Below are 101385 nucleotides of genomic sequence, written 5' to 3'. Positions count from 1 at the left end.
CGACCCGGCGGCCCCCGCCCCCGTGGCGGCACCGGCGCCCGACGCGCCGCCCGACCGCGCGGCGGCCCCCGTGGCGCCCGCCGCCGACGGGCCGCCCGGCACGACATCGCAGGGCGGCGCCGGGCCCGAGATCGACGTGGTGCGGATCGCGCCGGACGGCTCGGGGCTGCTGGCGGGCTCGGCCGCGCCCGAGGCCGAGATCGAGCTGCTTCTGGACGGCGCGCCCATCGCCACCGCGCGGGCCGATGCGCGGGGGCAGTTCGCGGCGCTGCTCTCGATCGGGCCGGGCGACGCGCCGCGCGTGCTCAGCGCGCGCAGCATCGGCCCCGCCGGGTCGATGGAGGCGCCCCGCTTTGTCATAGTCGAGCCGCGCGAGGCCGCGCTGCCCGACATGGCCCCGGCCCCCGTGCCCACGGATGACGGCCCGGCCGCAAGCACCGCGCCCACGCCCACGCCCGCGGACCCGCCCGCCTCGGCCGCGCGGCCGCGGCTGCTCATGGCCGGAGAAGAGGGGCTGCGCGTGGTGCAGGGCTCGGCGCCCGATGCGCCGGGGGGGCTGGCGCTCGATACCATCGCCTATGACGAGACCGGCGGCGCGGTGCTGGGCGGGCGGGCCAGCGCCGGATCGACGGTGCGGATCTATCTCGACAACGACCCGCTGGACACCGTTCCGGCCGATTCCGGGGGGCATTGGCGGCTCGACCTGCCCGCGCTTCCCTCGCAGCTCTATACGCTGCGGGTCGACCAGATCGGCCCCGAGGGCGGTGTCACCGCCCGCACCGAAAGCCCGTTCCGCCCGGAGGCGCCCGAGGATGTGCGCCGCGTGCTGGCGCGGCTCGACGAGGCGGGCGAGAACGGGGCCGCCGCGCCGGCCCGCCGCCTGACGGTTCAGCCGGGGTTCACGCTTTGGGGCATTGCCGAGGCGAGCTATGGCGACGGCTTTCAATACGTGAAGGTGTTCGACGCCAATGCCGACCGGATCCGCGACCCCGACCTGATCTATCCCGGCCAGATCTTCGACCTGCCCGAGTGAGCCGCGCCGCATCGTGCCGCAGGGTCGGAGGCTGGCCAATCGCGCACCGGGCGGCTAGACCGCTGCGATGGCGGACCGCATGACAGGCAGGACGGTGGCGGGCGACGGCGGACAGCCCGAAGCCTCGGGGCTCGCCGTCATCGCGCGGGTCGCGCCCTATCTCTGGCCGCCGGGCGAGGGGTGGGTCAAGCGGCGCGTCGTGCTGGCCATGATCGCGCTGGTCGTCTCCAAGCTGATCGCCGTCATCGTGCCGTTCTTCTACAAGGCCGCGGTCGACGTGCTGGCCGGCGAGGGCACGCAGGCCGCGTGGATGCTGGGCGCGGGCGCCATCGGCCTGACCGTCGCCTATGGCGCGGCGCGGGCGATGAACGTGGGGTTCCAGCAGCTTCGCGACGTGATCTTCGCCGCCGTGGGGCAGCGTGCGCTGCGCGCGCTCGCGGTCGAGACCTTCGCCCATATCCACCGCCTGTCGCTGCGCTTTCACATGCAGCGAAAGACCGGCGGGCTCAGCCGCATCATGGAGCGCGGCGTGAAGGGGGTCGAGTTCCTGCTGCGGTTTCTGCTGTTCTCGATCGGGCCGCTGATGCTGGAGCTCGTCATGGTGGGCGTGGTGCTCGCCTGGCTTTTCGACTGGCGCTACCTGGCCGTCGTCGCCGTGACCATCGCGCTTTACGTGGGCTTTACCTTTTCGGTGACGGAATGGCGGGTGCGCATCCGCCGCGAGATGAACCGGCAGGATACCGATGCCAACCAGAAGGCCATCGATTCGCTGCTGAACTTCGAGACGGTCAAGTATTTCGGCGCCGAGGCGCGTGAAAGCGCCCGCTATGACGGGGCGATGACGCAATACGTGGCCGCCGCGCTCAAGACGTCCTATTCGCTCTCGGCGCTGAATTTCGGGCAATCGCTCATCATCACGACCGGGCTCGTCGCGGTCATGGTGATGGCCGCCGCGGGGGTGCAGGCGGGCGAACTGACCACGGGCGATTTCGTCATGGTCAACGCCTACATGATCCAGATCACCGTGCCGCTGAACTTTCTCGGCACGGTCTATCGCGAGATCCGCCAGAGCCTTGTCGACATGGGCCAGATGTTCGCCCTGCTCGAGGAACCGGCCGAGGTGCAGGACGCGCCCGATGCCCGCGCGCTGAAGGTGACGGGCGGCGAGGTCGTGTTCGACGACGTGCATTTCGGCTACGATGCCGAGCGGCCGATCCTCAAGGGGGTCAGCCTGACGGTCCCGCCGGGGCGCACGGTGGCGGTGGTCGGACCCTCGGGCGCCGGCAAATCGACGCTGGGGCGGCTCTTGTTCCGGTTCTACGACGTGGATGCGGGTGCGGTGCGCATCGACGGGCAGGATCTGCGGGCCGTGACGCAGGACAGCCTGCATGCGCGGATCGGGGTGGTGCCGCAGGACACGGTGCTTTTCAACGACACGATCCTCTACAACATCGCCTATGGCCGCCCCGAGGCCAGCCGCGCCGAGATCGAGGACGCCGCCCGCGCCGTCCGCATCCACGATTTCGTCGCCGCATTGCCGCAAGGCTACGATACGCAGGTCGGCGAGCGCGGGCTCAAGCTTTCGGGCGGCGAGAAGCAGCGCGTCGGCATCGCGCGCACGCTGCTCAAGGACCCGCCGATCCTGCTGCTCGACGAGGCGACGAGCGCGCTCGACACCGAAACCGAGGGCGCGATCCAGGAACAGCTTCGCGCCATGGGGCAGGGGCGCACGACGCTGGTGATCGCGCACAGGCTGTCCACCGTCGCCGATGCCGACGAGATCGTGGTGCTCGAGGACGGGTTGATCGCCGAGCGTGGTACCCATGCCGAGCTGCTGGCCCGCGGCGGGCGCTATGCCGCGCTCTGGAACCGGCAGGCCATGGAAGAGGCGGCCTGAGCGCGGCCGGCGCCGCGCCATGAGTATTTGCGGAAACAGAGAAGGCCGGGCGCGGCGCGGGGATCAGAGCCGGGCGAAGGCCTCGAGAAAGGCCGCGCCCGAGAACCGCGCCCGCGCGGTGGCCGCCGCCGCCCGCGCCATCGCCACGCGCGCGGCGGGCGTTGCCGTGAGAAGCCCGTCGAAGGCCGCGCGCAAGGCATCCGGCGTCTGCGCATCGACCAGCACCCCGTCGATCCCGCCCGTGATGTAGCGCGCGGCCCCGGCATCGCGCGCGACCAGCGGGATCGTGCCATGGGCCATCGCCTCGAGCGGGGCCATGCCGAGCGGCTCGTCCCGCGCGGCCAGCACGCAGATATCATGCGCGCGGTAGAGCGCGGGCATCTCGTGGAAGGGCTGAGGCGGCAGGACCGCGATCCGTGGATCGGCTGCGGCGCGGGCCTCGACCCGCGCAAGGTAGTCGCGCGAGGCGCCCGAGGCGTGCAGCCCGGTATCGCCCGCCAGCGTCAGGCGAAACGGCCGTCCCGTCGCCTGCAGCGCGTCGATCACCGCAAGGTGGTTCTTGCGCGGCTGGGCAATCTTGGCCACGCAGAGCACATGCGGCACCGCGCCCGGCACGCGCCCCGAGGCGTCGCCATCCACGGGCCAGGGCAGGAACCGCGCCCTCGGGTTTTCGACGCCGTTCGTGCCGGGCAGGGGTGTGACCCAGGTCGCGGGCTCGCCCCTGAGCCATCGGCGCAGCCGCTTGAGCCGCCCCAGCGACGCATCGGCGGGACGTAGCGCGTATTCGTAGGTCCGCGTCCGGCGCGGATCGAGGCCACGGCGCACGGCCCGCGTCAGCCCCGGCGTGCGGCGCAGCAGCGCGATCTCGGGGGCGAAGGCGTCGAGCGCGGCGCGCAGCTCGGCCCGGTCCGGCTTGGGGCCGAATATGCGAGGCGCGAGCCCGCGGCGATCCTCGATCCCGGTCTCGCCGCCCGCGAAGACCGCGACCTCGTGGCCCGCGTCGAGCAGGGTGCGGACGGCCCCGGCGAGGTTGGTGTGGAACCGCGGCACGACGAAGAGCACCCGCGCCACGGCGGCCGCGCCTATTCCGCCGCCTCGAGCCGGGGCGGGCGGGGCCGATCGCGGTCGGGGCCCGCGGGGGCGGGCAGGTCGGTATCCCACACGAATTCAGGGTTCCCGAGCTTGCGCGCGGCGCGGCCCAGCCGCAGGTCGGCGCCGACCTTGCGATTGGCCAGCGCCTGCAGCCCCAGCGCCCCGCGATAGGCGCCGCGCCCGATCCAGACCCGCAGCGCCAGTGCCGCCGGGGTAAAGACCAGCGTCAGCACCGTGGCGATCCCCAACCCAAAGACGACGGCCGTGGCGAGCTGTTTCCACCAGAGCGCGGTGGGGCTGTCGAGCGTCATGCCGCCATTGATGAAGTCGAGCGACAGGCCCAGCATCATCGGCGCGAGCCCCGCCATGGTCGTGACCGTGGTCAGCAGGACGGGGCGGATGCGGTCCTCGGCGGTGCGGATGATCGCCTCGATCCGGGGCATGAAACGGGCGTATTCCTGGTAGGTGTCGATCAGCACGATGTTGTTGTTCACCACGATCCCCGCCAGCGCGACGATCCCCGTGCCGGTCATGATGATCGAGAAGGGCTGGTTCATCACCAGCATCCCGATCAGGCAACCGGTCGTCGAGAGCACCACGGCGAGCAGCACGAGGACAGCGTTGTAGACGCTGTTGAACTGGGCCAGCAGGATGATGAACATGAGCCCAAGCGCGGCGGCGAAGGCCGATTGCAGGAAGGCCTGGCTTTCGGCCTGGTCGTCCTGGTCGCCGGTCCATTCCCAGGCCACGCCCGCGGGCAGCTCGACCCCTTGCAGCCATTGAGTCAGGGCCGCGATCCGTTCGTTGGGATTGACGGCCACGAGCTTTGCGCCCGCCTCGGCGCGCGCGGCGAGGTCGGCCGCGCTCGCCCCCTCGGCCAGCCAGTAGATGCCGTATTCCGCGCCCTTGATCTCGACCGGCGGCGCCGTGTCGCGCGCTGTCGGCGCCTCGGCGGGGCGCACGATGCCCAAGGGGGTGCCATCGGCCGCGTCGATGCGGAACAGGTCGGGCGCGACGGCGGCCTTGACGTCGTAGAACCGTTCCTGGTCGACGCGGTCGATCTGGCCCAGGCTCGCCTCGGGCGCGCGGGTGACGAAATTGGACAGCGGCACCAGCCCCGCGGGCGTGCGCACCTTGAGCGTGTCGAGCGTCGAAAGCACGCGGTCCTCGGGCGGGAAGCGCACGCGGATCTCGATCTCTTCATCCGAGCTGTCGACGCGCATCGTGTCGAGCAGCAGCCCGCGCGTGACGAGCTGGACCATGCCGCCGACCGTGGCCACGTCGACGCCATAGCGCCCGGCGGTCTCGACATCGACGTCGATGCGCCAGTCGATGCCGGGCAGGGGCAGCGTATCCTCGATATCGGCAAGGCCGGGGGTCGCGTCGAACCGGTCGCGCACCATCGCGGTCGCCTCGCGCAGCGGGCCCCAATCGTTGCCCTTCAGGCGGATATGCACCGGCTTGGACGAGGCCGGGCCGCCGGCGAGGTTGAGGATCTCGATCTGCATGCCGGGCAGGCGGCCGAGCCGGTCCTCGAGCCGCTCGAGCACCCGGTCGCCATCCAGCCGCGCCGGGTCGATGCCGGTGCGCGCGGCGAAATCGTCGCGGTCGTCCCAGGGGATCGTCTCGATCTGGATCTGGCCGATCGTGTCGAGCGGACCCTGCCCGCCGCCGGTATTGGCGTTGAGCCCGCCATCCCCGGCAAAGGCGAAAGCGTTGGACACCCCCTCGGTCGTCAGAACCACCTCTTCGGCCTGGCGCAGCAGCGCGTCCTTTTCGTCGAGCGACAGGTTCCCGCGGGCGCGGACGTAGATCAGCGCCTGCTCGGGCTCGGAATCGACGAAGAACTCGACCCCGTTATTGTTGGCCGCGAAATAGGTGAAGACCGACACGACCACCGCCGCGACCCCGCCCATCGCGACCAGCGGCATGACGGGGTTGCCCACGATCAGCTTGATAACCCAGCCAAAGGGCGTGCGGCCCCGCCCGGTGCGGATGCGGCGCGGCGCGCGGCGGAACGCGACCGAGTTGAGCGCGACCCCCATCAGCACGGCGCCGGCAAGAAACATCGCGGCGCCGGGCAGGGCGGCGATCATGCCGGCATCGGCGGGCAGCGGCAGCAGGTAGGCGGGGTTCAAGAGCTGCATCGCGCCGAGGAAGGTCAGATAGGCGAACCCCGCGGCGAGGGCCGCGCGCAGGATCCAGGGCAGCGTGGCGCGCAGCCAGCCCGCGGCGCCGTCGAAAAGGCGGCTGATGCGCCCGGCGACACCGCCCATGACCGGCAGGTAGATTAGCGCCACGACCAGCGACGCGGCCAGCACGAAGATCAGCGTGACGGGCAGCATCCCCATGAACTCGCCCGCGACGCCGGGCCAGAAGAGCATGGGCAGGAACGCGCATAGCGTCGTCCCGGTCGAGCTGACGATTGGCCAGAACATGCGCTTGGCCGCCTCGACGAAGGCGGTCATGGGGCCGGCGCCCTCGCTGATGCGGCGATCGGCATATTCGACCACGACGATGGCCCCGTCGACCAGCATCCCGACGGCGAGGATCAGCCCGAACATGACGATGTTCGAGATCGTGATGCCCATGACGCCCAGCAGGATGAAGGCCAGCAGGAACGAGGTCGGGATGGCAAAGCCCACAAGCAGCGCCGAGCGGATGCCCAGCGTCGCCAGCACCACGATCATGACGAGCGCGATGGCGGTCAGCACCGATCCCTCGAGCTGGCTGACCATGGAGGCCACCTGTCGCGACTGGTCGTTCGACGTGCCGACGCGGATCGTGTCGCGCAGCTCGGGCGGCCATTCGGCCTGGGCCGCCGCCAGCTCGGATTTCACCTCGGCCACGGTGTCGATCAGGTTGAAGCCCTTGCGCTTGACGACCTGGAGCGCGACGGTCGGCACCCCGTCGAACCGGGCGGTCCCGGTGCGATCCTCGAAGGTGAGGCGGATATCGGCAAGCTCGCCCAGCGTCACGACGCGGTCGCCGTTCACCGTCACGGGCAGGTCATAGACGTCCTGGCGGTCGTCGAAGCTCGACGGGATCTTGACCGAGAACGCGCCTTGGGCCGAGTCGACCTCGCCCGCGGCGATGAGCTGGTTGTTGTTCTGAACGACCTGGATCAGGTCGCCGGCGGTGACATTGTAGGCCTCGAGCCGGAGGGGCGAGATCACCACCTCGAGCATCTCGTCGCGATGCCCGGCAAGCGGCGCCTCGAGCACGGCATCCATCGATTCCAGCCGGTCCTGCAGATCCCTGGCCACGCGCAGCAGCGTGCGTTCGGGCAGGTCGCCGGTCAGGTTGACGATGATGATGGGAAATTCCGAGAAATTGATCTCGTTGATGGAATACTGGTCGGCGCCCTCGGGAAACTCGGCCTGGGCGCGGGTCATGGCGTCGCGCACGTCGGCCATGGTCTCGGTCTTGTTCCAGCCGAACTCGAACTCCATCGCGACGCCGGCATAGTTCTCGGCGGCGGTGGCGGTCATTTCCTTGAGCCCGTCGAGCTCGGAAAGCTCGGTCTCCATCGGCTTGACCAGCAGCGATTCCGCGTCGCTGGCCGAGATGCCTGGAAAGGGGACCGACACGAAGAGCGCGGGGATCTCGATATCGGGCTCGCCCTCTTTCGGAAGGCCCGAATAGGTCAGCCACCCCGCCGCGAGCGACAGCACGATGAAGGCCACGATCATGCGGGCATGGTTGCCCGCCCAGTCGACCATTCCGGTCATTCGACCTGCTCCCTCGGGGTGGGGTCAACGGGCACGCCGTCGATCACGTATTCCTGGCCCACGACGATGACCTGCACCGTTTGCGGCAGGCCCGCGACGAACACGCCCCGGGCGGTGTCGCGCACCAGCTCGACCGGCGCAAAGCGCGCCACGTCGACGCCGTCCTGTTCATCAACGATGCGCACGCCGAGCGTGCCGGCATCGTCGAGCGTCAGCGCCGATTGCGGCAGCAGATGCGCGGCCCTGCCGTCCGAGCGGATCGCGATCTCGGCGGTCTGGCCGTCGCGGATCGTCTGGTCGGCGTTCTCGACCGTGATCTCGGTGCGGAAGGTCCGTGTGTCGGGATCGGCCGAGCGGCTGAGAAAGCTGACCTTGCCCGTGGCGCTCGCCCCCGAGGCCAGCCGCGCCTGCGCGTCGGCGCCGACGCGCACCGCCTCGACCGCGGTTTCGGGCACGAAGCCCACCAGCAGGATCGGGTCGAGCTGGATCACCGTCGCGCAGAGCGATCCCGCCTGCATCAGCGATCCCAGTTCGGCAGTGTCCGATTCGAGCAGGCCGGCAAAGGGCGCCCGGATCGTCAGCCGCTCCATGTCCTTGCGGGCCGAGGCGACGGCGGCCTCGGCGCTGCGGATGCCCGCCTCGACCGATTCCAACCCGCCTTTCGCGGTCTCGACGGCGGCGCGGGCCAGTTCGACCTGCGCCTCGGAGGAGGCGACGCGGGTGGCCGAGGCGAACCCGTCCTCGGACAGGCGCGCGGCGGCGTTGAGGTTGATCTCGGCCTCGTTGAGCTGTGCCTCGGCCGACCGGACCTGCGCGCGCGATTGCGGCCGCGCGGCGCGCGCCTCGGCCAGCCGCGCCTCGGCCTCGGCGAGCGAGGCGTCGCGCGTGCCGGGGTCGAGCTCGCACAGAACGTCGCCGCGGGCGACCTCCGCGCCCTTGCGCAGCGGCTCGGAGATCACGCGCCCGCCGGTCTCGGCCGAAACCGCGACCTCGCGCATGGCCTGCGTGCGGCCGCGCAGGATCACGGCGCCGTCGATCTCTTGCGCGTCGGAAATCATCGTGACGACCCCGACGGCGTCGCGCGTGGCCACCGGGCTGTCGGCGGTCTCGGCGCCGATGGCGGCGGGCGCGGCGCCCGCCACGCGCAGCAGCGTCTCGCGCTCGAAGGTCAGCCCGTATAGCGACGCCGCCACAACGAGGGCTATGAGAATCGAGATCGGTCTCATGCGGAACTCACCTTGGGGAAGTACGGTCGCAAATAAGCCCGACCGCACCCGAATGGAAGGAATATAGCGGACCCGTGCGGCGCCGATGGGGCGCTTCGGTGGAACTTGGCGCGAATCGCGGGCATTTCACGCGATTTGCGCCCTTTGCATCCCTTTGTCGCACGGGCTAGAAGGGCGCGCAGCACAAAGGCAGGGCCCCCGCGCGTGAGCAACAGCGACTCGTTCATCCAGGAAGTCTCGGAAGAGGTCCGCCGCGACCGCCTGTTCGGGCTGATGCGCCGTTACGGCTGGATCGCGGTCACGGCCGTGCTGATCCTCGTCGGCGGGGCGGCCTGGGTCGAATGGACGCGCGCGACCGACCGCGCCGCGGCGCAGGCCTTCGGCGACGCGATCGCCGCCGCGCTCGAGGCCGACAACCCCGAGGATCGCCGCGCGGCGCTCGACGGAATCGAGGCGACGGGCGGGCAGCGCGCGCTGGTCGCGATGCTGGCGGCCGATACGCTGGCCACCCCCGAGGCGCGCGCCGCCGCGCGCGCGGATCTCGCCGCCATCGCCGACGATGCCGCGGTACCGCAGGTCTGGCGCGAGCTCGCGATGCTCAAGACGGCGATGCTGATGCAGGGCGACGCCGCCCCGCAAGAGGTCATAGACCTGCTCGAGCCGCTGACGATACCGGGCGCGCCGTTCCGCCTGCTGGCGATGGAACAGCAGGCGATCGCGCATGTCGCCGCGGGCGATACCGATGCCGCGCTCGCGCAACTGCAACGCATCGCGGGCGACGACGCCGCGACGCGGGACTTGCAAGGCCGGGTCCGGCAATTGATTGTGTCGCTGGGCGGCACGCTCGAAACGGCCTGAGCGCCGGGCGTTCGGGGGACTGATGACGGGAACGGGGGGCGGCCGGATGCCGAGGACGATACTCTTGCTGGGCACTGCGCTGGCCCTGCTGGCGGCCTGCGCCGAGCGTGAGACGATCCTGACCGGCGAACGCCTGTCGCTGCGCGACAGCGTCGCCACCGCCGAGGCGCTGGACGCGCCTGCGCCCGACCGCGCCGTGCCGATCAGCCTGCCCGCGCAGGTGGCGGTGCGCGATTGGACCCATGTCGCCGCCGGACCCGACCACGACCGCCCCCATGCCAGCCTCTCGCCCGCGCCGCGCCTGGCCTTTGCCGTGCCGATCGGGCAGGGCGACGGGCGCCGCCACCGCATCACCACCGACCCGGTGATCGCCGACGGACGCATCTTTACCGCCGACAGCCGCGCGCGCGTCATGGCCCATACGCTGAACGGCCAGCCGCTCTGGTCGGCCGAGATGGCCCCCACGGGCGAGCCGTCCGACGACAGCTCGGGCGCGGGGCTGGCGGTGTCGGGCAACCGCCTGTTCGTCTCGACGGCCTTCGGGCAGATCGTCGCGCTGGACGCGGCCACGGGGCGGCGGCTCTGGGCTCAGGATCTCGGCGCCGCGGCCGCGGGCGCGCCCACGGCCACCGCCGACACCGTCTTTGTCATCGGGCGCGACGCGACGGCCTGGGCGCTCGACCCAGCCAACGGGCGGGTGAAATGGACGGCGCAGGGCACGCCCAGCACCGAGACCGTTGGGGGCGGCGCGTCGCCCGCGGTGTCGGGCGACATGGTGGTGCTGCCCTTTGCCAGCCGCGAGTTGCGCGGCCTGCTGCGCGCGGGCGGCTCCGAACTCTGGAGCACGACGGTCGCGGGCACCCGCCTCGGCCGGGTCTATGCCGCCATCGGCGACATCACGGGCGACCCGGTCATCGTGGGCGACACGCTCTATGCCGGCTCGCCCTCGGGGCGGACGGACGCGTTCTCGCTGCGCTCGGGACGCCAGCTCTGGTCGGCGCGCGAGGGGGCGATGGGCCCGCCGGCCGTCGCGGGCGGATCGGTCTTTACCGTGTCCGACCAGAACGAGCTCGTGCGCATCGACGCCACCACCGGAGAGCGGATCTGGGCAGAGCCCTTGCCCTATTTCGTCCGCAACAACCTGCGCCGCCGCCGCGACATCTACGTGCATCACGGCCCGCTCCTGGCCGGCGGGCGGCTGTGGGTGGCGTCCTCGGACGGGCTGCTACGCGGGTTCTCGCCCGTCAGCGGCGCGCTCGAGGCGACGGTGGAACTGCCCGGCGGGGCCACCACGAACCCGGTCGTGGCGCAGGGAACCCTGTTCGTCGTCAACCGCGACGGCCAGCTTCTCGCTTTCCGCTGAGCCGCTGAGGGTGTAAGGGGCGCTGCTTGCCAAGGAACCCGCGCCCATGTCCTTTACCCTCGCCATCGTCGGTCGGCCCAATGTCGGCAAGTCCACCCTGTTCAACCGCCTCGTCGGGCGCCGCCTCGCGCTGGTCGACGACCAGCCCGGCGTCACCCGCGACCTGCGCGAGGGCGAGGCCAAGCTGGGCGATCTGCGGTTCACCGTGATCGACACCGCCGGTCTCGAAGAGGCGACCGACGACAGCCTTCAGGGGCGCATGCGCAAGTTGACCGAGCGCGCGGTGGGCCTGGCCGATATCTGTCTTTTCGTCATCGACGCGCGCGTGGGCGTCACCCCCGCCGACGAGGTTTTCGCCGAGATCCTGCGCCGCAAGGCACGCCATGTCATCCTCGCCGCCAACAAGGCCGAGGGCCGCGCGGGCGAAAGCGGCCTGCTCGAGGCGTTCTCGCTGGGTCTGGGCGAGCCCCTGGCGCTGTCGGCCGAGCATGGCGAGGGGATGCCCGAGCTCTACGCGATGCTGGCGCCGCTGGCCGAGGGTTTCGCCGAGGCCGCCGCCGCGGCCGAGGCGCCTGTGACCGATCTCGATGTCGACGAGGATGGCGAACTCGCGGATGGCGCCAGCATCGCGCCGACCGAGGCCAAGCCGATGCAAATCGCGGTGATCGGCCGGCCCAATGCCGGGAAATCGACGCTCATCAACAAGATCCTTGGCGAAGAGCGGCTCTTGACCGGTCCCGAGGCCGGGATCACCCGCGACGCGATTTCGGTCCGCCTGTCGTGGGAGGGCACGCCGGTGCGCATCTTTGACACGGCGGGAATGCGCAAGCGGGCCAAGATCTCGGACAAGATCGAAAAGCTCAGCGTCTCGGACGGGCTGCGCGCGGTGAAATTCGCCGAAGTGGTGGTGGTGCTGCTTGACGCGGCGATCCCCTTCGAACAGCAGGACCTGCGCATCGCCGATCTGGCCGAGCGCGAGGGGCGCGCGGTGGTGATCGCCGTGAACAAATGGGATGCCGAGCCCGAGAAAAGCGACAAGGTGCGCGCCCTGCGCGAGGCCTGCGAGCGGCTGCTGCCGCAACTGCGCGGCGTGCGGCTGGTGACGGTGTCGGCCAGGACGGGCAAGGGGCTCGACCGGCTGCACGAGGCGGTGCTGCTGGCCCATGACGTCTGGAACCGGCGCGTGCCCACGGCGCGGCTGAACCAGTGGCTCGCCACGATGATCGAGGCCCACCCGCCCCCCGCGCCGGGCGGTCGGCGCATCCGCCTGCGCTATATGACGCAGGCCAAGACGCGGCCGCCGGGGTTCGTGGTGATGTGCTCGAACCCCAAGGATCTGAACGAGAGCTATTCGCGCTATCTCGTGAACGGGCTGCGGCAGGATTTCGACATGCCGGGCACGCCGATCCGGCTGTGGATGCGGTCGCAAGCGGATCAGAACCCCTACAAGTCGCGAACGAAATCGACACCGTCGAGGCTGCGAAAGCACCTGAGATAAGGCGTCAGCCCGTCGCCACCGCCCGCCGGCGCAGCATGACCGCCGCCACCGCGGCGATGGCGGCCATGGCGGCGCCCGCGACGAGCCAGGGCCCCGCGGCGTTCTGGACCACGACGGCGATCAGCGCCCAGATCAGCGCCAGCGCATAGCCGGGCGAGGGGCGGCGCGCGAGCACCGGGAGGCCGATCACCGCCGCGAGGGCGATGGCGACCAGCGCCGCGGGCACCGCGCCGAGAATCCCCCAGCCCGCCAGCACCAGCCCGACCGACACCGACGCGGCCGCGGTCAGCCAGCCCGCATAGAGCCCCAGCGGCGTGTCGAGCAGCCAGGGATCGCCGCGCCCCGCGCGCAGCAGGGCCGCCACCGCGCCGGCCAGCATCACGAGGATCAGCGCCGCCGCCCAGAGGGGCGAGGCATTGGCCACCGGGATCCACACGGCACCCACGGCGAGGCTGACGGCCAGCGGCGCGCGTGTCGCCGCCCATCCGGGCGCCGCGCGGCGGGCCCAGGCGCCAAAGCCCGCATGAGCCAGGAGCCACAGGTAGATGATCCCCCAGATCGCGAAGGCATAGCCCGCGGGCTGCACCGGCGGATCGGTCTGGGGCACCGGAAAGGCATCGGGCGCAAACCCGCCGAAGCTGCTGGTAAAGGCGGGCGACAGCGCGAAGGCGAGCGCGAGAAGGACGATGAGATAGGCCATGAGGGGGGATGTGGAGCGGGGTCGGGGATTGGCGAGGGGGTAAGGGGTAACGTGACAGCTGGCGAGAGTAATGGTATTGTGGATGACACCCTGTTTCAATTTCGCGCTTTGCGGTTAGAAAGACGCTATGCTGAGTTCAGATGAAGTCAATAGACAATTGGAAGCCAGTCTTCGGGCGCTTGTCATCGATAATCTACCATTCGATCGGAACTCCCCGCAAGAATATCTTGAAGTTATTGAGATGACCACTAACGATTTGCTTAAGGTTTGGTTCAATTGGGTACGGAGAAAAGTGCCGGCAACTCCACGTAAACTGTTCGTCTCCAATGCGTTTTGGAATGACGAAGCAGCGTCGGCAAACCGCCGTGATATTGAAAGAATGTTCTCGTGTATCGAACGTGGGGATTGCCTCGACGGGTTCCTCAGCAAACGCGCGAATCAAGCATTGCCGCTGCGGGATAAGAGGAATAACCGGGTCGAGCTCGACCTCTTGCTGAATGACTGGGCGGTTCACCACCTTCACCCTAATCGCAACGACGTATTGGTTTTCATGTTTTTCACAACGGACGAGGCGTTCGCGCTGATTGCCGGAAAACACCGCGATATGACGTCTCGTCGAATGGTTGAAGCGGCGGTTGAAACCTGGCCGGAACGTGAGATATTTCTAGAAATGAAGGGTACAATCTGACTTTCTCGAGATCTCGACGAAAAGCAAGCTGGAAGATTGCGTCATGCATTTGTCAATTCCCCAATACCAATAAACAACAGATTTTATGTTGGGCGCGGTTTTCTCTCTTCCGCCGGGACGTCCATCTATGCCGTCCGACAGGCACACCACCTTCGCTCATGCCTAAGCAATTTCGTCGATAAGATAAGGGATAATCCGTGGTATTATCATAAGTTGGCCATGCGGTATGGATCGACGCTTCCGTTATTTCCGAACTACGCGGTTGAGTTTCGCGCGAGAGAGCTTGGAGTTCGCGAGCTTGTCAGCGGAACCTATTTTCGGTTGGCATAGCTTATCGAGCCGGCCGAGAGGCGCGCGACGCCCTCTATCCATACCGTAGCGCATAGGAAACGGCCCTTTCTGCAGCAATCTCAGCCCGGCGGCGCGATGATCTCGGCCCCGCCCATGTAGCCGCGCAGCGTCTCGGGGATGACGATGCTGCCATCCGGCTGTTGCCCGTTCTCGAGCACCGCGATCAGCGCGCGCCCCACGGCAAGGCCCGATCCGTTCAGCGTGTGGACGAATTCGGGGCGTCCTCCGCCTGCGGGCTTGAAGCGGGCGTTCATGCGCCGCGCCTGGAAATCGCCGCAGGTCGAGACCGAGCTGATCTCGCGATAGGTGTCCTGGCCGGGCAGCCACACCTCGATGTCGAAGGTGCGCCGCGCGCCGAAGCCCGTATCCCCGGTGCAGAGCTTCATCGTGCGGTAGGGCAGGCCGAGCTTTTCGAGGATCCCCTCGGCGCAGGCCAGCATCCGCATCTGTTCGTCGTCCGAATTGTCGGGATGGACGATCGACACCATCTCGACCTTTTCGAACTGGTGCTGGCGCAGCATCCCGGCGGTGTCCTTGCCGGCCGATCCTGCCTCGGAGCGGAAACAGTTGGTATGGGCCACCATCCGCAGCGGCAGCGCCTCGGCGGGCAGGGTCTCGCCGGCGGCGAAATTGGTCAGCGTGACCTCGGCCGTCGGGATCAGCCACCAGCCATTGGTGGTGCGATAGCTGTCCTCGGCGAATTTCGGCAGTTGCCCGGTGCCCAGCATGGCCTCGTCGCGCACGAGGACCGGGGTGATCGCCTCGGTCAGGCCGTTCTCGGTCACATGGGTGTCGAGCATGAACTGCGCGAGCGCGCGGTGCAGCCGCGCGATGGGGCCGCGCAGCACCGCGAAACGCGCGCCCGACAGCTTGGCCGCCATCGCGAAATCGAGCCCCGGCGCGGCGGCGGGGATGTCGAAATGTTCGCGCGCGGCGGGCATGTCGGCCGGGGTGCCGTGGCGCTTGACCTCGTGATTGGCGGTCTCGTCCGCGCCCTCGGGCACGTCGGGGGCGAGGATGTTGGGCAGCTCCATCAGCAACGCGGCAAGCTCGGCGTCGAGATCGCGCGCGGTGGCCTCGGCCTGCGCGATCCGCTCCTTGCCTGCGGCGACCGCCTCGCGCAGCGCGTCGAACCGCGCCTCGTCGCCCGCGGCCTTGGCCGCGCCCACCTCGCGCGAGGCGGCCTTTTGCTCGGCTCGCGCGGTCTCGGCGGCATGGATCGCGGCGCGGCGCCGTTCGTCGAGCGCGAGGATCGGGGCCGAGGCGTCGGCGATGCCGCGCCGGGCCATCGCGGCGTCGAAGGCCTCGGGGTCGTCGCGGATGATGCGGATATCGTGCATGGGATCGGTCTCCGGGGGCGGCTGTCGTCCGTCCTATGCCGCAGCACGCCGCGCGAGGGAAGGGCGGCGCACGCGTTGCGCGGGGCTCGCTGGACAAGGCGGGCGGTGGCGGATAAGGGTCGCCCCGACCTCGGGGCCGGCCGCCTGGCGCCGTCCGACCGCATCGAAAGGACCGTATTCCATGTTCGTATCGCCCGCCTACGCGCAGGATCTCGGCGGCGGCGCCGGTGGCGCTTTCGCCAGCTTCGTGCCGCTGATCCTGATCTTCGCGATCATGTATTTCCTGCTGATCCGTCCCCAACAGAAAAAGGTGAAGGAACACCAGAAGATGGTCGAGGCGCTGCGCCGCGGCGACCAGGTCATCACCGCCGGCGGCATCGTCGGCAAGGTGGTCAAGGTGCGCGACGATGGCGAGATCGAGGTCGAGATCGCCGAGGGCATGAAGGTGCGCGTCATCCGCTCGACCATCGCGACGGTGCGCAGCAAGACCGAACCGGCCGAGGGCTAGGCCGGCGCCATGCTGCAGATCCCGCTCTGGAGGAAGGTTATCATCTGGGCCGTCGTGGTGCTGGGGCTGGTCCTCGCGCTGCCCAACGCCTTCTATTCGCGGGTCGAGCAGGCCAATGACGCGCGTGCCGAGATCGAGACGCTGGGCGCGACGCCCGAGCGGCTCGCCGCGGCGTCGCGCTGGCCCGACTGGCTGCCCTCGGGGCTGGTCAATCTCGGGCTCGACCTGCGCGGCGGCGCGCATCTCCTGGCCGAGGTGCAGGTCGAGGATGTCTACGAAAGCCGCCTGAACGGCATCTGGCCCGCGCTGCGCGACGGGCTGCGCGACGCGCGCGACACCGTCGGCACGATCCGCCGCATCGACGAGGGCGGAGCCGAGCTGCGCGTGCGGATCTCGCGCCCCGAGGGGCTGCCCCGCGCGCTCGAGATCGCGCGCGGCCTGTCGCAGCCGGTCTCGTCGGTGGCGGGCCTCGGCGCGCAGAGCCTTGCGGTCAGCGGGGCGCAGACGGGCGACTCGGCCGTGGTCACGATCACGCTCTCGCCCGAGGAACAGGCCGCCAGCGACGACCGCACGGTGCGCCAGAGCCTCGAGATCATCCGCCGCCGCGTCGACGAGGTCGGCACGCGCGAGCCCACGATCCAGCGCCAGGGCGAGGATCGCATCCTGATCCAGGTGCCGGGCATCGGCTCGGCCACCGAGCTCAAGAACCTCATCGGCACCACGGCGCAGCTGACCTTCAACCCCGTCATCAGCCGCAGCGCCGATGCAACCGCCGCCGGTCCGGGCGAGGTGGTCTATCCCTCGCTCGACGAGGCGGGGGTGTATTACGTGCTCGAACGCACGCCCGTCGTCACCGGCGAGGAACTCGTCGATGCGCAGCCGTCCTTCGACCAGAACGGGCGCCCGGCTGTGACGTTCCGCTTCAACCCCACCGGCGCGCGCGCCTTCGGGGATTACACCGCGGCCAATATCGGCTCGCCCTTCGCCATCGTGCTCGACGAGGAAGTGATCTCGGCCCCCGTGATCCAGAGCGCGATTCCCGGCGGCACCGGCATCATCACCGGCAGCTTTACCGTCGAGCAATCGACCGAGCTTGCCGTGCTGCTGCGCGCGGGCGCCCTGCCGGCCGAGCTGTCGTTTCTGGAAGAACGCACCATCGGCCCCGAGCTGGGACAGGACAGCATCGACGCGGGCCGGCTGGCCTGTATCGTGGCCTTCGTCGCGGTGCTGATCGTGATGGCGGCAAGCTACGGGCTGTTCGGGGTGTTCGCCAATATCGCGCTCATCATCAACGTGGGCCTCATCTTCGGGCTGCTCAGCCTGATCGGCGCGACGCTGACGCTGCCCGGCATCGCGGGGATCGTGCTGACCATCGGCATGGCGGTCGATGCCAACGTGCTGGTGTTCGAACGCATCCGCGAAGAGCTCAAGACCGCGCGCGGCCCGAGCCGGGCGATCAGCCTTGGCTACGAACGCGCGCTTTCGGCCATCGTCGATGCCAACATCACCACCTTCATCATCGCGACGATCCTCTTCACGCTGGGCTCGGGTCCGGTGCGCGGTTTCGCGGTGACGCTGGGGCTGGGCATCTTGACCTCGGTCTTTACCGCGATCTTCGTCACCCGTGTCATCATCGCGATGTGGTTCGAGCGCCGCCGCCCCAAGACGGTCGAGGTCTGAGATGCGCCTGAAACTCGTACCCGACAACGTCGATTTCGACTGGTTCAAACATGCCCGCCTGACGCTCGGGGCGTCGGTCGTGGCCATCGTCCTGTCCATCGTGGCCTGGGCCGTGATGGGGCTGAATTTCGGCATCGATTTCCAGGGCGGCACCACGATCCGCACCCAGTCCGAGCAGGCCGTCGACGTGGGCGCCTATCGCGCCGCCATCGAGCCGTTGGATCTGGGCGACGTGGCCATTTCCGAAGTGTTCGACCCCACCTTCGGCGAGAACGTCCATCGCGCGATGATCCGCGTGCAGGCCCAGGAAGGCGCGCAGAGCGTGCAGGAAGAGACGCTCGCCCGGCTCGAGGCCGCCTTGCAGGAGATCGAGCCGAGCCTGCAATTCCTCTCGGTGGAATCGGTCGGCCCCAAGGTCTCGGGCGAGCTGATCCAGACCGCCATCCTCGCCGTTCTGGCCTCGCTCGGCGCGATCCTCGTCTATATCTGGCTGCGATTCGAATGGCAGTTCTCGGTGGGCGCCGTGGCCGCGCTTTTTCACGACGTGATCCTGACCATCGGCATCTTCTCGATCCTCCAGATCCGGTTCGACCTTGCCACCATCGCTGCGGTGCTGACGATCATCGGCTATTCGATCAACGATACCGTCGTCATCTTCGACCGGCTGCGCGAGAACCTCATCAAGTACAAGAAACGCGACCTGCGCGACGTGATGAATCTCTCCGTGAACGAGACGCTGAGCCGGACCGTGATGACCAGCGGCACGACGCTGATCGCGCTCGTGGCGCTTCTGGTGCTGGGGGGCGAGGTCATCCGCGGCTTCGTCTTCGCGATCACATGGGGCGTCGTGGTGGGCACCTATTCGTCGGTCTTCGTGGCCAAGAACATCGTGCTGTTCCTCGGCGTGAACCGCGACGGGAACGACAAGGACCGCAAGGACGACAACCCCTTTGCCAATGTCGAGACCTGACACCCGGCGTCCGCCGCGCGCTCGGGGTTGCGGCGCAAGGGCGGCGGCCTAGTGTCGTGGCAGGCGATCCAGACCGAGGCCCGGCCATGCAACTGAACGAAGTGCTGTTCGACGACGCGACCCCCATCGACGGCTACGGCCCCGGCTTTTTCCGCATCGGCGGCGCCCTGCGGCACGGGCCGATCCTCGTGCTGCCCGATTCGGTGCGCGACTGGGGCGGCTATGACGATCTCGAGACGGCGCTGGCCGCGCGCGACCGGCTCGACGTGCTGTTCGTGGGCACGGGCCCCGAGATCACCCATGTGCCGCCCGGATTCCGCCGGCCGCTCGAAGAGGCGGGGCTGGGGGTCGAGACCATGTCATCGCCGCAGGCCTGCCGGACCTTCAACGTGCTGCTGGGCGAGGGGCGGCGCGTCGGCGCGGCGCTCCTGCCCGTTCCATGAGCGCGGCGCTTAGCGTTCGCGATCTCGCCGTCGCGCGCGGCGGCCTGCCGGTCCTGTCGGACCTGTCCTTCGAGATCGCGCCGGGCCATGCGCTCGTGCTGCGCGGGCCGAACGGGTCGGGCAAGACCACGCTGTTGCGCACGCTGGCGGGGCTCCAGCCGCCGCTGCGCGGAACCGTCGCGCCGGGGCCGGGCTCCATCGCCTACGGCGCCCATGCCAACGGCATGAAGGGCACGCTGAGCGTGCGCGAGAACCTGACCTTCTGGGCGGGCATCCACGGACAGCGCGACGCGGTCGAGGACGCGATGCGCCGCTTTGCGCTGACCGCGCTGGCCGAACGTCCGGCGCAGGGCCTTTCGGCGGGGCAGGGGCGGCGTCTCGGGCTTGCGCGCATGGTGCTGACGGGCCGCCCGGTCTGGCTGCTCGACGAGCCGACCGTATCGCTCGACGCGGCCTCGGTCGCGGGGTTCGCCGACGTGCTGCGGGGCCATCTCGCCACGGGCGGGGCCGCGCTGGTGGCGACCCATATCGACCTCGGGATCGACGCGCCGATCCTCGATGTCGGGCCCTATCGCGCAACGCTGGCCGATCTCGACCGGGCCATGGGCCGAGATGGCGGGTTCGCCGCGTGATCCGTCTGATCGCCCGCGACCTGACGCTCGCGTTCCGGGCCGGTGGCGGCTTTGGCCTCGCCATCGCGTTCTTCCTGATCGTGGTGGTGCTGGTGCCCTTCGGCGTCGGCCCCGAGACCGCACGGCTGCGCCCCATCGCGCCCGGCATCCTGTGGATCGGCGCGCTGCTGGCCTGTCTATTATCGCTCGACCGGGTCTTCGCGCTCGACCGCGAGGACGGGGCGCTCGACCTGCTGGCCACGGCGCCCCTGCCGCTCGAGGCCGCGGCTCTGGCCAAGGCGACGGCGCATTGGCTGACCACGGGGCTGCCGCTGACGCTGGCCGCGCCCTGTCTCGGCGTGCTGCTGAGCCTGCCCTGGCCGGGCCATCTCTGGCTGGGCTGTTCGCTGCTGGTGGGCACGCCGGCCCTGTCGCTGGTGGGCACGTTCGGCGCCGCGCTGACCGTGGGGCTCAAGCGGGGCGGGTTGCTTTTGTCGATCCTGGTGCTGCCGCTCTATATCCCGACGCTGGTTTTCGGGGCCGACGTCGCGCGGCGCGGGGCCGAGGGGCTCGACCCCGTGACGCCGCTGTTGCTGCTGGGCGCCGTCAGCCTTGGGTGCCTCGCGCTGCTGCCTTTTGCCAGTGCCGGCGCGCTTCGGGTGAACCTGCGCTGATCGCGGGCGCCGCGCCGTGAGTATTTTCGGAAACAGAGAGCTCAGATCGCGAGCACGAGATCCGCGCGCAAGCCCCCCAGCGCCTCGGACGAGCCGAGCCGCAGCGTGCCGCCATGCTGGCGCGCGATATCGACGGCAACGGCAAGCCCCAGCCCGACGCCGCCGCCGCGATCCTGGTTGCGCGCGGCATCGAGCCGGGTGAAGGGGCGCATCGCCACCTCGCGCTGGTCCTCGGCGATGCCGGGGCCGTCATCCTCGACCGTGAAGACGAGCGAGCGGTCGTAGGCGGCCAGCGACACCCGCACCCGGCTGCCATGGCGCGCGGCATTGCCGATGAGGTTCTCGAGCACCCGCCGGATCGCGAGCGGCCTGAGCACCACCTGCCCCGCCTCGGCCACTGGGCCGAGCTCGACCGGCTGCCCGCCGCGGCGCGCATCGGCCGCGGTCTCGCGCAGAAGCGTGGCCGGGTCGATCTCGACCGGGTCGCCGAGCGCGCCGTCGCGGGCGAAATCGAGAAAGGCGTCGAGCATCCCGGCCATCTCGTCCACGTCGCGCCTGAGATCGGCGGCGTCCTCGGACTCGATCAGCGACAGCCCCAGCTTGAGCCGGGTGAGCGGCGTGCGCAGGTCATGGCTGACGCCCGAGAGCATGAGCGTGCGCGCCTCCATCTGCCGCTCGAGCCGGTTGCGCATGTCGAGGAACGCGGCCCCCGCGGCGCGCACCTCGGTCGCGCCCGAGGGGCGATAGGGCAGGGCGCGCCCGCGCCCGAAGGCCGCCGCCGCCTCGGAGAGCCTCTTGATCGGGCGAAGCTGGTTCTTGAGAAACAGGTAGGCCACGATCGTCATCAGCAGCGATGTCGCCACCATCAGCACCAAGAGCTGATGCGGGTTCTGCGCCGAGACCCGGTCGCGGTCGAAGATCAGCCCCAGATCGCCCTTGGAGGTGGCGAGCGTCAGGTTCACCAGCCCGTCGTCGCTTTGCAGGTCGACCCCGCGCAGGCCGGGCATGGCGTCGCGCAGCGTGTCGATCACGAGCCGCCCCGACAGGTCGTAGAGCGCGCGGCGGTCGGCCGTGACCGGCGCCGGATCGGGCAGCACCGCCCCGATCTCGAGCGCCTCGGCCAGCGGCCCGAAGGCGTCGCGCGCGGCGGCCGCGTCGGGTGCCGCGTCGATCAGCGCCTCGATGCGGCGCAGCTCGAAGGCGAGGTTGCCGGTCATCTGCTCGGACACGTCCTCGAACAGGCGCTGGATGAAGACCACGCCCACGACGAGCTGGATCGTGACCACCGGCAGCAGCAGGATCAGGGCCGCCCGCGCATAGAGCGACCGCGGAGCGGAGCGTTTGAGCCAGGCCAGCGACATGCTAGCAGCATAGCGACCCCCCCGGTTCCGAGAAAGCGCAATGCCACGACCCGACCCTATCGCCCCCGGTATCGCGCGGCTGCGCGCCGCGAACCCGTCGCCCATGACCGGGGAGGGGACGAACACCTACCTCGTGGGCGAGGACAGCGTCGCGGTGATCGATCCGGGCCCGGCCGCGCCCGCGCATCTCGATGCCATCGAGGAGGCGCTGAAAGGGCGGGTGCTGAGCCATATCCTCGTCACCCATGCCCATCTCGACCATTCCGCGCTGGCGCCCGAGCTCGCGCGGCGTCACGGCGCGCCGGTCCTGGCCTTCGGCGATGCCGAGGCGGGACGCGCGCCCCACATGGCCGCGCTTGCGGGGATCGGCGGCGGCGAGGGGGTCGATACCGGGTTCGCGCCCGATCTCACGCTTGCCGACGGCGATGTCGTGCGCGGCCAGGGATGGGAGATCGAGGCGCTGCACACGCCGGGTCACATGGGCGGGCATCTGAGCTTTCTGCTGGGCGGCGTGGCCTTCAGCGGCGATCACGTCATGGGCTGGGCCAGCTCGCTCGTCTCGCCGCCCGATGGCGACATGGGCGCCTATGTCGCGTCGCTGCACCGTCTGCGTGCGCGTGCGCCGAAGCGGCTGTTGCCGGGCCACGGCGCCCCGGTCGAGGACCCCGCCGCCCGGATCGACTGGCTGATCGCGCACCGTGCCGGGCGCGAGGCCCAGATCCGCGCGGCGCTGGTACGTGGCGAGGCCGATGCCGCGCGTATCGCGCGCGCGATCTACCGCGATATCCCGCAGGTGCTGATGCCGGCGGCCGAACGCAGCGTCCTCGCGCATCTCGTTGATCTGGAACGGAAAGGCGAGGTCGAGACCGACGACGCCCCCGGCCCCGCCGCGATTTTCCGCAGCGTTTGAGTTTTCTCCCCTCCGACCCTTGCGGCCCCCCGCGCCCGTTGCTATACGGCGCCCCGGTGATCCGGCGTAGCTCAGCGGTAGAGCAGTTGACTGTTAATCAATTGGTCGTAGGTTCGATCCCTACCGCCGGAGCCAAAATATCTTAGAGATTACAGCATGTTAAAGACCGTCCTCTAGGGCGGTCTTCGTCGTTGTCGGTGCGCTCTGCAACAACTCTGCAACATTGCTGTGGTTAACGATCCGTTAAGGGTTTCGTGGCAGGTTCAGCGGACGTGTGCGCCCTAAGCCGTTGAGAATCAGCGTTGAACAAGATCGAGGAGATCACGCCGTCAGTCTCGCGAACCTACAACCTTCCGCTGGTTGAGGACTGCTCGCGCCTGCCCGAAGCGCCGCGATTTCAGGACAACGACTGGAAGCCCCTGCCGGAACGGTTCCTCGCGGGCATCGAGTTCGCATCGCGCTTCACCGCTATCCCGGTGAACGGCCCACACACCAACTACATCGCGGCGATACATGTCAGCGACACGCGCGCGATTGCGACCGATAACAAGACCCTTGTCGAGTTCGATCTTGGTGGTGAAGTGGCCTACGACATGTCCCTGACGGTTCAAGACATGCGCGTGCTCCGGTCATTCGGTGCGTCGCCCTCCCACGTCGGCAGACTCGATGGTAGAGACATCCGACTGCACTTTCGCTGGGCAACGGGCACGGCGCTTGCCCTAAGACCAATGGGCCGCACTGCGCCCGCAGTGGCCAAGTCGATGGTCACGAATTTCGACTGGTCTGACATGAACCCGGTAGATGCCCACTGGCGCGGCCAGATCGTCGGGCAGTTCTCGATCAAGCCTGTCCGCGACACGAGCGATCTACTCCATGTCCATCCCGACCGGATCGAAAGTTCAACCTACACCGATGAATCGCAGGTCTGCCTGCCCTTCACGACGCACTCGCCCGTTTACACTGTGTATGATCGACCGCAGATCATTCGAGCAATCAAGATTGCGGAACGGATCAAGTTCGTAGAGCGCGCCGAGGGCACATACTTCCTTTTCTGCGCCGAGAAAATTCGCGGCGTCTTGGCGTCGATGGTGGTGTGAGCATGACCCCCCGCATCCTCAACGACGGCTTGTTCTTCCACCCGGACGGTTCGAGTGCGATGGACGTGCTCAAGCGGTTGGCCGAGGGCACATCTAACCATCGTTTCGACGATCCGTTCGCGCCCGCGATAACCGAAACGGACGAGAAGATCGCGCGCCTCGAGCGGCAGATTCGCGATGCGGAATGGCGTGTGATCGCCCTCAAGAATGAACTTGAACGGGCGAAGCAGCGCCGCGTCGAACAGGAGGCTGCGCAGGCGCGATTTGCCGAGACCGGCGAAGTCGATCCGATACTGATCCCTGACTGCACGAAACTCGCGGAAGCTGACGAGGCGAAGCGACGCGCGGCGATCAAGGACAGTCTGGATTTCTCGCTCCCGACGGAATTGAAGGACGCGGGCTGGACGCAGGTAGGCGATGCGCGCGTGACGGACTACGAGATCATCGTCACGATCCGCAAGCCTCGCACGGACAGCGCCATCAACGTTGACCTTGAAGCCGAGAAGATCGTTGCCAAGGTCAAGGAGTCGGTGAAGCCGTTTGCCGAGGAAGGGTCCGTTTATCGACTTTCTCTCCGCGAGCGCATCGCAGCGCGCCCACAGCAGCCGAGGGAGCCGCCATCATGACCGAGATCGCGACCGAAGACGACCTGTGGAAGCTGTTCTCGAAAGACGGGAAGGACCACACGAAGCAAGGCGAAGGCTACATCTACTGGGACGCTCTGCGGCAAGTCATCGACGCGAAGGCGTTCGAGGACGGGACGAAGGCCCTTAAGCTGAACGCGACTGACCGCTTCTATCGCCTCGTCGTGCAAGCGGCGGGTTGGGATGCCGTCGTGCCGCAGTGTGACCTTCGTCGCGTCGGCAAGACGTTGAACGCAGGCCCCGGTGATATTGTCGTCGGCTATCTCGGGGCCGAGCCTTTCAAAGGAAGCGACGTTTAGGCGTCGCTCGGGCCTTCCGCTGTCGGAAAGGTCAAGATAGCATTCTGCACAGAATCCAATGGAGGCGTGCAGAGTGGCGAAGGACGTTCAATTCAAGGGCAAGGGACAGGCGCTTCGTCTTGGGGTGCAACAGGAACTCGGCGGCGGTCCCCTCACGATCTTCGGTGCGGCGGCACAAAAGCATGACCTTTCCATTCGCGAAGTGACGGCAGGTGTTTTGGCCGAATTGGCCATAGAATATCCGAACCTTGAGTTTCGTCAGCGCAACACGCTCAGCAAGGCGGAAATCCACGCCAAACTTCAAAGCATTGATGCGCGACTCGGTCAGGCGCTTTTCGTCGATAGCTCCTCCATCAAGCCCGATGGCGCGATTACAGAAGTCCTCGACAAACACGGCAATTGGCGAGTCATCCTCGTCGGGGAATCAAAGCACCAAGGCAACGACGTTGAAAAGATCGTCGCGGGCGTAAAGCAGGGTAAGGCAAAGGATCAGGACTTCATGGTGGCCGGGAACGCCATCGAGCGCGTCCACAAGAACATCGTCGAACTTCGGAACTTCATGCTCGACGAGCGGCATTTCCCCTACGTCGTCTTTCTCCAAGGGTCGAACTTCGCGACCGAGACGTTCAGCGTATTCACCCCCGATGGGCGCGAGATCGAGATTTCGCACAAGGCGGGTATGCTGAACCGAATTGACCGCGTGACGGCCAGCAGCCTCGGTCGCGAGATCAACAAGAACTACTGCGAGAACATCTTCGTCGATGTGAACGGAACGCGGCAAATGCTGCAAGTCGCGTCGCTTTTCTTCCAAGCCGTTCCTTGGTCTGACAAAGCAATGGCCGAAGTGCTGCTCGACGTTGCGAAGACTTCAATCAACGTGCTGTCAGCAGACCTCGAAACCTGATAACGTGCCCCGACACCGGCGGCGCGGGTGTCGGGCGCTGGTCGCAGACGTTCGCCTCGCGGACAGGAACAACGGCGAAGGACGGAACGGCAGGCAATGGCGAACAGATCACACAGGAACGCAGGGCACCGGGCGATGAACGCCCTCAAGAAGGCTGGCGGCAAACACTCGTCCGAAGGTCTGGTGAGCTATGAGGTGCCAACCAAGACACGGCACGTCGTCGGCGTCAGCGATTGCCTAGACACCCTCGCAGCTATCCCCGACAACTCCATTCAGCTTATCGTCTGCGATCCGCCCTATAATATTCAGCTGGCCGATTGGGACAGCCATTCCAATTATCTCGACTGGGCGAAAGATTGGCTTGCAGAAGCCGAGCGCGTTTTGTCGCCCAGCGGCAGCATCGCGATCTTCGGGGGATTACAGTATCAGAACGAGGCAGGATCGGGCGATCTCCTTACATTGATTTCGCATCTTCGCCATAACAGCAAGATGCTCTTGGCGAACCTCATCATTTGGAACTATCCGAACGGTATGAGTGCGCATCGCTTCTTCGCGAACAGGCACGAGGAAGTCGCGTGGTTTGCAAAGTCGAATAAGTATTTCTTCGACCTCGACGCGGTTCGTGAACCCTTCGACGAGCAAACGAAGAAGGCCTATCTCAAGGATAAGCGCCTAAATCCCGAGTCTGTCGAGAAAGGTCGCAACCCGACAAACGTCTGGCGGATGCCGCGGCTGAATGGCAACTCGAAAGAGCGCGTAGGCCACCCGACCCAAAAGCCTGCCGTGGTAATCGAACGGCTTGTTCGGGCGCTGTCCTACCCTGGCTCGACCGTGCTCGACTTCTTTGCAGGTAGCGGCGTTACGACCCGCGTCGCCATTCAGGAAGGTCGCAACAGTATTTCTTTCGACAAAGACCCAATCTTTGAGGAATACCTGAGCAAGCAGTTGGGAATGATTACTCCCTCGAACCTGCTCAAGACCGTCCCCGAATATGAGATCGTGACGGGCCTTGAGAATATCGCGACCGACGACAGCGGACAGCGCCCAATCGTGGACGCGGCGGAGTGATCCTCACCACAGCTTTGCGCGCATACGCGCGCGAGGCAAAACTTCATTTCTGAAAGATCATCCAGTGATCGGTGCTGCAAATGCTGCACGGTTCCTTGGCATGGTTGGTGCTGCAAATGATGCGCTGCGACACGACAAGTGAACTTTTTCCAAATCGCCTTCGCGCGCGCGTCATGCGCGTGTGCGCGTGCGGTGGTCTGCTCCACGTTCAACCGCCGCACCTGCAATAAAGTCCGTTGGTCAGTCGTCACCTCGCAGAGCGCGTCAGCGAAGGCGATAGTCGCTGTCGCCCCGTGTGGGTAGGGGCGCGCCTTGAGACGCGCAGACAGGCCCGCTTTCGCTGCGTCTCTGGGTTGGTCACAGCGCGCTCAATAGTAGCCCCGCAAATGGCTGACTTCGATCCGCTGCGACTTTAGGTGTTGCGATGCGAACGCCCCGACGATCAGAGAAATGCCAAGATCGCCGTGACCGGATCCTTTGCGCCCCTGCGTGATGATCTGATTGCCAGCAGCCGTCGTCTGCATCGTGAAGGACGCGAGGTCGGCTTCGATCTCGGCGCGCAGCGGGCAGTCATGGGCAAACTTGATCTCGCCCGCAGCGAACAGGACGGCCAACGTCTCGACCATCGCTGTCTTGCCCGCGTTGATGTAACGCCCCTTCTTCGACCACTCCTGCCCGCCCGTCATCTGGATCGCGAAGTGCGGCACGTTCTGCTCGTGGAGCATGTCCGAGACGACGCGCCCGATGGACGTGCCGTCAATGACGAGTTCCGACTTGCCCCCGAACGGCGGCGCGTTCTTGAGGCGGATTAGGTGATCGACCACATCGACGTAGGACACGCCGCGGAACCTGTCCGCATAGACGACCGTGCGTTCGCGCGGCCCAAGGATCACGCGACCCGCATCGACCGTGGGAAGGACTTGATCCTTGATGATGCAGACCGCCGAGAAGTCGTGTGCTTGTCCCAAATCCGCCGATACCCAATACTTTTGGTGTCCCGTCACGCGCGGGATTGCCGGGTCGTGGTGCGTCTCGTTGATAACCCGACCATCGGGCATGAAAACGAGGTCTAGAGTCTCGGACATATCGCGCTCTCAGTGCTTGTGGCTTGTTCGATGATGGACAGATCGAAGTAGGCGAGGCCATCGGCCAACATCTCAACGTCGATCTCCTGCTTGAACCGCGTCGCGGACAAGGTGCGGCGCATTCGCTCGACCTTTTCTGCAAGTCGCGGAATGTCCGTTCCTTTGACGACGATCCGCTGAATACCGTCGTCGGGTTTCGCGTCGAGGAACAGTTTCGCGAAGTAGTTGTCGCGCCCGGCGGGCGTGGACGAGAAATACACCTGACCCTGCGCCGTGAGCATCGGGAGGACGCCCGAGATAAGCGTCTCCCCTCGCACTTCCTCCGTGTCGTCGCCTTTCAAGAACGCGCACTCGTCGATGATGAGAAGGGACACAGACGGGAATCCGCGAATGGTGTCGGACGTTGACGGGAGCGCGACGACGCGCGCTCCGTTCGACATTTCGAGTTCCGTCAGCGTCGAGCGCGTGATGACGAGGTCTGTGCGCCGAAGCTGCCGCCCGATCTCGCGGGCGATGATCTTCGCCTGACGTTCTGCGGGCGCGATGCAGATAGTCAGCGATTCCGGGATATGCAGTTCCTCGACGGAACGCGCGGCGAGAACAGAAGTCTTGCCCGCCTGACGGGACACGCGGCAGGCGACCTCCGAAGCCCGCGTCGTGAACATCTCGACTTGCCACGGGTCAGGCTTATGCCCGATCCAATGGGCGAGACGCGCCTTCGGGTCGAGCTGGCGTTCAAGATCGTCGAACCAAGGCAGGAGCGCGTCAAATGGCATTGCTGCCCTCGCGCGTGATGGACAACGCCTCGCGACGCATCTTGCGCAGGAAGGGTTCGCGAGCTTCTGGAACCTCGTCGCAGACTTCCCGAATGATGCGTTTGAGTGTTACCCATTCGGCGCTTTCTGACAGCTTGACCTCGACAGTCAGCGACGTTGCCATCTTCCCGTGCATGGTCGCAATGTCCCGAAGGATGCGGCGAAGGCCTTCGGCCGCGGACAAGGTGAACCCGTCGTCTTCGTTTTCCTCTGCCCGCGCGATGATCTTCTCGACCCGCTTCGCCAACGACTCGTAGGTGCGGGCAACGTCCATGCGGTCCTCGTTGAGAACCGCCGTGTCGCCTTCGATCTTGGAAATGCGCACCTCGGCCAGCGTCGCGCGCACCATTTCCTCCGTGATATGCTCCTTGCGGAAACGAACGATGGAATCCGGGTGCATCCCGAGACGTTTCGCGACTTGCGCCTTCGACATGCCACCCGGCAATCCCTGCTCGCCCAAGATGATCTGCTTGATGATCGTCTTGCGCTCTGGGTGCATGAGGATCGTGTTCTTGCGTCCGGGGCCTTTCATTTCAGATAAGACCCCCGACTTGCGTTGAGCGATGCGCCTTGTCCGCCATAAGTTCGCGATACTGCTGAACCGAATTGGTCAGCGCATCCCATTCGACTTCGGAGACATCAACGAGATGATCGTGGACAAAGTTTGCCGCTTCTTCCCGGACGCCAGCCGCGAGCAGATCGCTTCGCAACTGACCCGGCTTCACCCCGGCCAGGTATCCCTCAGCCGATGCGGCGAGAAGCGCGATCCAGTGATGATGCAAGCTCTCGCTGTCTAGGCGGAACACCTCGCCAAAGGCATCAATCCGACCGTCATCGTGGACATAGACCAACTGCCCGAGGGCGTCGTGGGTGATCTGAAAGGCCCACGTCAGGCAAGCCCGTTCCTCAGGCGTCAGCATCAGACGTGCCCTCCTGCGCCGCTTTCTCCATGAGCGCGAACTTCTGACGCGCATGGGGCGGAAGGTCTGCGGGATCGTGGAACGCGCGGACGCGGTAGCCTTCGCGCTCTGCCGCAAGACGGCGCTGAACGAAGCCGTTGCCGCCCATCATGTCCGCGCGGACGTAGCGAACCCTTTCGTGCGAGTCGTCAAAAGTGACAACTTTTGTCGGAGTAACCCCGCGTCTGCCCGTGTTGCGGATCGTCGGGTCGCGGTCGCTGTTATCGACGACGCGCAAGGTCACGCCTGCGGCTTCCGCGCGCGCTTTGGCTTCGCGATACTTCGCGGGGTCTCGCGCGGATTGCCGGTCGATCACATGACCTTGTTGCGTCCCTGCAAGGGACAGCTTGCCCTCCGCGTCCCGCGAAAAGCCTGCATCCCTATAGGCCTGTTCGCGCTGCTCCGCGTCGAGTTTCGCGAGCAGCTTGTCGATGGATGCGAGCGGGTCCGGCTTCTTCGTCTCGGCCAGCTTGTCGAGCAGTTCCGCGTTCTTCTTCTTGAGGCCGTCGATCTGGGTTTCGACCGATTGCGCGATCTTCGGAAGCAGGGCGTCGAGAAGTTTCGGCGCGAGAGCATCAATCAGCGCCTGCGCGTGGTCGTCGTTTTGGTTTGGCATGTCGTTCCTCTCTGAACAAAAACGGCAGGCCCTGATCGGACCTGCCATTCTCAACCACAGAGAGGATAGCAAGCCTAACCTGCCGATGCGGAAACGATATGCGCTTTCGAGGAAGTGCGAGACACGAGAACAAGGTGGAAGTCGGATTGAAAAAGGTGGAAGTCAGGCAGGAATCTCTATTCCGAGGTAGAGCCAATCGTCTTCGGGATCGCGCGGTGGCATCATCCAGGGTTTCGCGGGTTTCAGCCGAGGGCGGATAGGTTTAGACGGCGCAGGCGCTCTCGGGACGAGGATCGGCGTCGGTGCGGGGCATCGTCGATTCCGCGTCCGCGCCTCGTGTGCTGCTTTCTCGCGCGCGATCTGCTCCGCCCACAGGTCGCGCGCGAGACCGATGCCTTTGCCGATGCTCGCGGGCGGGAGGGTCGTTCCGTCGAGGATCGCGATGATCGACCGGCGCACCTGATCTGGATCGTAGTCGATCAAGAGGCAGAGTTCTGCGCGTCGCCGTGCCCATCCGCCTGTCGCGTCGGTCAGGAAGTAGAGGGCTTCGCGGCGAGCAAGCGAGCTTTCTTCATCGGTCGATGCGTGAGGCTTGCCGATGAAAAGGTCTGTGACCGCTTGCCCGATGATGGCTTGGAGCAGGCGCTTCTCTGGCGTCATACGAGCGGGAACAGGTTCGGATAGGGAACGAGGAACGAGCCGACGGGCGACACAACGTCGATGCCTGTGGGGCGGCGCACGAGCAGGACGTTCGAGGCGGTGTGGTTTTGCTTGGTCGGTTCGGCCAGAATCGCCCGCAGTCCGTCGCGGAGCGTGTCCGCAGGGGTCGGGAGCGGGAAGTCGGTCGTCGAAGAAATGGTGACGGCGTGGAGGGCGCACGTCGTGCCGAGGTCGGTCAGGGTGATCTGCATGAGGGAGTTTCCAAGTTAGGCGGACGGAAGGCTTGAAAGGTTCGGCGCACAACCTCCCGTCCAGTGAGCCGATGCGCGCTATGACGTGATAAGTCGGCTCACAGAAATTCTGTAAAATATCCGAGGTGGAGGACCGGGGAGAATTAGATGGAAATGGAGGGGTCAGGCGTCACGGTGTCGGGCGCGGTGTTCATCACGAGGCTTGGGTTCGAGAATTGCGTTTTGACGGTGATACTCCCGCCACCGCGCGGCTAAAGCGCGGTCAGTGAGGCTCTTGGTCGCGTTCTTGTTCGCGACGATTGCCACGTCTTCAACCGCTAGGCCTTCCTGTTCGAGCCAGCCGTCCATTAGGTCTTTGAACTCGACGCCGACGTGATCGACTTCCCATCCGTGCGGGAGGCTCGGCATAGCCGTCTGGTCATGAACCTCGTCACGCAAGCAATCGTTAAGCAGGGCGCGCGGCCCTTGCTTGCTGACGCCAAAGCACATCGGGTCTCGGCCCCAGAAATGCGCGTGCCAGTTGGGTTGATGCCTCCCGAAGCGGGTCGGGACAAGCTGCATGGAGAACAACACAGGGTCGTCAGGATGCAGCAGCTTTGCCCTGAATATGTCGAGCAGGATCAGGTGTTCGAGGGGCGTCGCGATTGCCGACCGCTTCCCCGCAGCCACCTCCTGCATGACCGCAGACGGTTTAATGAAAGCCATCTGGTCCTTGACGAGGTGCGGGACGTTAGGCGCAAGACGAGGGGTGATCGGCATGGGTCTACAAGATGATGGCAACGTGGGCGCATTATGAAAGGCCCGAACGCTTCGATACACCGTGCGACGAGGTAAGACCTTGGTTCATCAGCAGACCGCGTGGCTTGGGGCGTGAGGCGGAGAGCGTGGTTTGCCCTGTGTCGGGTCGGAAAACTTCGACACGCCCGGCGCTGACGCGCTTTGCCGGGGCGCTGACGCGCAGCAGGCGAGCTTGGGCCTGCGCCATGCAGTTGTGCGGTCATCGCAGCGTTCTGCGATAGATACGTCACCATTGGTGACATATTCTGCGGCTGCATATCGCCTTGTTGCAGAGACCGCGCGCTCTGCAACATGCGCCGCGCCATTGTGCTTGTAAAAGAATCGGTTGGCGGGCGGGAGCAATTGTATGCTTCGCAATTGCTCATTTCGGCACGGGCTAGTTGCGACCAAGTCGCAACAAAAGAAGGTAGAGAGCGCGCCACCAGCTAGGGTCAACCCGGCAGCCTCGGCATGGCAATTTAAACTACAACTCGTCTTTATAGAGAGAGTCTCCGTTAGCGCGAGTTGTAGTTTAAATCCTGCGCTCACGCTGCCCTGACACGGACCCCGATCTGCTTCCAATCGAACCAGAATCCTGCATCCGTGCGCTGCTCGCCACGCGGCACATACCCGTCCTCGTCGAACCATGCCTCCCGCTCGAACGCCTCCTTGAGCGCGCGCATCTCGGTAACATGCTCACTCTGCGACGCCATCGCCTCGAACCTCTCCGCATTGTCGTCCTTCCGAAGGACAGGTTCCCGCCATGCGACGACAGGCACACGGTCGCACAGCCAGCGCCAACCCCCATCCGCGATCCAGACGCGGGACCACTGTTTCTCTCCCTGCAACCGCACCTCAATGAACTCGGCATCCCGTACCATCGCCCAGCCGAACAGATCGCCAACGGCGTCCTTCACCCCTTGCCCCGACATGCCCGCGAACTTGCGAAACAGCTTCTGCGCGAGGCCCGCCGACGCAACCCGAACAGGCGCGGTCAGATATTCCTGTTCCTCCGGCTTCAAGTCGTTGAAACTTTCGACCTCATCGACCTCATCGACCTTCACCGGCAGCGGCATGTTCGAGAACAGGCGTATCTCGCACCCTTGCCTGACATGCCGCGCCCGTGCCGCGGCCTGCATCATCGCACCCTCGCAGATGACCCACCGAACATCTTCCACGCGCGGATCGACATGTCGCTCGGCCCATGTCATGCCCGCACCACCGAACAACGCGAACGGTCGTTTCGGATACCATTCCCCGACCTGCACGATAGGCAAGCCGTCCTGGTGGATCGCCCGCGCCATGTCCTCAACGTCACTCGGCGCAGGCAACGGACGGCCTACAATGTCAATCTTGCCACCGGCCCAATCGTTCAACCCTTCGACCGCGTTGAACCAACCCGACAACGGCACGTCCTGCTCCCGTAGCGCCTTGTATGAGAACAGATGCCGCCCTTGCGAGATTGCCGTCACGTCCTCGCGAAACTGCCGCGCCTTTTCGGCCTTCGCCTTGTCGCTCTCGGCATATTCCTCGACGCGGTCGCCTGTGCCGTAGAGCAGCGCCGTCTTCGACGCATCAACGACGATCTGCGTCACCTTCGCGTCCTTGTGCTTCTCGACTTCAATCGTCACCCACTCGTCCACCGGCAACACGGCCTCGACCATGGAACGCTTGATCGTGGCTGACAGCACGAGCACAGGCACCTTCGGTCGGTTGGTCTCGGCATCCCACGGAATGCCCGCGATGCGCTGCCGCCAATTCAGCCACACACCGTCCTTGACGCGGCGGAGCCTGTTCATCGACCCGACCGCAATCGCATCACGCAGGCGACGCCAGAAGGAGGCGTAGAGGTGCCATTGCGCGTCGTAATCGACAGCCTTCGCAAGCGCCTCGCTGGCCGACATGTCAGGCGTAATCTCGACCTGCGGTGCGAGGGCTTCTTCGGCTTTGATTAGCTCTTTGCAGACATCGACCGTGAACCCAGCAGCCGTCAGTTGTTCAAGGGTCATGCCTGCCTTGTGAACCTGCGCGAAGCGAAGCAGCCATTCGCCCATGTCGTGGCGGGTTAGGTCGCACAGGTCTTTGACCTTGACGAAGGACCGCTTGATGAGCGCGGCTAGGAAGTTCTCGTCGATCACGACGAAGTTCGGGACGCGCGATTGTTCACCCTCCTTCGCGATCTGTAGCGGCAGGTGCGCGTGGGTCCGAATCCGCAGGTCGTGGGTCAACGACTTGTCCCATTGGTCCCACCATAGACAGCCCGAACGATGCTCGCACCGCGCCTCACCGTCGTCGCAGAACGATTTCCGGGTCTCCTTGATGATGCCTTGCACCTTCGAGATGGCTTCGTGCTTGTGACAGACGGGGATGCCACGAACCTCCTGCGCGCGACCATATTCCGTGTATGCGCTCATCCCCTGCGCCCGCGCGTCGGATTCGATCTGTGCAGATAGGTTATGGTTCGGCACGTAGAGGTCGGTCAGGAACATGTCGTTGACGTGCGCGGCATAGCGCGTCTCGACGCCGAGCCAGTAAAGCGCCCAATAGGTCTTTCCGAGTCCCGCGTCGGCTTCGATCACTTTCACGCCGGGGGTGCGAGATTCGACGAACGTCTTGATCTCGTCACTTAGCCTCCGCGTCGCCTCGTCGAATGGCACTTCCTGCCGCGTCACCGGGAACACTTTCCGCTTCCGTCGAGCGCCGCGCACCTTCGGGAACCGGGCCTGAATGTAGGACAGCCCGAACGCACGCTGGTTCGCCGCTGACACACCGAGCCTCGCATACTCGTCCTTTAACGCGCCCCAGCACTCCGTATAGACCGACGACGGGAACGCCGTGCGATAGGCGCGCATGAAGTCGAAGACGCTGTTGTGCCGCTGACCGTCATCCCAGCGCAGCGTCGGCATCTGCCCGAGTGTGACCGCAGGCGCGATCTCAACCTCGATCATGTCAGGCAGGCGCGGGATCGGCGCGGGGCCGGTCTTGCCATCGACGAGGAAGGCGCGCACGGGGTGCGGATCGTCGAGTCCTTTCAGCGTCGGACGCGCTGTGAAGATGAACCCTGACGGCTTGTAGATGCCATAGTCGATGAACTTCCGCTCCGCGCCGATGCGCATGGCAAGTTCCGTGTTCCAGTGTTCCGCATGAATCTGCATCGCGGTCAGGTCCATCGGCTCGACCTCGAACGCAACGCGCAGGCGATGCCCTGGCTTGAAGCCAGCGGAGGGCGAGAAGGCATAGACGAAGCGTCGGCCATGCAGGAACGGGAAGGCGAAAACGACGGCCTCCTCAGGCGTCCCCTCGAAGTCGAGCGAGTCGAGGTCGGCTAGGAAAAGGTTCGTCGGTTCGTCCTCGAAGTCGAGGCCCGTGCGCCCGCCACGGTCGATCAGCGGACGGCCAAGCACGATGGCCGCTGTAGGCACGTCCGCAAGCCGGTTCAGCAGGTCGCAGACGCCTTGCAGGTCGTGAACCTCATGGTCCTCGTAGATGAACTTGTTCGCGTATCGGAAGCCCTCGGACGCCTCGTCCTGTTCTGGGCCGTTATCGCCCGCGCGCCACACCTTGCGCAGTTCGTGAGTCGTGCTTGTCGCCGTGTAAATCTGCATCGTCCATATGGACGACCACCTGCAACTCCGGTCGATTGCTGCCCCGCGTCATGCTATAAGCGAGTTGTTCCGAAACGCTCTGCGCAGGGCGTATGCAATCGACGGGGTGGCGAGTGATCGCCGCCCCTTTCCCTTAGTGTTCGATCTTGTGGGACTGTGCCCACGCGATAACGGCTTCCCGTTCATACAGGATCGACCGCGCGGAGAGGTGCATATAGGGCGGGCCGATCCGCTCCTTGCGCCACTCATACAAGCGGTCGGGCGACATTCCGAGGAACGCCGCGCACTGCGCCGTGTTCATCATCGCGGGCGCGAGCGCACCGTCGAGGCGCGCCGTCAGCGCCCTCACGTCTTCGCGCAGTGCGCGCACTTCATCAGCGAGATCCATTCAACAGGCTCCGGTCTCTCTGCGTTCGAGACGGTGCGCTCTGTTGATCTGCATCGGTTCGCGCCCTTGGCCGAGACCGCATCCGATGCAGCGCGTCTCGGGGATCACTCACGACGGGGGTTGATGGCGACAGCCTGCCTCTACCGACAGATTGCCGCCCCGTCGCGTCAGTGAACATAGTCAGGGAGTTTGATGCGCTCAATCAGGGAATCAGGTGTTGAACCACATTCCATGATAATGCGCTCGGCAATGCGGTTCGCGTCGTCGTGGTTGGCCGACCCCTGATCGTAGATGTCTTGCACCTTCTTCGGTGTGTCCCCGCGCAACTCGTCGATGATGTATTCGGGGAGTCGCGCGCGGCGCGCGGCCGTCGTGAACAGGCGGCGACAATCGTGCTGACGGAGGACTTTGACTTTCGTGGCATCGTCGCCTTCGCCTATCGTGATCGTGCGGGCCATGAGCTGATCCATGTGACCCGTCTTCGAGTCAGCCGGGAACACATATCCCTCGCGATGCGGAAGCACGGTCAACGCCTCGATCAGCACGTCCGCGATAGGGAACGTCCGCGACAGGCCGTTCTTCATCTCGTCGAGGGTGATAGTCTTTCGGGTCAGGTTCACCTGCTCCCATGTCAGGGTGCGGACGTTGAGGGAACGGAAGCCTGTGAACAGCATGGTCAGCCATGCCGTCCGCGTGATGAGGCTCCGCGTGTCCATGATGAGGTCGAGGGCGGGCCATTTGTCCTTCGGGTCGAACAGGACAGCGGACGATGTCTTGTGCTTCTGCGACACCTTCAAGTCAGCCGACACGTCGAAGCAGCGCCGCACGATAGCCGCACGACGGAACGCCATCTTGATGATCTGCACGAGGTGCTTCGCCGTCGAGGGCGTCTTGCCACGTATCGCGCTCTCGAGCATCGGCAGCGTGATCTGTTCGATGGGTTTCGTGAACAGGTCGGCAAGGTGGTTCTTGATCTGCAATCGGTAGGTCGCGATTGTCGCCTCCTTCGCGTGGGAGCGGGCAACGTGCGACTCGAAGGCGTCCATGAGGGTCGCGACCTTCGTTGACGCGGCATCCGTGCCCGTCATGAGTTCCGCGATACGCTGCTTCGCGACTTCCTCGGCTTGATGCCCGGTCGGGATCGCGGGCCAATCTCCGAGCTTGATCGAGCGCACCTTGCCGTCGATCCGCTTCGACAGAATCCACAGCTTCGTGCGGGCACCGACAGCCAAGCGGATGCCCTTCAAGGCATCGCCGTCGTGGGAGTAGAACACTGTCCCCGTATCCGGGTGTTTGACCTTCGCGATCTCGGGGCGGGAGGTTAGCTTGATCGTGGGCATGTCATCCTCTGCAACATTCTCTGCAACATTCAGTCCCGACACAGTACGATCCAAACCGAAAGTGACCAACTTGTTTTTTGTTGCAGAGGCGTTAATGCCCCTGTTTTGTTGCGTTTCCCCCGATCAATCCCGACGACGACGGACCGACACCATGCCTCTGTTAATCAATTGGTCGTAGGTTCGATCCCTACCGCCGGAGCCATCTTCTTCACCCTCCCCGCGAACCCGCGCCGTGCGCGGCGTCACTGGCAGATCCTGTAGCCTCCGTTCCGGGCCTTCACGTCGAGGTGGAGGTGGTCGGCATGGGCGGCGTTGGTGCCGGGGCCGAGGACGGTGGTGAAGGACAGGCAGGCGCCTCCGCGGGCCGCGCGTTGGAAGGCTTCCTCGATGGTGGCGGTGTCGGCGCGGGGCTCGACGGCGAGTGCGCCGCCCCCTTCGAAGCGAAAGCCCATCACGTCGATGGCGTTGCCGAACGCGTGTTCCGACAGCTTGCCGCTGGCCACACCGCCGCGGGCGCGGCAGACATAGGTCGAGCCGTGATCGATCGCCGAGAGATCGCCGTAATCGCCGGCGAGCCGGGCGGCGGGCGCGACCGTCACCGACACCCATTCGGCCAGAGCGCGCGCCGTTTCGCAGCGCATCACCGCATCGGGGCGCAGGGCGACGCCGGGCAGGATCTCAGCCACCTCGACGGGGTTCGCGATGCCGCAATCGCGCAGCTCTCCGCCCAAGGGGTCGAGGGTCTCGTAGACGGTGCCCAGACTGTCGAGATCGGCGAGGCAGGCCGCGAGATCCTCGGGATCTTCGCGCAGCACCTCCCATTGGGGGGCGGTCTCGGCCGGGTCGGCATCCGCATCGGCTGCGGTCTCGGCATCGGGGGCGGGGCCGGCATCGGGGGCGTCGGGGGCCACCTCGTCGGCGCGGTCCTCGGGGTCGGGACGCGGCGCGGGGGCGGGCGAGGTTTCGGGCGGCGGTGCCGCCTCGGGCGTGGCGCTATCGCCCTCCTGCTGCGCGATTGCGGCAAGGGGCAGGGCGGTGGCCAGCGTGGCGATCAGCAGCCCTCTCATTCGCGGAACTCCACCGTCACGCCGGGCGACACGATATGCGCAAGCTCGGTCGCGTCCCAGTTGGTCATCCGCACGCAGCCATGGCTTGCCGCGGTGAACAGCTCGGACGGGTGCGCCCAGCCGTGGATGCCGTAGGTCGGTTTCGACAGGTCGATCCAGATGCGGCCCACGGGGTTGTTCGGGCCGGGCGGGATCTGCAATACCTCGTCATTGTCGCCCTGCTGGAAATTCTCGTCGGGGCGGTAGGTATAGACCGGCTCGACCGCGACCGCCTTGACCTCGTGCGTGCCGCTGGGCGACGGCAACTGGTCGGAACCGACCGTGACGGGATAATCCGAAACGATCTCGCCGTTCTCGCCGAAGGCCGTCAGGCGCTGGTCGGATTTGTCGATGACGATGCGCGCGATGGGTTCGCTCACGTCCTCGCCGGGGTCCATCACCGCGATGGTGCGGCCGGGGTCGAAGGTTCCGCCGCCATTCAGCGCGATCAGGAAATCCTCGTCCATGTGGAACCGCTCGGCCAGTTTCTCGGTCACGCGCAGATAGGCCAGCCGGTCCATCTCGGCGCGCTCGGCATAGTCGTCGGGAATGGCATCGACGAGCCCCGAGGCATCCTCGGCCGTGATCGTGTAGGATTGCGTCAGCCCCGTGGCGTCGGGGCCGCCCAGTGCGCGCCAGAGGTCGGGGTCCATCGCGCCGTCGGGCTCGAGCCCCGCGCGCCGCTCGAAGGCGAGGATGGCGGTGCGCGACATGCCGCCCTTCCAGCCGTCGATGACGCCGGGCGAGGTGCCCGCGCGGTCGAGCAGGGTCTGCACCTTGGCCGTCAGCGCGCTCTGGCCCTCGGGGAGGGCCCCGCCGTCATAGGTGGCCGCGTCGATGGCCGTGGCGTCGAAGGGCAGCGATTGCGCAGCGACAGGTGTGGCCGCCAATCCAAGGGCGGGGGCGAGGGCGGCGGCGAGCACGGGGGCAAGGCGCATGGGCTGGTCTCCTGCGATAAGGGTCGGGGGGCCAACGCGACCGGGCGCCGCGGGGTCCGTCATCGCCCGTGGCACAGGGCGGGCGTGGGGCCGGTCCGGGCGCAAGGGATAGGCGCCGCCCCATGTTTTCTGCCGCCATGCGCCCCGCCCGCGCAATTTTGCGACGGCTGCCACGAAGCTCTGGACTTTTCGTTCCGTTTGGTGGAATTTGATCCAGCAAAGGGCCGAGCGCGGTCCAGGGCAATAGCGCCCCGCAGTTCTTCGGCTCGTCCGAAGGTGCGGGGCTTTTTTCGTTTCGGGGGGGACGATGCGTCTGAGGCTTGGCCTGATCTTTTCCACCAGCGGCAGCTATGCCGCGCTCGGGCAAAGCGCGCTGGCCGGCGCGCTCGGCGCGATCGAGGCGCTGGCCGAGGCGGGACAGGTCGAGATCGAGCCGGTGATCCGCGATCCGGGCGGCGATGTCGCCCGCTACGAGGCGCAGGCGGCCGAGCTGTTGCAGGACGGGGTGCGTCATATCCTCGGGGCGATCACGTCATGGAGCCGCAAGGACATGATCCCGGTGCTCGAGCGGGGCGGCGGGCTGCTGTGGTATCCGTGCCCCTACGAAGGGTTCGAGTGCAGCGATCATGTCGTCTATCTCGGCGCCGCGCCGAACCATCATGTCGTGCCCGCGACCGACTGGATCGTGTCGCAGGATCTCGGGCGGGTCTATCTCGTGGGGTCGAACTATGTCTGGGGGTGGGAGACGTTGCGCCTGGCGCGCGAGCGGCTTCAGGCGCGTGGCGTCGAGGTGGTGGGCGAGCGTTTCGTGCCGCTCGGCTCGGTCGCGCATGCCCATGTCGTCGACGAGATCCGCGCCCTGCGCCCCGATTGCGTGATCGACAGCCTCATCGGCCCGTCCAACGCCAGCTTTCTGAACGATCTGGCCGCCGCGATCGACGCCGGTGCGCGGCCCCGGCTCGTGAGTTTCAACCAGACCGAGGCCGATCTCGACGCGCTGGGCCCGGCCGCCGACGGGCTCGTGTCGGCGGGCAGCTTCTTCGAGGAGGAGGCCGACCCGCGCCTGCTGCGCGCCGCGCGCGACCGTGCGCCCAACGGGCGGGTCTCGGCCTTTCTGGCCAGCGCCTATGCGGCGGTCGAGCTTTTCGCCGCCGCCTCGACAAAGGCGGGCGGCGACGATCCGCGGGCGGTGTTCGCGGCGCTTTCTGCCGGGCCTCTGCCCACCGCGATGGGTCCGATCCACGTCGATCCGGTGATGCGCCATGCGGGGCTCGCGCCGCGGCTGGCGCAGGCGGGGCAGGGGCAATTCCGCATCATAAACCGCGCGGCGTCGCCGGTCGCGGCCGATCCCTATCTCACGGGCGACGCCGTGCCGCCGCCACCCGCACGCGCCGAGCTGAGGGTGGTGCGATGAGCCAGGCGGTCATGCACAATTTCACCGGCCGCCGCGCCATCGTGCTGCACCATGCCGACGAGCCGCTGCGCCGCATCTCCGAGCGCTGCGCGCGGCTGGGTGTCGCCGCCGTGCCGCGGCGCGATACGGTCGGTCCTGCCTGCATGGAGGGGATCGACATGGTGATCCTCGACATCGACACCGGCCATGACGCGCAGCTTCCCTGGGCCGCGGGGCAGGCACCGGTGCCCGTGGTCGGGCTGATCGGGTCGGAAAGCCCCGGCCGCCTCGCCTGGGCTCTGGGCCAGCAGGTCGACGCCTTTCTGCCGCTCTCGGCCATCGGCACGCTGTTCTCGGCGCTGGTCATCGCGCATGACCGTTTCGCCGCGCGCGAGGCGCAGCGCGCCCGCGAGGCCGAGCTTGCCGCGCAGCGCAGCGGCCGGCTCGACGTGATCCGGGCCGTGCTGGCGCTGATGGAGGGGGGCCGCGACGAGGCGCTCGCGCTCAAGCAGTTGCGCGCGTTCGCCATGGTGGAGCGTATCCCGATCGAGGACGCCGCCCGCAGGGTTCTGGCGCAGCACCCCGCCACGCGGGCGGGCAAGCGATGAGCGCGGCGGTCGATCCCGCGCGGCCGCCCCGCCGCGGCCGCGCGCGCGAGGTCTGGTCACAGCTTTTGCGCCGGCCCCGTGCGGTGTTCGGGCTGACGATCATCGCGATCATGGTCTTCGCGGCCGTTTTCGCGCCGCTCATCATGCCGCAGGACCCGTTCGCGCAGAATTTCGACGGGCTCGACCTGATGGGCGCGCCGCTGCCGCCGGGGGGCGATTACCTGCTCGGCAGCGACCTTCTGGGGCGCGACCTGTTCTCGCGTCTGATCCTCGGGACGCGCACATCGCTCATCATCGGGGTGCTGGCCAATGGCATCGCGGTGCTGCTGGGTGCGGGCGTCGGCATCACCGCGGGCTATTTCGGCGGCTGGACGGCGGCGATCCTGATGCGGTTCACCGACCTCATGATGGCCTTTCCGGCGCTGCTGCTGGCCATCGTGCTGGCGGCGATCTTTCAACCCTCGCTGTTGATCGTGGCGCTGGTGATCGCGATGGTGAACTGGGTCCAGATGAGCCGCGTCATCTATACCGAAACCCGCAGCCTGGCCGAGCGCGAGTTCATCCAGGTGCAGCGCGCCATCGGCTCGGGCACCTTCCGCATCCTGCTGCGCCACCTGCTGCCGCATCTTCTGTCGTCGATCATCGTCTTCGGCACGCTTGGCATCTCGACCACGGTGCTGCTCGAGGCGACGCTGAGCTATCTCGGCGTCGGGGTGCAGCCGCCGATCCCGTCCTGGGGCAACATCATCTACGAGAACCAGACCTATTTCTCGACCGCACCCTGGCTCGTGTTCTTTCCTGGCCTGCTGATCGTGCTGCTGGCACTGGCCTTCAACCTCGTGGGCGACGCGTTGCGCGACATCCTCGACCCGACGCTCAAGGGGCGGCACTGATGGGCGGCTACCTGGTCCGGCGCTTGTTCGAAAGCGTGCTGATCCTGCTGGGGATCACCTTCGTCACCTTCATCCTGCTCTATCTCGTGCCCGCCGATCCCGCGCGCCAGATCGCCGGGCGCGCGGCCACGGCCGAGACGGTGGCCAATATCCGCGACCAACTCGGGCTGAACGACCCGCTTTTCGTGCAGTACTGGCGCTATCTGTCGGGGCTGGCGCAGGGCGACATGGGGCGCTCATATCTCCAGCGTGCCGAGGTCTCGTCGCTGATCGCCGCGCGCCTGCCCGCCAGCCTGATGCTGATGGTCTCGGCCATCCTTACCGAGCTCGCGATCGGACTGACCATCGGTGTCGTGGCCGCGCTCAGGCGCAACCGGCCCGCCGATCACGGGCTGATGATCTTTTCCTTCGTCGCGATCTCGGCGCCGCAATTCGTGCTGGGCATCCTGCTGCTCTACGTCTTCGCGGTGCAGCTCGGCTGGTTTCCCATCGGCGGCTACGGCACCTGGGCGCATTTCGTGCTGCCCTCGCTGACGCTGGGGCTGCTGGGGGCGGGGTGGTATTCGCGGATGATGCGCTCGTCGATGATCGAGGTGCTGAACCAGGATCTCGTGCGCACCGCCCGCGCCAAGGGGCTGTCCAAGCTCAGGATCGTGACCCGCCACGTCATGCCCAACGCCATCCTGCCGATCATCGCCATGATCGGGATCGACATCGGCCTGTTCATGTCGGGCATCGTCGTCGTCGAAAGCGTGTTCGGATGGCCTGGCATCGGCCAGCTTGCCTGGCAGGCCATCCAGCGCGTCGACATCCCCGTGATCATGGGTGTGACCATGGTTTCGGCCACGGCCATCGTGCTGGGCAACCTGCTGGCCGATCTCGTGGCCCCGCTCATCGACCCCCGCATCAAGACAAAATAACCCCAACAGGAGACCAGACCATGAAGACCATGCTTCTTTCCGGTATCGCCGCGCTGGCGCTCGGCGCCTCGGGCGCGCTGGCCCAGGTCGATCAGGACGCCCCGCAGGGCGGCGAGATGACCGTCACCTACCAAGACGACGTGGCGACGCTCGACCCCGCCATCGGCTATGACTGGCAGAACTGGTCGATGATCAAGTCGCTCTTCGACGGGCTGACGGGCTACGAGCCGGGCACGACCAAACTGCGCAACGAACTCGCCGAAAGCCACGAGATCAGCGAGGACGGGCTGACCCATACCTTCAAGCTCAAGGACGGGATCACCTTTCACAACGGTCGCGAGATCACGGCTCAGGACGTGAAATATTCGCTCGACCGCGTGACCAACCCCGAGACCCGCAGCCCCGGCGCCGGGTTCTTCGGCATGATCGAGGGCTTCGACAGCTGGAACGCGGGCGAAGGCGACGGGCTTTCGGGCGTCAAGGTCGTCGACGACAAGACCGTCGAGATCACCCTGTCGCGCCCCGATGCGACCTTCGGCCATGTCATGGCGCTGAACTTCGCCTCGGTCGTCCCGCAGGAGGCCGTAGAGGAACTCGGCGAGGATTTCGGCCGCAACCCCGTGGGATCGGGCGCGTTCGAGCTGGCCGAATGGCTGCCCGGCCAGCGCGTCGTCTTCGAGGCCTACGAGGATTACCACCGCGCGGGCGTGCCCAAGCTCGACCGCGTGACCTTCGAGATCGGGCTCGAGCCGACGGTGGCGCTCCTGCGGATCCAGAACGGTGATGCCGACATTCCGGGCGACGGCATCCCGCCCGCGCAGTTCCTCCAGACGATGAACGACCCGGCCATGGCCGAGCGCATCGTCGAGGGCGGCCAGCTTCATACCGGCTACATCACGCTCAACATGCAGATGGCGCCCTTCGATCAGCCCGAGGTCCGCAAGGCGGTCAACATGGCGATCGACAAGGACCGGATCGTGCAGATGATCAACGGCCGCGCGGTGCCCGCCAACCAGCCGCTGCCGCCCACCATGCCGGGCTATGACGAGGAATACGAGGGCTACGCCTATGACCCCGAGGCCGCGCGCCAGATGCTGGCCGATGCGGGCTTTCCCGACGGGTTCGAGACCGAGCTCTACGTGATGAACGTCGACCCGAACCCGCGCATCGCCCAGGCGATCCAGCAGGATCTGTCGCAGATCGGCATCACCGCCGAGATCCGCAGCCTCGCGCAGGCCAACGTCATCGCCGCGGGCGGCGAGGCCGACCAGGCCCCGATGATCTGGTCGGGCGGCATGGCATGGATCGCGGATTTCCCCGATCCGTCGAACTTCTACGGGCCGATCCTGGGATGCGCGGGCGCGGTGCCGGGCGGTTGGAACTGGTCGTGGTACTGCAACGAGGAAATCGACGCCCGCGCCGCCGAGGCCGACGCGATGGTGGGCGACGAGGCCGCGCGCGAGGATGCGTGGCGGCAGATCTATGTCGACATCATGGAAGACGCGCCCTGGGTGCCCGTCTTCAACGAGCAGCGGTTCACCCTGCGCTCGGACAGCGTGGCGGGCGATGACAGCCTGTTCGTCGACCCGGTGCATATCCCGGTGAACTACGACTACGTCCATTCCTCGAACGCCGAGTGATTGACCATGTGCAGGAATTGCGACTACACGATCCATGGGCATCACCATCACGGGTGGGATCGTTCGATCCCGCCCGCCGAGACGGTGGCGCCGGGCAGCCGGCTGCATTTCAAATGCCTCGACAGCTCGGGCGGGCAGTTCACCAGGGACAGCACCACCGCCGATGTGCCGGGGCTCGATTTCGGCAAGATCAACCCCGTGACCGGTCCCGTCCATGTCGACGGGGCCGAGCCGGGCGACGTGCTCAAGATCACGATGGAGGCGTTCCACCCCTCGGGCTTCGGTTGGACGGCGAATATTCCGGGCTTCGGCCTGCTCGCCGACCAGTTCACCGAGCCGCATCTCAAGATCTGGGACTACGACCCCGACACGCTCGCTCCGGCGCTGTTCTCTGATATCGCGCAGGTGCCGCTCAAGCCCTTTGCCGGCACGATCGGGCTCGCCCCGGCCGAGCCGGGCCTGCATTCCGTCGTGCCGCCGCGCCGGATGGGGGGCAATCTCGATATCCGCGATCTCGCGGCGGGAACGGTGCTGTATCTGCCCGTCGAGGTCGAGGGCGCGCTGTTCTCGATCGGCGATACCCATGCCGCGCAGGGCGACGGCGAGGTCTGTGGAACCGCCATCGAAAGCCCGATGGATGTCGAGGTGACGCTCGATCTCGTCAAGCAGGAGAAACTGGCCTTTCCGCGGTTCACCACGCCGGGGCCGGTGACGCGCCATCTCGACGCCAAGGGCTACGAGGTCACGACCGGGATCGGCCCCGACATGATGGCGGGCGCGCGCGATGCGGTCGCGGCCATGGTCGACCTGCTCTCGGCCCGGCACGGGATGGCCCCAGAGGATGCCTATCTGCTCTGCTCGGTGGCGGGCGATCTGCGTATCTCCGAGATCGTCGACATGCCCAACTGGGTCGTGTCCTTCTATTTCCCGCGTGTCGTCCTCGAATGACGGCGGGCCGCGACACCGGACAGGGCGGCCGCCGCCCTGTCCTCGAGATCCGCGACCTCGGCGTTCAGGTCGCGACCGAAGAGGGCGCGAAGACGGTGCTCGACGGGTTGTCCTTCGACCTCGCGCCGGGCGAGACGCTGGCGCTCGCGGGCGAAAGCGGGTCGGGCAAATCCATGACGGCGCTGGCCATCATGGGGCTTTTGCCCAAACCCATGGCGCGCATCTCGGGCGGCTCTATCCGCCTCGACGGGCAGGAGCTGACCGGTCTCGACGAGACCGCCTATCGCCGGATCCGCGCGGCCCGCGTGGCCATGATCTTCCAGGAGCCGATGACCTCGCTCAATCCGCTGATGACGGTCGAGCGCCAGCTCTGCGAGGTGTTGCTCGAACACGGCGTGTGTGCGCGCGGCGCGGCACCGGCCCGCGCGCTCGCGCTGCTGCGCGACGTGCGCCTGACCGAACCCGAGCGGCGGTTGCGCCAGTATCCCCACGAGCTTTCGGGCGGCATGCGCCAGCGCGTGATGATCGCCATGGCGCTCGCCTGCGACCCCGAGATCCTCATCGCCGACGAGCCGACAACCGCGCTCGACGTCACGGTGCAGGCCGAGATCCTCGACCTGATCCGCGCGCTTCAGGACGAACACGGTACCGCCGTGCTGATGATCACCCACGACATGGGCGTGGTGGCCGAGATGGCCGACCGCGTCATCGTGCTGCGCGAAGGCCGCGAGGTCGAGGCCGCGCCCGTGCGCGACCTCTTCGCCGCGCCGCGCACCGATTACGCCCGCACCCTGCTCGACGCGGTGCCGCGGCTGGGCTCGGCCCCCGCGCGGCCCGCCGCCGCCGATGCCGCCGCCGCGCGCATGGTCGAGGTCGAGGATCTCTGCGTGCGCTTCGGCATCTCGGGCGGGCTGCTCAACCGGACGGTCGCGCATGTCCACGCGGTCGAGGGCGTGTCGTTCCACCTGCGCCAGGGCGAGACGCTGGCGCTGGTCGGCGAGTCGGGCTGCGGCAAGTCGACCATCGGCAAGGCGCTGCTGGGCCTCGTCCCGTGGGAGGGCACGATCCGCGTCGCCGGCCGCCCGCTGCGCGGCCTGTCGCGCAAGGCGATGCGGCCGGTGCTGCGCGACATCCAGATGGTGTTCCAGGACCCCGGCGCCTCGCTCGATGCACGGATGAGCGTCGGCGAACAGGTGGTCGAGCCGATGCGCGTGCACGGGCTCGCCACGGGCTCCGAGCTGTCTGACCGGGCCGAATGGCTGTTTCGCCGGGTCGGGCTGTCGCCCGACATGCTGCAACGCTACCCGCACGAGTTCTCGGGCGGCCAGCGCCAGAGGGTCTGCATCGCCCGCGCGCTGTCGCTCTCGCCCAAGGTCATCGTCGCCGATGAAAGCGTCTCGGCGCTCGACGTGAGCGTTCAGGCGCAAGTGCTCGATTTGCTTCAGGAATTGCAGGAAGAGGACGGGCTCTCCTATCTCTTCATCAGCCATGACATGGCGGTGATCGAGCAGGTGGCCGACCGGGTGATGGTGATGCGTCTCGGCCAGGTCGTCGAAGAGGGCACGCGCGACCAGGTGCTGCGCGATCCGCGCCACGCCTATACGCGCCGTCTTCTGGCCGCGGTACCCGTGCCCGACCCGACGCGCGGGCGGGCGCCCCTGCCGCCCGCCGAGGATCTGGCCGAGGCAAGCCCGATCTTTCCGGTCGGTTGCGCGCCTGAACGGCTCTCGCTCACCGATCTGGCGCAGGGCCACCGCGTCGCGATGCCCTCGATCTGAGGGCGGCCCTTTCGGTCTCTGTTTCCATAAATACTCATGTCGTCCGGCCCGCCGCACCGCGGGCCGGACCGACTCCACTCGGTTAGGGCAGGACCACGGCGCCCGCGGCCCGTGCGAGGAACGGGCCGGCGAAAAGCCCGATGCCCACAACCGCCGCGCCCGATCCCAGCGCGACCGCCCCCGCGGCCCGGCTGAGACAGGCGGGGGGCGGGCCCTCGGGGGCCGCGAAACAGACCGGCCCGATGACGCGCAGGTAATAGCCCAACGACAGCACCGTGTTGGCCACCGCGGCTAAGGCCAGCCAGCCATAGCCGCCGTCGAGCGTGGCGACGAACAGCTCGAGCTTGCCGGTGAACCCGATCAGCGGCGGAATCCCCGTCAGCGACAGAAGCGCCACGATCAGCGCCGCGGCAAGGCCGGGGCGCGCAGCGATCAGCCCGTGGTAATCCGCAAGCGCCGTCCGCCCGCGAAGCTGGGCGACCACCGCGAAACCCGTCACGTTGGCCAGCGCGTAGGCGGCAAGGAACCACAGCAGCGCGGGCAGGGCGTCCGGCGCGAGATCGGCCACCGCCACGGCCATCAGCGCATAGCCCGATTGCGAGACCGACGACCATCCCAGCAGACGCCGCAGATCGTCTTGCCAGAGCGCGGCGAGATTGCCGAGCGTCATGGTCGCCACCGACAGCGCCGCGATCAGCGGGCGCAGCATCTCGACCTCGGGGAAAAGCTGCACCAGCCGGAACAGCGCCAGCGCCGCGCCGATCTTGGGCACCACGGTCAGAAAGGCCGCGGCGGGGACGGGCGCGCCCTCGGCCACGTCGGGCATCCAGGCGTGGCCCGGCACCGCCCCGAGCTTGAAGGCCAGCCCCGCGACGATCAGCGCGAGCCCCGCGAGCGCCAGCGGCTGCCCGAGGTCCGTGCGCGCCAGGGCGGCATAGTCGCTCGTCCCGGCCATCCCCATGACGAGGATCGCGCCGATCACCAGCAGCGCATTGGCCAGCGCGCCGATCAGGAAATATTTCATCCCCGCCTCGACGGACAGCGCCCAGTCGCGGTGAAAGGCGGCCAGCACGTAGCCCGTCACCGAGGAGAGCAACACCGCCATGACGAGCTGCAACAGGTCGGCCGCGGCCGCCATCGCGATCGCGCCCAGTGCAGAGAACAGCGTCAGCGCGTAGAACTCGCCATGCCGCCGGTCGGTCGCGAACCAGCGCGGCGCGAGGATGAGGCACAGCGCCGTGGCCGTCACGATCAGGATCCGCGCCCAGAGCGTCGCCCCGTCCAGCGCCCAGACCCCCGAGAAGGTCAGGCGCGCCGCGTCGGCCTGCGCGACCGCCCATGTCCCGGCGACGGCCAGCGCGGCCAGCGCGGGCCACAGGCACAGGCCGAGCCGGGGCTGCGGCAGCGCCATCGCCATGAGCAGCGCGGCCAGCGCTCCCGCGATCAGCGCGATCTCGGGGCCAAGATCGGCAAGGGGCATCTCAGCCCCCCCCGAGCGCAATCATGTCGATCAGCCAGGCGGGCCAGACCCCGATCAGCACCACGAGCCCCAGCAGCACGGCCAGCACGCCGAACTCGGTCCGGGTAAGGTCCGCGAAACCGTCGAGCGCGGGCGGCCGTTCGCCCAGGAACACCCGTTGCAGCATCCCCAGAAACAGCGCGGCGGTGACGATCAGGCCAAGCAGCGCGATGGCCGCGAGCCAGGGCCAGACCGCGAAGGCCCCGACGAAGATCTGCACCTCGGCCACGAAGCCCGCCAGCCCCGGAAGGCCCAGCGAGGCGAAACTCGCCAGCCCCATCGCGCCCATCAGCCGCGGCGCGCGACCCGCGAGCCCGCCATAGCTGTCGATCTCGTAGGTTCCGGTGCGGGCCCAGATCGAGCCGGCAATGAGAAACAGCGCCCCGGTGATGAGGCCGTGCGCCACCATCTCGATCACCGCGCCGTTCAGGGCGAGATCGCGCGCGGCCTCCTGCCCGGTAACGGCCGAGCCGGCCACGGCGATGCCCAGCACCGCGTATCCCATGTGATTGACCGAGGTATAGGCGATGCGCCGCTTGATGTTGTCCTGCGCGAAGGCGACGATACTGCCCCACAGGATCGAGGCAAGCGCGACCACTCCCAGCGCCAGCGCATAGGTGGCGAAGGTCTCGCGCAGCATCTGCATCGGGATGCGGACCAGCCCGTATGTGCCCATCTTGAGCAGCACCCCCGCAAGGATCGCCGAGGCCGGTCCCGGCGCGTCGACATGCGCGGGCGGCAGCCATGTGTGCAGCGGAAACAGCGGCGTCTTGATCGCGAAACCCAGCACGAAGCCCAGCAGGATCAGCCCCGCCCGCAGGTCCATCCCCGCCACGGGCTGAAGCGCGATCATGTCGCGCATGTCGAAGCTCAGCGGATCGACCGAGAGCACCAGCGCGATCAGCGCCAGCAGGATCAGCAGCGACCCGGCCAGCGTGTAGAGAAAGAACTTGAGCGCGGCGCGCGGCGCGTCGCCATGGCCCCACCGCCCGATCAGGAAATACATCCCCACGAGGCTGAGGTCGAAAAAGACGTAGAAGATCAGCAGGTCGAGCGTCAGGAACAGGCCCAGTGACGCGCCTTCGAGAAAGAGGAACCAGGCGTAATAGGCGCGCGCATTCACCTCGCGCTCCATCGGCCAGGCGATGGCCGCGACGAAGAGAAGGCCGCTCATCAGCGCCAGCGGCAGCGATATGCCGTCGACGCCCACGCGCCATGCGACGCCGAGCGGCGGGATCCACGGGGCCTCCTGCACGGCCTGGAACCCCGCGCCGGGGATGAAGCCCGCCCAGACCACGCAAAGCGCGCCCAAGGACAGCGCCGCCACGAGGATCGCGGCGAGCCGCGACTGCCCCGCCGACAGGGGCGCCGAGGCCAGCAATGCGGCGCCCGCGAAGGGCAGCAGGATGGCGAATGTCAGCATGTCAGACGAGTCCTCCGATCAGCAGCAGGATGGCCAGCGCCGTTCCGATGACGAACATGGCGTAGTAGTGATGCGACAACCCGGTTTGCAGCCGCCGCGCATCGGCCCCGCCTTGCCCCGCGATGCGCGCCGTGCCCTCGGGCAGGCCGTCGGCCAGCGCCTCGCCATGCCCGCCGCCCAGCCGTGCCAGCCCGCGCGTGGCCTCGGCGATGCGCCAGACGGCCGCGTCTATGCCGCCCCGGTCGATCTGCATCGCCCCCCAGACCGCGCGCCCGCCCCGCGCCAAACCGCGTGCGCCGCGCGCCGCGCCGCGCGGGATCGCGTCGAGCACGGTATCGTCGAGCCGGGCCGCCCCGCGGGCGGCGCGCTCGAACGGGGCGACGATGCCGTGCTGGATCAGCGCGGGCAGCCCCAGCCAGTCGGCCGCGACGGGCGGGGGGGACGCGCCCCGCCGCGCCAGCGTCAGGCCGGCCAGCACGCCGCAGCCGACCAGCCCCAGCGATAGGGCCATCTCGGCCGCGCCCGCGTCGAGCGGGGCAAAGCGCAGGGTCGCGCGAACCGGCGCCAACCACAGCGCGCCCAGCGCGACGCAGCCCAGCGACAGCGCGCCCAGCGCGGCGATCTCGGCGCGGCGGGGGCGCGTCTCGGGCTCGGCCCCGCGCGGCCCGAAGGCCAGCCACCAGAACCGCGCGGCATAGGCCGCCGAAAGCGCCCCGGCGACCGCCACGCCGACGCCCGACCAGAGGCTCGCATGGCTCGCCGCGGCGACGATCTGCTCCTTGGTCCAGGCGGCGCCCATCGGCGGGACAGCGGCCAGCGCCAGCGCCGCCGGGGCGGTCAGGGCGGCGACCCATGGCAGCGTCCGCTGATAGCCCATGCGCCCCAGGTCATAGCTCCCGGCGGCACGCCCCGCGATCCCCGCTGCCAGAAACAGCGGCGCCTTGAACGCGGCATGGGCGACCAGATGCGCCACGGCAATGCCCGGATATCCCGCCCCCACGGCCACGAACATCAGGCCCAGCTGGGCCGAGGTCGACCCCGCGAGCAGCCGCTTGGCATGGCCCTGCATGACCGCCACCGCGCCGCCCGCCAGCGCGGTGACGAGCCCGAGGGCGAGTGTCGCGCCGCTCCAGCCCGGAACGGGGGCGAGCCACGGGTGCAGCCGCGCGAGCAGGTAGGCCCCCGCCGCCACCATGGTCGCGGCGTGCAACAGCGCCGAGACCGGGGCCGGGCCGTCCATCGCGCGAAAGAGCCATGGCGCGAACGGGCCTTGCCCCGCCTTGGCGGCGGCGGCGACCAGTATCCCGAACGCCGCGAGGCTCAACGCCGGGCCGTCGAGCCGCCCCAGCGCCGCGAACTCGAGCGTGCCGGCCCCCGCCCATGTCGCCATCACCGCCAAGAACAGCCCCAGATCGCCCAGCCGCGTCGCGACAAAGGCATAGCGCCCAGAGGCCGGGTTCGCGCGATCCCGCCAGCGGTGCCCGATCAGCGCCCAGGAGCAGAACCCCATCACCTCCCACGCAATGAGCAGGGTCAGCAGGTCGGCGGCCGTCACGGCAAGCAGCATCGCGCCGCAAAAGACCAGCATCAGCCCCAAGAGCCGCGCAAGCCCGCGCGCCTCTTCGTGGGCGGCGGCAAAGACCAGCACCGCCACCGCCACGGCGGGCACGGTGACGGCGACCGCCGCCGAAAGCGGGGTGAGCGCGAGGCGCAGCACCAGCCCCGCGCCCCAGTCATGGCCGGCCGTCCAGCCCTGCGCTGTTGCCAGCACGGCCAGAAGCAGCGTCACCGCCGCCGCACCGGCGGCCATCGCGCCCAGCCGCCGCCGCCCGCCATCGCCCGCGGCCCAGATCGCCAGCCCGGCCAGCGCCGGAAACAGGGGGAGCGCGAAAAGCATCAGTGCCGCAGCTCCGTCAGGCTTTCGGTCATGTCGGCCTGCCGCTTGCGATAGACGGCGACGACCAGTGCAAAGCCCACCGCCATCTCGACGGCCATGACCGCCATGACGATGATGGCCAGCAACTGCCCCTCGGGTGCGCCGCCCAGCGAAAACGCCCAAAAGCCCACGATGGCGAGGATCGCGCCGTTCAGCATCAGCTCGAGCCCCATCATCAGCATGACGAAACTCTGCTGCGACAGCGCGCCGTAAAGCCCGATGCCGATCAACGCGGCGGCCACGATCAGGACGGAAACCAGCGTCATCTCAATGCCCCCAGTGATGGTCATGATGGCCGCCGCCCTGCGCGGGTCGGCGCCCGGCGGGCGCGCCTCCGGGGGTCAGGCCGGGCGGCACCGAGCCCGCATCGCTCTCGCCATAGCGTCCCGAGCGCGCCGACAGCACCACCGCCCCGATCATGGTCGCCAGCAGCGTCACCCCCGCCGTCTCGAAGATCAGCATCGACGGCCCCAGCAGCTCGCGCCCCAGGTCGCGTACCGCCTCGGCCTCGGGCGGCACCGGGTTCGCGGGCAGGTCCGACAGCAGCACGGCCGCCACCAGCCCGGCAAAGGCCGTCCCTCCCGTGATCGCGGCGAACCGGTGCTGGTGCACCATGCTCATCGGGTTCAGCCCGGCGGGGTTCATCATGAACATGACCATGAAGAGCGCCATGACCATCATCTCGACCGCCATCATGAAAACGGTCGCGATCCCGATATAGGGCGCGGCCAGCAGCACCGCGATCAGGCCCACCGCAATGAAGGACACCAAAAGCTGGAACGACGCCCGTACCATGGAATCGACGCGAAAGACCCTCCATCCCGACCAGACGGCAAGCGCGGACAGCACCAGGAACAGCGCATCGGTCATGGCAGCACCTCGATCCCGACAAGCGCCAGGTTGGCGAAGGACAGCGGCAGCAGCACCACCCACAGCAGCGTCAGCATCCGCGCGGGCGGCATCCGCGCGAAGAACCGTCCCGCGGCCACGGTCGCGGCCATCACCGCCAGCGTCTTGAGCAAGAGCCACAGGGGGCCGGGCAGCACCGGCCCGAGATAGCCGCCGAGAAACGCGGTGGCGGCCATGGCCGAAAAGGCCACCAGCATCGCCGCGCGCGCAAGACGCCACGCGGCGAGGGCCGGGCCGCTTTCCTCGGCCGAGGTGCCGCCGGCAAGCTCGGCGCCGCCCGCGTAGTCGAACGGCCCCCGCAGGGTCAGCGCAAGCCCCAGTGCCATGAAAAGCGGCAGCCCGAGCGGTTGCCGCACCAGGTTCCACACCTCGCGCTGCGCCTCGACCACCGCCCCCACCGACAGCGATTGCGCGGGCAGGGCCGCGCCGATCAGCACGAACATCGACAGCAGCATCGCGGGCAGGGCGATGGCGACATAACGGTAGGCGCCGAGCAGGGGAAAGGGCGCGTTGGGCGACCAGCCATGCAGGAACACGACCACCACCGTCAGCGCCTCGCAGGCCCCCCAGAGCACCAGCCCCGTCGACAGGTCCGACGCGACGAGGCCGGGCGCGAGCGGCACGACGGACAGCCCCACCAGCGCCAGCGCCAGGTACCAGCCCGGCGCGAGCAGGCGGTTCAGCCGGTCGGGCGCCTCGGTCGGCGCCACGGGTCGAAGCAGCAGCGCGGCGCCATTGCGCAGCGGCCCGGCCAGCAGGGCGCCCCGCCCCGTGCCGATGCGGTCGAACACCGCCGCCGCCCAGACGAGCGGCGGCAGGGCCAGCAGCAAATACAGCGTGGCGGCGATCATGCGGCCTCCGGCTTGAGACAGGCCGCGCGCAGCCGCGACGGCGCAAAGCTCGCCAGCCACAGCGCGGCGCCGGTCCAGTCGCGGCCGGGCAGCGCGTCGGGCAGGGGTCGGGGCGTCTCGTCCACCCGCGCGCCGTCGACCCATGCGGCAAGCCGCCGGCGCATCCCCGATCCGCGCGGCAACGCGGCCAGCGCACCCCGCGCCCGCGCGGCGCGCGGCCCGATCCCCATGAGCCGCAGCATCCGCGCCGCGCACGGGCCGGGCGCGTCGCTCTCGGCGCCCTGCGGATAAGGGGGCGCGGCCACGCCGGCCGCGACGATCACATCGCCCTGCAACGTCAGGTCGAGCGCCAGCCCCGGCGGAAGCATCGGCAGGAACGGGCCGAACCGCGCGCGATAGGCGTCGAGCGCCAGCCCGTCGCGGATATCCTCGGCCGTCATCGCCATGGGGCGGCCGTAAGGCGTGCCGCCCATCATCCCCATGCCGCCCTGGCCATGCGGGCCGATCCCCTCCCAGGGGTGTGGGGGCAGGTCGGGGCGCTGGTCGGGCTCGTCCGTTTCGGCCGCGCGCCGGATCGCGCCCGTCGGATCGTCCCCGTCGGCGATCTCGCCGCGATCAAAGAGCCGCGGCGCGCGCCACCAGACCGTGGCGCGCGGGCGGGCAAGCTGGGCATGCAACCGCTCGAGCGCCGTCGCATGCGCCGCGTCCACCTCGCCCGCCACCAGCAGGACGCGCGCATGGCGCGGCGTGTCGACCAGCCTCAGGCCGGGGCGGCGGCGCAGCGTCTCGACAGGTGCCAGCCCCCCCGCGCCGATGGCGGCAAAGACCGGGATCTCGGCCCCGCGGGCCAGCGAGGCGAGCAGGCTCATTGCCACCGGAACACCCCCTCGCGCCAGCCATAGAGGATGCCGACCGACAGGATGCCGAGGAACATGCCCATCTCGGCCAGCGCCTTGGTTCCGGTCTCGATATAGACGACCGCCCAAGGATACATGAACATCATCTCCATTTCGAAGGCGATGAAGAGCAGCGTCATCGGGTAATAGCGCGCATGCCAGCGTTGCCATGCATGGGTCTGCGGCACGCCGCCGCCGAGAAAGGGCGCGCGGTGGGGCCATGTCGCGCCCGCCTCGGGGCCGAGCCGCTGGAGGCCCCAGGCAAACGCCACGGCCAGCAGCACCAGCACGAGCGGCATCGCGATCTCGGTCATGGTCCGTCCCCTCTCGCCTCGGTCCCGTATCGCGTCACGGGGTCGGAACGCGCCTCCGCCGGCGCGGGTTTCGTCGCGCGCCGGATCGGGCGCGGCGGGTCCGTCTTCTCTTTCCCAAATACCCCGGCGCGACGCCCCGGCCCCCGCGCCGCGTTCGGGGCCTCTTGCGCGGCGCTGTCAGCCCCGGCCTTCGGCGCGGGCGAGATCGGCGAGGATGGGGCAATCGGGGCGGTGATCCCCGGCGCAGGCATGAACGAGCCGCGCCAATGTCGCGCGCATCTCGGTCAGCTCGGCGATCTTGGCGTCGATCCGCTCGAGATGGTCCTCGGCGATATGCTTGACCTCGGCGCTCGTGCGGCCGTCGTCGCCATAAAGCTGCAGCAGGCTCCGGCAGTCGTCGATGCCGAAGCCGAGCGCCCGCGCCCGCCCCAGGAATGCCAGCTTGTGCACATCCGCCTCGGCAAAGCTGCGATAGCCGTTCGCGGCGCGGCGCGGCGCGATCAGCCCGATTTCCTCGTAATAGCGGATCGTCTTGGCCGGCAGGCCGGACCGTTCAGCAACGTCGCCGATATTCATCGCGCGTCCTTTCTATTCGGCCGGGGTGGGGGAGAGCCGCGCGGATCCGCGCGGCGCGCGGGCCTCGTCCATGGCGGGCGCGATGCGGCGCAGGCGCAGCGCGTTCGACAGCACGAAGACCGAGGACAGTGCCATCGCGCCCGCGGCCAGCATCGGCGAGAGCAGCACGCCGAAGGCGGGATAGAGCACGCCGGCCGCCACCGGGATCAGCGCGACGTTATAGCCGAAGGCCCAGAACAGGTTCTGGCGGATGTTGCGCATCGTCCGGTTCGAGACGCGATAGGCGTTCACCACGCCGCGCAGGTCGCCCGACATCAGAACGACATCGGCAGACTCGATGGCCACGTCGGTGCCCGTGCCGATGGCGATGCCGACATCGGCATGCGCCAGCGCCGGGGCGTCGTTGATGCCGTCCCCGACAAAGGCGATCCGCCCCGACGATCCGCGCAGATCGTCCAGCGCCGCGACCTTGCCGTCGGGCAGGACGCCCGCGATCACGCGGTCGATGCCGGTCTCGCGGGCGATGGCCTCGGCCGTCTCGCGCTTGTCTCCGGTGATCATGGCGACCTCGAGCCCCAGATTGTGCAGCGCCCGGATCGCGGCGGCCGAGGACGGCTTTACCGGGTCGGCCACGGCGATGACGGCGGCCACGCGCCCGTCGATGGCGGCGAAGAGCGCGGTGCGGCCGCGCGCGGCCAGGCGCGTCTCGGCCTCGGCCAGGGCGCCGATCGCGAGCCCCTCGCGCGTCATCAGCCGGTCGGCGCCCACCAGGACGTCGCGGCCGGCAATGCGTGCGCGCACACCGTGGCCGGTGATCGAGGCAAAGCTCTCGACCGCGTGGCGGGGGGCGTTCTCGGCGCGGGCCGCGCGGGTGATGGCGTCGGCGATGGGGTGCTCGGACTGTTCCTCGACCGCGGCCACCAGCGCCAGCACCTCGGCGCGGTCGAACCCCTCGGCCAGCACCATGTCGGTCAGTTCGGGGCGGCCTTCGGTGACGGTGCCGGTCTTGTCCATCGCCACGATGCTCACGCCGCTGAGCTGTTGCAGCGCGTCGCCCTTGCGAAACAGCACGCCCATCCCGGCCGCGCGCCCCGTGCCGACCATGATCGAGGTCGGCGTGGCAAGCCCCATCGCGCAGGGGCACGCGATGATGAGCACCGACACCCCCGCGACAAGCGCATGGGACAGCGCGGGCGCAGGGCCGACGATCAGCCAGACCAGCACCGTGAGCGCGGCCAGCGCCATGACGGCCGGCACGAACCACAGCGTGATGCGGTCCACCATGCCCTGGATCGGCAGCTTGGCGCCCTGCGCCTCTTCGACCATGCGGATGATCTGGGCGAGCGTCGTGTCGGCGCCGACGCGGGTCGCGCGGAACCGGAACGCGCCGCTGCCATTGACCGTGCCGCCCGTGACCGGGTCGCCCGCGGTCTTGGCCACCGGCACAGGCTCGCCCGTGATCATGCTTTCGTCGACGCGGGCGCTGCCCTCGATCACCTCGCCGTCCACGGCGATGCGTTCGCCGGGGCGCACGATCAGGATATCGCCGGTGCGGATACGCTCGATGGCCACGTCCTGCGGCTCGCCCTCGACCAGAACCCGCGCGGTGCGCGCCTGAAGCCCAAGCAGTTTCTGGATCGCGGCGCCGGTGCGGCCCTTGGCGCGCGCCTCCATCCACCGGCCCAGCAGGATCAGCACCACGATCACCGCCGCCGCCTCGAAATAGACGGCGCGGCTGCCCTCGGGCAGGACCGAGGGCGCGAAAAGCGCCACCACCGAGAACAGGTAGGCGGCCGAGGTGCCGACGGCGACGAGGCTGTTCATGTCGGGCGCGCCGCGCAGCAATGCCGGAAAGCCCTTGGTGTAGAACCCGCGTCCGGGCCCTGCGAGAACGGCGGTGGTCAGCACGAACTGGATGAGCCAGCTCGCCTCGTGCCCGATTGTGCGTCCGATCAGCCCGTGCATTCCGGGCACGACATGGGCGCCCATCTCGAGCACGAAGACCGGCAGCGCCAGCGCCGCGGCCAGCGCGGTCCGGCGCGCCAGAGCCCGCGCCTCGTCATCCTTGCGCGCGCCGCGATCCTCGGGCGCGGTATCCTGCGCCGGGGTGGCGGGATAGCCCGCCGCCTGGGCCGCGCGCAGCAAATCGGCGATATCGACCGCGCCCTCTGCATAGGTGACGGTCGCGGTTTCCGAGGCGAGGTTGACGCCGACCTCGATCACGCCCGGCAGCGCAGCAAGCGCCCTGTCCACCCGCCCCACGCAGGAGGCGCAGGACATCGACGCCACGTCGAGCCGGACGGTCCGGGTGCGGGCGGGATAACCGGCTTGCGACAGCGCGGCGAGCACCTCGGACAGGCGGTCGGCCGAGTCGACCTGCATCTGCACCGTCTCGCTGGCGAGGTTGACGGCGACCCCGTCGACGCCGGGACGGCCCGCCAGCACCCTTTCGACACGGCCCACGCAAGAGCCGCAGGACATGTTCTGCACCGAAAGCCTGAGCGTCTGCGAAGCGGGCATGGGGGTCTCCTGAATGCTGTCGCGCCCCAGATAGGGGTTCCACCGGCTGGAAGGTCAATGGGGGTGCGCGCCGTTTTCCGGCGTCTTGACCTTCCCGCGGTGGAAGGCCCCACCTGTCGCGAAATGCCGAAGGAGAGACGCATGACCCGCCTGACCGTTCCCGACATGAGCTGCGCCCATTGCACCGGCGCCATCGAAACCGCGATCCGCAAGGTCGATCCCGGCGCGCAGGTGAGGTGCGATCTGACCACGCATGTCGTCGAGATCGACAGCCCGGCCGAGCCGGCGACGTTGGCCGAAGCGGTGCGGAGCGCGGGCTACGAGGTGCGCGCGGCAGGCTGAGCCCACGGCGCGCCGGTCGAAAAACAGGTGCGGGCGGCGCGCGAAAGGGATTGCCGCGCCGGGCGGGGTCGTGAAATATCGGCGCAGGATTTCACGGGAATCGCCATGTCCGCCCTCGGTGCCGACCTCCGCGCCCTGCGCCGCGCCCGCGGCCTGACGCTTGCCCAGATGGCCGACCGGCTCGACCGGTCGGTCGGCTGGATGAGCCAGGTCGAACGCGATCTCTCGACCCCCGACGGCGAGACACTCGCGCGGATGGCCGAAACGCTGGACGCGCCGCTGACGCTGCTGACCGACCGCGAGGTGGGCGAGGTGGTGCGCGCGGGCCGCCGCCGCGTGCTGGGCGAACGCGTGCCGGGTCTGCACGAAGAGCTGTTGTCGCCCGATCTCACCGACGGGTTCGAGGTGATCCACTCGGTGTTTCAGCCCGGCGCGCGGCGCGACGACCTGGTGATCCGCGACACGACCGAGATCGCGCATCTGCTGTCGGGGCGGCTGAGCGTGTGGCTGGGCGAGGACCGCCACGACCTGCGCCCCGGCGATACCGCGCGGCTGCGCGGACAGCCGTTCCGCTGGGCCAACGAGCATTCCGAACCGGCCGTGGCCGTCTGGATCATCTCCCCCGCCATCTACACACAGGAAAGCCTGCCATGACCGAAACCGCCCGCGTCGTCATCATCGGGGGCGGCGTCGTCGGCGTGTCCTGCCTCTACCATCTGGCCCAGCGGGGCTGGACCGATTGCACCCTGCTCGAAAAGAACGAGCTCACGGCGGGCTCGACCTGGCACGCGGCGGGCAACTGCCCGACCTTCTCGACCTCGCTGGGGATGACGAAGCTCCAGCGCTATTCGATGGAGCTTTACCGCGGGCTCGAGGCGGCGACGGGCACACCGCTGACCTACAACGTCACCGGCGCGATCCGCCTGGCCCATACCGACGACCGGATGCGCGAGTTCGAGCATGTCGCCGCGTGGGGGCGCAAGCTCGGGATGCCGACCGAGATGATGACGGTCGCCGACATGCGCGAGGCCTATCCGTTCCTCGAGACGCACGACCTGGTCGGCGGGTTCTGGGACGCCCATGACGGCGATGCCGACCCCGCCTCGCTGACCGGCGCGCTGGCCGCGGGCGCGCGCGCGCTCGGGGCTACGATCCACCGTTTCCGGCCCGCGACCGGCGTGACGCGCAAGGGCGGCGAATGGATCGTGCATACCGCGCAGGGCGATATCCGCTGCCGCTATGTCGTCAACGCGGGCGGCTATTACGCGCAGCGCATCGGCGAATGGTTCAGGCCCCATGGCGGGCGCACGGTGCCGATGACGGTTTTGCAGCACCAGTACCTGCTGACCGAAGAGATCCCCGAGATCGCGGAATGGACCCGCGAGAACGGCCGCAAGCTGCCGCTCGTGCGCGACCCCGACGTGTCGTACTACCTCCGGCAGGAAAAGACCGGCCTGAACCTCGGCCCCTACGAGCGCGGCGGACAGCCCTTCTGGACCGACGCGCCGATGCCCGAGGATTTCTCGTTCCAGCTTTTCCCGGACGATCTCGACCGGCTCGAACCCTATATCGAGGATGCCATGGCGCGCGTGCCGCTGCTGGGCACGGCGGGGATCAGCCGGGTCATCAACGGCCCCATCCCCTATGCGCCCGACGGCTTGCCCTTGATCGGGCCGATGCCGGGGGTGCCCGATGCCTTCGAGGCCTGCGTCTTTACCTTCGGGATCGCGCAGGCCGGCGGGGCGGGCAAGCTGCTGACCGACTGGATCGTCGAGGGCGCGCCCGAATGGGATGCCTGGTCGATGGACCCGCGCCGCTTTACGGGCTGGGTCGACCAGGCGGCGGCCGATGCGATGGGGCTTCAAGTCTATCGCCACGAATACGCCTTGCAGCACCCCCACCATGCCTGGCCCGCGGGCCGCGACAAGCGGCTATCGCCCGCGCATGACCGCATCAAGGCGGCGGGCGGACGGATGGGCGCCTTCGGCGGGTGGGAGCGGGCCTTGTGGTATGCAAGGCCGGGCGACGACACCACCGAGGCCGCGACCGAGACCTTTGCCCGGCACGGCCCGTGGTGGGGTGCGGTTGCCGACGAGGTGGCGGCGGTCCGCGACGGTGTGGGCGTCATCGACATCTGCGGCTTTACCCGGTTCGAGCTGTCGGGCGCAGGCGCGGGCGACTGGCTCGCGGGCCGGATCGCGGGGCGGCTGCCCCGGACCGGGCGGATGGGGCTGGCCTATTTCGCGGATGCGCGGGGGCGGTGCCTGACCGAAATGTCGGTGCTCCGCCATGACGAGGATGCGTTCACGCTCATCACCGCGGCCGCGGCCCAATGGCACGACCGCGACGTGCTCACGCGGGATCTGCGTGACGGGCTGACGCTCGTCGACCGCACCGACGAGGTCTCGACCCTGCTTGTCACGGGACCCGAGGCGCGGGCGCTATTGACGGGGATCGGCACGACGGCCGACCTGTCCGCGCCCTGGCTCAGCCATCAGCGGGCCGAGGTGGCGGGCATCGGCTGCACGCTCGCGCGGGTGTCTTTCGCGGGCGATCTCGGCTGGGAGATCCACGCCCGGCCCGCCGATATCCCGGCCCTGTGGGACGCGGTGACGGGGGCGGGGGCGCGCCCCTTCGGGATGATGGCGCTCGATTCGATGCGGATGGAAAAGGGCTGGCTGTCGTGGAAGGGCGACCTGTCCACGGACTACACGCTCGAAGAGTTGGGCCTCGCGCGGTTCATGCGCCACCCCGGCACGCCCGAGCGGCGCATCGCACTGCTCGAACATGACGGCGCGTTCGATCCGCTGCCCATGTCGAACGTGCTCTCGGGCGACAGCATCGTGGGCGAGGTGACGACCGCCGCCTTCGGGCACCGCGTGGGCAAGCCGCTGGCGCTGGCCATGCTGCCCGTGGATCTCGCCGCGCCGGGAACGTCGCTTTCCATCGACATCTTCGGCCGGCCCGCGCAGGCCCGCGTCCTGCCGGGCGCCGCGTGGGATGCCGATTTCACCCGCATCAGGAGCTGACGCGATGACACTTCCCACCTCGGCCCGCACCGTCGTCATCGGCGGCGGCGTCGTCGGCTGCTCGGTCGCCTACCACCTTGCCAAACTCGGCTGGAACCCGGTGCTTCTGGAACGCAAGCGGCTGACCTCGGGGACGACATGGCACGCGGCGGGACTGATCGCGCAGCTTCGCGCGACGCCCGCCATGACGCGGCTCGCGAAATACAGCCAGGAGCTTTACGGCACGCTCGAGGCCGAGACCGGGGTGGCGACCGGGTTTCGCCGCAACGGCTCGATCACCGTGGCGCTGACCGAGGATCGCGCCGAAGAGATCGCGCGGCAGGCGGGCATGGCGCGCGCCTTCGGCGTCGAGGTCGAGGAGATCTCGCCCACCGAGATCGCGGCGCGCTATCCCCATCTCGCGATGGAGGGGGTCCGCTCGGGCGTCTGGCTACCGCGCGACGGGCAGGGCGATCCGTCCAACATCGCGCTGAGCCTTGCCAGGGGTGCGCGGATGCGCGGCGCCGTGGTGGCCGAGCGGACGCGCGTGACCGGCGTGCGCCGCGACGGCGCGCGGATCACCCATGTCGAATGGGAGGACGGGACCGGGCAGGGCGCCATCGCCTGCGATCACGTCGTCAACTGCGCCGGCATGTGGGGCCGCGATCTGGGCGAGATGCTGGGCCATGCCGTGCCGTTACAGGCGTGCGAGCATTTCTATATCGTGACCGAGGCCATCGACGGGCTCGGCCGCCTGCCGGTGCTGCGCGTCCCCGACGAATGCGCCTATTACAAGGAGGATGCGGGCAAGATGCTGGTCGGCGCCTTCGAGCCGGTGGCCAAGCCGTGGGGGCCGATCCCCGAGGGGTTCGAGTTCGACCAGCTTCCCGAGGATTTCGACCATTTCGAGCCGATCCTCGAACGCGCGGTCGAACGGCTGCCGATCCTCGCCGATGCCGGCATCCACACCTTCTTCAACGGGCCCGAGAGCTTTACCCCCGACGACGCCTATCACCTCGGGCCCTGTCCGGGCACGGCGAATGTCTGGGTCGCGGCGGGGTTCAACTCCATCGGTATCCAGAGCGCGGGCGGCGCGGGGCTGGCGCTGTCGCAATGGATGGAGGGCGGCGAGATGCCGTTCGACCTCATGGATGTGGATATCGCGCGGATGGAGCCGTTCCTGTCCAACCGCCGCTACCTGCGCGCCCGCGCGTCCGAGACGCTGGGGCTGCTTTATGCCGATCACTGGCCCGCGCGGCAAAAGGCCACCGCGCGCGGGGTCAGACGCTCGCCGCTGCATCGCGAGATGCTCGATCGCGGCGCGGTGATGGGCGAGCTTGCCGGGTGGGAACGGCCGAACTGGTTCGCCCTGGGCGACGAGCCGCGCGCCTATCGCTACGGCTGGGGCCGCACCAGCTGGTTCATGGCGCAGGCCCGCGAACACAAGGCGCTGCGCGAGGGGGTCGGGCTTTACGACATGTCGTCCTTCGGCAAGCTCAGGATCGAGGGGGCGGATGCGGCGGGCCTGATGGCGCTGGCCTGCGGTGCCGATCTCGAGGTCGCGCCGGGCCGCATCGTCTATACCCAGATGCTGAACGCCGCGGGCGGGATCGAGGCCGATGTGACGGTCACGCGCCTGTCGGAAACCGCGTTTCTCATGGTCACGCCCGCGGCGACGCGGCTGCGCGACGAGACGCGGCTGCGCAGGCTGGCCGGCGAGCGGCGCGTGACGATCACCGACGTGACCGCGGGCGAGGCGGTGATGGCCGTCATGGGGCCGCGGGCGCGCGACCTGCTCGGCGCCGTCACCGATGCCGACCTGGGCGATGCGGCGCATCCCTTCGGCATGGCGCGCGAGGTCGATCTGGGGATGGGACGCGCGCGTCTGCACCGGCTGTCCTATGTCGGCGAGCTGGGGTGGGAGGTCTATGTCTCGTCCGACATGGCGGCCCATGCCTTCGAGACGATCGCCGAGGCGGGCGCGGATCACGGGCTGGCGCTGGTGGGGCTGCATGCGATGGACTCGCTCAGGCTCGAAAAGGGGTTCCGCCACATGGGCCACGACATCACCCCGGCCGATCATGTCATCGACGCGGGGCTCGGGTTCGCCGCGCGCCGCGCGGGCGGCTATGTCGGGGCCGAGGCCGTCGCCGCGCGACGCGAAACGGGGCCCGTCGCGCGCATGGTGCAGTTCCGGCTCGACGATCCCGAGCCGCTGCTGTTCCATGCCGAGCCGATCCTGCGCGACGGCGAGGTGGTGGGGCACCTGACCTCGGGCGGCTACGGGCACAGCCTGGGCGGCGCGGTGGGTCTGGGCTACGTGCCCTGCGCCGGGGAAAGCGCCGCGGATGTTCTGGCCTCGCGCTACGAGATCGAGGTGGCGGGAACCCGCGTGGCCGCGCGCGCGTCTCTCAAACCCATGTTCGACCCCGGCGGAGACCGGATGCGCGGCTGAAACCGGCCGCCGTCGGACGCAGGCAAGGAGAGCGACGATGCAAGATGCCGATATCGACGCGCGCCATCTGGAGCGCTGCGTGAGCCTTGCGCAAGAGGCGCTGGAGGCCGGGGACGAGCCGTTCGGCTCGGTCCTCGTCGGGGCCGACGGGCGGGTTCTGCACGAGGCGCGCAACCGCGCCAATACCGGCGACCCGACCGAGCATCCCGAGTTCGCGCTGGCGCGCTGGGCGGCGCGGAACCTGTCGCCCGAGGATCGCCGCGCCGCCACGGTCTATACCTCGGGCGAGCATTGCCCGATGTGCGCGGCCGCCCATGGCTGGGCGGGGCTGGGCCGGATCGTCTATGCCAGCTCCTCGGCGCAGCTCGGGGCGTGGATGGCCGAGTGGGGCGCGGCGCCCGGCCCGGTCGAGACGCTGCCCATCCAGAAGATCGCGTCGGGCGTGCCGGTGACGGGGCCGGTGGCCGGGTTCGACGATCGCATCCGCGAATTGCACCGCCGCCTGCACGGGGGCTAGGCCGCGGTCAGGCCGGGGCGTGGCGGGCGCGGAACCGCTCGATCTCGGCCTCGGTGGGGGCGTGGCCGGTGAACACCTCGACATAATTGGGCATCCGGGCAAAGCGTTCCTCCGGGGGCTCGCGCACCTGCATCGAGATATAGCCGATCTGGGTGTAGATCATCGTCAGCGCCCGCACCTCGGCCTCGGTCGCGTCGTATCCGAACCGCAGGAATACCCCGGTCATCGCCTCCTTGCGGCGGCGGTCGGCCCTGTCGAGCCGCGTCTGCAAGGCCGGATCGTTGCGCGCCCAGTTGCGAATCGCGAGATCGAGCCGCGAGTCGAAAAGGTCGTCGTCGAGCCAGAGGTCGAAGAGGTTGAAGACCGCCTCGCCTATGGATTCGGCAAAGGCCTCGCAGCGGGCGACGAGATTGCCGGTATTGCGCTCTTCCCAATGGGCGATCATGGCCTCGAGCAGGGCGTCGCGATCCTTGAAATACCAGTAGAACCCGCTGCGCGTCAGGCCGAGCCGTTCGGCCAGCGCCTTGATCTTGACCGCCTCGACGCCGTTCTCGGTCAGCACGTCATAGGCCGCCCTCAGCCAGGCCTCCTCGGTGGTGCGCGGATCGTCGATGTCGATCTGGTTCATGGGTCCGCTGATGCGCGTTCTTGACAGGTGTGTCAATCGTGCTGACAGTCATGTCAAGGCGACTGACTCGGAAAGGGGGGCTTCGCATGGTGGACGAGGTTGAGGCGCGGCCGGCATCGCGCCGGCGCGGTCGCGGCGGAGAGCGCGCGCGCAGCGGCGCGCCGGGCCAGAACCCGCATCTTGAGGTGCCCTTCATCACGCGCGGCATCCCGCCCTACGACCTGGCCGATCCCGAGGGGCTGGCCCGGATCGAGGCGACGGCCGACCGCATCATGGCCGAGATCGGCATCGAGTTCCGCGAGGATCCCGAGACGGTCGCGCTGTTTCGCAAAGCGGGCGGCACCGTCACCGGGCTGACCGCGCAAAGCTGGAACATCCGGTTCGAGCCGGGGCTGATCCGCGAGATGCTGCGCACCGCGCCCGCGCGGTTCACCCAGCATGCGCGCAATGCCGCGCGCTCGGTCGAGATCGGGGGCGATGCGGTGGTCTTCGCGCCGTCCTACGGATCGCCCTTCGTAATGGATCTCGACCGCGGCCGCCGCTACGGCACGATCGAGGATTTCGCGAATTTCATAAAGCTGGGCCAGTCGAGCCCATGGCTGCACCATTCCGGCGGCACGATCTGCGAGCCCACCGATATCGCGGTGAACAAGCGCCATCTCGACATGGTGCTGTCCCATATCCGCTATTCCGACCGCGCCTTCCTCGGCTCGATCACGGCGCCCGAGCGGGCGGCCGACAGCATCGAGATGTGCCGCATCCTGTTCGGGGCCGAGTTCGTCGAGAAGAATTGCGTCATCATGGGCAATTTCAACACCACCTCGCCGCTGGTGATGGATGGCGTCTCGACCCGCGGCATCCGCATCTATGCCGAGGCGGGGCAGGGGTCGGTGCATGTGCCGTTCCTGCTGGGGGGCGCGGTGTCGCCGCTGACCATGGCCGGATCGGTCGCCCACAGCCTTGCCGAAAGCATGGTGTCCTGCGCGCTGACGCAGCTCGTGCGGCCCGGCGCCCCGGTGGTCCTGGGCAGTTTCCTCAGCTCGATGGCGCTGCGATCGGGGTCGCCGACCTTCGGCACCCCCGAGCCGGCGCTGGGCTCCCTGGTGATGGGACAGCTTGCGCGACGGCTGAACATGCCGCTGCGCTGCGCGGGCAATTTCTCGACCTCCAAGCTGCCCGACGCGCAGTCGATGCAGCAGGGCGTCATGTCGATGATGTCGGCCGTCCAGTGCGGGGCAAATTTCGTGTTGCACTCGGCCGGATTCCTCGACGGTCTGCTGTCGATGTCCTACGAGAAATTCATGCTCGACACCGACCTGTGCGGCGCGCTGCACGGCTATCTCGCCGGGATCGCGATCGACGAGGACACGCTGGCCTTCGACGCGCTGGCCGAAAAGGGGCCGGGCGAGCACCTGTTCTCGACCGCGCACACGATGCGTCATTACAAGACCGCCTATTACGACAGCGCGCTGGACGACAACCAGCCGTGGGAGACCTGGGACGAACAGGGCGGCATCGACGCCGCGACCCGCGCCAACACGCGCTGGAAGGCGACGCTCGCCGCCTACGAGGCGCCCTGGCTCGATCCGGGAATCGACGCGGCATTGCAGGATTTCGTCGAACGCAAGAAGGCGACGATGGCGGATGCGTGGTACTGAGGAACAAAGTATGTCGAACGACCCTCTGCTCCAGCCCTATCGGCTGAAGCACCTGACGTTGAAGAACCGGATCATGACGACCAGTCACGAGCCGGCCTATCCCGAGGACGGGATGCCCAAGGAGCGTTACGCCGCCTATCACGCCGAACGCGCCAGGGCGGGCGTGGCGCTGGCGATGACCGCCGGATCGGCCGCCGTCAGCCGCGACAGCCCGCCGGTCTTCAACAACATCCTCGCCTGGAAGGACGAGGTCGTGCCGTGGATCGCGAACCTCACCGACGCGTGCCACGAACATGGCTGCGCGGTGATGATCCAGCTCACCCATCTCGGGCGACGCACGGGCTGGAGCAAGGGCGACTGGCTGCCCTCGGTATCCTCCTCGCGCCACCGCGAACCCGCGCACCGGGCCTTTCCCAAGCTGATCGAGGATTGGGATATCGACCGCATCCTCTCGGATTTCGCCGACGCCGCCCAGCGGATGCAGGCGGGCGGCATGGACGGGATCGAGATCCAGGCCTACGGGCACCTGCTCGACCAGTTCTGGTCGCCCCTGACCAACGACTTGGTCGGGCCCTACGGTGCGGACACGCTCGAGAACCGGCTGCGGTTCCCGATGGACGTGCTGGCCGCGATCCGCAAGCGCGTGGGCGACGATTTCATCGTGGGGTTCCGCTATACCGCCGACGAGGCGCAAAAAGGTGGGCTGACCGCCGAGGAGGGGATCGAGATCTCGCGCCGCTTTGCCGCCACGGGGCAGGTCGATTTCCTCAACGTGATCCGCGGGCGCATCCATACCGATCCCGCGATGACCGACGTGATCCCGATCCTAGGCATGAAGACCGCGCCGCATCTGGATTTCGCGGGCGAGGTGCGCCGCGCCACCGGGATGCCGACCTTTCACGCCGCGCGCATCCCCGATGTGGCGACGGCGCGCCACGCGGTGGCCGGCGGGCTTCTCGACATGGTCGGGATGACGCGCGCGCACATGGCCGATCCGCATATCGTGCGCAAGATCATGGAGGGGCGCGAGGACGACATAAGACCCTGTGTCGGCGCCACCTATTGCCTCGACCGCATCTACCAGGCGGGCGACGCGCTGTGCATCCACAACGCCGCCACCGGGCGCGAGCTGACCATGCCGCATGTGATCGCCCCCGCGCCCGAGCGGCGCCGGGTGGTGGTGGTGGGCGCCGGTCCCGCGGGGCTCGAGGCCGCGCGCGTGGCGGCCGAGCGCGGCCATGACGTGACCGTGTTCGAGGCCGCCCCCGACCCCGGCGGGCAGATCCGCCTGACCGCGCAAAGCCCCCGCCGCCGCGAGATGATCGGCATCGTCGACTGGCGCATGGCGCAATGCGCCGCGCGCGACGTGGCGTTCCGCTTCAACACCTATGCCGAGGCGGACGACGTCACCGCCTGCGCGCCCGACGTGGTGATCGTCGCCACCGGCGGGATGCCGCATACGCGCCTGTTCGAATCCGATACCGAACAGGATGCGGCCGTGACCGGGTGGGACATCATCTCGGGCGACGTGAAACCGGCCGAGAACGTGCTGATCTATGACGAGAGCGGCGACCATCCGGGCCTTCAGGCCGCCGAGATCGCCGCCGCTGCCGGGTCGCGCGTCGAGGTGATGACACCCGACCGGACGCTCGCCCCCGAGATCATGGCGATGAACCTCGTGCCCTACATGCGCAGCCTGCAGGATCGCGACGTGACCTTTACCGTGGCGCGGCGGCTGCTCGACATCCGCCGCGAGGGCAACACGCTGACGGCGGTGATCGGCACGGATTACAGCGACCACCGGACCGAGGCGCGATACGACCAGATCGTGGTGAATTACGGCACGATGCCGCTCGACGATCTCTATTTCGATCTCAGGCCGCTCTCGTCGAACCTGGGCGAGGTCGATCACGAGGCACTGGTCGCGGGCCGCGCGCAGGCGGTGCGGCGCAACCCCGAGGGCGCGTTCCGGCTGTTTCGCATCGGCGACGCGGTCAGCGCGCGCAACACCCACGCCGCGATCTACGACGCGCTGCGGCTGGTCAAGGATATCTGAGCGGGCGGCGATGCTGGACAAGCCGGGGCAGGGGCGCCTAGGCGTGGCACAGCGGCCCGCGGGCCGATCGCTCGAACGAAAGGACAGGACATGACACTCAAGCGCCTCACCCCCGGCCCCCGGATGAGCCGGGCGGTCTGCATCGGCAATATCGCGTTTCTCTCGGGGCAGGTTCCCGACGATCTCGAGGCCGATATCGCCACTCAGACCCGCCAGGTCCTGGCCAAGATCGAGGCCATCGCGGACGAGCTCGGCGCGGCCAAGTCCGATATCGCCTCGGTCCAGGTCTGGCTGGCCGACATGGCCGATTTCGCAGGCATGAACGCCGTCTGGGACGATTGGGTCGAGCCGGGCGCGCCGCCCGCCCGCGCCACCGGCGGCGTGCCGCTTGCCCGCCCCGGAATGCGGGTCGAGATGATCGCGACCGTGGCCCTGCCCGCCGCCGGATGACCCGAGGTGCGGGGCGGGATTCCCGCCCCGCGCCACCCCCCGCGCGCAGGTGACGGCCGACACCATGCGCGCCTGCCCCCCCATGCTACGCCTTTCTTGACGAGGCGCATCATGGACATGAGGGCAAACATGCGATCCCATCTCGAAAAGGCTATCGAATCCCTGGGCGACCGGCTCGGCCTCGAGCTGAGGCTCGACGGCGAAGGACGCGCCGCGGTTGCGCTCGACGATGTTGAGATCGCGATGATCTACGTGCAGCCCTCGGACGAGGTGCAGTTCTACAGCCCCATAGGTCGTGTGCCCGAGCATGGCGCCGAGACGTTCCTGCGCATCCTGCTGTCGAGCAATTACATGGGCCGTCTCACGGGGCGCTGCGCGCTGGCCGTCGATCCCGACGCCTCCGAGGCCGAGGCGGACTGGGGCGCCATGCGCATCGTGTTTCTGCAATATGCCAGCGATCCGATCGTGTTCTACGACCCGGCGTCGCTGTGGCGGGCGCCGCCCTGGATGAACGATCCGCCCGCCGCCGATGCCTCGGGGCATCTGCGCTTCATGCCCATCGTCACGCAGTTCCAGCTTGCGCTCGACATGGCGCTGGCCTTTGGCGCGCCACCCGGTCACGGCCATGCCTATTACGCGCAGGACTACATCGCGCCCTGGGTCGAGGTGACGGCGCCCGAGAACTGGACCGAGGCCGATACCGCCCGGCTCAAGGTGCATTGCGACAACGGGGTCAAGATGGGCTGCGACAACGGCTAGCCCTTGGCGGTCCGAGTCGCGGGTGCGGTCCGGGCGAAATGGCGGCGCAGGAACATCGCGGCCGCGAGGCTCCCGATCCAGATCAACAGCGTCGCGGCCAGCCAGTTCGATATCCCGCCGATCTGCATAGTGGGCAAAAGCGACGCGGTGACGAACAGCCCGAGGAAGATGGTGACGAGCGCGATGCCCCCCAGCAATTCGGGCATGTTGTTGCGCGCAAGCGACGTGACCGCGGGGCCCGCGACCGCCTGCACCACCGTGAACAGCAGCACCGCGACGACAAAGCCCAGCGGCGCGATGACAAAACCCGGCAGCAAGAGCGCGGCCAGCAGCAGCCCGATGCCGTTGGCGGCCAGGTAGCCCAGGGCGGTGATCGTGAATCTCTTCATCTGCCGGATCTCCTGACCGTGATGCGATATCGCGCAAGTCTATGGCACGAACCGGGCGCCGCGCCATCCACATATCGACGAATCGCGGGCGCGGGCAACTCTGCCCCGTAATACCTGATGCCCGGACTTGATGTTGACTATATCAACTGGTATCACCGGTCAATTTGAGTCGAAAACGCCCGCCACGCGGCGCCGCCCCCCGATGGCCTCGCGACAAACCGGGTGCGGGACGTATAAGGGTCCGGAACCGCGCGCAGGCCCCCGCCGGGACCGCTTGCGTTGTTGACCATATCAACGCGACGCGCCAAAGCTGTTTGCAGGAAACCCGCCGATGAAAACCATGTTCGACACGCGAAACAGGTCGGTCCACCCGCCGATCCACGAGATCACCGACGCGCTGAGCTTCAAGCTCGCGCGGCTCAACGCGATCAACGAGCGCGCGGGCAGCTATTACTTCAAGCTGCATCACGACATCACGCTGAACCAGTGGCGGATCCTCGGGCTCGTCTCGGCGATGGAGCCCGCACCCGCGCGCGACGTGCGCGACAGCCTCTACATGGACAAGGGCCAGTTCAGCCGGGTCGTCAAGCAACTGGTCGAACGCCGACTCATCGACATTTCGCCCGCGCCCGACAATGCCAGCGCCAACACGCTGCGCCTGACCCCCGCGGGGCGGAGCCTGCACAAGGTGCTGATCGGCTTCACCGCCGAGCGCAACGCGCGCACCGCCGCCGTCCTCACCCCCGAGGAATGCGAGACCTTTCTCGCCCTGCTCGACAAGGTCGGGAACCATGCCCACACCCTGTTGATGAAGCGGCAGGATCGCGGTTGAGCACGGCCCCCGCCCAAACTGGCGCCGAGGCTCCCGCCCGCGCCCCGACCCGTGGGCCGGGCCACGCCGCCGCAGGGCTTTTCTCGGTCGCGATCCTGTGGGTCATCGCATTCGCGGCGCTGGACGAGGCGACGCTGCGGTTCGGGGCGGTGCTGGCCGCGGTCGTGATCGTGACGCAGACCCAACCCGCGACCTTTGCGCGGGCGCCATGGCTGGGCCGGGTGTTCGACGCGGCGCTGCTGGCGTGTTTCGCCTTTGCCGGGTGGTGGTTCGCCCGCGTCACCGACCAGCTCTGGACGGGGTTCTTCGTGGCGACGCCCGCGACGCTCGCGGCGGGGATCGGGGGGATCGCCGTGCTGCTGATCCTGGCGGGGCGGGCCTGGGGCCGATCGCTGGTCGTGATGGCGCTGGCCTTTGCGGCCTTCGCCTTTGCCGGGCCCTATCTGCCGCGGCCGCTGTCCCATTTCGGCACGGATGCGGGCGAATTCGTACAGGTCGTGTGGTATTCCTTCGACGGGGTGTTCGGGCGGATGACCGGGCTCGTCGCCGAGAACCTGCTGGTCTTTCTCATCCTCGGCGCGCTCTTCGAAAAAACGGGCGCGGGCGACAGCCTCATCCGCATCTCGACCGCTCTTCTGGGCCGGGTGCGGGGCGGGGCGGCCCATGCCGCCATCGCGGCGAGCGCCGTTTTCGGCATGATGAGCGGGTCCGTCGCGGCCAATATCGCGGGCACCGGCGTGTTCACCATCCCGATGATCCGCCGCCAGGGCTTTTCGAGGAACTTCGCCGGCGCGGTCGAGGCGGCGGCCTCGTCGGGCGGGCAACTGACCCCGCCGATCATGGCCGCGACCGTTTTCGTCATGGCCGATCTGCTGGAGATGCCGCTGATCCTCGTGATCGCGGCGGCGGCACTTCCGGCCCTTTTCAAGTATATCGGCCTCTTCGCGCAGGTCTATGTCGAGGCGATCCGGCAGGACATCGCGCCCCTCCCGCCCGAGGATATCCCGACCCTGACCGCCCGCGACTGGATCGACTCCGCGCTGGTGATCGGTCCGCTCGTCGCGTTGATGGGGGCGTTCCTCACCGGCCGGTCGCCCGCCATGGCGGGGCTCGCCGGGGTCGTCGTGGCGCTGGCCATGGGCCTGATCCTCACGCCCCGGTTCCGCCGCGACCCGCGGCTGATCTGGCAGGCGCTCTGCGCGGGCGGCATATCCTCGGCGCGCATCCTGCTGTCGGTCGCCGTCATCGGCATCGTGCTCGCCGTCATCAACGAGACAGGCATTGCCATCCGCTTCGGGATCGCGGTCGCGGGGTTCGGCGAGAGCCATCTGTTCTATGCGCTCGTCATGGCGATGCTGGGCGCGCTGGTCCTCGGCATGGGGCTGCCGACGCTGCCCGCCTATCTCATCATCGCCATCGTGATCGCGCCCGCCATCGTCGAGGCGGGGGTCGCGCCGCTCGCCGCGCATATGTTCGTGCTTTATTTCGCGGTGTTCTCGTCGATCATGCCGCCCGTGGCCTATGGCTGCTACATCGCCGCGCCGATCGCCGGAGCCGATCCGCTGCGCATGTCCCTTACCGCGCTGCGCCTCTCCGCGGTTGGCCTGCTGGTGCCCTTCGTCTTTGTCACCGCGCCCTCGCTGCTGCTGGTGGCGGGCGGGTTTTCATGGGCCGAACTCGGCGCGACGATGCTGCGGCTCCTGGCCGCGATCTGGATGCTGGCCACGGCGCTTGGGGGGGCCGATCCGCGCGCGGGGCGGCTTGTGCCGGCGGCGCGGGCGGTGCGGCTCGCCCTTGCCGCCGGGGCGCTGATGCCGATGGCGGCGATCTGGTGCCCGACCGTTCTGGGCGCGGCGATCGCGGGGCTGGGGCATCCGCGACCCCGCCCGCCGGTTCTCCGGGGATCGGGGCAGGCGACATGATTGCCGCGTTCCGCCGCATCCGCCTTGGCGCCGCCGCGCTGGCTTTTGCCCTCGCGCTGGCGCCCGTTTCCGCCATGGCCGAGCTCTATCGCGTGACCTCCATCGCGCCGGGCCTGTCGCCCTTTGTCGTGAACACCGCCATCGCCAAGGTGGTAAATACACGCGTGCCGGGAGTCGAGTTCCAGGTCCGCGCCACCGGCACCGCGACCCGCCACATGCTCGACGCCGCGCGGGGCAAGGTCGATTTCTTCTTCGGCGCGCCGACGATCAACTGGATGATGGCCAACCGGGTCGGCCCCTTTGCCGATCTGCCCGAGGCGCCCGCGCTCGAGGGGCAGGTGGGCATGATCCTGTCCTACCAGATGGGCCCCTATCACTATGTCACCCGCGCCGGGTCCGGCATCGAGACGCTCGACGACCTGCGCGGGCGGCGTGTCTTTGCCGGGCCGCCGGGCGGGGCCGCGACGGGCGTGGTGTTGCGCACGATCGAGCAGGCGACGGGGATCACGGCGCAGTACATGCAGTTGCAGGCCTTCGGTTTCGACGCCGCGATACAGGCGTTCCAGGACGGCAAGATCGACGTCATCGCCCTGCCCAGCAACGTGCCGAGCCCGGCGATCCAGCAATTCGCCCTGACGCAGAAGATCCGGCTGCTCGATGTCGACATGGACCGGGTCGCGGTCAACGCGCTCACCGGCGGCACCGTCAACGAGATTCCGTCGGGCGCCTACGGTGCGAACCAGGTCAACACCGCGCCCGTGCGCTCGCACGGGTCGCTGGTGAATTTCAGCGCCGGGATGCATGTGCCCGAGGATGTCGTCTATCGCGTGACCAAGGGCATCTGGGAAAACCTCGACGAGATCCAGGCCGCCGCGCAATGGATGCCCGCGACGATCACGCGCGCCGCGGCGCTGGCCCATGTGGCGGGCCGACTGCACCCCGGCGCCGAGCGCTACTATCGCGAAATGGGCTGGACCATCCCCGCCCCCGTCGCCTTCGACGCCGGCGATCCCGCGGGGCCGGCTTTTGCCGGGGGCGAAACCAGATGACCCGCCGTCGCACCTCAGGCCCCGCAAGACGCCCGCACCACCATCAATATTGAAACGCATCTCAATCAGGAGACATTCATGAATAACTGGGTTCTGTGGCTGATCGTTGGCATCCTGTCGCTGATCGGCGGTATCCTCGCCCTTCTCAATCCCTTTGCCGCCACGCTGACGGCCGAGATGTTCACCGGCTGGCTTTTCGTGCTCGTCGGCATCCTCGTGCTCGTATCGGCCTTCAACGACCAGGGGCTCGGCGCGCGGATCGTCACGATCCTGCTCGGGGTCGTCATGCTGCTTTTGGGGATCAGCCTCGTGACGAACCCGCTGGGCGGCATGGTCGCGCTGACCATCCTCGCGGGCATCATGCTGATGGTCGCGGGCGTGATCCGCATCGTCTTCGGCGTCTCGGCACGCGATGGCGGGCTTCGCGTCGCGATGATCGTCTCGGGGGCGCTGTCGATCCTGCTCAGCGTGATGATCTTCGCCAATTTCCCGGCCTCGGCGGCCATCGTGCTGGGGGTCTATCTCGCCATCGACCTGATCTGGAACGGGGTCTCGCTGATCGCGCTGTCGCTGGCGCGGAGATCGCGCGCGCCTGCATGAGGGTTGCGCGTCGCGCGACCTCGGGACAGGGAGGGGCACCATGCTGAGAAAGGTTCTCGGGCGGCTCTTTCGGGGGATATTCGCAGCCTTCGGAGAAGAGCGCGTGCAGGGTCTTGTCGCGCTCACCCTGGGGCTGATTTTCGTGGCTTCGGGGTTCTACTGGTATTTCGAGGGCTGGAGCGTCCTCGATTCCGTCTATTTCTCGGTCATCACCATCGCCACGGTGGGTTACGGCGATCTCGCGCCGCAAACCGCCGCGGGCAAGATATTCACCATTCTCTATGTTTTTTGCGGCCTCGGCATCTTTGTCGCGGCCGCCTCGGCCATTGCCGAGGGCATCATGCAGGACCGCCGCAAGGATCCGTGACGGGCGGGCGCCCGCCCATGCCGGCGGCATCGAAAGGAGCGAACGTGAGCGACGACACAAATCCACCGCAAGAGGGCAGGGCGGGCCGGCGCGTCACGTTCGGCGTGATCGTCCTGCTGGTCGTGGCCGCGGCAATTTACGCCGTGATGGATCGCACCGTGCCGGGCAGCGCACGCGGCATCGTCTCGGCCTATGTCGTGCAGGTCGCGCCGCGTGTCTCGGGCACGGTCACGCAGGTTCATGTCACCGACGATGCGGTGGTCGAGGCGGGCGATCCGCTCTTCACACTCGACGCGCGGCCTTTCGAGCTGGCCGCGCGTCGGGCCGAGGCCAACCTCGCCGCCACCCTGCAATCTGTCGACGCCTCGGGGGCCTCCATCGTCGCGGCGCAGGCGGGCGTGACCGGCGCGCGCACCGCGCTCGAGACGACCCGCGCCGAGGCCGAGCGGACCTTCAAGCTCGAAGAGCGCGGCATCGTGGCCAAGGCGCGCGGCGACCAGGCCCGCGCCGCCGTCGAGACCGCCGAGGCCGAGCTCGACCGCGCCGAGGCCGCGCGTGAAAGCGCGCGTGCCGAACTGGGCCCGCAGGGCGAGGACAACCCCGCCTTTCAGGCCGCGTCCGCGCAGCTCGAACAGGCGCAGTACGACCTTGCCTCGACCCTCGTGCGCGCGCAGCATCTCGGCGCCGTGACCAACCTTACCCTGTCCGAGGGCGCGTTCATCACCGCGGGCGCGCCCGCGCTGACCTTCATAGATGCCGAGGCGGGCTGGATCACGGTCGATCTGCGCGAGAACCAGTTGCAGAACGTCCAGCCCGGCGATCCCGCACATGTCCTGTTCGACGCGCTGCCGGGGCGGATCTTCGACGCGCGGGTGCAAAGCGTCGCCTGGGGAATCGCGCCGGGGCGGTCGGTGCAGGGCGGGCTGGTGGTCAATCAGCCCGCGAGCCGCTGGTTCGAGCCCGCGCGCCGCATCCCCGTCCGCGTCGAACTCGAGGGCGGGATGGAGAACTGGCCCTATGCCGCCCGCGTCGGCGGCAAGGCGCATGTCGTGATCTTTGCCGCGGGCGACACCGGCGGGCCGCTCGGGCTGATGGCGCGCGCCGCGCAAAGGCTGCGCGCGTGGGTGAGCTACCTGCACTAGCCATGTACGTGATCCCCCGCCCGAGCGTCCGCGACGACCCGCATTTCGGCATCCGGCTGGGCCTTGTCGGGGCGCTGTCGGTCCTGGCCGCGGCATGGCTCGACCCGGTCATGCCGACGATCACCGCCGCGCTTCCGGTGGGCCTCGTCGCGGCGCAACGCAAGGCGCCCGCGCCGCTCGGGATCGTCGTCGCGCCGCTGGCGGTCTGCGTGCTGGCCACGGTGCTGGCATGGTTCGTGACATGGGTGCATCCGCTCGCCGTCGTGCAGGCGGGGGCGGCGTGGCTGGTCTATTTCATCGGCTTTCGCATGATCCTGCGGACCGGGGCGACGCCGGGCATGCTGCTGGTCGTGTTCACGATCCTCTTTTCGGTCATCGGGATGAGCGGCGGCGGCGCCGTGGCGGTCCTGCGCAACGAGCTCTACCTCGCCGCGCTGGTCGCATTGGTCGTCGTGCCGCTCTCTTACGTGCTGGTGCCGCCGCGCACGCGCGCGCGCCATGTCGCGACGCCGGTGCCCCAGCGGGGCCGGATCGCGACCGGCGCGGCCATCCGCGCGACCGTGCTTTCGGCGCTGAGCTTCTGGCTCTACGCGGTCATGCCGCCCTCGGACATCATGCTCGCGATCATGGCCGCGCTGGTGCTGGTCTTTCCCACGCGCGAGGCGGTGTTCTTCGAGGCGCGGCAACGGATGCGGGCCACGCTTTACGGCAGCGCGCTGGCGCTGGCGGCCCTCGCGGTGTTTCCGCTCTCGCCGCATCTGCCGATCCTTCTGGGGCTCGTCTTTCTCGCCGGCTACTGGGTCGGGCAGAAGATGCTGCACGACCCGCGCCCGCACATGGCGTTCCAGAACGCCTATCCCGCCGCGCTTGCGCTGATCGTGGGGGCGCTGGCCGCGCAGGACGTGGCCGCGGCCATCGCGTCGCGGGTGGGTCTGACGCTGGTGGGGGCCTTTGCCGCGGCATTTGCGGTGGCATGGCTCGACCGCCTGACCGGCTGGCGGGACGAGCCCGCGGTCGCGGCGGACCCGCGACCGGGCGCCGCCTGACGCCGCGCCCGGTCCGGCACGGCGTCGCGGCGCGTGCCGTGCTCAGTCCAGCGTGTTCTTGAAGATCTCGCCGTTCTTCATCACCAGCGGGATGTTCGAACCATTATCGCCGAGGATCGCCACGTCTTCCAGCGGGTTGCCGTCCACGAGGATGATATCGGCATAGGCGCCTTCCTCGATCACGCCGAGCGGGCCTTCCTGATAGGGATTGCGCGCGCCGCTGAGGGCGAGGATTTCCGCGTTGGTCGAGGTAATCATGCGCAGCATCTCGATATTGCTGAACCAGGGCGAGAAGCGGGCGAGGAAATCGCCCTGCGTGCCGTTCATGTCGGGGGCAAAGACAAGGTCGGTGCCGAAGCCCATCTTGACGTTATGCTTCTTGACCAGCTCGGCGGTCCGTTCCCAGCCATCGACGACCTGCACATACTTGTCCCACTGGATCGGATCGGCGATCGCCTTGAGGCTTTCATCGGCCTCGAAAGGCTGCGTGATGAGATAGACGCCGCGCTCGGCCATCTCCTGCGCGGTTTCGTCATCCATGAGCTGCCCGTGCTCGATGGTCCTGAGCCCGTTGCGGATGCCGCGCAGCACGCCCTTGGGCGTGTAGACATGCGCGGTGACATAGGTGCCCCAATCCGAGGCCGCATCGACGGCGGCCTTGATCTCGTCATCGGTGAACTCGGTCACGTCGAGCGGGTCGTAGAAGGAATAGACGCCGCCGCCGATGGCGATCTTGATCTGCGTCGCGCCCTGCTTGAGGTTCTGGCGCGCCGCCGCCAGCACCTCGTCGCGGCCGTTTACCACGCGGTCGAGCTTCATGACGCCTTCGCCTACCGGCACCTGCCCGCTGAAGATGCGCGGCTCTTCGAACGGTAGCGTGCGGTCGGCATGGCCCGAGGTCTGGGTGATGAGCGTGCCTGACAGGTACATGCGCGGACCGGGGATCATGCCCTCGTCCACGGCCTTCTTGATGCCGAATCCGGGGCCCGCCGTGTCGCGGATCGTGGTAAAGCCGCGTTGCAGCAGGTTGTTGGCCTCGATCACCATGGTGGCATGGGTGTAATCGGGTTGTTCCAGCCGCCACGCGTCGCCTTGGCTCGCCGCCAGCATCAGGTGGTAATGCGCGTCGATCAGGCCGGGCATGAGGGTGCGGCCCTCGCCCTCGATCACGTTCACCGCGACCTCGCGCGTCTCGGTGCCGCCCGCCTCGTCGATCACGGCGAACCCGGTCACGCCGGCGCCGGGCAGCACTTCGGTCCGTTCGAGCCGGCCGGTCGTCACCTCGAGCTCATAGGTGCCCGAGCTGGGGATCTCGTCGGCGATCCGCTCGATCCTGTTGCGCACCACCAGCACGTCCTGATCCTCGAGCAGCGTCTCGCTCGTCCCGTCGAAGATATCGACATTCTTGAACAAGGTGACATCCGTCGGGATGTCCTGCGCCAGCACCGGCAGCGTCAGGAGCGCCGAGATCGCGACGCCGGATAGCGCGGTCTTCATCAAAGCCATGGGGGATTTCCTTGGGAAAGAGGGTGGGGGCCGTAAGGCAGGGACGGAACAGGGAATGCGCCGACCTCAACGGAAAAGACATGACTTTGTCAACTCATCTCACGCGCGACGGATGCACGCGACCCGCCCCCGGACCTAGAGCAGCGGCGCGAAGAGCCGGGCGACCGGGCCGCCCACGCGGATCCTGAGGGGCTGGTCGGCGAGGTCGGTCTCGAACCGGGCGGCGCGGTCGAAATCGTCGCGCAGGAACGCCTCGACCGATTGCGCCGCGCGCGGATCGAACATCGCCGCCATCGCCTCAAAGTTCAGACGGAAGGACCGGTTGTCGAAATTCGTCGTCCCGATGGCGGCGAAATCGTCGTCGATCAGCACGACCTTCTGGTGCATGAACCCGTCGCCATAGCGCCAGATCTCGACGCCCGCCTCGCGCAGCTCGTCGAAATAGGCAAAGGCCGCCAGCCACGAAACGAGGTGATCGGCCATGTCGGGCACCAGAAGCCGCACCTCGCGCCCCGCCAGCGCCGCGTGTTTCATCGCGGTCAGCACGTCGGTATCGGGCACGCAATAGGGCGAGGCGATCCAGATGCGCCGGCGCGCTGCGACGATGGCCGCGAAAAAGAACAGCGCCCCGGTCTCCATGCTGTCGCCCGGACCCGTGGGCACGATCAGCGCGGCCATGTCCTCGGGCTCGGCGGGCGGGGTCCAGTCGAGTATATCGGCCGGGACCGGCTTGCCCGCCCAGTGCCAATCCTCGGCAAAGACGAGCTGAAGCTGCGCCACCACCGGCCCGCGCAATTCCAGGTGGGTATCGCGCCAGTTGCCGAACCGGGGATCGCGGCCGAGATATTCGTCGCCCACGTTCAGCCCGCCGGTGAACCCGATGCGCCCGTCCACCACCACCGTCTTGCGATGGTTGCGGAAATTGATCTGGAACCGGTGGCGCGGACGCTTGCCGCCTTTCGGATCGGCGACCTCGACCCCGGCATCGCGCAACGCGGCGTAGTAGCTTTCGGGCAGGGAATGGCTGCCCACGGCGTCGGTCATGAACATGACCCGCACGCCCCGCCCGGCCGCCGCGATCAGCCTGTCGCGAAAGGCGCGCCCGATCCCGTCGTCATGAACGATGTAGAACTGCGCGAGCACGTAACGCTCCGCCCTGTCGATGGCCGCGAAGATCGCGTCGAAGGTGGCATCCCCGTCGATGAGCGGCACCGCCCGGTTGCCGCCCAGCACCGGCAAATCGGCGATCCGCGTGAACGGGGTCGGGTCCACCACCAGCGGCCCCGCAGGCGCATGGGCCTCGGCGCCGCGTTTCAGCCCGTCGATCACCCGCTCGCTCTCGCGCCGCGCGATCAGATAGCCGCGATACCGGTGATGGCCGAGAAAGAGATAGAGCAGCACCCCGATATAGGGCGCGGCCAGCAGGAACACGACCCAGCCCAGCGCCCCCTGCGGCGTACGCGCCGACACGATGGCCCGCCACGCGCAAAACAGCGCGGCGATCTGCAACAGAACGACCACCGCGAATATCGCCGCCGACACCATGCGCGCCCCTCGATTCCCTGGCCCCGCACGGGGCGCGGCAGAACCATGAAACCCCATCGCGCCCGGCGCGCAAACCGGAAAATCGCGCGGCTGCCCCAAGTTTGCTGTGGACCTGCGCCGGACCTCGGCCAAACTGGCGCGCGACGGGGCCGCCGCGACGGCGCCCGCACAGGACAGCCGGACCGAGTGCCCATGAAAGACGCCCCCTTCCTCAACCTCGTGCTGGCCCTCGTCTTTCTGGTGCTGATGGGGTGGCTGCTGGTCATCGGCAAGCCGATCCTGCTGCCCATCGTGACCGCCATCATCTCGGTCTACGTGATGACCTCGGCCTCCGAGGCGCTGGGGCGGTTACCGGTCCTGCGGCATTTCCCGTCGGTCTGGCTGCGCCTGCTGGTGCTGGCGGCCTTCGTCGTGATCGTGCTCGTCTTTGCCTATGTCGTGGCCGCCACGGTGCGCGATATCGCCGGGGTCGCGCCGGTCTATCAGGCCAATCTCAGCCGCCTCTTGCAGAACGTCGCGGTGATGTTCGACATCGAGGAACAGCAGCTCTGGAACGAGATCCGATCGCTCACCATCGACAAGATCAGCTTTCAGGCGATCCTGCTGGCGACGCTGGGCGGGTTCACCTCGGTCGGGGGCATGGTCTTTCTCGTCGTCATCTACGCGGGCTTCCTGCTGGCCGAGCGCAACACCTTCCCGCAAAAGATCTCGGCCGCGTTCCGCAACCGCGAAAGCGCCGAAAAGGCGCATCGCATCGTGACCGACATCAACCGCAAGATCAGCGACTATCTCGCGATCAAGACGCTCATCAACATGGTCCTCGGCGCGATCTCCTATGTCGTGCTGTGGGTTTTCGGGGTCGATTTCGCGCCATTCTGGGCCATCACCATCGCGCTGCTGAACTATATCCCCTATGTCGGCTCCTACGCGGGGGTCGCCTTTCCGGTGATCCTGTCGCTGGCGCAATTCGCGTCGATCCCGGTGACGCTGGGGCTGGCGGCGATGCTGACGGCCGCGCAGATGTATGTGGGCAACGTGCTCGAGCCGCGCCGGATCGGCCGCGAGCTCAACCTCAGCCCGTTCGTCGTGCTGGTGGCCCTGTCGGTCTGGGGCGCGCTCTGGGGGATACCGGGCGCGATCCTGTCGGTGCCGCTCACCTCGATCGTGGCGCTGATCCTGTCGAGCTTCGAGCAGACCCGTTTCCTCGCGATATTCCTCGCCGAACGCCCCGAGACGATGACCGCCGACCGCGCCGAGGCCTGACCCGGCGCCCGCGCGGATTTGCACCGGCCACCGAAATCGCCTATTTCACCGCACCCCCGCGCCCTGCGTAAAAGGCGAGACATGGATCGAGATTTCAACGCCCGCCTCTCCGTCGCACCCATGATGGATTGGACGGACCGGCATTGCCGGATGTTTCACCGTGTCCTGTCGCGGCATGCGTTGCTCTATACCGAGATGGTGACGGCGCCGGCGCTTGTGAGGGGTGGGGCGGTGCATCTGCTCGATCACGATGCAGCCGAGCATCCGCTGGCGTTGCAGCTCGGCGGGTCCGATCCGGCCGAGCTGGCCGCGGCCGCGCGGATCGGGGCGGATCGGGGATTCGACGAGATCAACCTCAATGTCGGCTGCCCCTCGGACAGGGTGCAGTCGGGCGCTTTCGGGGCGGTGCTGATGAAGACGCCCGACCTGGTGGCCGAATGCGTCGCGGCGATGATCGCCGCGCAGCCGGTCGAGGTGACGGTGAAATGCCGCATCAGCGTCGATGACCAGAACCCCGCCGAGATCCTGCCCGGGTTCCTCGAAAAGGTCCGCGCGGCGGGGATCCGGCGCGTGGCGATCCATGCCCGCAAGGCGTGGCTCGACGGGCTCAGCCCGAAAGAGAACCGCGATATCCCGCCCCTCGATTATCCGCTGGTGCGGGCGATGAAACGCGCCTTTCCCGATCTGCACATCTCGCTCAATGGCGGGATCGACGGGCTCGCGGCGGTCCGCGCCGAGCTCGAGGGCGGGCTCGATGGCGTCATGGTCGGGCGCGCGGCCTACCAGCGGCCCGCCGACCTGCTGCTCGACGCCGACCGCGCGGTGTTCGGGCGGCCCAATCCGCTGGGCGATCCGGCCGAGGCGGTGGCCGCGATGGCGCCCCATATCGACCGCCACCTTGCCGCGGGCGGGCGGTTGCACCAGATCACGCGGCACATGCTGGGCCTGTTCGCCGGGCGCCCCGGCGCGCGCGCGTGGCGGCGCATCCTCTCGGAAGGGGCGAACCGCCCCGGTGCCGGGCAAGAGCTGCTCGACGCGGCGCTGGACGCGGTCGCCGCCGAGACGGCGCAGGCCGCCGAGCCGCAAGAGGCCGCCCGCACCGCCTGACCGCGGCGCTATCCGCCCCGCTTGAGCCGGGCCGCGCGTCCGCCGCGGCGTTGCGCGATCAGCGGCGCGCGCGCGGGCAGCTCGGCGGTGATGGCGGCGCGTTCCTCGGGCGACAGGCGCGACCATGCGGCGATCTCGTCGATGCTGCGCAGGCACCCGGTGCAAAGCCGCGCCGCCGGGTGGATGACGCAGATCTTGATGCAGGGGCTCTCGATCTCGTCGCGGCGCCAGATCTCGTCGGTCATCGGCTCTCTCCGTCAAGATGGGCGAGCCTGTCCAGCGCGCCCTGCAGGATGTACGAGGCGGCGACGTGGTCGATCACCTCGGCCCGGCGCGCGCGCGAGGTGTCGGCCTCCAGCAGCGCGCGTTCGGCCGCAACGGTCGACAGGCGCTCGTCCCAGAACCCGATGGGCAGGCCCATGAGCCCCGCGAGATTGCGCGCGAAGGCCCGTGTGGACTGGGCGCGGGGGCCTTCGGTGCCGTCCATGTTGCGCGGCAGGCCCAGCACCACGCCGCCGATTTCGCGGTGGCGCGCGATCTCGAGCAGTTCGGCCGCGTCGAGCGTGAATTTCCGCCGCTTCACCGTCCTGAGCGGCGTCGCGACCGAGCGCATCCTGTCCGACACCGCGACGCCGATGGTCCGCGTCCCCAGATCGAGCCCCATCAGCGCGGAACGCGCGGGCAGGGCGGCCCCGAGCCCCTCCAGCGTCTCGTGGATCAGCGTGCCGGCGGCGGGGCCGCTCACGGCGCGATACCCGCCTGTGCGCCCGCCTGCTCGACCGTGTCCAGCGAGGCGGGATCGTCGGCAAAGACCTGCACGGCCTCGTCATAGATGGCCCGCGCGCGGTCCTGGCGGCCCAGAACGACCAGCGCCCCGATCAGCCGCGCCCAGTCGGTGGCCGGTCCGCCCTCGCTGCCCAGCCGCTCCATCAGGCCCGACACCATGCCCTCGATCATTTCCTGGCGCTCTTCGGGGGTCATGTCGGCCGCGGCCTCCATCGCCGCCGCATCCGGTCCGGGTCCGGGCGCGGCCCCGGCCGCCGGCGGCTCGTAGCGGATGCCGGCCTGCGCGGCGATATCGCCGATGCGCTGGCGCACCAGCGCCTCGATCTGCGGATCGGGGGTCGCGCGGCCCTCGGCGATGTCGCGCCACAGCCGGAAGGTCAGGTCGGGACGCCCGGTCTGCGCAAGCCCCAGCCCCTTGAGGTAGAGCGCGCGCGACGACGCGGGATCGCGCGCCAGCGCGGCGTCGAGCGCGGCCTCGCCCTCGGGCGTGACCACGCCGCCCGCCGCCAGCGCCAGCGCCTCGCCCAGCCGCGCGTGATCCTCGGCCGTGGCCGCGTCGCCCAGCAGCGCGATCAACTGCTCCTGCGCGCGTGCCGCGGCGGCGTAGTTGCCGATGTTGAGCTCATTGCGGGCAAGCAGGCGCAGCCCCTCGGTATCGCCGGGGCGGTCGGCCACCGCGCGGCGCAGCCGCTCCATCAGCGCGGCGTAATCCTCGGACAGCTCGGGCGGGTCCATCGGGGTCGCGCGGGCCTCGGCCTCGGCCTGGGTCGGGCGCGCGGCGCGCGCCTGTTCGGCCTGTTCGAGGCGCAGCGACAAAGGCAGGTCGCCATAGCCCGGCGCGCCCTGCCACAGATACAGCGCGCCGCCCCCCGCGATGGCCGCCACGGCGACGAACCCGGCGGCGCCCAGCCGCGCCCAGCCCGGCGCGGGCGCCACGCGGTCGGGCCCGGCGCGGTCGGCCTCGATCAGCCGGCGCTCGACCTCGGTGCGGGCGCGCGCGGCCTCCGCGTCGGTCAGCAGCCCGCGGGCGCGGTCGCGTTCGACCTCGTCGAGCTGGTCGCGATAGACGGCGATATCGGGCGCGTCGCGCGCCTCTTCGCGGCGGCGCAGCAGCGCGGCCAGGATCGGCACCGCGCAAAGCGCGGCGAGGGCAAAGGCGGCAAGCCAGAAGATCATGCGCGCAAGGCTCCGGGTCGGGCGGTCTGGGCCACCGTCTAGCCTTTGCCGCGCCGGGACGAAAGGGCGGGCCGCCCCCCGTCCGCACCCCCCGGCGCGCCCAGTCGCCGCACCGCGGCCCCGAGGGCGATGATCTGTCGCGCCCGCGATGTCGCGGGCGGGCGCCGTTGCGACGCTAAACGCGTTGCGCAAACCGGTCGGCGCTTCCATACAGGGGCCGCCCGCCCTGCGCCCCCGTCCGAAAGGATCGCCCGTGAAACGTCGCTATTCCGCCTTTGCCATCGCCCGCGAGGCCCTGCGCCACCATTCGGGCTGGACCCGCACATGGAAAAGCCCCGCGCCGAAATCGCGCTATGACGTGGTGATCGTGGGCGCGGGCGGGCACGGCCTGGCGACGGCCTTCTGGCTGGGGCGCAACCACGGCATCACCAATGTCGCGGTGATCGAAAAGGGCTGGCTCGGCGGCGGCAACACGGGCCGCAACACGACGATCATCCGCTCGAACTACCTTCAGGATCCGTCGGCCGCGCTCTACGAGAAATCGCGCAGCCTCTACGAGACGCTCAGCCAGGACCTGAACTACAACGTCATGTATTCGCCCCGCGGCGTGCTGATGCTGGCCCAGACCGAGCACGAGGTGCGCGGGTACCGCCGCACCGCCGAGGCCAACGCCCTGCAAGGCGTCGAGACCGAATTCGTCGGCCCCCGGCGGGTCAAGGAACTCTGCCCGATCATGAATATCGACGGGCCGCGCTATCCCGTGCTGGGCGGGCTGTGGCAACCGCGCGCGGGTACGGCGCGCCACGACGCCGTCGCATGGGGTTTCGCGCGGGCCTGTTCGGACATGGGCATGGACATCATCGAGCAATGCGAGGTCACGGGCGTCACCCGCGAGGGCGGCCGCGTCACCGCCGTCTCGACCACCCGCGGCGAGATCGGGTGCGGCAAGCTCGGCATCGTGGTCGCGGGCCATTCGGGCCGCCTGGCCGAGATGGCGGGGTTCCGCCTGCCCATCGAAAGCGTGCCGTTGCAGGCGCTTGTGTCCGAGCCGATCAAGCCCTGCATGGATATCGTCGTGATGGCCAATACCGTCCACGGCTACATGAGCCAGTCCGACAAGGGCGAGATGGTGATCGGCGGCGGCACCGACGGCTATAACGGCTACAACCAGCGCGGCAGTTTCCTGCATATCGAGGAAACCGTGCGCGCCCTGGTCGAGACATTCCCGATGATCTCGCGGCTGAGGATGCTGCGCCAATGGGGCGGGATCGTCGACATGACCGGCGACCGCTCGCCCATCCTGTCGAAAACCCCGGTCGAGAACTGTTTCATCAATTGCGGCTGGGGCACCGGCGGGTTCAAGGCGACGCCCGGCTCGGGCTGGGCCTTCGCCGAGCTGATGGCGCGCGGAGAGTCCCCCCTCGCCGCGCCCTTCGGGCTCGAGCGGTTCCGCGAGGGCCGTTTCATCGACGAAAGCGTCGCCGCCGGGGTGGCGCATTGATCCCCGCGCGGCCGCCGCGCCCCGTCCTCGCCCGCCCCCGCCACGTTCAAGGGTCCGTTCCATGCTGATGCTCAGATGCCCCAATTGCGGCGTGACCGCCGACGAGACGGAACTCGCCCCCGGCGGCGAGGCGCATATCGCGCGTGCCGCCACCGGCAGCGACGATGCCGCTTTCGAGGCCTACATGTTCGGGCGCGAGAACCCTAAGGGCGTTCATTTCGAGCGGTGGCGCCATGCCATGGGCTGCGGCAAGTGGTTCCACGCGGCGCGCTGTACGGTGACGATGCAGGTCTTCGGCACCTATCCCGCGCAGACGCTGTCGCCGCCCGACGACCTGCTGGAAAAGATCGACGCGGCGCGGCCGGGCTGGCGCTGGCGCGATCTCGGCGCGGGGCATCGCCATACCCACGACCACCACGACGAGGAGCGCTGAGCATGGCCCACCGTCTGCCGCGCGGCGGCCGCCGCATCGACCGCGACCGCCGGCTGGGCTTCCGCTTCGACGGCAAGCCGCACGAGGGGCTTGCGGGCGACACGCTGGCCTCGGCGCTGATGGCGTCGGGGCGGATGCTGATGGGCCGGTCCTTCAAGTATCACCGCCCGCGCGGCCCCGTCGCCGCCGGTCACGAAGAACCGAACGCACTGGTCGGCGTAGGGCAGGGCGGCCGGTTCGAGCCGAACCAGCGCGCCACCGTCCAGCCGCTCTACGAGGGGCTCGAGGCCGTGAGCCAGAACCGCTGGCCCAGCCTCGAGACCGATATCGGCGCGATCAACGCGCGGCTCTCGCGGTTCCTGCCCGCGGGGTTCTACTACAAGACGTTCCTCTGGCCGCGCAGCTTCTGGAAGCACGTCTACGAGCCGGTGATCCGCGCCTCGGCCGGGCTCGGCCGTCCGCCCGAGGGCCCCGATGCCGACCGCTACGAGCATGTCAGCCTGCATGTCGATATCGCCGTCGTCGGCGGCGGCGTCGCGGGGCTCGAGGCCGCGCTCATCGCCGGGCGCGCGGGGCAGCGCGTGCTGCTCGTCGAGCAGGATACGCTCTGGGGCGGGCGGGCCGTGGTCGACGGCGCCCGGATCGAGGGCGCCCCGGCGCAGGACTGGATCGACGCGGCCCTGTCCGAGCTTGGCGGCATGGACAACGTGACGCTGCGCGCGAACACGATGGGGGCGGGGGTCTACGATCACGGCTTTCTGCTGGCCTACGAGCGTTGCGGCGACGCCCGGCCCGGCGCGGCAGGGCCGCGCCACCGGCTCTGGCGGGTGCGCGCGGGCCATATCGTCACCGCCACCGGCGCCATCGAGCGGCCGATCGCATTCGCCAGCAACGACCTGCCCGGCGTGATGCTGGCCGGGGCGGTGCGCGATTTCGTCCACGACTACGCCGTGAGCCCCGGCCGCCGTGTCGTGGTCGTCACCAATAACGACGACGCCTATCGCACGGCGCTGGCGCTGCACGAGGCCGGCGTCGAGGTGCCCGCCATCGTCGATGTGCGCCGCAAGCTCACCGGCGAACTGCCCCGCCGCGCGCGCGCGGCCGGGATCGAGCTGCTCGAGGGCCGCGCCATCGCGCGGGTCGAGGGCAGCACCCGCGTCGAGGGCGTCGTGATCTGCGATGCCGCGGGCGACGGCTCGGACGGGCGACTGATGCGCTGCGACGCGGTGGCCATGTCGGGCGGCTGGTCGCCGGTCGTCCATCTTTGGTCGCATTGCGGCGGCAAGCTCGCCTGGGACGAGGCGGGCGCGATGTTCCGCCCCGACCCGTCCCACCCGCCTCTCGGCGCTGACGGAGAGGGGTTCGTCACCGTCATCGGCGCGGCCAATGGCGAGATGTCCACCGTCGCCGCGCTCGAGGATGCGGGCCGCGTGGCCGCCATCGCGGGCGGCGAGCGCACCGCCCCCGAGGCCGAGCGCATCGAGGAACAGCCGCTTCAACCCGTCTGGCAGATGCCCGAACGCGCTGGGCCCGGATTGCGGGCCAAGATGTTCCTCGACTACCAGAACGACGTGAAGGTGTCGGATGTGCGGCTCGCGGCGCAGGAGGGTTTCGTCTCGGTCGAGCACGCCAAGCGCTATACCACGCTCGGCATGGCGACCGATCAGGGAAAACTCAGCAACATCAACGGGCTCGCCGTGCTTTCTCAGGCCCGCGGAGAGCCGATCCCGCAGGTCGGCACCACCACCTTCCGCCCGCCCTTCGTGCCGATATCGCTCGGGTCCATCGCGGGCGAGGCGCGCGGCGAGGTGTTCCAGCCCATCCGCAAGACGCCCATCCACGCCTGGCACGAGGCCAACGGCGCCTCGTTCGAGCCGGTGGGACATTGGCGCCGCCCCTATGCCTACCTGCGCGGCGACGAGACCCGCGAACAGGCCACCGCGCGCGAGGTGCGCGCGGTGCGCGAACGGGTCGGGCTGCTCGACGCCTCGACGCTGGGCAAGCTGATCGTCAAGGGACCGGATGCGGGCCGGTTCCTCGATCTCGTCTATACCAACAAGATGTCCGCGCTGAAGGTCGGGCGGTGCCGCTATGGCCTGATCTGCAACGAGAACGGCTTTCTCAGCGATGACGGCGTCGTGGTGCGCCTCGCTGAGGATACCTATCTCTGCCACACCACGACCGGGGGCGCGGACCGCATCCATGCCCATATGGAGGAATGGCTCCAGACCGAATGGTGGGACATGCAGGTGTTCACCGCCAACGTGACCGAGGCCTGGGCGCAGGTCGCCGTGGCCGGACCCAAGGCGCGCGCGCTGCTCGAAGGTCTGGGCGGGATGGACCTGTCGAAAGAGGCGCTGCCCTTCATGTCCTATGCCGAGGGGCGGCTGGCCGACATTCCCGCGCGTGTCTTCCGCATCTCGTTCTCGGGCGAGCTGAGCTTCGAGGTGGCGGTGCCCGCGGGCCGCGGGCGCGAGCTGTGGGACAGGCTGCTCGAGGCGGGCGCGCCCCATGGCGTCACCCCCTACGGCACCGAGGCCATGCACATCCTGCGCGCCGAAAAGGGGTTCGTCATGATCGGGGACGAGACCGACGGCACGGTGATCCCGCAGGATCTCAACCTCGGCTGGGCGATCTCCAAGAAAAAGGACGACTATATCGGCAAGCGCGGGCAGGAGCGGATCCACATGACCGATCCCGACCGCTGGAAGCTCGTGGGCCTGCGCACCAGGGACGGCTCGCGCCTGCCCGACGGCGTCTATATCCCCGCCGAGGGCACCAATGCCAACGGCCAGCGCAACACCCAGGGCCGCGTGACCTCGACCTATATGTCGCCCACGCTGGGCTACGGCATCGCGATGGCGCTGATCCGCCACGGCCCCGACCGCATGGGCGAGACGGTCGAGGTCGCGCGTCGCGACGGCCCGCCGGTCGAGGCCGTCATCGTCGACCCGGTCTTCTACGATCCCGAAGGAGCCAAGCAGGATGTCTGATCTGCGCCGCGCACATGGTTACGTCGAACTGGCCGAGGTCGCACCGGGCGGCATGGTCCTGCTCAGGGCCGCGCCCGATACCGACGGTCTGGCCGAGGCCGTCGCCGGGGTGGGCGGCGAATTGCCCGGCCGGCTCAGGATCTCGTCGGGCGACGTGCAGGTGGCGTGGATGGCCCCCGACGAGCTGCTGATCCTGACGCCCGACGCCCATGGCGCGACCGTGGAACTCGGCCGCCTGCTCGAGGGGCGGCATCACCTCGCGCTCGACGTATCCGATCTGCGCGCGCGGTTCACCCTGCGCGGCGCCCGCGTGCGCGAGGTTCTGGCCAAGCTCGCCCCCGTCGACATGGCGCCCGCCGCGATGCCGCCCGGCGCCTTTCGCCGCACGCGGCTGGCCCAGATCCCCGCGGCGCTCTGGCTGTCGGGCGAGACGACCGCCCACGCGATCTGTTTCCGCTCGGTCGCCGATTACGCCTTCGCGACCCTGGCCACCGTTTCGCGCGAGGGGGGCGAGATCGGGCTTTTCTGACCTTCACGACGGCGTCATTTGCCCTATGTTCCTCTGCGGAACGGGGCGCCTCCGGGCGTGCCCGTGACAGACACTGACCTGAAGGGGACGACCGACATGGCTTTCGAACTGCCCGACCTGCCCTATGCCCACGACGCGCTTGCCGACAAGGGCATGAGCCGCGAGACGCTCGAATATCACCACGACCTGCACCACAAGGCCTATGCCGACAAGACGGCCGAGCTGACGCAGGGCACCGACTGGGCCGGCAAGCCCATCGAGGACATCGTGCGCGGCACCTATGAAAAGGGCGCCGTCGCGCAGTCGGGGCTGTTCAACAACGCCTCGCAATATTGGAACCACTGCCAGTTCTGGGAATGGATGACCCCCGATCAGTCCTCCATGCCCTCCGAGGTGGAAAAGGCCCTGACCGACAGCTTCGGCTCGGTCGATGCCTTCAAGGAACAGTTCTCGTCCAAGGGCGCGGGCCAGTTCGGATCGGGCTGGGTGTGGCTGGTCAAGGATACCGATGGCGGCCTCAAGGTCACGTCGACCGAGAACGGCGTGAACCCGCTCTGCTTCGACCAGACGGCGCTTCTGGGCTGCGACGTGTGGGAGCATTCCTACTACATCGATTACCGCAACAAGCGCCCCGCCTACCTGTCGAACTTCCTCGACAAGCTCGTGAACTGGGAGGCCGTGGCCGCGCGCATGTGATCGCGCCCAAGCCGGGTTTCCGGGGCCGTCTCCTGCAAGGGGGGCGGCCCTTTTCCTTGCGCGCGGCGGCTTGACGCGCGGTTTACCCCGCTGCGCCATCATCGCCCCCGGATCCGGGCGAACCCTTCGCCCCGCGCGCGATGACGGCCACGGGCCCCCCTAGACCGGGGGCAGCGACGACCGGTCATGCGACAAGCCCCCCGCGAGGGGGTCCGATCCCCGCCCGGCAGGCTGGTTTTGCCGGGCGGGACCGGCCCGGCCCCGAACGCCGCGCCTTATCGCTGCAACCCCGCGTGCCCTTGGCATATGCGGGGCGTTCGGCTTGACACCGCCCCCGCGACACGGTCCCAAGCGGCATGGTCATCGTGTTCGACTCCCTCGACGCCGAAACGCTCGCCCGGCTGCAACGGCCCGACCGCCCGCCGCCGGGCGTCGCGTTCCAGCCGCTCGACATGCAGGGCGCGCTGGGTCGGGCCGATGCCTTTCGCCTGACGGCGAGCCTCGGGCTGGCCGATGACGCGCGCAGCGATGCGGCGGCCGAATGGCTCTGGTCGCGGCTCGCCCCGGCGGCGCCGCTCGTCGTGACGGTCGACGGAACCCGCGCCCGGCTGGGCGAGGCCGCGGCGCTGGCCTGGCTCATCGACAAGGCGCGCGGCTGATCCCGCCACCGGGCAAGACCGCCCGGAACCGCCCCGCCGGGGCGTTCGTTTCCCCTCCGACCATTCAACGGAAAGGGACTCCCATGGCCGAACGCAAGAGATCCAAGGACGGCACCAGCGAGACCGAGCGCTATGTCGATGACGCCGTCGCGACGCCCGGCCAGGCGGGGCGCGCGCAGGGCGAGCTCGAGCGCAAGGTCGGCACCCGCGACGAGCTGAACCAGGCCGAGCATGGCGAGGGCACGACCCGCGTCACCAAGGCCGACGAAAAGGGGCAGGGCAATCTCGGCGGGCTTCACGGCACGGGCGACGAAGACGGAAAGGGAAGCTGAGCATGAGCGCGAAACTGACCCAGGGCACATGGGTGCTGATCGCCGACGGTGAAAAGGCGCTGATCCTCGAGAACAAGACCGATCACGAGAACCCTTATCTCGCCGTCCTCTCCACGAAAGAGCAGGACAACCCCAGCGCCCGCGCCCAGGCGACCGACCGGCCGGGGCGGTTCAACGACGGCCCGTCCGTCCATCGCTCGGCGGTGCAGGATACCGACTGGCACGAACTGGCCAAGGACCGCTTTGCCGATGACCTGGCCGAAATGCTTTACAACAAGGCCCAGAAGGGCGCGTTCGAGCGGATCGTCCTGGTCGCCTCGCACGGGGTGCTGGGCGAGATGCGCGGCAAGCTGCACCACGAGGTCGAGCGCCGCGTCGTGGCCGAGATCCCCAAGACGCTCACCAACCACTCGCTCGACGATATCGAAAAGGTGGTAAAAGCCTCGCTCGCCGAGGGGTGAGCGCGTCGCGCGCAGCGTGGTGGGGCGGGGCGCGGACCTCGCCCCCTTGCGCGCTCAGTCCGTCCCGCGAAAGGGCGGGACGTATTGCATCGCCATGTCCCACGGGAAAAAGATCCAGGTGTCCTGACTGACCTCGGTGATGAAGGTGTCGACCTGCTCGCGCCCGTGCGGCTTGGCATAGACGGTGGCGAAATGGGCGCGCGGGTAGAGCTTGCGCACCAGCTCCAGCGTCCGGCCCGAATCGACGAGATCGTCGACGACGAGGATGCCGGTCCCGTCGCCCATCATCTCGGCATCGGGATGTTTCAGCACCGTGGCCTCGGCCTGGTCCTGGTGATCGTAGGATTTCACGCTGATCGTATCGACCCGGCGGATGTCGAGTTCGCGCGCCACGATCATCGCCGGCGCCATGCCGCCGCGCGTGATCGCCACCACCGCGCGCCATCCCCCGCCGCGCTCGCCAGCCTTGCCGTCGGGGCCGACGCCGTCGAGCCTCCAGGCCAGGGCGCGCGCGTCGCGGTGAAGCTGGTCCCAGCTGACATGAAAGCCTTTTTCATGGGGCAGGCGGTCGGTCATCACGGTTTCCTTCAATCGAGCGCCACCTTCAGCCCCAGCCCCGCGAGGACGACCCCCATCGAACGATCGATCCAGGCTTTCGCGCGGGCATAGGCGGCACGGGGGCGCGGCAGCGAAAAGACGCGGGCGACGACGATATACCACGCCGCCTCGACCCACAGGATATTGACCAGCACGATGCCGCGATCGAGCCAGTCGGCGGTGGCGGGCACGAGCCCGATGAACACCGCGCCGAAGAATATGGCGGGCTTGGGATTGGCGAGCTGCGTCGTCATCCCCAGCCGCACCGCCCGCCCGCCGCTGCGCGGGGCGGCGTTCGTGTCGGGGGCGGGAACCGGCTCGGGCGCGTGGCGCCAGAGTTTCCATGCGAGCCACAGCAGAAAGGCGCCGCCGGCCAGCTTGAGCGCGAGAAATAGCGGCGGCATGACCTGGAACAGCAGCGACAGCCCCGCCAGCGCGGCAAAGGCCCAGAGCACCGCCCCGATCCCGAAGCCCAGCGCCAGCCCCGCCGCGGGCGCGAAACCCTCGCGCGCGGCGGTGCGGATCGACAGAACGAAGGCGGGGCCGGGGCTGATCGCGGCCAGCAGATGCACCAGCGCGACACCGATGAAGGCGGCGAGCGTCACCGCGCCGCCGCCCGCGCGCGGCCCGTCTGGCGCGGCGCCTCGGGGTGTGTGCGCGCCGTGTCGGATGGAGGGCGGTGGCCTGTCTCCACCCTAGTCCCGCGTGATGTCGGGGGCGTCGGGGTTCTTCATGCCGATGACATGATAGCCCGCGTCGACATGGAGGATCTCGCCCGTCACGGCCGAGCCGAGATCCGACAGCAGGAACAGCGCGGCGCGGCCGACCTCTTCCTGGGTGACGGTGCGGCGCAGGGGCGAGTTGTACTCGTTCCACTTCATGATGTAGCGGAAATCGCCGATGCCGCTGGCGGCCAGCGTCTTGATGGTGCCTGCGCTGATCGCGTTCACGCGGATGCCGTCGCGGCCCAGATCCTCGGCGAGATAGCGCACGCTCGCCTCGAGCGCGGCCTTGGCGACCCCCATCACGTTGTAATGCGGCATCACCTTTTCGGCGCCGTAATAGGTCAGGGTCAGCCCCGCGCCACCCTCGGTCATGAGCTTTTCGGAGCGCTGCATGACGGCGGTGAAGGAATAGACCGAGATGTCCATCGACATGGCGAAGTTCTCGCGGCTCGTCTCGACATAGCGGCCGCGCAGTTCGGACTTGTCCGAGAAACCGATGGCATGGACGACGAAATCGAGCTTGCCCCACCGTTCGCGCAACGTGTCGAAAAGCCGGTCGAGGCTCTCGGTCTCGCCCACGTTGCACTCGACGATGAAATCCGATCCGACCTGTTCGGCCAACGGGCCCACGCGCTTTTTCAGCGCCTCGCCCTGGTAGGAAAAGGCAAGCTCCGCCCCCTGGTCGGCCAGCGCGCGGGCGATGCCCCAGGCGATCGACTTGTCGTTGGCCAGCCCCATGATGAGGCCGCGTTTCCCGGCCATCAGCCCCGTTGACATGTCGCCGTCCCCGTCCAACCTTCCGCAGTTCCGAGGGCCTTATCCCAGCCGCCCCCCCGCATCAAGAGAGCCCGCCATGACCGCGACCGACAGCATTTTCGACGCCACCGACCCGATCGCGCTGATCCGCGACTGGATGGCCGAGGCCGGGCGGACCGAGCCCAACGATCCCAACGCCATCGCGCTGGCCACGGTCGATGCCGACGGGATGCCGAACGTGCGGGTCGTGCTGCTCAAGGATATCGAGGACGGGGCGTTCGTCTTCTACACCAATTACGACAGCGCCAAGGGCCGCGAGATCGAGGGTGCGGGCAAGGCCGCCTTTGTCATGCACTGGAAGACGTTGCGCCGGCAGGTGCGGGTGCGCGGCACCGTCACGCGCGAGGACGGCGCGGCGGCCGATGCCTATTACCGCTTGCGCCCGCTGGGCTCGCGGCTGGGGGCCTGGGCGTCGAGGCAGTCGCAGCCCCTGGCCGATCGCGCGACGCTCGAGGCGCGGCTCGAGGAGGCACGCGCCGCGCAGGGCGACGACCCCGCGCGCCCGCCGTTCTGGGGCGGCTACCGCATCGCGCCGCTCTCCATCGAGCTGTGGCAGGACGGGGAAAGCCGCCTGCACGACCGCGAGCTCTGGTCCCGCGACGGCGTGGATTCGCCCTGGAGCGTCAAAAGACTTTTCCCCTGAGGCAATCTGTCATAACACGAGGTCATTCTTTGAGTGCGGGGTTCGTCCGAGGGTGCCCCGACCGCGTTCGTTTGTTCTCACGACCCAGCTATTTTCAACGCGAAGCGATATTTGGAGACCATATGAGAAACACATCCAGTGTTTCCGACCGAATCGTGACCGGTCAGGTCAAGTGGTTCGATAGCGTCCGGGGCTTCGGCTTCGTCGTTTGCGATGATATGCCCCGAGACATCCTGGTTCACGCGAATGTCCTGCGCAATTTCGGTCAGAGTTCGGTCGCGGACGGAAGCACGGTGCGGATGCGGTTGATCGAGACGGATCGCGGCGTGCAGGCGCAGGAGATCCTCGAGATCGAGCCGCCCACCGGACCCTCGGGCAACGGATCCTTCGGGCAGGAGTTCGACGACACGCTCGAGGGTGGACCGCTGGAGCCCGCGCGGGTCAAATGGTTCGACCGCGCCAAGGGATTCGGCTTTGCCAATGTCTTTGGGCGCAAGGACGATGTCTTCGTCCATATCGAGGTTCTGAGGCGATCCTCGCTGGCTGAGTTGCAGCCGGGCGAGGCGGTCGCCGTTCGTGTCGCCGAAGGAGAGCGCGGATGCCTGGCCACGCAGGTCACGACATGGGAAACCGCCCTGACGCCCGACACCCCGCCCAACGGCGCGGACGGGTGCGACGGGGCCTCGCCGCGGACAGGGGCGGACGGGCAGGACGACGGGTCCGATCCGGCCTGATCGCGCTGGCGCTGGCCGCGTTTTGCGGCCCGGCCGCGGCCGGGATCGCCTGCCGCGCGGATGCCGTGACCCTGACCGGCGATTTCGGCGAGGCGCGGTTCCGGGTCGAGATCGCCGACGACAATGCCGAGCGCGCGCAGGGGTTGATGAACCGCGAAAGCCTGCCGCGCGGGGCGGGGATGCTGTTCATCTATGACCGCCCCGGCCCGGCGAGTTTCTGGATGCGCAACACGCTGATCCCGCTCGACATGATCTTTCTCGACGAGACGGGCACCGTGCTGCGCGTCCACGAGAACGCGGTTCCGCTGGACGAATCGCCGATCTTCGGCGGCGATAACGTGCTTGCCGTGCTCGAGATCAATGGCGGGCTGGCCGGGGCCATCGGCATCGGGCCAGGCGACCGGCTGAGCCATCCCGCGCTGCCGCAGGATCGCGCCGCCGCACCCTGCGCGGCCGAGTGACGGGGGGCGCCCGGCGCGGCCCTGGGGGCGGTCGGGACTTTCCAATCGGCGCGCCCGCGGCTATGGATCGGGCGTCGGGGCGTGGCGCAGTCTGGTAGCGCACCTGTTTTGGGAACAGGGGGTCGTGAGTTCGAATCTCGCCGCCCCGACCACCGCGCGGCACTGTCCTTTTCCCCTTCGTATCGCGTCCGGGTCCGCCCCGGTCGATTCGCCGCCCCGCGGGATGGATGATGTGGTTCGGTTCGCCATCACCGCCATATATGGTGAGCGTGTCCGATGAGCCACGATCCGCCGATCCGACCCATCCCCCGTTTATGCACAGCCCGCGCGCCCAGCATTCTGATTCCAGCGCGGTTTTTTTCCTGCGCGGGCAGGGGCGGGGCAGGGGGGTGCGGCGTCGGGGCGAAATAGTCGGGGATAAGTGTTAAAGTTTGATTGACCGCCGGGCGACGCAATAGCATGAGTATGGCCGAGCGAGTGGACCACCATATCTGGTGTACGGAACGGCCGTCTGCAAACCGGGGCACCCCGGTCGACGGGTGGGGTCTGACCGACGACATTCAGCATGACGGGGCACGCAGATGAAGATCGAGCGCAAGTTCACCAAGGCTGGGCGCGACGCCTACGAGGGCATCGAGTTCACCACCACGGTCAGCGAGATCCGCAATCCCGACGGCACGGTGGTGTTCCGCAACGACGCGGTCGAGGTGCCGAAATCCTGGAGCCAGGTGGCCAGCGACGTCATCGCGCAGAAATATTTCCGCAAGGCCGGCGTCCCGGCCAAGCTCAAGCGCGTGAAGGAAAAGGGCGTGCCCGAGTTCCTGTGGCGCTCGGAGCCCGACGGCGATTGCGGCCGCGTCGGCGAAAGCTCGTCCAAGCAGGTGTTCGACCGGCTGGCGGGTGCCTGGGCCTATTGGGGCTGGAAGGGCGGCTATTTCTCGACCGAGGAGGACGCGCGCGCCTATTTTGACGAGATGCGCGTCATGCTGGCCACCCAGAAGGCCGCGCCCAACAGCCCGCAATGGTTCAATACCGGGCTGCACTGGGCCTATGGCATCGACGGGCCGAGCCAGGGGCATTTCTACGTCGATTGGCAGACCGGAGAGCTGACCCGCTCGGCCACGGCCTATGAGCATCCCCAGCCCCATGCCTGTTTCATCCAGTCCGTCGACGACGACCTCGTGAACGAGGGCGGGATCATGGATTTGTGGGTGCGCGAGGCGCGGCTGTTCAAGTACGGCAGCGGCACCGGCACCAATTTCAGCCGCCTGCGCGGCGAGGGCGAGCCGCTGTCGGGCGGCGGCAAGTCGTCGGGCCTCATGGGGTTCCTGCGCATCGGCGACCGCGCGGCGGGCGCGATCAAGTCGGGCGGCACCACGCGCCGCGCGGCCAAGATGGTGATCTGCGACGCCGACCACCCCGATATCGAGGCCTTCATCAACTGGAAGGTGATCGAGGAGCAGAAGGTCGCAAGCCTCGTCGCCGGGTCCAAGGCGCATGAGCGCGAGCTGAACGGCATCTTTGCCGCCATCCGGACCTGGGACGGCGACGCCACCGACGCGGCCGATCCGAACGTGAACGCGGCGCTCAAGCAGGCGGTGAAATCCGCGCGCAAGGCCGCGATCCCCGAAACCTATGTCAAGCGGGTGCTGGATTACGCGCGGCAGGGATACGGCTCGATCGAGTTCCCGACCTATGACACCGACTGGGACAGCGAGGCCTATTCGAGCGTCTCGGGCCAGAACTCCAACAACTCGATCCGCGTGACCGACGCCTTTCTCAAGGCCGTGCGCGAGGATGCCGACTGGGAGCTCATCCGCCGCACCGACGGCTCGGTCGCGCGCACCATCAAGGCCCGCGACCTGTGGGAGCAGGTCGGTCATGCCGCCTGGGCCTGCGCCGATCCCGGCATCCAGTTCCACGACACGGTGAACGCCTGGCACACCTGCCCCGAGGACGGGCCGATCCGGGGCTCGAACCCGTGCTCGGAATACATGTTCCTCGACGACACCGCCTGCAACCTCGCCTCGCTGAACCTGCTGACCTTCCTCAAGGACGGCAAGTTCGACGCCGACGGCTACATGCACGCGGTGCGGCTCTGGACGGTGACGCTCGAGATCAGCGTGATGATGGCGCAGTTCCCCTCGAAGGAGATCGCGCAGCGCAGCTATGACTTCCGCACGCTGGGGCTGGGCTACGCCAATATCGGCGGGCTGCTGATGACCATGGGCCATGGCTATGACAGCGATGCCGGCCGTGCGCTCTGCGGGGCGCTGACCGCGCTGATGACGGGGGTGAGCTATGCGACCTCGGCCGAGATGGCGGGCGAGCTGGGCGCATTCCCCGGCTACGAGCGCAACGCGGCCCACATGCTGCGCGTGATCCGCAACCACCGCCGCGCCGCGCAGGGCGAGGCCGAGGGCTACGAGGGGCTGGCGGTCAAGCCCGTGCCGCTCGACCATGCAAGCTGCCCCGACCGCGACCTGGTCGACCTGGCCGTGGCCGCCTGGGACGAGGCGCTGACCCTGGGCGAAGAGCATGGCTATCGCAACGCGCAGGTCACGGTCGTGGCCCCCACCGGCACGATCGGGCTGGTGATGGATTGCGACACCACCGGGATCGAGCCCGATTTCGCGCTGGTCAAGTTCAAGAAGCTCGCCGGCGGCGGCTATTTCAAGATCATCAACCGCTCGGTCCCCGCGGCGCTGACGCATCTGGGCTATCGCCCCTCGCAGGTCGAGGAGATCGTGGCCTATGCGGTCGGGCATGGCTCTTTGGGCAATGCGCCCGGCATCACCCATGCAAGCCTCGTCGGCCACGGCTTCGGCGCCGACGAGATCGCCAAGATCGAGGCGGCGTTGCCCGCGGCCTTCGACATCCGGTTCGTCTTCAACCGCTGGACGCTGGGCGATGCCTTCTGCACCGGCACGCTGGGCATCCCGGCCGACAAGCTGAACGATCCCGGCTTCGATCTGCTGCGCCACCTGGGCTATTCCCGGCGCGAGATCGAGGACGCCAACGCGCATGTCTGCGGGACGATGACGCTGGAGGGGGCGCCGCATCTCGATCCGCGCCACTACCACGTGTTCGACTGTGCCAATGCCTGCGGGCGGATCGGCAAGCGCTATCTCGGCGTCGAAAGCCATATCCGCATGATGGCGGCGGCGCAGAGCTTCATCTCGGGGGCGATCTCCAAGACGATCAACATGCCCAACTCGGCCACGGTCGAGGATTGCCTCAAGGCCTACGAGCTGTCCTGGTCGCTGGGCACCAAGGCCAATGCACTCTATCGCGACGGCTCGAAACTGAGCCAGCCACTCGCCTCGGCGCTGATCGAGGATGACGACGAGGCCCAAGAGACGCTGGCCACCGGCAGCACCCAGGACAAGGCGCGCGTCCTGGCCGAGAAGGTCATCGAGAAGATCGTCGTGAAAGAGGTCGCCAAGGCCCGCGAGAAACTGCCCGAGCGGCGGCGCGGCTATACGCAAAAGGCGATCATCGGCGGGCACAAGGTCTATCTGCGGACCGGCGAATACCGCGACGGGACGCTGGGCGAGATCTTCATCGACATGCACAAGGAAGGCGCGGGGTTCCGCGCGATGATGAACAACTTCGCCATCGCGGTCTCGGTGGGCCTGCAATACGGCGTGCCGCTCGAGGAATTCGTCGACGCCTTCACCTTCACCCGGTTCGAGCCGGCGGGCATGGTGCAGGGCAACGAGACGATCAAGAACGCGACCTCGATCCTCGACTACATCTTCCGCGAACTGGCGGTGAGCTATCTCGACCGGACCGACCTCGCGCATGTCGCGCCCGAGGGGAAATCCTTCGACGATCTCGGCCGCGGCGAGGAAGAGGGCAAGCGCAACTTCCGCGACGTGCCTGGATCGGACGGCTCGTCACCGCTCGACGTGCTGCGGCAGGTGGCCTCGACCGGCTACCTGCGGGGCCGCGCGCCGGTGGGTCTGGTCGCGATCAAGAGCGAGACGACCTCGAGCTCGACCACCGCGACGACCGCCGTGGCCGTCGACGCGCGCGCCAAGGCCAAGATGCAGGGCTACGAGGGCGATCCCTGCGGCGAATGCGGCAACTACACCCTGGTGCGCAACGGCACCTGCATGAAGTGCAACACCTGCGGCGGGACGTCGGGGTGTAGTTGATCCGCCGGGGCGGGGGGCGATTTTTCTACGAAAAATCGACCCGCCGAGGTGGGAATGACATAAGACACGGGGCGGATGCGTTCGCCCTGTCAGCCGGCCGGGACGCAGGCAGAACACGACACGGGCAGCAACGACCGATCCCGGCAAGCGAAACTCGGGGGGCCATCAGGCCCCCCTTTTTCGTGAAGAGATTTCGATACTCAGGCTATTTGTTTACCGGCGGCTAATAAGCGTTTCGTACGGTCCGTGAAAGATGAGGGATCGTGGAACCTAGTTATGATTGTTGATAAATCATGCTCGGGTGGCTTATTCTAGGGTCAGGATGCATTGATTGTTGCTGTTCGGCGTGATTCACGGCCCGAAAAACGGAGCGGTGACATGGACGACCTCTACTGGCTGAGCGACGAGCAGATGGCCAAGCTTTCCCCTTTC

General features: G+C 68.3%; 94 protein-coding genes and 2 tRNA genes. 57 read left to right on the top strand and 39 right to left on the bottom strand.

From position 1 onward, the window contains the following. Together E2L08_RS17035 and E2L08_RS12655 are read left to right on the top strand one after the other, a co-directional pair. A partial coding sequence (locus E2L08_RS17035) for a LysM peptidoglycan-binding domain-containing protein (RefSeq protein ID WP_168771144.1) occupies positions 1-1033 on the top strand: 1033 nt, incomplete at its 5' end. Positions 1034-1112: 79 nt separating this feature from the next. Beyond that, complete coding sequence (locus E2L08_RS12655) at positions 1113-2930, top strand: ABCB family ABC transporter ATP-binding protein/permease (RefSeq protein ID WP_133397460.1); 1818 nt, start codon at positions 1113-1115, stop codon at positions 2928-2930. Between the two features lie 63 nt (positions 2931-2993). On the opposite strand, the gene E2L08_RS12650 is transcribed toward E2L08_RS12655, so the two are convergent. Genes E2L08_RS12650 through E2L08_RS12640 form a run of 3 tightly spaced genes read right to left on the bottom strand, consistent with a single transcriptional unit; the run spans position 2994 to position 8979 of the window. Then, entirely contained in the window at positions 2994-4001 is a 1008-nt protein-coding gene (locus E2L08_RS12650; RefSeq protein WP_168771143.1) for a glycosyltransferase family 4 protein, read from the bottom strand. Between the two features lie 11 nt (positions 4002-4012). Then, complete coding sequence (locus E2L08_RS12645; protein WP_133397458.1) at positions 4013-7753, bottom strand: efflux RND transporter permease subunit; 3741 nt, start codon at positions 7751-7753, stop codon at positions 4013-4015. Beyond that, positions 7750-8979 carry an efflux RND transporter periplasmic adaptor subunit gene (locus E2L08_RS12640; protein WP_133397457.1) on the bottom strand — a complete coding sequence of 410 codons (1230 nt, stop codon included), beginning with the start codon at positions 8977-8979 and terminating at the stop codon, positions 7750-7752. Before E2L08_RS12640 ends, E2L08_RS12645 begins: the two co-directional genes overlap by 4 nt. Before the next feature lie 204 nt (positions 8980-9183). Here E2L08_RS12640 and E2L08_RS12635 point away from each other — a divergent pair, with 204 nt between their 5' ends. From E2L08_RS12635 to der, 3 genes are read left to right on the top strand one after another with little or no spacing between them, the layout of a single operon-like run. Continuing rightward, the gene (locus tag E2L08_RS12635) at positions 9184-9837 is read left to right on the top strand and encodes a hypothetical protein (RefSeq protein WP_133397456.1); all 654 of its coding nucleotides are present in this window, start codon (positions 9184-9186) and stop codon (positions 9835-9837) included. A 46-nt stretch (positions 9838-9883) separates the two neighbouring features. Further along, the gene (locus tag E2L08_RS12630) at positions 9884-11200 is read left to right on the top strand and encodes an outer membrane protein assembly factor BamB family protein (protein WP_133397463.1); all 1317 of its coding nucleotides are present in this window, start codon (positions 9884-9886) and stop codon (positions 11198-11200) included. A 46-nt stretch (positions 11201-11246) separates the two neighbouring features. Further along, complete coding sequence (gene der, locus E2L08_RS12625; RefSeq protein WP_133397455.1) at positions 11247-12698, top strand: ribosome biogenesis GTPase Der; 1452 nt, start codon at positions 11247-11249, stop codon at positions 12696-12698. 4 nt (positions 12699-12702) lie between these two features. Here der and E2L08_RS12620 read toward each other — a convergent pair whose 3' ends face one another. Beyond that, positions 12703-13398, bottom strand: coding sequence for a TspO-related membrane protein (locus E2L08_RS12620; protein ID WP_133397454.1), 696 nt, complete (start codon positions 13396-13398; stop codon positions 12703-12705). Between the two features lie 127 nt (positions 13399-13525). On the opposite strand from E2L08_RS12620, the gene E2L08_RS12615 reads away from it, so the two are divergent. Then, positions 13526-14086: a hypothetical protein gene (locus E2L08_RS12615; RefSeq protein ID WP_133397453.1), complete on the top strand. Its 561-nt coding sequence runs from the start codon at positions 13526-13528 to the stop codon at positions 14084-14086. Positions 14087-14496: 410 nt separating this feature from the next. Here E2L08_RS12615 and serS read toward each other — a convergent pair whose 3' ends face one another. Beyond that, complete coding sequence (gene serS, locus E2L08_RS12610) at positions 14497-15777, bottom strand: serine--tRNA ligase (protein ID WP_133397452.1); 1281 nt, start codon at positions 15775-15777, stop codon at positions 14497-14499. A gap of 181 nt (positions 15778-15958) precedes the next feature. On the opposite strand from serS, the gene yajC reads away from it, so the two are divergent. The 6 genes from yajC (at position 15959) to ccmB (ending at position 20663) form a co-directional block, all read left to right on the top strand. After that, complete coding sequence (gene yajC, locus E2L08_RS12605; RefSeq protein WP_133397451.1) at positions 15959-16285, top strand: preprotein translocase subunit YajC; 327 nt, start codon at positions 15959-15961, stop codon at positions 16283-16285. Positions 16286-16294: 9 nt separating this feature from the next. Continuing rightward, complete coding sequence (gene secD, locus E2L08_RS12600) at positions 16295-17965, top strand: protein translocase subunit SecD (RefSeq protein ID WP_133397450.1); 1671 nt, start codon at positions 16295-16297, stop codon at positions 17963-17965. Position 17966: 1 nt separating this feature from the next. After that, positions 17967-18935, top strand: a complete 969-nt coding sequence (gene secF, locus E2L08_RS12595) for a protein translocase subunit SecF (protein ID WP_133397449.1) — start codon at positions 17967-17969, stop codon at positions 18933-18935. An 86-nt stretch (positions 18936-19021) separates the two neighbouring features. Further along, on the top strand, positions 19022-19378 hold the full coding sequence (locus E2L08_RS12590; RefSeq protein WP_133397448.1) for an Mth938-like domain-containing protein: 357 nt from the start codon (positions 19022-19024) through the stop codon (positions 19376-19378). Then, positions 19375-20010, top strand: a complete 636-nt coding sequence (ccmA, locus tag E2L08_RS12585) for a heme ABC exporter ATP-binding protein CcmA (RefSeq protein ID WP_133397447.1) — start codon at positions 19375-19377, stop codon at positions 20008-20010. The genes E2L08_RS12590 and ccmA overlap by 4 nt, the downstream gene beginning before the upstream one ends. Next, positions 20007-20663, top strand: coding sequence for a heme exporter protein CcmB (ccmB, locus tag E2L08_RS12580; RefSeq protein WP_133397446.1), 657 nt, complete (start codon positions 20007-20009; stop codon positions 20661-20663). The genes ccmA and ccmB overlap by 4 nt, the downstream gene beginning before the upstream one ends. A 41-nt stretch (positions 20664-20704) precedes the next feature. Here the strand turns inward: ccmB and E2L08_RS12575 are convergent, their stop codons facing one another. Further along, on the bottom strand, positions 20705-22024 hold the full coding sequence (locus E2L08_RS12575) for an ATP-binding protein (protein ID WP_133397445.1): 1320 nt from the start codon (positions 22022-22024) through the stop codon (positions 20705-20707). A 40-nt stretch (positions 22025-22064) separates the two neighbouring features. Between E2L08_RS12575 and E2L08_RS12570 the strand changes: the two genes are divergently transcribed. From E2L08_RS12570 to E2L08_RS12540, 7 genes are all read left to right on the top strand, one after another. Next, on the top strand, positions 22065-22934 hold the full coding sequence (locus E2L08_RS12570; RefSeq protein WP_133397444.1) for an MBL fold metallo-hydrolase: 870 nt from the start codon (positions 22065-22067) through the stop codon (positions 22932-22934). A gap of 60 nt (positions 22935-22994) precedes the next feature. Beyond that, positions 22995-23069: transfer RNA gene (locus E2L08_RS12565), tRNA-Asn, on the top strand. A 167-nt stretch (positions 23070-23236) separates the two neighbouring features. Next, entirely contained in the window at positions 23237-24031 is a 795-nt protein-coding gene (locus E2L08_RS12560) for a hypothetical protein (protein WP_133397443.1), read from the top strand. 2 nt (positions 24032-24033) lie between these two features. Then, on the top strand, positions 24034-24657 hold the full coding sequence (locus tag E2L08_RS12555) for a hypothetical protein (protein ID WP_133397442.1): 624 nt from the start codon (positions 24034-24036) through the stop codon (positions 24655-24657). Next, entirely contained in the window at positions 24654-24974 is a 321-nt protein-coding gene (locus tag E2L08_RS12550) for a hypothetical protein (RefSeq protein WP_133397441.1), read from the top strand. The genes E2L08_RS12555 and E2L08_RS12550 overlap by 4 nt, the downstream gene beginning before the upstream one ends. A gap of 73 nt (positions 24975-25047) precedes the next feature. Continuing rightward, positions 25048-25878, top strand: a complete 831-nt coding sequence (locus E2L08_RS12545; protein WP_206077011.1) for an EcoRI family type II restriction endonuclease — start codon at positions 25048-25050, stop codon at positions 25876-25878. A 135-nt stretch (positions 25879-26013) separates the two neighbouring features. Beyond that, the gene (locus E2L08_RS12540; protein ID WP_206077010.1) at positions 26014-26946 is read left to right on the top strand and encodes a DNA-methyltransferase; all 933 of its coding nucleotides are present in this window, start codon (positions 26014-26016) and stop codon (positions 26944-26946) included. Positions 26947-27314: 368 nt separating this feature from the next. On the opposite strand, the gene E2L08_RS12535 is transcribed toward E2L08_RS12540, so the two are convergent. The 13 genes from E2L08_RS12535 to E2L08_RS12475 all read right to left on the bottom strand — a co-directional run bounded on the left by E2L08_RS12535 (position 27315) and on the right by E2L08_RS12475 (position 39486). Continuing rightward, positions 27315-28031 carry a hypothetical protein gene (locus E2L08_RS12535; protein ID WP_133397438.1) on the bottom strand — a complete coding sequence of 239 codons (717 nt, stop codon included), beginning with the start codon at positions 28029-28031 and terminating at the stop codon, positions 27315-27317. Then, complete coding sequence (locus tag E2L08_RS12530) at positions 28016-28807, bottom strand: terminase large subunit domain-containing protein (protein ID WP_133397437.1); 792 nt, start codon at positions 28805-28807, stop codon at positions 28016-28018. The genes E2L08_RS12535 and E2L08_RS12530 overlap by 16 nt, the downstream gene beginning before the upstream one ends. Continuing rightward, on the bottom strand, positions 28797-29378 hold the full coding sequence (locus tag E2L08_RS12525) for a hypothetical protein (RefSeq protein ID WP_133397436.1): 582 nt from the start codon (positions 29376-29378) through the stop codon (positions 28797-28799). The genes E2L08_RS12530 and E2L08_RS12525 overlap by 11 nt, the downstream gene beginning before the upstream one ends. 1 nt (position 29379) lies before the next feature. Next, complete coding sequence (locus E2L08_RS12520; protein WP_133397435.1) at positions 29380-29766, bottom strand: hypothetical protein; 387 nt, start codon at positions 29764-29766, stop codon at positions 29380-29382. Further along, positions 29753-30421 (bottom strand): hypothetical protein, encoded by a 669-nt coding sequence (locus E2L08_RS12515; RefSeq protein WP_133397434.1) that lies wholly within the window; start codon positions 30419-30421, stop codon positions 29753-29755. The genes E2L08_RS12520 and E2L08_RS12515 overlap by 14 nt, the downstream gene beginning before the upstream one ends. 162 nt (positions 30422-30583) lie before the next feature. Beyond that, positions 30584-31081 (bottom strand): hypothetical protein, encoded by a 498-nt coding sequence (locus E2L08_RS12510; RefSeq protein WP_133397433.1) that lies wholly within the window; start codon positions 31079-31081, stop codon positions 30584-30586. Then, positions 31078-31332, bottom strand: coding sequence for a hypothetical protein (locus E2L08_RS12505; RefSeq protein WP_133397432.1), 255 nt, complete (start codon positions 31330-31332; stop codon positions 31078-31080). The genes E2L08_RS12510 and E2L08_RS12505 overlap by 4 nt, the downstream gene beginning before the upstream one ends. 162 nt (positions 31333-31494) lie before the next feature. Further along, entirely contained in the window at positions 31495-32037 is a 543-nt protein-coding gene (locus E2L08_RS12500; RefSeq protein WP_168771142.1) for a hypothetical protein, read from the bottom strand. A gap of 617 nt (positions 32038-32654) precedes the next feature. Further along, positions 32655-35714 (bottom strand): hypothetical protein, encoded by a 3060-nt coding sequence (locus E2L08_RS12495; RefSeq protein ID WP_133397430.1) that lies wholly within the window; start codon positions 35712-35714, stop codon positions 32655-32657. Between the two features lie 133 nt (positions 35715-35847). After that, positions 35848-36102, bottom strand: a complete 255-nt coding sequence (locus E2L08_RS12490; protein WP_133397429.1) for a helix-turn-helix transcriptional regulator — start codon at positions 36100-36102, stop codon at positions 35848-35850. Positions 36103-36269: 167 nt separating this feature from the next. Continuing rightward, a complete protein-coding gene (locus E2L08_RS12485; RefSeq protein ID WP_133397428.1) occupies positions 36270-37442 on the bottom strand; it encodes a tyrosine-type recombinase/integrase in 1173 nt (390 codons plus the stop codon). Between the two features lie 242 nt (positions 37443-37684). Further along, a complete protein-coding gene (locus E2L08_RS12480; protein WP_133397427.1) occupies positions 37685-38509 on the bottom strand; it encodes an extensin-like domain-containing protein in 825 nt (274 codons plus the stop codon). After that, positions 38506-39486, bottom strand: a complete 981-nt coding sequence (locus E2L08_RS12475) for a L,D-transpeptidase family protein (protein WP_133397426.1) — start codon at positions 39484-39486, stop codon at positions 38506-38508. Before E2L08_RS12475 ends, E2L08_RS12480 begins: the two co-directional genes overlap by 4 nt. A 307-nt stretch (positions 39487-39793) precedes the next feature. On the opposite strand from E2L08_RS12475, the gene E2L08_RS12470 reads away from it, so the two are divergent. From E2L08_RS12470 to E2L08_RS12440, 7 genes are read left to right on the top strand one after another with little or no spacing between them, the layout of a single operon-like run. Beyond that, entirely contained in the window at positions 39794-40900 is a 1107-nt protein-coding gene (locus E2L08_RS12470) for a transporter substrate-binding protein (RefSeq protein WP_133397425.1), read from the top strand. Further along, positions 40897-41487, top strand: coding sequence for an ANTAR domain-containing response regulator (locus E2L08_RS12465; protein ID WP_133397424.1), 591 nt, complete (start codon positions 40897-40899; stop codon positions 41485-41487). Before E2L08_RS12470 ends, E2L08_RS12465 begins: the two co-directional genes overlap by 4 nt. Then, positions 41484-42380, top strand: coding sequence for an ABC transporter permease (locus tag E2L08_RS12460; protein ID WP_133397423.1), 897 nt, complete (start codon positions 41484-41486; stop codon positions 42378-42380). Before E2L08_RS12465 ends, E2L08_RS12460 begins: the two co-directional genes overlap by 4 nt. Next, positions 42380-43300, top strand: a complete 921-nt coding sequence (locus E2L08_RS12455) for an ABC transporter permease (protein WP_133397422.1) — start codon at positions 42380-42382, stop codon at positions 43298-43300. The genes E2L08_RS12460 and E2L08_RS12455 overlap by 1 nt, the downstream gene beginning before the upstream one ends. 20 nt (positions 43301-43320) lie before the next feature. Continuing rightward, positions 43321-44940, top strand: coding sequence for an ABC transporter substrate-binding protein (locus E2L08_RS12450; RefSeq protein WP_133397421.1), 1620 nt, complete (start codon positions 43321-43323; stop codon positions 44938-44940). Positions 44941-44946: 6 nt separating this feature from the next. After that, on the top strand, positions 44947-45888 hold the full coding sequence (locus E2L08_RS12445) for an acetamidase/formamidase family protein (protein ID WP_133397420.1): 942 nt from the start codon (positions 44947-44949) through the stop codon (positions 45886-45888). Beyond that, on the top strand, positions 45885-47666 hold the full coding sequence (locus E2L08_RS12440; RefSeq protein WP_133397419.1) for an ABC transporter ATP-binding protein: 1782 nt from the start codon (positions 45885-45887) through the stop codon (positions 47664-47666). Before E2L08_RS12445 ends, E2L08_RS12440 begins: the two co-directional genes overlap by 4 nt. Positions 47667-47748: 82 nt before the next feature. Here the strand turns inward: E2L08_RS12440 and E2L08_RS12435 are convergent, their stop codons facing one another. From E2L08_RS12435 to E2L08_RS12390, 10 genes are all read right to left on the bottom strand, one after another. Beyond that, on the bottom strand, positions 47749-49146 hold the full coding sequence (locus E2L08_RS12435) for an NADH-quinone oxidoreductase subunit N (RefSeq protein WP_133397418.1): 1398 nt from the start codon (positions 49144-49146) through the stop codon (positions 47749-47751). 1 nt (position 49147) lies between these two features. Next, positions 49148-50608 carry a complex I subunit 4 family protein gene (locus tag E2L08_RS12430; RefSeq protein WP_133397417.1) on the bottom strand — a complete coding sequence of 487 codons (1461 nt, stop codon included), beginning with the start codon at positions 50606-50608 and terminating at the stop codon, positions 49148-49150. 1 nt (position 50609) lies between these two features. Next, entirely contained in the window at positions 50610-52505 is a 1896-nt protein-coding gene (locus E2L08_RS12425; RefSeq protein ID WP_133397416.1) for a proton-conducting transporter transmembrane domain-containing protein, read from the bottom strand. After that, positions 52505-52834: an NADH-quinone oxidoreductase subunit NuoK gene (nuoK, locus tag E2L08_RS12420; RefSeq protein ID WP_240758226.1), complete on the bottom strand. Its 330-nt coding sequence runs from the start codon at positions 52832-52834 to the stop codon at positions 52505-52507. Before nuoK ends, E2L08_RS12425 begins: the two co-directional genes overlap by 1 nt. Further along, positions 52812-53414: an NADH-quinone oxidoreductase subunit J family protein gene (locus E2L08_RS12415; protein ID WP_133397415.1), complete on the bottom strand. Its 603-nt coding sequence runs from the start codon at positions 53412-53414 to the stop codon at positions 52812-52814. Before E2L08_RS12415 ends, nuoK begins: the two co-directional genes overlap by 23 nt. Beyond that, the gene (locus E2L08_RS12410) at positions 53411-54304 is read right to left on the bottom strand and encodes a complex I subunit 1 family protein (RefSeq protein WP_133397414.1); all 894 of its coding nucleotides are present in this window, start codon (positions 54302-54304) and stop codon (positions 53411-53413) included. The genes E2L08_RS12415 and E2L08_RS12410 overlap by 4 nt, the downstream gene beginning before the upstream one ends. After that, a complete protein-coding gene (locus tag E2L08_RS12405; RefSeq protein WP_133397413.1) occupies positions 54301-55173 on the bottom strand; it encodes a hypothetical protein in 873 nt (290 codons plus the stop codon). Before E2L08_RS12405 ends, E2L08_RS12410 begins: the two co-directional genes overlap by 4 nt. Then, entirely contained in the window at positions 55170-55514 is a 345-nt protein-coding gene (locus tag E2L08_RS12400) for an NADH-quinone oxidoreductase subunit A (protein ID WP_133397412.1), read from the bottom strand. Before E2L08_RS12400 ends, E2L08_RS12405 begins: the two co-directional genes overlap by 4 nt. Positions 55515-55691: 177 nt before the next feature. Continuing rightward, on the bottom strand, positions 55692-56090 hold the full coding sequence (cueR, locus tag E2L08_RS12395) for a Cu(I)-responsive transcriptional regulator (RefSeq protein WP_133397411.1): 399 nt from the start codon (positions 56088-56090) through the stop codon (positions 55692-55694). A 12-nt stretch (positions 56091-56102) separates the two neighbouring features. After that, positions 56103-58610, bottom strand: coding sequence for a heavy metal translocating P-type ATPase (locus E2L08_RS12390; RefSeq protein WP_133397410.1), 2508 nt, complete (start codon positions 58608-58610; stop codon positions 56103-56105). A gap of 141 nt (positions 58611-58751) precedes the next feature. Here E2L08_RS12390 and E2L08_RS12385 point away from each other — a divergent pair, with 141 nt between their 5' ends. From E2L08_RS12385 to E2L08_RS12365, 5 genes are all read left to right on the top strand, one after another. Then, a complete protein-coding gene (locus E2L08_RS12385) occupies positions 58752-58952 on the top strand; it encodes a heavy-metal-associated domain-containing protein (RefSeq protein WP_133397409.1) in 201 nt (66 codons plus the stop codon). 105 nt (positions 58953-59057) lie between these two features. Beyond that, entirely contained in the window at positions 59058-59606 is a 549-nt protein-coding gene (locus E2L08_RS12380; RefSeq protein ID WP_133397408.1) for a helix-turn-helix domain-containing protein, read from the top strand. After that, positions 59603-61981, top strand: a complete 2379-nt coding sequence (locus tag E2L08_RS12375) for an FAD-dependent oxidoreductase (protein WP_133397407.1) — start codon at positions 59603-59605, stop codon at positions 61979-61981. The genes E2L08_RS12380 and E2L08_RS12375 overlap by 4 nt, the downstream gene beginning before the upstream one ends. A gap of 4 nt (positions 61982-61985) precedes the next feature. After that, positions 61986-64415 (top strand): GcvT family protein, encoded by a 2430-nt coding sequence (locus E2L08_RS12370; RefSeq protein ID WP_133397406.1) that lies wholly within the window; start codon positions 61986-61988, stop codon positions 64413-64415. A gap of 37 nt (positions 64416-64452) precedes the next feature. Beyond that, on the top strand, positions 64453-64932 hold the full coding sequence (locus tag E2L08_RS12365; protein ID WP_133397405.1) for a nucleoside deaminase: 480 nt from the start codon (positions 64453-64455) through the stop codon (positions 64930-64932). A gap of 7 nt (positions 64933-64939) precedes the next feature. Here E2L08_RS12365 and E2L08_RS12360 read toward each other — a convergent pair whose 3' ends face one another. Then, complete coding sequence (locus E2L08_RS12360; RefSeq protein ID WP_133397404.1) at positions 64940-65560, bottom strand: TetR/AcrR family transcriptional regulator; 621 nt, start codon at positions 65558-65560, stop codon at positions 64940-64942. Positions 65561-65646: 86 nt separating this feature from the next. Here E2L08_RS12360 and E2L08_RS12355 point away from each other — a divergent pair, with 86 nt between their 5' ends. The 4 genes from E2L08_RS12355 (at position 65647) to E2L08_RS12340 (ending at position 70483) form a co-directional block, all read left to right on the top strand. After that, positions 65647-67218 carry a trimethylamine methyltransferase family protein gene (locus tag E2L08_RS12355; protein WP_133397403.1) on the top strand — a complete coding sequence of 524 codons (1572 nt, stop codon included), beginning with the start codon at positions 65647-65649 and terminating at the stop codon, positions 67216-67218. Between the two features lie 10 nt (positions 67219-67228). Continuing rightward, positions 67229-69274 (top strand): NADH:flavin oxidoreductase, encoded by a 2046-nt coding sequence (locus E2L08_RS12350; protein WP_133397402.1) that lies wholly within the window; start codon positions 67229-67231, stop codon positions 69272-69274. Between the two features lie 90 nt (positions 69275-69364). After that, positions 69365-69724 carry a RidA family protein gene (locus tag E2L08_RS12345; protein ID WP_133397401.1) on the top strand — a complete coding sequence of 120 codons (360 nt, stop codon included), beginning with the start codon at positions 69365-69367 and terminating at the stop codon, positions 69722-69724. 129 nt (positions 69725-69853) lie between these two features. Further along, positions 69854-70483: a type III secretion system chaperone gene (locus tag E2L08_RS12340; RefSeq protein WP_240758225.1), complete on the top strand. Its 630-nt coding sequence runs from the start codon at positions 69854-69856 to the stop codon at positions 70481-70483. On the opposite strand, the gene E2L08_RS12335 is transcribed toward E2L08_RS12340, so the two are convergent. Continuing rightward, positions 70480-70872, bottom strand: coding sequence for a hypothetical protein (locus tag E2L08_RS12335; protein ID WP_133397399.1), 393 nt, complete (start codon positions 70870-70872; stop codon positions 70480-70482). The genes E2L08_RS12340 and E2L08_RS12335 overlap by 4 nt on opposite strands. Before the next feature lie 331 nt (positions 70873-71203). Here E2L08_RS12335 and E2L08_RS12330 point away from each other — a divergent pair, with 331 nt between their 5' ends. The 7 genes from E2L08_RS12330 to E2L08_RS12300 all read left to right on the top strand — a co-directional run bounded on the left by E2L08_RS12330 (position 71204) and on the right by E2L08_RS12300 (position 77830). Next, positions 71204-71704 (top strand): MarR family winged helix-turn-helix transcriptional regulator, encoded by a 501-nt coding sequence (locus tag E2L08_RS12330; RefSeq protein WP_133397398.1) that lies wholly within the window; start codon positions 71204-71206, stop codon positions 71702-71704. After that, positions 71701-73626: a TRAP transporter permease gene (locus E2L08_RS12325; RefSeq protein WP_168771141.1), complete on the top strand. Its 1926-nt coding sequence runs from the start codon at positions 71701-71703 to the stop codon at positions 73624-73626. Before E2L08_RS12330 ends, E2L08_RS12325 begins: the two co-directional genes overlap by 4 nt. Beyond that, a complete protein-coding gene (locus tag E2L08_RS12320; protein WP_133397396.1) occupies positions 73623-74675 on the top strand; it encodes a TAXI family TRAP transporter solute-binding subunit in 1053 nt (350 codons plus the stop codon). Before E2L08_RS12325 ends, E2L08_RS12320 begins: the two co-directional genes overlap by 4 nt. 78 nt (positions 74676-74753) lie before the next feature. After that, positions 74754-75275: an HdeD family acid-resistance protein gene (locus tag E2L08_RS12315; RefSeq protein WP_133397395.1), complete on the top strand. Its 522-nt coding sequence runs from the start codon at positions 74754-74756 to the stop codon at positions 75273-75275. Positions 75276-75315: 40 nt separating this feature from the next. Beyond that, positions 75316-75642 carry a potassium channel family protein gene (locus E2L08_RS12310; protein WP_133397394.1) on the top strand — a complete coding sequence of 109 codons (327 nt, stop codon included), beginning with the start codon at positions 75316-75318 and terminating at the stop codon, positions 75640-75642. A gap of 44 nt (positions 75643-75686) precedes the next feature. Continuing rightward, positions 75687-76784, top strand: a complete 1098-nt coding sequence (locus E2L08_RS12305) for an HlyD family secretion protein (protein ID WP_240758224.1) — start codon at positions 75687-75689, stop codon at positions 76782-76784. Beyond that, on the top strand, positions 76763-77830 hold the full coding sequence (locus E2L08_RS12300; RefSeq protein ID WP_240758223.1) for an FUSC family protein: 1068 nt from the start codon (positions 76763-76765) through the stop codon (positions 77828-77830). Before E2L08_RS12305 ends, E2L08_RS12300 begins: the two co-directional genes overlap by 22 nt. 42 nt (positions 77831-77872) lie before the next feature. On the opposite strand, the gene E2L08_RS12295 is transcribed toward E2L08_RS12300, so the two are convergent. Next, complete coding sequence (locus E2L08_RS12295; RefSeq protein WP_133397391.1) at positions 77873-79336, bottom strand: metal-dependent hydrolase family protein; 1464 nt, start codon at positions 79334-79336, stop codon at positions 77873-77875. A 135-nt stretch (positions 79337-79471) separates the two neighbouring features. Continuing rightward, the gene (cls, locus tag E2L08_RS12290; RefSeq protein ID WP_133397390.1) at positions 79472-80881 is read right to left on the bottom strand and encodes a cardiolipin synthase; all 1410 of its coding nucleotides are present in this window, start codon (positions 80879-80881) and stop codon (positions 79472-79474) included. 192 nt (positions 80882-81073) lie between these two features. Here cls and E2L08_RS12285 point away from each other — a divergent pair, with 192 nt between their 5' ends. Beyond that, on the top strand, positions 81074-82144 hold the full coding sequence (locus tag E2L08_RS12285) for an AI-2E family transporter (protein ID WP_133397389.1): 1071 nt from the start codon (positions 81074-81076) through the stop codon (positions 82142-82144). A gap of 81 nt (positions 82145-82225) precedes the next feature. After that, positions 82226-83251 carry a tRNA dihydrouridine(20/20a) synthase DusA gene (dusA, locus tag E2L08_RS12280; protein WP_133397388.1) on the top strand — a complete coding sequence of 342 codons (1026 nt, stop codon included), beginning with the start codon at positions 82226-82228 and terminating at the stop codon, positions 83249-83251. Between the two features lie 8 nt (positions 83252-83259). On the opposite strand, the gene E2L08_RS12275 is transcribed toward dusA, so the two are convergent. From E2L08_RS12275 to ccmI, 3 genes are all read right to left on the bottom strand, one after another. After that, positions 83260-83496, bottom strand: coding sequence for a DUF1289 domain-containing protein (locus tag E2L08_RS12275; RefSeq protein ID WP_133397387.1), 237 nt, complete (start codon positions 83494-83496; stop codon positions 83260-83262). Continuing rightward, entirely contained in the window at positions 83493-83915 is a 423-nt protein-coding gene (gene ruvX, locus E2L08_RS12270) for a Holliday junction resolvase RuvX (RefSeq protein ID WP_370450687.1), read from the bottom strand. Before ruvX ends, E2L08_RS12275 begins: the two co-directional genes overlap by 4 nt. A gap of 77 nt (positions 83916-83992) precedes the next feature. After that, complete coding sequence (gene ccmI / locus E2L08_RS12265) at positions 83993-85213, bottom strand: c-type cytochrome biogenesis protein CcmI (RefSeq protein ID WP_133397386.1); 1221 nt, start codon at positions 85211-85213, stop codon at positions 83993-83995. Positions 85214-85466: 253 nt separating this feature from the next. On the opposite strand from ccmI, the gene E2L08_RS12260 reads away from it, so the two are divergent. From E2L08_RS12260 to E2L08_RS12225, 8 genes are all read left to right on the top strand, one after another. Continuing rightward, a complete protein-coding gene (locus tag E2L08_RS12260; protein ID WP_240758222.1) occupies positions 85467-86714 on the top strand; it encodes a sarcosine oxidase subunit beta family protein in 1248 nt (415 codons plus the stop codon). Between the two features lie 61 nt (positions 86715-86775). Continuing rightward, the gene (locus E2L08_RS12255; RefSeq protein ID WP_133397384.1) at positions 86776-87147 is read left to right on the top strand and encodes a sarcosine oxidase subunit delta; all 372 of its coding nucleotides are present in this window, start codon (positions 86776-86778) and stop codon (positions 87145-87147) included. A 2-nt stretch (positions 87148-87149) separates the two neighbouring features. After that, complete coding sequence (locus E2L08_RS12250) at positions 87150-90140, top strand: sarcosine oxidase subunit alpha family protein (RefSeq protein ID WP_133397383.1); 2991 nt, start codon at positions 87150-87152, stop codon at positions 90138-90140. Continuing rightward, positions 90133-90669: a sarcosine oxidase subunit gamma gene (locus tag E2L08_RS12245; protein ID WP_133397382.1), complete on the top strand. Its 537-nt coding sequence runs from the start codon at positions 90133-90135 to the stop codon at positions 90667-90669. The genes E2L08_RS12250 and E2L08_RS12245 overlap by 8 nt, the downstream gene beginning before the upstream one ends. A gap of 96 nt (positions 90670-90765) precedes the next feature. Beyond that, positions 90766-91365: a superoxide dismutase gene (locus tag E2L08_RS12240; protein ID WP_133397381.1), complete on the top strand. Its 600-nt coding sequence runs from the start codon at positions 90766-90768 to the stop codon at positions 91363-91365. Between the two features lie 365 nt (positions 91366-91730). Next, on the top strand, positions 91731-92024 hold the full coding sequence (locus E2L08_RS12235) for a hypothetical protein (RefSeq protein WP_168771140.1): 294 nt from the start codon (positions 91731-91733) through the stop codon (positions 92022-92024). An 83-nt stretch (positions 92025-92107) separates the two neighbouring features. Next, positions 92108-92356 carry a hypothetical protein gene (locus E2L08_RS12230; RefSeq protein ID WP_133397379.1) on the top strand — a complete coding sequence of 83 codons (249 nt, stop codon included), beginning with the start codon at positions 92108-92110 and terminating at the stop codon, positions 92354-92356. Positions 92357-92358: 2 nt separating this feature from the next. Further along, a complete protein-coding gene (locus E2L08_RS12225; protein WP_133397378.1) occupies positions 92359-92817 on the top strand; it encodes a host attachment family protein in 459 nt (152 codons plus the stop codon). A 54-nt stretch (positions 92818-92871) separates the two neighbouring features. Here the strand turns inward: E2L08_RS12225 and gpt are convergent, their stop codons facing one another. The 3 genes from gpt to fabI form a co-directional block, all read right to left on the bottom strand. Continuing rightward, positions 92872-93393 carry a xanthine phosphoribosyltransferase gene (gene gpt, locus E2L08_RS12220; protein WP_133397377.1) on the bottom strand — a complete coding sequence of 174 codons (522 nt, stop codon included), beginning with the start codon at positions 93391-93393 and terminating at the stop codon, positions 92872-92874. A gap of 11 nt (positions 93394-93404) precedes the next feature. Continuing rightward, complete coding sequence (locus E2L08_RS12215) at positions 93405-94019, bottom strand: LysE family translocator (protein ID WP_133397376.1); 615 nt, start codon at positions 94017-94019, stop codon at positions 93405-93407. Between the two features lie 90 nt (positions 94020-94109). Further along, complete coding sequence (gene fabI / locus E2L08_RS12210; protein WP_133397375.1) at positions 94110-94916, bottom strand: enoyl-ACP reductase FabI; 807 nt, start codon at positions 94914-94916, stop codon at positions 94110-94112. 76 nt (positions 94917-94992) lie between these two features. Between fabI and pdxH the strand changes: the two genes are divergently transcribed. From pdxH to E2L08_RS12185, 5 genes are all read left to right on the top strand, one after another. Beyond that, a complete protein-coding gene (gene pdxH / locus E2L08_RS12205; protein WP_133397374.1) occupies positions 94993-95598 on the top strand; it encodes a pyridoxamine 5'-phosphate oxidase in 606 nt (201 codons plus the stop codon). A gap of 122 nt (positions 95599-95720) precedes the next feature. Continuing rightward, a complete protein-coding gene (locus tag E2L08_RS12200; protein WP_133397373.1) occupies positions 95721-96332 on the top strand; it encodes a cold-shock protein in 612 nt (203 codons plus the stop codon). 5 nt (positions 96333-96337) lie between these two features. Then, on the top strand, positions 96338-96793 hold the full coding sequence (locus E2L08_RS12195) for a DUF192 domain-containing protein (protein ID WP_240758227.1): 456 nt from the start codon (positions 96338-96340) through the stop codon (positions 96791-96793). 75 nt (positions 96794-96868) lie between these two features. Beyond that, a tRNA-Pro gene (locus tag E2L08_RS12190) sits at positions 96869-96945 on the top strand. Between the two features lie 429 nt (positions 96946-97374). Continuing rightward, the gene (locus E2L08_RS12185; protein ID WP_133397371.1) at positions 97375-100953 is read left to right on the top strand and encodes a vitamin B12-dependent ribonucleotide reductase; all 3579 of its coding nucleotides are present in this window, start codon (positions 97375-97377) and stop codon (positions 100951-100953) included. Positions 100954-101385 lie beyond the last annotated feature (432 nt).

It is taken from the genome of Palleronia sediminis, from assembly GCF_004358695.1.
GTDB classification, from domain to species: Bacteria; Pseudomonadota; Alphaproteobacteria; order Rhodobacterales; family Rhodobacteraceae; genus Palleronia; species Palleronia sediminis.
Note: the sequence above shows the minus strand (reverse complement) of the source record. Positions and strands in the feature narration are given on the sequence as shown.

Excerpts from the sequence above, each read along its gene's own strand:
- E2L08_RS12655 (WP_133397460.1), top strand. The coding sequence starts at position 1,113 with ATGACAGGCAGGACGGTGGCGGGCGACGGCGGACAGCCCGAAGCCTCG.
- E2L08_RS12645 (WP_133397458.1), bottom strand. The coding sequence starts at position 7,753 with ATGACCGGAATGGTCGACTGGGCGGGCAACCATGCCCGCATGATCGTG.
- E2L08_RS12640 (WP_133397457.1), bottom strand. The coding sequence starts at position 8,979 with ATGAGACCGATCTCGATTCTCATAGCCCTCGTTGTGGCGGCGTCGCTA.
- E2L08_RS12630 (WP_133397463.1), top strand. The coding sequence starts at position 9,884 with ATGCCGAGGACGATACTCTTGCTGGGCACTGCGCTGGCCCTGCTGGCG.
- der (WP_133397455.1), top strand. The coding sequence starts at position 11,247 with ATGTCCTTTACCCTCGCCATCGTCGGTCGGCCCAATGTCGGCAAGTCC.
- E2L08_RS12620 (WP_133397454.1), bottom strand. The coding sequence starts at position 13,398 with ATGGCCTATCTCATCGTCCTTCTCGCGCTCGCCTTCGCGCTGTCGCCC.
- E2L08_RS12615 (WP_133397453.1), top strand. The coding sequence starts at position 13,526 with ATGCTGAGTTCAGATGAAGTCAATAGACAATTGGAAGCCAGTCTTCGG.
- serS (WP_133397452.1), bottom strand. The coding sequence starts at position 15,777 with ATGCACGATATCCGCATCATCCGCGACGACCCCGAGGCCTTCGACGCC.
- yajC (WP_133397451.1), top strand. The coding sequence starts at position 15,959 with ATGTTCGTATCGCCCGCCTACGCGCAGGATCTCGGCGGCGGCGCCGGT.
- secD (WP_133397450.1), top strand. The coding sequence starts at position 16,295 with ATGCTGCAGATCCCGCTCTGGAGGAAGGTTATCATCTGGGCCGTCGTG.
- secF (WP_133397449.1), top strand. The coding sequence starts at position 17,967 with ATGCGCCTGAAACTCGTACCCGACAACGTCGATTTCGACTGGTTCAAA.
- E2L08_RS12590 (WP_133397448.1), top strand. The coding sequence starts at position 19,022 with ATGCAACTGAACGAAGTGCTGTTCGACGACGCGACCCCCATCGACGGC.
- ccmA (WP_133397447.1), top strand. The coding sequence starts at position 19,375 with ATGAGCGCGGCGCTTAGCGTTCGCGATCTCGCCGTCGCGCGCGGCGGC.
- E2L08_RS12575 (WP_133397445.1), bottom strand. The coding sequence starts at position 22,024 with ATGTCGCTGGCCTGGCTCAAACGCTCCGCTCCGCGGTCGCTCTATGCG.
- E2L08_RS12570 (WP_133397444.1), top strand. The coding sequence starts at position 22,065 with ATGCCACGACCCGACCCTATCGCCCCCGGTATCGCGCGGCTGCGCGCC.
- E2L08_RS12555 (WP_133397442.1), top strand. The coding sequence starts at position 24,034 with ATGACCCCCCGCATCCTCAACGACGGCTTGTTCTTCCACCCGGACGGT.
- E2L08_RS12550 (WP_133397441.1), top strand. The coding sequence starts at position 24,654 with ATGACCGAGATCGCGACCGAAGACGACCTGTGGAAGCTGTTCTCGAAA.
- E2L08_RS12540 (WP_206077010.1), top strand. The coding sequence starts at position 26,014 with ATGAACGCCCTCAAGAAGGCTGGCGGCAAACACTCGTCCGAAGGTCTG.
- E2L08_RS12535 (WP_133397438.1), bottom strand. The coding sequence starts at position 28,031 with ATGTCCGAGACTCTAGACCTCGTTTTCATGCCCGATGGTCGGGTTATC.
- E2L08_RS12530 (WP_133397437.1), bottom strand. The coding sequence starts at position 28,807 with ATGCCATTTGACGCGCTCCTGCCTTGGTTCGACGATCTTGAACGCCAG.
- E2L08_RS12525 (WP_133397436.1), bottom strand. The coding sequence starts at position 29,378 with ATGAAAGGCCCCGGACGCAAGAACACGATCCTCATGCACCCAGAGCGC.
- E2L08_RS12520 (WP_133397435.1), bottom strand. The coding sequence starts at position 29,766 with ATGCTGACGCCTGAGGAACGGGCTTGCCTGACGTGGGCCTTTCAGATC.
- E2L08_RS12515 (WP_133397434.1), bottom strand. The coding sequence starts at position 30,421 with ATGCCAAACCAAAACGACGACCACGCGCAGGCGCTGATTGATGCTCTC.
- E2L08_RS12510 (WP_133397433.1), bottom strand. The coding sequence starts at position 31,081 with ATGACGCCAGAGAAGCGCCTGCTCCAAGCCATCATCGGGCAAGCGGTC.
- E2L08_RS12505 (WP_133397432.1), bottom strand. The coding sequence starts at position 31,332 with ATGCAGATCACCCTGACCGACCTCGGCACGACGTGCGCCCTCCACGCC.
- E2L08_RS12500 (WP_168771142.1), bottom strand. The coding sequence starts at position 32,037 with ATGGCTTTCATTAAACCGTCTGCGGTCATGCAGGAGGTGGCTGCGGGG.
- E2L08_RS12495 (WP_133397430.1), bottom strand. The coding sequence starts at position 35,714 with ATGCAGATTTACACGGCGACAAGCACGACTCACGAACTGCGCAAGGTG.
- E2L08_RS12490 (WP_133397429.1), bottom strand. The coding sequence starts at position 36,102 with ATGGATCTCGCTGATGAAGTGCGCGCACTGCGCGAAGACGTGAGGGCG.
- E2L08_RS12485 (WP_133397428.1), bottom strand. The coding sequence starts at position 37,442 with ATGCCCACGATCAAGCTAACCTCCCGCCCCGAGATCGCGAAGGTCAAA.
- E2L08_RS12480 (WP_133397427.1), bottom strand. The coding sequence starts at position 38,509 with ATGAGAGGGCTGCTGATCGCCACGCTGGCCACCGCCCTGCCCCTTGCC.
- E2L08_RS12475 (WP_133397426.1), bottom strand. The coding sequence starts at position 39,486 with ATGCGCCTTGCCCCCGTGCTCGCCGCCGCCCTCGCCCCCGCCCTTGGA.
- E2L08_RS12470 (WP_133397425.1), top strand. The coding sequence starts at position 39,794 with ATGCGTCTGAGGCTTGGCCTGATCTTTTCCACCAGCGGCAGCTATGCC.
- E2L08_RS12465 (WP_133397424.1), top strand. The coding sequence starts at position 40,897 with ATGAGCCAGGCGGTCATGCACAATTTCACCGGCCGCCGCGCCATCGTG.
- E2L08_RS12460 (WP_133397423.1), top strand. The coding sequence starts at position 41,484 with ATGAGCGCGGCGGTCGATCCCGCGCGGCCGCCCCGCCGCGGCCGCGCG.
- E2L08_RS12455 (WP_133397422.1), top strand. The coding sequence starts at position 42,380 with ATGGGCGGCTACCTGGTCCGGCGCTTGTTCGAAAGCGTGCTGATCCTG.
- E2L08_RS12450 (WP_133397421.1), top strand. The coding sequence starts at position 43,321 with ATGAAGACCATGCTTCTTTCCGGTATCGCCGCGCTGGCGCTCGGCGCC.
- E2L08_RS12445 (WP_133397420.1), top strand. The coding sequence starts at position 44,947 with ATGTGCAGGAATTGCGACTACACGATCCATGGGCATCACCATCACGGG.
- E2L08_RS12440 (WP_133397419.1), top strand. The coding sequence starts at position 45,885 with ATGACGGCGGGCCGCGACACCGGACAGGGCGGCCGCCGCCCTGTCCTC.
- E2L08_RS12435 (WP_133397418.1), bottom strand. The coding sequence starts at position 49,146 with ATGCCCCTTGCCGATCTTGGCCCCGAGATCGCGCTGATCGCGGGAGCG.
- E2L08_RS12430 (WP_133397417.1), bottom strand. The coding sequence starts at position 50,608 with ATGCTGACATTCGCCATCCTGCTGCCCTTCGCGGGCGCCGCATTGCTG.
- E2L08_RS12425 (WP_133397416.1), bottom strand. The coding sequence starts at position 52,505 with ATGCTTTTCGCGCTCCCCCTGTTTCCGGCGCTGGCCGGGCTGGCGATC.
- nuoK (WP_240758226.1), bottom strand. The coding sequence starts at position 52,834 with ATGACCATCACTGGGGGCATTGAGATGACGCTGGTTTCCGTCCTGATC.
- E2L08_RS12415 (WP_133397415.1), bottom strand. The coding sequence starts at position 53,414 with ATGACCGATGCGCTGTTCCTGGTGCTGTCCGCGCTTGCCGTCTGGTCG.
- E2L08_RS12410 (WP_133397414.1), bottom strand. The coding sequence starts at position 54,304 with ATGATCGCCGCCACGCTGTATTTGCTGCTGGCCCTGCCGCCGCTCGTC.
- E2L08_RS12405 (WP_133397413.1), bottom strand. The coding sequence starts at position 55,173 with ATGAGCCTGCTCGCCTCGCTGGCCCGCGGGGCCGAGATCCCGGTCTTT.
- E2L08_RS12400 (WP_133397412.1), bottom strand. The coding sequence starts at position 55,514 with ATGACCGAGATCGCGATGCCGCTCGTGCTGGTGCTGCTGGCCGTGGCG.
- cueR (WP_133397411.1), bottom strand. The coding sequence starts at position 56,090 with ATGAATATCGGCGACGTTGCTGAACGGTCCGGCCTGCCGGCCAAGACG.
- E2L08_RS12390 (WP_133397410.1), bottom strand. The coding sequence starts at position 58,610 with ATGCCCGCTTCGCAGACGCTCAGGCTTTCGGTGCAGAACATGTCCTGC.
- E2L08_RS12385 (WP_133397409.1), top strand. The coding sequence starts at position 58,752 with ATGACCCGCCTGACCGTTCCCGACATGAGCTGCGCCCATTGCACCGGC.
- E2L08_RS12380 (WP_133397408.1), top strand. The coding sequence starts at position 59,058 with ATGTCCGCCCTCGGTGCCGACCTCCGCGCCCTGCGCCGCGCCCGCGGC.
- E2L08_RS12375 (WP_133397407.1), top strand. The coding sequence starts at position 59,603 with ATGACCGAAACCGCCCGCGTCGTCATCATCGGGGGCGGCGTCGTCGGC.
- E2L08_RS12370 (WP_133397406.1), top strand. The coding sequence starts at position 61,986 with ATGACACTTCCCACCTCGGCCCGCACCGTCGTCATCGGCGGCGGCGTC.
- E2L08_RS12365 (WP_133397405.1), top strand. The coding sequence starts at position 64,453 with ATGCAAGATGCCGATATCGACGCGCGCCATCTGGAGCGCTGCGTGAGC.
- E2L08_RS12360 (WP_133397404.1), bottom strand. The coding sequence starts at position 65,560 with ATGAACCAGATCGACATCGACGATCCGCGCACCACCGAGGAGGCCTGG.
- E2L08_RS12355 (WP_133397403.1), top strand. The coding sequence starts at position 65,647 with ATGGTGGACGAGGTTGAGGCGCGGCCGGCATCGCGCCGGCGCGGTCGC.
- E2L08_RS12350 (WP_133397402.1), top strand. The coding sequence starts at position 67,229 with ATGTCGAACGACCCTCTGCTCCAGCCCTATCGGCTGAAGCACCTGACG.
- E2L08_RS12345 (WP_133397401.1), top strand. The coding sequence starts at position 69,365 with ATGACACTCAAGCGCCTCACCCCCGGCCCCCGGATGAGCCGGGCGGTC.
- E2L08_RS12340 (WP_240758225.1), top strand. The coding sequence starts at position 69,854 with ATGCGATCCCATCTCGAAAAGGCTATCGAATCCCTGGGCGACCGGCTC.
- E2L08_RS12335 (WP_133397399.1), bottom strand. The coding sequence starts at position 70,872 with ATGAAGAGATTCACGATCACCGCCCTGGGCTACCTGGCCGCCAACGGC.
- E2L08_RS12330 (WP_133397398.1), top strand. The coding sequence starts at position 71,204 with ATGAAAACCATGTTCGACACGCGAAACAGGTCGGTCCACCCGCCGATC.
- E2L08_RS12320 (WP_133397396.1), top strand. The coding sequence starts at position 73,623 with ATGATTGCCGCGTTCCGCCGCATCCGCCTTGGCGCCGCCGCGCTGGCT.
- E2L08_RS12315 (WP_133397395.1), top strand. The coding sequence starts at position 74,754 with ATGAATAACTGGGTTCTGTGGCTGATCGTTGGCATCCTGTCGCTGATC.
- E2L08_RS12310 (WP_133397394.1), top strand. The coding sequence starts at position 75,316 with ATGCTGAGAAAGGTTCTCGGGCGGCTCTTTCGGGGGATATTCGCAGCC.
- E2L08_RS12295 (WP_133397391.1), bottom strand. The coding sequence starts at position 79,336 with ATGGCTTTGATGAAGACCGCGCTATCCGGCGTCGCGATCTCGGCGCTC.
- cls (WP_133397390.1), bottom strand. The coding sequence starts at position 80,881 with ATGGTGTCGGCGGCGATATTCGCGGTGGTCGTTCTGTTGCAGATCGCC.
- E2L08_RS12285 (WP_133397389.1), top strand. The coding sequence starts at position 81,074 with ATGAAAGACGCCCCCTTCCTCAACCTCGTGCTGGCCCTCGTCTTTCTG.
- dusA (WP_133397388.1), top strand. The coding sequence starts at position 82,226 with ATGGATCGAGATTTCAACGCCCGCCTCTCCGTCGCACCCATGATGGAT.
- E2L08_RS12275 (WP_133397387.1), bottom strand. The coding sequence starts at position 83,496 with ATGACCGACGAGATCTGGCGCCGCGACGAGATCGAGAGCCCCTGCATC.
- ruvX (WP_370450687.1), bottom strand. The coding sequence starts at position 83,915 with ATGGGGCTCGATCTGGGGACGCGGACCATCGGCGTCGCGGTGTCGGAC.
- ccmI (WP_133397386.1), bottom strand. The coding sequence starts at position 85,213 with ATGATCTTCTGGCTTGCCGCCTTTGCCCTCGCCGCGCTTTGCGCGGTG.
- E2L08_RS12255 (WP_133397384.1), top strand. The coding sequence starts at position 86,776 with ATGCTGATGCTCAGATGCCCCAATTGCGGCGTGACCGCCGACGAGACG.
- E2L08_RS12250 (WP_133397383.1), top strand. The coding sequence starts at position 87,150 with ATGGCCCACCGTCTGCCGCGCGGCGGCCGCCGCATCGACCGCGACCGC.
- E2L08_RS12245 (WP_133397382.1), top strand. The coding sequence starts at position 90,133 with ATGTCTGATCTGCGCCGCGCACATGGTTACGTCGAACTGGCCGAGGTC.
- E2L08_RS12240 (WP_133397381.1), top strand. The coding sequence starts at position 90,766 with ATGGCTTTCGAACTGCCCGACCTGCCCTATGCCCACGACGCGCTTGCC.
- E2L08_RS12230 (WP_133397379.1), top strand. The coding sequence starts at position 92,108 with ATGGCCGAACGCAAGAGATCCAAGGACGGCACCAGCGAGACCGAGCGC.
- E2L08_RS12225 (WP_133397378.1), top strand. The coding sequence starts at position 92,359 with ATGAGCGCGAAACTGACCCAGGGCACATGGGTGCTGATCGCCGACGGT.
- gpt (WP_133397377.1), bottom strand. The coding sequence starts at position 93,393 with ATGACCGACCGCCTGCCCCATGAAAAAGGCTTTCATGTCAGCTGGGAC.
- fabI (WP_133397375.1), bottom strand. The coding sequence starts at position 94,916 with ATGTCAACGGGGCTGATGGCCGGGAAACGCGGCCTCATCATGGGGCTG.
- pdxH (WP_133397374.1), top strand. The coding sequence starts at position 94,993 with ATGACCGCGACCGACAGCATTTTCGACGCCACCGACCCGATCGCGCTG.
- E2L08_RS12200 (WP_133397373.1), top strand. The coding sequence starts at position 95,721 with ATGAGAAACACATCCAGTGTTTCCGACCGAATCGTGACCGGTCAGGTC.
- E2L08_RS12185 (WP_133397371.1), top strand. The coding sequence starts at position 97,375 with ATGAAGATCGAGCGCAAGTTCACCAAGGCTGGGCGCGACGCCTACGAG.